Raw genomic sequence first — 115,343 nt, 5'->3', positions numbered from 1 at the left:
AGGCCGAGGGCACCATCCCCGGTGGTGTGCATTTCGAGATGACCGGCCAGGACGTCACCGAATGCACCGGCGGGGTGCGGGACGTGACCGAGGAAAACCTCAGTGATCGCTATCACACCGCTTGTGACCCGCGCCTCAACGCGGATCAGTCGCTGGAGCTGGCCTTCCTCGTCGCCGAGGAACTGTCGCGCCTGCGGACACCGGGCGAAAGCCGCGCTGCGATATAAGAACCGATTTATCGTTGCATTGACGGCCCGCATTGAGATGCGGGCCGTTTTTTGTGGGTAACGCCGACGCAGCAAGGCCAGACAATCGACAAAAAAGAACGCCCGGAACACATTCTGTGTCCGGGCGTCAATGCTTCAACGTCTATGTCCAGTAGGTTGAAACTTATACGTATTAGTCGCGATTTTGACTAGAATTTTAGCAATCAGTCCCGCGAAACCACCAGGCGCAGATGTGATGCGTCTTTGCGCAGCTTGCCACCGCGCGGCGGCCGGGACACCAGTTTTTCCACCTCGGTTGTCGATACGGTTTCCAGCGTCACGGGGCTGGTGGTTTCGGTATCATTTCTGACCGGGGTGCGTGTCGATTTCAACGCCTCGTCATTCTCACGGCGTGCCCGATCCAGAAGTGATCTCGCCTCATCCATCAAGCTGGTGGACTTGCGTTCAAAGGACGTGCGCGGCTCAGAAAAGCCCGTCGTCTCGGACGTCTTGCCGGTCGAGAGGTCGCGCCGTGGACGGTCTTGCAGACCTGGCTCGGATACGCGCGGGGTCGCCTTGAATTCAGGCTTGTCCAGCGCGTCACCCGAGGTCTTGCCGACTTTGCGAACGTCATAGCTTTCGACGCTGAAGCGCTGCGACACACGGCTTGCGGCACCTTCGGACACCAGAACGCCCAGCGCACGGCTGACATCGCCAAGATCGCTGCGCAGCGGTAGCAGTATCATACGCGCTGTGCGGCTGCCCCGCATGCGGGTTGCTTCGGTCTTCAGGTCAAATTCCAGAATGGATGGGTCTTCGAACATATGCTCCAGAGCGGCGCTGATGGTCTTGCGTGCTTCTACTGTGAAGAAGGCCGTCAGCGGCATGCCGCGCACTTCCATCCCGGCGAGTTCATTGACGCGCTGGCCGGCCAGACGGAACCGAGCGATTCCCGGAGCGACTCGTTCCAGAATAAAAGTCTGGCTCAGGATGTTTTCCAGCCCACGCGGATCAACCTGTGAGCGGCTGGGAATCTCATCGCCTCGACGCAGTGCGGTCCAGTATGCCTCAGCCTGACGCAGCGGCGACACGTTAGAGCGTGCGCGAAAGCGATCCATTGCTACCACCTTGTCCAACCCCGTCTTCTTGTCTGCGCCGTCGTGACCGCGAAAAATCATTTTCATGTCCTCTGCATCCGGTTTCGACATCGAACCCTGGCAAGAGACCCATGCCCAAGGGTTAACGTCAAATTGGTTACCTTGGAGTTAACATGACACAATATAGCTAAAGTTTGGACCAATAGTTTAATCAATGGTTAACACTTTAGGATAGCACCCCTCCGCCTTCGCGCGTTCTGCTATGCGGCTGGCATTGACCCGGTGCCCAGCACCTGTATTCAGGATCAAGGAGGGTCACAGATGACATTGCATTCCATGACAGGCTTTGCATCCGGGCAGGGCGCACAGGACGGGTATACTTGGGTCTGGGATATCAGATCGGTCAACGCCAAGGGGCTGGACCTGCGCGCACGGGTGCCGGATTGGCTTGAAGGTCTTGAAAATGAACTGAAAAAGCGCGCATCCAAGAGGCTTGGCCGTGGCAATGTGTCGATCAACCTGCGTCTGAGCCGGACCGAGGACGGCAAGGGACAGATGCAGATCAACACCGCCGCATTGGAGAGCGCCCTTGCATCCGTCCGCGCAACGCAAGCACAGGCCGAGCAGGTCGGTCTGGTGCTCGCACCCGTTCGCGCAACGGATATCCTTCAGATGCGTGGCGTGTTGGAGCAGGCCTCCGCCGAGCAAAATACCGAACATTTGGTAAAGATGCTCCTATCCGAATTCGACTCACTTCTGAATGACTTTGTTAACATGCGCGCGGCCGAGGGCGCCGCACTGTTTCAGGTGCTCACAGATCAGCTGTCCCGTATTGAAACGCTCTGCAACCAAGCCGCCCAGCGCGCTGCGGATCGTCAGCTGCAGATTGAGGACGCGCTGAAAGCGAACCTCGCCCGGGTGATTCAGAACAGTGAAGGCGCCGATCCGGATCGTGTCGCGCAGGAGCTGGCGCTGATCGCGGTGAAGTCGGATGTGACAGAGGAGCTGGACCGGCTTGCGGCCCATATCACTGCCGCGCGCGCCCTGCTCGACACGGGAGGCCTGATCGGGCGAAAGCTGGACTTCCTGATGCAGGAGTTCAACCGAGAGGCCAACACGCTGTGTTCAAAAGCGCAGAACGCGGCCTTGACCGAAGTGGGTTTGGAACTCAAAACCGTGATCGACCAGATGCGCGAGCAAGTCCAGAACATAGAATAAGGAGCGACCCCTCTCATGGCACAGAAACAGGCACAGCGGCGGGGCCTTCTCATCATCCTGTCGTCGCCCTCCGGCGCGGGCAAATCGACATTGGCAAAGCGCCTACGGGCCTGGGACAGCGATATCAGCTTTTCCGTCTCTGCCACCACGCGCAAACCGCGCCCCGGCGAGGTGGACGGGCAGGATTACCATTTCGTCTCGGTCGACTCGTTCAAACATGACGTGGCCGATGGCGAGATGCTGGAGCACGCGCATGTATTCGGCAATTTCTACGGCTCGCCCAAAGGGCCGGTGCAGCATGCCATCAACAACGGTCAGGACGTGCTGTTTGATATCGACTGGCAGGGCGCCCAGCAGATCACCAACTCCGATCTCGGCAAGCACACGCTGTCGATTTTCCTGCTGCCGCCCTCGATCACCGAGCTGCGGCGCCGGCTGGAAAACCGGGCGCAGGACGATGACGAGACCATCCAGCGCCGGATGCAGAAAAGCTGGGACGAGATTTCGCACTGGGGTTCTTACGACCATGTGCTGATCAACGAGGATCTCGACGAGACCGAAGAGAACCTCAAGACGATCATCAAGGCCACACGTCTGCGCCGCCTGCAGCAACCATCGCTGATCGACCACGCGCGCACCCTGCAACAGGAATTCGAGGAGCTGTCATGACCCTTTATGCCCTTGGAGCCCACAAGCCGCAGATCCACCCCGACACCTGGGTCGCCCCGGACGCCAACCTGATCGGGCAGGTGGTACTGGAGGAGGGGGCCTCGGTCTGGTTCGGCGTCACCATCCGCGCCGATCACGAGGAAATCCGCGTTGGCCGTGGCTCCAACGTGCAGGAAAACGTGGTCATGCATATTGATGCCGGCTACCCCCTCAGCATTGGTGAGAACTGCACCATTGGTCACAAGGTCATGCTGCATGGCTGCACCATTGGCGAAAACTCCCTGATCGGCATGGGGGCCACCATTCTCAACGGTGCCAAGATCGGTAAGAACTGTTTGATAGGCGCGGGCGCCCTGATCACGGAGAACAAGGAAATTCCTGATAATTCTCTGGTCATGGGCGCACCGGGCAAAGTGGTGCGCGAAGTGGACGCCGCCCTCGCCGCCAAGCTGGCCGACAGTGCCCTGCATTATCAGGAGAACATGCGCCGTTTCAAAGCGGAGCTGAAGGAGATTTGACCGTGAAGAATTCCCGCCCCTCCGTCATGCGACCACATGGCCTGCCCGAGAGCGCCAGCCATCCCGTGGTCACCCCGCTCAGTCCCTCTGTTGTCTACGCATCCGAGACCCCGGATGCGCTGGACGATCAGTACGAGGGCCGCGTCCACGGTTATACCTACTCACGTGAGGGGCATCCAAACGCCGATGTGATCGCACGCCGTCTTGATGATATGGAGGGTGCATCGGGTGGTGTGGTGACCGGTTCCGGCATGGCGGCGGTCTCTGCGGTTCTGATGGGGCTGTTGCAGACAGGCGACCACGTCATCGGCGGCGATCAGCTATATGGCCGTTCCCTGCGATTGATGAAGGAAGACCTGCCGCGTCTCGGCGTCGCGACGACATTGGCCAACCCCGGCGATGTGGAGGCCATCCGCGCCGCCATCCGTCCCGAGACCAAGCTCATCTTAGTGGAGGCTGTGTCCAATCCAACGCTGGCGGTGGCGGATATCGACGGGATTGCCGCATTGTGCCGTGAACACGGTCTCCTGCTGGTGGTCGACAATACCTTTACCACGCCGCGCGGGTTCAAGCCGTTCGACCATGGTGCCGACATCGTGATCCATTCGGTGACCAAGCTGCTGGCGGGGCATTCCGACGTCATGCTGGGCTATGTGGTCGCCAAGGATGCCACACTCAATGACCGGATGCGGGTGTTTTCCGTCACCACCGGCATGACGCCAAGCCCCTTTGACTGCTGGCTGGCGGAGCGCGGTTTGCTGTCGTTTGACCTGCGCTTTGACCGTGCCGAAGCCACAGCCGCCCGCCTGGCCGACCACATTGCAGGGCTGCCGGGTGTCAAGCGCGTGCTGTATCCGACGCGTCACGACCACCCCGATCACGGGCGTGCAGAAACGCTGCTGAAGGGCAGGGGCTGTAACATGGTCAGCTTTGAGCTCGATGGCGGGCGCGCCGCCGCCAATGCCTTCACCCGTGCCGCGGAGGGGCTGTCCTTTGCGCCGACGCTGGGGGATGTGGGCACCACGCTGTCGCACCCCGCCTCCTCGTCACATCGGGCGCTGTCGCCTGAGAACCGCGCCGAGCTGGGTTTGCACGAGGGGTTCTTTCGCGTTTCGGTCGGGCTGGAGGATCCAGACACGCTCTGCCGCATCTTCGAAGACGCGATCACGGCTGCCACGTCATAGTTACATTTCCCGGCTAAACAGATCGCCACGACGAAAACAACGAGGCAGAGTCTCATGTCGCAAGAGCTAATCGACGGTCTACTGGCCGCGATACCGATGCCAGCCGTATTGGTCGACCAGACCGAGCGGTTCATCGCGGCCAATGTCGAGGGTATAACGCTTCTGGGTCCGCAGATCGTCGGGCGGCACTTTGCCACGATCCTACGTCAACCGGGCGTCACCACGGCGATCGAGACCTGCCTTTTGGACCGCCAGCCACGCACCGCGCGCCACCTGTCCAACGATGGCGCACAGGACACGACTTTCGAGGTCACTCTGCGGTATGTTCCTGGCGTCGGCGCGGTCAAAGGCGGTGCAGTATTGGTCTGTTTTGCAGATATCACCGACCGGGAAACCGTTGGCCAGATGCGCCGGGACTTTGTGGCCAACGTCAGCCATGAACTGCGCACGCCGCTGACCGCGCTCATGGGGTTTATCGAAACCCTGCGCGGGGCTGCACGGGATGACCCCAACGCCCGGGATCGGTTCCTCGGGATCATGGAAGGCGAGGCCAGCCGCATGAACCGGTTGGTAGGGGATCTGCTGTCCCTGAACCGGGTGGAGAGCGAGGAACGCGTGCGCCCCAAGGAGCGCATCGATCTGGTGGAGCATTTGAAGTCCACCATCAAGTCCCTCGAACCGCTTGCCGCATCTGGCGGGACGTCCCTGACGCTGGAGGCGCCGGACACGCCGGTGGACATTCCGGCGGACGCCGATCAAATTCAGCAGGTCTTCACCAACCTGATCGAAAACGGTTTGAAATACGGCGGCGAAAACGTCTCCGTGACCCTGACCGTGCTGGAACGCGACCCGGCGCTGCGATGCCCGGCCGTGCGGGTGCAGGTCATTGATGACGGCCCCGGCATCAACCCGGTGCATCTGCCCCGTCTCACTGAACGCTTCTATCGCGCTGACAACCACAGATCACGAGAGCTGGGTGGCACGGGGCTTGGCCTGGCGATCGTGAAACACATCATCAACAGGCACCGTGGCCGGTTGCGGGTGGAGAGCGATCTTGGAAAGGGTGCGACCTTCACGGTCATCCTGCCGCAATAACAGCGTCACACGCGCGAATCTGACCCCAAACGAAGCCTTTCAGGCCCATCTGCGTCGCACCACCGGGCGTAAGCCGGGGCTTGTGTGACAGCCGATTAATCTTTGCATCGTCGCATTCCCTGAGGCGTGCCCTACGTGCGGCGCGGCAAATCCCTATTTCTCGTGAGTATTTCGATTTTTTTTCAGGGTAGGGCCCGGGTCGTCATGTAACTGTTACATAGCTGTCACAAAAGCCACACCTGAGCCTTCTAGGAGGGGCTCAAGATCATCTTGGGGGTGATCGTAAATTTCTTAAACTCATGGAGACGTAGATGTCCTTTGTGAAACTGACCGCATCCACCCTGGCAATCGCAGCTGTATCGGCCACCGCAGCCGCTGCGCGTGACCAGGTGCAGGTCGCTGGCTCCTCCACCGTTCTGCCATATGCTTCGATTGTTGCAGAAGTGTTCGGTGAAAACACCGATTTCCCGACGCCGGTTGTTGAATCCGGTGGCTCCTCCGCTGGCCTGAAGCGCTTCTGCGAAGGTGTTGGCGAAAACACCATCGACGTCGCCAACGCGTCGCGCCAAATTCGCGAAAAAGAGATCAAGGCCTGCGCCGAAGCTGGCGTGACCGACATCATCGAAGTGCGCATCGGCTATGACGGCATCGTATTTGCCTCCCAGCAGTCCGGTCCCGAGTTCTCCGCTTTTGAACCGTCCGACATCTACAACGCCATCGGCGCACAGGTGATGAAAGACGGCGCATTGGTTGAAAACAGCTTCAACTCCTGGGCCGAATTCAACGCAGATCTGCCCGACGCAGAAATCGCGATGTTCATCCCCGGCACCAAGCACGGCACCCGCGAAGTCTTCGAAGACAAGGTCCTGCTGAAGGGCTGTGAAGAAACCGGCGCCATGCAGGCGATGCTCGACGGCGGCATGGACGAAGATGCAGCAGAAGATGCCTGCCTCGACGTACGCCAGGACGGCAAGTCCGTGGACATCGACGGTGACTACACCGAGACCCTGGCGCGTATCGACGCCAACACCAACGGCATCGGCGTGTTCGGTCTGGCGTTCTACGAGAACAACACCGACAAGCTGAAAGTGGCGACCATGTCCGACGTGGCCCCGTCCACCGAGACCATCTCCACCGGTGAATACCCCGTGTCCCGCCCGCTGTTCTTCTACGTGAAGAAAGCCCACATCGGCGTGATCCCCGGCCTGCAGGAATACGCTCAGTTCTTCGTGGCTGACGAGATCGCTGGCCCGTCCGGCCCGCTGGCCAACTACGGCCTGGTGGCTGACCCGGAACTGGCAAAGACCCAAGAAGCTGTCGCCAATGCGACAACCATGGGCTCCGGCAGCTGATTTCAGCAGCTGACTGACGACCGGGGCGGTGTTTAACGCCGCCCCGGATCCCTTTCTGGATCTATTCAAAGACAACATGACCTCGGGGGTTACGATGCCGTTATTCTGGCTGATCTTGATCGTGCTCGTGATCGCGGCGGTGGGCTATATGCTCGGCCGGTCGCGGGCGCTGGCCAACGCGGGAGGCGACAGCAGAGAGCTGCATTCGCTGCCGTCCTACTACGGCTGGAACGTGGCGCTCAAAGCCATGGTGCCGACATTCGTCCTGTTGATCGTCTGGCTCCTGGTGCAGCCGCTCTATGTTAACTCAGTCATCTCGGGCATGATCCCTGCGAACGTGATCGACGATGGCTCATCGCGTGGGCTGGTCATGGCAGAGGTCCGCCGCGCCGCGAACGGGCTCGACAACGCAGTGGCGCAGGGCGTGATGGACGAAGAGTTTGCCCGCAACGCCCGCGCGGATTTCACCGATGTGTCCCAAGTGCTCAAGGATGCCGGCCAGATCGTGACCACGGAGGTCACACAGCCGGTTCTGCGCGCAGCCCAGCGCTACCGGATCGTGAACGCGACCGGCTACCAGATCATGTCGATTGTTGCAGTGGTGCTGGCGCTGGCCGGAACGCTGTTCGCCCTGCGCGAGACGCGCGCCCTGTTTCGCGCCCGCAATGTGGTTGAACTCGGCATTCACGCCCTGCTGGTCGGCGCGGCCTCGATCGCCGTTCTCACCACCGTCGGTATCCTGTTGTCGCTGGTCTTCAACACATGGGAATTCTTCAAGCTCTATCCGGCCTCCGATTTCTTCTTCGGTCTAAACTGGGCGCCGAGCTTTTCCGGTCGTGGCGGCTCTTCTGATCTGGGCGTGCTGCCGCTCCTGTGGGGGACCTTCTACATTTCCATCGTGGCGCTTGCAGTGGCGGTTCCGATCGGACTTTTTGCCGCGATCTACCTGTCCGAATACGCCAGCCCGCGGATCCGGTCGATCGCCAAGCCGCTGCTGGAGATCCTCGCCGGCATCCCGACCATCGTCTACGGTCTCTTTGCGCTGCTGACCGTGGGGCCGCTTCTGCTGAAGGTCTTTGGCAACGAGGGGCTGGGCTGGATGCAAGCCGGCACCGCGGTGATGACTGCGGGGTTGGTGATGGGCATCATGCTCATCCCCTTTGTTTCTTCACTGTCGGACGACATCATCAATGCCGTGCCGCAGGCGATGCGCGATGGGTCCTATGGCCTGGGCGCAACCCAGTCGGAAACCATCCGCCAGGTGGTTATCCCAGCAGCACTTCCGGGCATCGTCGGCGCCATTCTGCTGGCCGCCTCGCGTGCCATTGGCGAAACCATGATCGTGGTGCTTGGGGCAGGGGCCGCGGCCCGGCTCAGTCTCAACCCGTTTGAAGCGATGACCACGGTAACGGCCAAGATTGTCAGCCAGCTGACAGGTGACGCCGATTTTGCCAGCCCCGAAGCGCTCGTCGCCTTCGCGCTCGGCATGACACTCTTTGTGCTGACCCTGTGCCTCAACATCATCGCCCTCTACATTGTCCGTAAATACCGGGAGCAGTACGAATGACCGATGCCAGCATGGACAACCCGCCCCCTGCGCGCGCCAGGTCGCTGCGCCAAGCCGACGCCAACACCCGACGCCGCAACGCCGCCGAAAAGCGCTTTCGGGCCTATGGGATGGTGGCCATCCTCACCGGCCTGTTTTTCCTGACAGTGCTGTTCGTGTCGATCATCCGCTCAGGCGCTCCGGCCTTTACCCGTACCGTGGTCAATGTCGAATTCACCCTGACCCAAGACCAGATGGACGCCGCCGAGAGCGAACTGTTCAAGACCAAGGCTTATTCCAACCTCTTCATCGCTGCCCTGCAGGGCAAACTTAAAGAGCGCGGCATGTCGGTCGAGTTTGACGAAGCCGCGATCGAGCGGCTGCTTGGCAAGGTCGGCGGCACTCTGCGCGCGCACTACAAGGAATATCCGGACGATGTGGGCAAGCCGGTTCCCTTTGAGCTGGCCGCCTCCAGTCGCGTCGATGGCTACTACAAGGGCCGCGTGAACCGCGAGACCCTGCAGGACAGCCGGTTCCTGCAGCTCAGCGATCTGGATCTGGTGGATGCGCTGGAAGAGGCCCAGATCATCAAGCAAGCCTTCAGCTGGACCTTCATCACTGGCGCCGACTCCGGCGTGGACAACCCAGGCGGGGCCGGTATCGGCGCAGCCGTTGTGGGCTCCTTCTTCATGATGCTGGTGGTTCTGGTGCTGTCGCTGCCCATCGGCGTGGCCGCGTCCATCTACCTGGAGGAATTCGCACCGCAGAACCGGTTTACCGACCTGATCGAGGTGAACATCTCCAATCTCGCGGCGGTTCCGTCGATCGTGTTTGGTATCCTTGGCCTCGCTGTGTTCATCCAGTTCATGCATTTGCCGCAATCGGCGCCGCTGGTGGGTGGTCTGGTGCTGTCGCTGATGACGCTGCCGACCATCATCATTTCCACCCGTGCCTCGCTGAAGGCGGTACCACCCTCGATCCGGGACGCGGCCTTGGGAGTCGGGGCATCCAAGATGCAGGCCGTATTCCATCATGTACTGCCGCTGGCGGCACCGGGCATCCTGACCGGGACCATCATCGGTCTGGCGCAGGCGCTGGGGGAAACCGCACCGCTGTTGCTGATCGGCATGGTCGGCTTTGTCGCGCGTGGCTATCCGGATGGGTTCGTCGCAGGCTTCACCGAGCCGAACTCGGCAATGCCGGCGCAGATCTACACCTGGGCGGCCCGCGCTGATGCGAGCTTTTACGAAAAGGCCTGGGGCGGCATCATCATCCTGTTGGCGTTCCTCCTGACCATGAATATCATCGCAATCATCCTGCGCCGTCGCTTCGAGCGCCGCTGGTAAGGGGAGCATCTCAAATGAACGATATGACAGTAATGGATAGTACCGTGGAAGCCCAACGCACCAAGATGGCCGCTCAGAACGTCAACGTATACTACGGCGACACCCACGCCATCAAAGACGTCAATGTGGAGATCGAAGACAAGACCGTCACGGCCTTCATCGGCCCGTCCGGTTGTGGCAAGTCGACCTTCCTGCGGTGCCTCAACCGCATGAACGACACGATCGACATTTGCCGGGTCACCGGGGACATCCTGCTTGAGGGCGAGGATATCTATGACAAGCGCGTCGATCCGGTGCAGCTGCGGGCACAGGTGGGCATGGTCTTTCAAAAGCCAAACCCGTTTCCAAAATCGATCTACGACAATGTGGCCTATGGTCCCCGCATCCACGGTCTTGCCAAGAACAAGGCAGACCTGGACGAGATCGTCGAGAGATCCCTGCGCCGCGGTGCCATCTGGGACGAGGTGAAGGACCGTCTGCAGTCCCCCGGCACCGGCCTTTCAGGCGGTCAGCAGCAGCGTCTGTGCATCGCCCGCGCAGTGGCCACTGAGCCAGAAGTCCTGTTGATGGACGAACCCTGCTCGGCCCTGGACCCGATCGCCACCGCACAGGTCGAGGAGCTGATCGACGAGCTGCGCGAAAGCTACTCTGTTGTGATCGTGACACACTCCATGCAGCAGGCCGCTCGGGTGAGCCAGAAAACCGCCTTCTTCCACCTTGGCAACCTCGTGGAATTCGGTCCGACCGGTCAGATCTTTACCAACCCCGAAGATCCTCGCACCGAAAGCTACATCACCGGCCGCATAGGCTAAGGTAGAGAGACAGTCTGATGGAAGAGCAACACATTGCATCCGCATTTGATCGGGACCTCGAGGCAATCCAGGCCCGGATCATGAAAATGGGTGGCCTCGTGGAGGCCGCTATCATGGAAGCCGCCCGCGCATTGGAAACCCGCGACGAGGAGCTTGCGGCGAAGGTCGTTAAGGAAGACGCCGCGATCGATGGCCTTGAAGAGCTGATCAACGAAGATGCCGCACGGGTGATCGCAATCCGCGCCCCGGCCGCAGTTGACCTGCGCGTCGTCCTCAGCGTGATGAAGATTTCCGGTCACCTCGAGCGGATCGGCGACTATGCCAAGAACATGGCCAAGCGTACCAGCGTTCTCGCCCAGAGCCCGGCCGTTGCAGACAGCGCCGCAGCCCTGCGCCGCATGGCCCGCGAAGTCGAACTGATGCTGAAGGATGCGCTGGACAGCTACATCCAGCGCGATCACGAACTGGCCCGCGATGTCATCGACCGGGATCGCGACGTCGACCAGATGTACAACGCGCTGTTCCGCGAGTTCCTGACCCACATGATGGAAGATCCGCGCAACATCACGTCCTGCATGCACCTGCATTTCATTGCCAAGAACGTTGAACGCATGGGCGACCATGTCACTGCGATGGCGGAGCAGGTCGTGTATTTGGTGACCGGCAACAAGCCGGAAGAAGAACGTACGAAGGCCGATACCACTTCGGTGTCGACCCAGGAGGTCTAAGATATGGCAGCCGATCAGCCCACTGTACTGGTCGTCGAGGACGAACTGGCCCAGCGTGAAGTGCTGGCCTATAATCTGGAGGCCGACGGCTTCCGGGTCATCAAGGCAGAAAACGGTGAAGAAGCATTGCTCCTCGTGGACGAGGACATGCCAGATATCATCGTATTGGACTGGATGATGCCCAATCTGACGGGTATCGAGGTTTGCCGCCGTTTGAAATCGCGCACTGAAACCCGTGGCATTCCCATCATCATGCTGTCAGCCCGGTCAGAGGAAGTGGACAAGGTCCGCGGACTTGAGACCGGTGCCGATGACTATGTGGTCAAACCCTATTCGGTCATCGAGCTGATGGCGCGGGTCCGCACGCAGCTGCGCCGGGTGCGTCCTGCGACGGTTGGTATGCGACTGGAGTTCGACGACATCATTCTGGATTCGGAAACCCACAAAGTCAGCCGCGCTGAACATGCCCTTAAGCTGGGCCCGACTGAATTCCGCTTGCTGTCCACATTCATGGAAAAGCCGGGTCGGGTCTGGAGCCGTGAGCAACTGCTTGATCGTGTGTGGGGACGAGACATCTATGTCGACACACGTACGGTCGACGTTCACATCGGACGGCTGCGCAAGGCGCTGACACAGCACGGCGGTCAGGACCCGGTTCGCACGGTCCGCGGCGCCGGATACGCGCTTGGTTGAATACTTACCTGTAAGAAGTTGATACGGCTCCGGTTTTTCCGGGGCCGTTGTCGTTAGCGGGGAAGGGGATCTTCTGGTTGTGCCTGCCCGGACAGCCATTCACGAAACTGCATCAAACCTGCGTTTCGCGCCTTTGACCTTGGCCACACCAGATAATAGGCGCCGCCAATATCCTCAGCCTGGTGATGAAGAGACATCAGCCGCCCGGTCGCCAGATCCTGCTCTACCAGATAATCCGGCATCAACGCCACACCAAGCCCATGTAGTGCGGCCTGATTGATGGTGGAGAATTGATCATAGGTCGTGCCTGTCAAATTGCCGTCCACTGGCACGGCTTGGCGAGCGAACCAGTCCGCCCAGGCTTTGGGTCGCGTCTGGATATGCAGAAGCGGCAACTCCAGTAAATCCGCCGGTGTCTTGACCTGTATCCGCCCCAACAAACCCGGCGCACAGACTGGTAGAAGTTGCTCATGTTTGAGAAGGAGTGCATCGGTTCCAGGCCAATCCGCATGTCCAAAATGTATCGCTGCATCAAACGCTTCGGATGCAAAATTGAATGGGGCAAGCCGCGTCGACATATTGATCGTCACATCTGGGTACCGGCGCGAGAATTCTGGCAAACGCGGCATCAGCCATCGCATTCCAAAGGCAGGCAGGATGGCGAGATTCAAACTGCCCGCGAGCGGAGCGGACTGCAATTTCAACGTCGCCTGTGCAACGCGGTCAAGCGCCTGGCGGATGTCATCCGCATAGGCAGAGGCCTCGGGTGTCAACGACAGAGCCTTGCCATCACGCAGGATCAGCTCCACCCCGATTTGTCGTTCCAACGCCTGCAGTTGCCGACTGACGGCACCCTGTGTCAGAGCCAATTCACCCGCCGCAGCAGAGGCGCTGCCAAGGCGATCAAGCGCCTCAAGCGCGCGGAGTGAAGCAATCGAAGGCAGAAATCGTCGAGGGACTGTCATGTATGATCTTTTGTCATAAGTACTTTCCAAAGTCTCGCTGTTTTTCGCCCTCCGGAGAGCTTAACCTCTCGGCAACATATATCCGAGGAGGTTCCCCATGCTGGACGACAAACCGACCCTGCGCGCCAAAGACGCGCCCGATCTAGGCCGCTTCAACTGGGAGGATCCGCTGCGGCTCTCCGACCAGCTCAGCGAAGATGAGCGCATGATTGAAGCGTCCGCCCGCGCCTATGCACAGGAAAAACTGCAAAGCCGCGTGACCGAGGCCTATCAGACCGAACACACCGATCCCGAGATCTTTCGCGAGATGGGCGAGATGGGCCTGCTGGGCACCACCATTCCTGAAGAATACGGCGGCCTTGGTGGCGGTTACGTGTCCTATGGTCTGGTCGCGCGTGAAGTGGAGCGTGTCGACAGCGGCTATCGCTCCATGATGTCGGTGCAAAGCTCTTTGGTCATGTACCCGATCTACGCCTATGGCAGCGAAGAGCAGCGCCAGAAATATCTGCCCAAATTGTCCTCGGGCGAGTGGATTGGCTGCTTTGGCCTTACCGAACCGGACGCTGGCTCCGATCCGGCCGGCATGAAAACCCGCGCCGAGAAGACCGCTGATGGCTACAAGCTCACCGGGTCCAAGATGTGGATCTCCAATTCGCCGATCGCGGATGTTTTTGTGGTTTGGGCTAAATCCGAAGCCCATGGCGGCAAGATCCGGGGCTTTGTACTGGAAAAGGGCACCAAGGGGCTCTCCGCACCGAAGATCGAAAAGAAGATGTCGCTGCGCGCATCGATCACCGGCGAGATCGTGATGGATGGCGTGGAAGTTGGCGAAGATGCCTTGCTGCCGCATGTCGAAGGCCTGAAAGGCCCGTTCGGCTGCCTCAATCGCGCACGCTATGGCATCAGCTGGGGCGTCATGGGCGCCGCCGAGGCATGCTGGCACGCGGCCCGTCAATATGGCCTGGACCGGCAGCAATTTGGTCGCCCGCTGGCCAACACGCAGCTGTTCCAGCTGAAGCTCGCAAATATGCAAACCGAGATCGCGCTTGGGCTGCAGGCGTCGCTGCGTGTCGGGCGCTTGATGGACGAAGCCAATGCTGCGCCAGAGATGATTTCGATCGTCAAACGCAACAACTGCGGCAAGGCGCTTGAGATTGCCCGTCACGCGCGTGACATGCATGGCGGCAACGGGATCAGCCTGGAGTTCCAAGTCATCCGTCACATGATGAACCTGGAGACGGTGAACACTTACGAGGGGACGCATGACGTGCATGCATTGATCCTGGGGCGTGCGCAAACCGGCCTGCAGGCGTTCTTTTAATCGTTAACGTCCATCAAAAGTGCAAGTCGGGGCTTGCAGAAATGCAAGCCCCTTTGTTTTGCGGGGGTTGGCCTTTGTTGACACTCCGATCATCACGCGGAAACAGGCCATGGCTGGTCTCAATTATGAAGGCAGGTATGAACGAGACAGACCGAGCGCACTGAACATCGGGTGACGCTTGGTAACCTTCGTTAAGATTGGCGGCCCAATCTTGCAAATACGCAATACTGAAGAGGTCATTGGTAGCGTAAGAGCGCATTTATGCAAACATTGGAGGGCTCGTCGCACAATCAAGGCGTACCGAAATTTATGCAAATCTGCTGCTTGTCGTCACGGGAAAAACAGCCAGTATTTAGTTAAAACACTTTGCTCAATTGAAGCGCCCATCACGCTCGGCCAGGCCTGCCGCCTGTAAAATTGCAAGACAGAGCCCCACACCATGAGACGAGAGCGTCTTCTCACGACTTACTGCAAGATGCGTGACAGGTAAGACGGTGAACTGTCTCTTGCGGACTTTACGCCAGAAGAAACTCTGCTAGCATCGCCCTGAGCACTCAAGACATTTGCTGCTTGTAAGGCGCGGTGGCTATCGCTGAAAAATCGTATTTCATCGCTGATTGGCTTTAGAGGGGCAGGGGGTTGAGATCAGACATCCCCCTGAGATACCCCACTTGGACGACGTCATTTTCAGGCGGCCACACGAAACGCTCGTATTGTTGTGACTGCAAAAATAACTTGTGGAAGCAACGCCCGCATATTATCGGCACCGCGACCGATTTTGGTTTAAAATCAGGGAGAGAACTCATGGTCCTCAAACAAACACTTCTTGCATCTGCTGCTACTTTTGCGCTCGGTTTTGCCGGTGCAGCTTCGGCTGAGCAGCAGTTCATCACCATCGGCACCGGTGGCGTGACCGGCGTTTATTATCCGACGGGCGGCGCGATCTGTCGTCTGGTGAACAAGGATCGCAAGGAACACGGCATTCGCTGCTCCGTGGAATCCACCGGCGGCTCCGTCTACAACACCCGCACCATTCGCCAGGGTGAGCTGGAATTCGGCGTGGTTCAGTCCGACGTGCAGAAAGCCGGCCTCGACGGCACTGGCGCATTTGAGAATGATGGCGCGTTTGAAGGCCTGCGGGCATTGTTCTCCGTACACCCGGAGCCGATGCACCTGATGGCGCGCGCGGATGCAGAGATCGCATCTGTCGACGACCTGAAGGGCAAGAAAGTCAACATCGCGAACCCCGGCTCCGGCACCCGCGTTCTGGCCGACACCCTGATGCAGTACTCCGGCCTGAGCAAGGATGACTTCGCACTGGCCGCAGAGCTGAAATCCTCCGAACAAGCCGCAGCGCTCTGCGACGGCAAGATCGACGCAACCATCTGGGCCTCCGGCCTGCCAAATGGTTCGAGCCAGGAAGCAACCTCTTCCTGTGACGTGAAGATCGTCCCGCTGGCTGGTGAAAACATTGACACTCTGCTTGCTGAGAACTCCCCGTACGCCGCCGCAACCATTCCCGGTGGCATGTACCCTGGAAATGACGAGGACATCCCGTCCTGGGGTCCCAAAGCAACCTTCGTGACCTCTTCGGACGTGTCAGACGAAGTGGTCTATGCCGTTGTCAGCGCCGTGTTCGAGAACTTTGAAGACTTCAAAAAGCTGCACCCAGCTTTCGCCCGCCTGTCGGAAGAAGAGATGGTCAGCGATGCACTGTCCGCCGACATTCACCCCGGCGCCATGAAGTACTACAAAGAGCGCGGCTGGAAGTGATCCGATCACCTCTGACGTAAAACACCAAAGGCTTTCGTCCCTGTGCGCAGGGGCGGAAGCCATTTTCGTTTAAGAATGAACAAGAGTAACAACAAACCGGGTGGGGACAAGATGACCGATAACCAGAGCGCCGCGGCTCAAGAAGACCGCACGCTTGATGATTTTGTAGCCGACAGCGACACCGGCGGTCGCTTGCCGCAGGACGCACTGGGGCGCAACGCGCTGTGGTACCTGCCGCTCGTCTGGTCCCTGTATCAACTGTGGATCGCGTCGCCCTTGCCATTTATCCTCGGGGTCGGGGTGTGGAATGACACCCAAACCCGAGCGATCCACTTGGGCTTTGCGGTTCTTCTGGCCTTTGTTGCCTTTCCGGGCCTGAAAACCAGTCCGCGACATCACATTCCGATCCCGACCTGGATTGTCGGCGGGATCGGTGCGCTTTGCGCGTCCTATCTGTTCTATGCTTACGCGGGCGTTGCCGAACGCACAGGCGCGCCAAACCAGACCGACGTGATCGTCTCCGTGATCGGTCTTGTGCTGCTGCTCGAAGCGGCACGGCGCAGCCTTGGTTTCCCATTGATGGGCGTGGCGCTGTTCTTCCTCGCCTATGTGTTCTTTGGATCTTCTTCCTGGCTGCCGGAAGTGGTGCAGTGGAAAGGCGCCTCGATCAACAAGGCGATGAGCCACATGTGGCTGACAACCGAGGGCGTCTTTGGTGTCGCGCTTGGCGTCTCTTCGGGTTTTGTCTTTCTTTTCGTGCTCTTCGGCGCGCTTCTTAATCAGGCCGGGGCAGGGAACTACTTTCTGAAACTGGCCTTTGCCGCGCTGGGTCACCTGCGGGGCGGCCCCGCGAAGGCCGCTGTCATTGGCTCTGCGGCAACCGGCCTGATCTCCGGATCGTCGATCGCCAATGTGGTCACCACGGGTACGTTTACCATCCCGCTGATGAAACGCGTGGGCTTTCCCGCGACCAAGGCTGGTGCGATCGAGGTCTCCTCGTCGATCAACGGCGTGCTGACCCCGCCTGTGATGGGCGCGGTTGCGTTCCTGATGACCGAATATGTCGGTATTCCTTACGTTGAAGTGGTGAAAACCGCGATCATCCCGGCGGCGATTTCCTATATTGCACTGGTTTATATCGTGCACCTCGAAGCGCTGAAAATGGGCATGAAGGGCACCAGCCGCATGCATCCGGTGAAGTTCTTCCTCGGCGCCATCTTCACCATCGCAACCTCCATCGTGATTGGTGGCGGGACGCTTTGGCTCTGTGGAGTGCTGGTCAACGCGCTGCAAGGGATAGCGGGTGATGCCAGCATATGGCTGATCGTTGTCATCATGGCGGCGCTCTATGTGCTGGCGCTGAAGGTCGCAGCATCTCATGAGGATCTCGAACTCAGCATTGAATCCATGCAGGATCTTCCGCCCGCGCGCGAGATCTTCAAAACCGGCATTCATTACATCATGCCAATCCTGCTGCTGATGTATCTCTTGATGATCGAACGTAAATCGCCTGGGCTTTCCGCGTTCTGGTCATCTGTCGCAATGCTGGTGATCCTGGCAACGCAGAACCCGATCAAGGCGATGTTCCGCGGTCAGGATCATGCGGTTTCCGAATTCAAACAAGGGGTTGCGGACATTTTCGAAGGTCTGATCATCGGTGCGCGCAACATGATCGGTCTGGCCTGTGCCATGGGTGTGGCCGGCATTATCGTTGGCGCCGTGACCCTGACGGGGATCGGGCAGGTGATGGCGGAGTTTGTCGAATTCCTCTCTGGCGGAAGCGTCATGCTGATGCTGATCTTTGTCGCGCTGATCTCGATCGTGCTAGGCATGGGGCTGCCGACGACGGCAAACTACATTGTGGTCAGCTCGCTGATGGCGGGGGTCGTGGTGGAGCTAGGCGCGCAGAATGGTCTGATCGTACCGCTGATCGCGGTCCATATGTTTGTGTTCTACTTCGGCATCATGGCGGATGTGACACCTCCGGTCGGACTGGCGAGTTTCGCGGCTGCCGCGATTTCCAAGGGCGATCCGCTGCGCACCGGTTTCCAAGCGTTTTTCTACTCGATCCGGACGGCGCTGCTTCCGTTCCTGTTCATCTTCAACACCGACCTGCTGTTGATTGATGTCGGGCCCATACAGGCTGTCTTTGTCTTCCTGGTTGCGATGGTGGCAATGCTGCTGTTCGCCGCATCGACGATGAACTATTTCATCGTGAAATCAAGGATTTGGGAAAGTGCGCTTCTGCTATTGGTGGCGTTTACTTTGTTCCGTCCGGGCTTCTTCCTTGACCAGATCCAGCCAGCGTTTGAAACGCGCCCTGGCACTGCGGTTTACCAAATGGCGGAACGAGTTGAGGATGGTGGAACCCTGCGTGTCCGTTTGATGGGCGAGAGCCTGGAGGGCGACATGGTCGATGCTCGCTTCCTGTTGCCGCTGGGTGATCAAGGCGAGGATGGGCAAACGCGTCTCTATGACGGCGCGGGCATCGAGTTTCGCGAAGAAGGTGATAAGATCTTCGTCGACAGTCTGAACTTTGGTGGTCCAGCAGAACAGCTGGGCATCGATTTCGATTGGGAACTGATTGAGATGGAAGTCGAAGCCGACAGAATGCCCAAGGAAGTCTTCTACCTCCCGGCGTTCCTGATCCTCGGGTTCGTCGCGTTCCTGCAGTTCGGCCGGAAGCGCAAGCAAGAAGAAGGAGTGGCCTGATGACCAAACATGTACTCTGTGCCGTCGACCTCACGCATATGGATGCCGAAAAGGCGTTGCTTAATCGTGCTGCGGAACTGGCGACGTTCTACGGAGCCACGCTGAGCGTGGTCACCGTGGTGCCGGATTATGGTATGAGTATCGTCGGATCCTTCTTCAAGGACGGTACCATGAAGGAAGCGGTCAAAGAGGCCGACCGTCAACTTCATGACTTTGTAAAAGCGAACGTGCCGGACATGAAAGGTGTCCAGCACATCGTTGAAGTTGGAGCGAATGTCTACGAAATGATCCTCGACGCAATCAAGCGTTCCGAGGCCGACCTCGTGGTCATGGGCGCACATAAACCGGAACTGATGGACAGGTTGCAGGGGCCGAATTCGGCGCGCGTGGCCAGATATGCCAAATGTTCCGTTCTGATCGTCCGGGACTGACTGCTCAAGCTGGTGACAAAAAAACGCGCTCCAATCCGGGGCGCGTTTTTCATGTTGATATGGGCGCTGGGTACCGGGTGAATTATGACCCTACGTACATCCCATAATCAGTATTATGTAAAACATGAAGCTCTATGGGCGCGACACTCCGTTGCGCCCATAGCGTGATCTCAGGCAAACAATTCATGTGCGAGTTCAAGCGCTTCTACGAGACGGTCAACCTCACCACGTGTGTTGTACATGCCGAAGGATGCTCGGCACGTGGCCGTTACACCAAGATGGTCCATCAGCGGGCCAGCGCAGTGATGCCCGGCACGCACCGCGACGCCTTTCTTGTCGAGAATGGTTGAAATGTCATGCGCATGCGCGGCGCCTTCGAGTGTGAAACTGAAAATCGCAGCTTTACCAGGCGCATGCCCCTGAACGTTCAACCAGTTCAGACCGGCGAACCTATCTGACGCGTAGCCACGAAGGTCTGCTTCATGCGCAGCGATTTCGGCCATGCCGACGCCCATCATATAGTCCAAGGCCACGCCAAGGCCGATTGTTTGGACAATACCAGGTGTGCCGGCCTCAAACTTCATTGGTGGATCGTTGTAGATCACGCGATCTTTGGAAACTTCCTTGATCATATCGCCGCCACCAATGAACGGACGCATCTCCGCCATCCTTTCAGGTCGGATATAGATGGCGCCGGACCCAGATGGCCCGTACAGCTTGTGCCCGGTGATAGCGTAGAAATCGCAACCGAGGTCTTGCACATCTACCGGCATGTGAACTGCCGCCTGAGAGCCATCCACCAGAACCGGCACACCTTTTTCATGTGCGGCTGCACTGATGGCCTTCACATCAACAACGGTCCCCAAGACATTGGAACAATGCGTGACAGCAACCAGCTTGGTCTTAGGGCCAATGGCATCAATCACTTTTTGCGGGTCTAGACTGCCGTCGGCCTCAGTATCCACCCATTTCAGAACAACTCCCTGACGCTCGCGCAGGAAATGCCAGGGCACGATATTTCCGTGATGCTCCATCACCGACAGGACAATCTCATCTCCCGCCTCTAGCTGCGGCATGGCCCAGCCATAAGCCACAAGATTGATGCCTTCTGTGGTGCCAGAATTCAGAACGATATGGTCTTCATGACCCGCGTTCAAAAACCGTGCGATGGTACCGCGCACACCTTCATACTTTTCGGTCGCGAGGTTGGAAAGATAGTGTAAGCCACGGTGAACATTCGCATATTCCTCAGAGTATGCTTTTGTGATTGCATCAATCACCACCTGCGGCTTCTGTGCAGACGCTCCATTGTCCAAGTAGGTCAACGGCTTACCGTTCACCTCGCGCGAGAGGATCGGGAAATCCGAGCGGATTTTTTCGACATCATACATTGGACGTCTCCAGGATAGTGGGAACAAAGAGCCCCATCAGGAACAGAACGGCGACCATGGCCCCGAGACCGGCCATGAAAATCACTCCGAGGGATTTCCCCAAGGAGTTCAGACCAAAGCCCACGTTGGTAAAATGTGCAAGCACATAGATACCGTAGACGGCCGCAACCAGGTTCAGGATGGCGGCCAGGGGTGCCATCACGAATACCATAATGATTGCAATGAATTGGATGGCTATATTAACAAAGCGCAGCCAAACCAAAAGGCTGAAGATCGGCATGAAGCGCGCCTGCCCGCCAAGGCGATTGCCCACAACCAGCGAGCCGACAGAATACGCAAGCTGCAAGGCGACCAAAAACATTCCGAACATCACGGGGCTGAGGTTTGGGAACAATGCGTTTGACGGCATGCCCAGGAGAAACCCCTGCAGTGCATAGAGAAAAACGCTCAGCACGACGTTCAAGGCAAACCCGGTCCAAATCACATCGTTTTCAAACTGACGAGACAGGATTTTGTCAGCCGCCGCGGCGGGATCCGTGATAGTTTCGATGGCCAGGCTTTTGAAATCCATCACGTATTGCCCCAATAGGCCTCAATGAGACCCGAAACCCAGAACCAGAAGAACACCATGACCCAGAGACCGCCAACCGCATTCAATGCCGGGCCTGTGCCAATGAAACCCGCAACCAGCCCATTGAGGAGCAGCACCGGCGTCGCCGCGAGGAAAGCCCAGAACAGGACCAGGCGCGATTGGTACCCATCGCCCTGCCCGCCCATCGCGCGCACAATCAGATGCGAGATCATGGCAAGCGCATAAAGCCCCAGCGGCGCGATAAAGACGATGCCCAACAGCGCACCGCCAAGCAGCATGTTCAGCTCTTGACCGTTCAGATGCGCCTCACGTGCAAGCCGTGGCATTTGCGCGATGAACATCAATACGCAAGCGCCCATGAGAAAAGCCAAAAGTCGATCTTCACGAGGCCCCATTGCGAGGAGCCGCGCAATCACCTTGCGCGGCCCCCGATAGGTTGCCGTGATATCTGTCGTCACAGCCATCCCAGACCTCAGCTCCGACGCGCGAGCCAGCCGTAAAGGCGGTCGTTGATGCTGGCGGCGATGTCTGGGCTGTCGATTTCCTCAACCGCTTCGGCCAGGAATGCGAGCGTCATCAGATCGGTCGCCTCCGCTTCGGGAACACCGCGCGACCGCAGATAGAACAGACCTTCCTCATCGATTGCGCCAGAAGTTGACCCGTGCGAGCAGGCCACGTCGTCGGCGTAGATCTCAAGCTCAGGCTTGGCAAGGAACTGACTGTCGTCATCCAGAAGCAGGGACTGAGAAATCTGATATCCATCAGTCTTTTGCGCGCCGGCCTTCACCAGGATTTTCCCTTGGAAGACCCCGATCGCACCGTTGCGCAGAACTTTCTTGAATACCTGACGGCTTTCACAATTCACTGCGTCATGGGTGATAAAGACCGTGTCATCGTGATGGAAATCGCCATCACCAACGCAGGCGCCTGCGATATGCGCAACCGCGTCATCGCCGAGAAACTCGACAATCGCCTCGTTGCGGGTCAGCACACCATTTACGGTCAGCGTGAAGCTCTTGAACACGGATTCACGGCCCAGCCGCGCAAACATATGCGTGGCAGCGCGGCGTTCGTGATCCCTGCCCTGCGCCCGGACCAGATGCAACGTGCCTGTATCGGCAACGTCGATCTCCATCGCAGTATTGAAGCGTGACGCAGCCGGACCGTTTTCCAGAACCGTTGCCTCCGCGCCGCTTTCCACCTTGATCACATGATGCAGCATCGCGTCAGAGCTGTCGCTCTCGTGGCGATACACAAGATTGATCGGTTTGGACGGCTTGCCCGTGACATGGATGACCACGCCATCTGCGGCGAACGCGGTATTCAGCGCTGCCAACGGTCGTTCAACTGGGGACTGACCTCGGGCTTCCAGAACGCCAAAAAGCTCCTTGGCCCAATGAATGTCCTTGCCTTCGATATCGGCGAGACGCTCGATGCTCACGCCTTCGAGGGTCAGATCATCAGAAGCCGCGGCATCGAACACACCATCGACAAAAACGATTTTCAGACGATCAAACTGATCGAACATCGGTGCTTCATCACTGTCGAGCACCGCGGCCTTCGGTGCCTCAGCAGATGTCAGCGTATCCGGGCGGGTGTACTTCCAGTACTCGTCGCGGCGATCCGGCAACCCCATGGTCTGAACGCGGGACAGCGCGGCGCGACGGGCGGCAGCCAGACAGCCGCTTTCGTTCATGGACAGAGACGCAAGTCGCGCTTCGGTCGTGGTTTGTTTCAGTTCGGGAAGTGCCATTACGCCACCTCGGCAAGAATGTCTGCGTAACCGTTGTTTTCCACTTCAAGCGCCAGCTCGGGGCCGCCGGTTTTGATGATACGACCATCGGCCATGATGTGCACAACGTCCGGTTTGATGTGATCCAGAAGACGCTGATAGTGCGTGATCACCAGGAACCCACGCCCCTCGTCGCGCAACGCATTGACGCCATCTGCAACCAGTTTCATTGCGTCTACGTCGAGGCCAGAGTCGGTCTCGTCGAGGATACACATCTTCGGCTCCAGCATCGCCATCTGCAGGATTTCGTTACGCTTTTTCTCACCGCCAGAGAAACCGACATTGACCGGACGCTTCAGCATTTCCGCGTCGATCTTCAGCTCCTTGGCTTTCTCGCGCACATGCTTGAGGAAATCGGAGGCCGAGAGTTCCTCCTCGCCGCGGGCCTTGCGCTGCGCATTCACCGCGGTGCGCAGGAAAGTCATGTTGCCAACACCTGGGATTTCGACAGGATACTGGAACGCGAGGAACACACCAAGCGCGGCACGCTCTTCCGGTTCCAGCTCCAGCAGTTCTTCGCCGAGCAGAGACGCGGACCCTTCGGTCACCTCATAGCCATCCTTGCCCGACAGAACATAGGACAGCGTCGATTTACCAGAGCCGTTCGGCCCCATGATCGCATGGACCTTGCCCGCTTCAACGGTCAGGTTGACACCCTTGAGGATCTGCTTGTCTTCTTCTTCAAGCTTTACGTGTAGGTTTTTGATTTCGAGCATATTTTTCGCCTTTTCTTCTTACCGCCGGATGCATTACTCCGGGCCGCGTGTTCGAGTACCGTCAGCCTTCCGCATCCGTTGGGAGCGGTTTGATGACGTAATTCTTGTTCCTGTTATAACGCTGCAGCGTGTCGACAACCCCGTAGCCCATCTCTGCGATCAGGGCGTGAAAATCGTCATCATTCTCGCGATCCACCTCGACAAGCAAGGCGGGCCGGCAGCGTCTGATCGTATCGCGCAGGCCGGAAAGAACTTGTATTTCCATGCCTTCCACGTCGATCTTGATGAAGTCTGGCTGATCACCTTCCAACGCCAAATCGCCTGTGGTGATCTCGATATCCCCTTCGTCTGGCAACATCTTTGCCGCGCCTAGATTTCGATCTCGCGCCTCCATGCCGAAGCCCGCGCTTGGCGCGGCGCCTAGGCCTTTTCCGAGGTGGCTCAGGTCGTATTTAGCCGCGAGCCCGTTGGCAGAGATATTCGCGAGAAGAAGTTTCAGCGCCTTCGGGTTTGGCTCAAACGGGATGACCCGCGCCGCAGACAGAAATGCCGCAGCAAAAAGCCCGTGATTGCCAATATTCGCACCAATATCCACGAACGTCCCACCGAAAGGAAAAAGCGCTTTTATAACAGAGAGCTCTTCCTCTTCATAAAAGTGGCCCTCGCGATGGGACCGCTGGATCGGATCACGCTTCATGTCCACGGAAAACACCATCCGCCGACCGAAGATCTCACTGGTGTAGAGATCCACATCCGAGAAGCCCACCGACTGTCCTGATGACAGCCGCGCAATGAACTCAGGAAGATGGTGAGAGGCAAACAGCACAGATCTTTCTCCGCTTTCACTCAGCTGATGACTACCGCGGTGCCGCTGGCCGAGACCATCAGCATCGACTGACCAACAACCTCATAATCGAGATCGACGCCCACAACCGCGTTTGCACCAACTGCGCGGGCGCGCTCCTCCAGCTCGCTTAGCGCAGTATCCCGCGCATCCTGCAGCTTGCTTTCATAAGCGCCGGAGCGGCCCCCAACGATGTCGGTGATCGAAGCAAAGACGTCCCGGACCACATTCGCACCCATGATCGCCTCGCCCACGACGATGCCTTTGTATTCAGCGATCTGATAGCCCTCAACAGAGCCGGTGGTTGTCACGATCATGGATTTGTCTCCGTTCTGTCCTTGCCAAGGCCCGCTCATCAGCCAACCGAGCCCTCAAGGGAAATCGCAACCAGTTGTTGTGCTTCCATCGCGAATTCCATCGGCAGCGCCTGAAGCACGTCCTTGCAGAAACCGTTCACCACAAGAGCGACTGCCTCTTCTTCATCCATGCCGCGCTGGCGGCAGTAGAACAGCTGATCATCATCGACCTTGGACGTGGTCGCCTCGTGCTCAACGCGCGAAGAATTATTCTTCACTTCAATGTAAGGCACTGTATGCGCACCACATTTGTCACCGATCAGCAAGCTGTCGCATTGGGTATAGTTGCGTGAATCCTTCGCCTTCGGATGCATCGAGACCAGGCCACGATAGGTGTTTTGCGCCTTGCCGGCGGAGATCCCCTTGGAGACGATCCGGCTCTTGGTGTTTTTACCAAGGTGAACCATCTTGGTGCCCGTATCGGCCTGCTGCATGTTGTTGGTGATGGCGATGGAGTAGAACTCGCCCTGGCTCTCGTCACCGCGCAGGATGCAGGAGGGGTATTTCCAGGTCACGGCGGAGCCGGTTTCGACCTGCGTCCACATCACCTTGGACCGATCACCCCGGCAATCGGCGCGTTTGGTCACGAAATTGTAGATGCCGCCTTTGCCGTTCTCATCACCCGGATACCAGTTCTGAACGGTGGAATATTTCACCTCGGCGTCTTCTTCGATGATGATCTCGACCACCGCAGCATGCAGCTGTGCGACGTCGCGCTGAGGTGCAGTGCAGCCTTCCAAGTAGCTGACATAGCTGCCTTTATCGGCGATGATCAATGTGCGTTCGAACTGGCCCGTGTTTTCCGCGTTGATGCGGAAATAGGTGCTGAGTTCCATCGGGCAGCGCACGCCCGGCGGCACATAGACGAACGACCCATCGGAGAACACGGCAGAGTTCAGTGTGGCGTAGAAGTTGTCCGACACCGGCACCACGGACCCGAGGTATTTTTTCACCAGCTCGGGGTGTTCGCGGATAGCTTCCGAGATCGAGCAGAAAATCACGCCTGCTTTTTTCAGTTCTGCCTGAAAGGTCGTGCCCACGGAAACAGAGTCGAACACCGCGTCCACGGCAACCTTGCGGCCTTCGCTGGGAGCGTCTTCAGCGCCCTCAACCCCGGCAAGAATCATTTGTTCTTTCAGTGGGATGCCGAGCTTTTCGTACGTGGCCAGAAGCTTGGGGTCGACCTCGTCCAGAGACGCTGGTTTGACTTCCATGCTCTTTGGGCGCGCATAGTAGTACTGATCCTGAAAGTCGATCTCGGGATAGTCCACCATCGCCCAGTTCGGCTCTTTCAAGCCGGTCCAGCGCTCAAAGGCCTGAAGACGCCATTCGGTCATCCACTCCGGCTCTTCGTTCTTTTCAGAAATCAGGCGCACGATATCGGTGTTCAAGCCCTTGGGGGCATAGTCCATCTCGATATCGGTGTCCCAACCGTATTTGTAGGTGCTGACCTCACGAACCGCGTCCACGGTATCCTGATCAACGCCTTCCTTAGCTTCGAATTGGTCCAGAGCGGCCATCTTCTTCTCCTGCACTCACGCCGAGCGGGCGCGATGTTTCTTCTGCTTGGCGCACCACGCTTCTGCAAAGCGTAGCACATCCGTTTCAGTCGTCTCCGGCCCGAGCGATACGCGGATCGCGCTCTGGGCCGTCGCCTCATCAAATCCCATTGCGGTCAGAACCGCGCTGGCGCGCACCTTGCCACTGGAACAGGCACTGCCCGCGCTGATCGCGAACCCCGCTAGATCCATCTGCATGACCTGTGTCTCGCCCTTCCATCCGGGGGTGGCGAAACAAGAGGTATTGGGCAAGCGACGCGCATCCTTGCCCATCAAAATAGTGTCTGGGCACGAAGCCTCAACAGCGTTTTCTAGAATATTTCTAAATTCTGCAACCCGATCCCAAACGCCATTGTCCAGATCCCGTGCCGCTGCTTCAGCTGCGGCTCCGAACCCTGCAATTCCAATGACATTTTCCGTTCCGGAACGACGCCCCATCTCCTGGCCTCCTCCGCGGATCTGTGCGGCAAGTTCGGTCCCGCGCTTTAGGACAACCGCTCCAATCCCTTTTGGGCCGCCAAGCTTGTGTGCTGAAATCAGCGCCATGGTCGCGCCCATCCAGTTAAAAGCAACAGGCAGCTTGCCGAAGGCCTGCGTTGCATCGGTGACGGCAATCCCCTCGGGCAGGGTCTGAATTATTCCGGTTTCAGAGTTGGCAAGTTGCAAACAGGACTTCGCCGCCTCCTCCACCTCAACCGTACCATCAGGAGCAACAGACAAATCCTCTTTCACCCAAGCTCTTACAGCATCGTGCTCAAGTGCGGATCCATGCAGATCGCGGCCGGACAACGCCAGCGCCGCTCCTTCGGTCGAGCCCGAGGTGAACACCACATCCGCACCATCGGCACCAAATGCAGCCGTGATCTGAGCCCGCGCCCGCTCAACCACCGCCTTGGCCGCACGGCCCTCGGCGTGGACGGAGGATGGGTTGCCGCAAACATCCATCGCCGCAATCATCGCATCCCGCGCTTCTGGGCGCAGCAGCGAGGTGGCGTTGTGATCAAGATAAATGCGAGTCATGGAGTCATATTTTCTATTACTGCGCTGCACTAGGCCGCGAAACATCCAAGCAGGATGCGGCGAAATCGGCGTTATTCGTCTACGACGGCAAACAGGTTTGGAACCGCCGGACAGGGCGCGAGATCATTTTCAATCACATCCGAGAGACGGGTTTGGTGCAAGAACACATAGACATGGGCGCTGAGCCCCTCCCACAAGCGATTGGTCAGAGATTGCGCGCGACTGCCGCAGGATCCGCCTGAAACGCCGGCGCCCTTGTGCATGGCATCAACGGTTTCGTCGACGGCGGCCAGAATTTCGACCACACGAATCTCGGATGCCGGCTTGGCGAGACGATATCCGCCGCCCGGCCCGCGCACGGACGCCACCAGACCGGCCCGACGCAGCTTCACAAACAGCTGTTCCAAATAAGGCAGCGAGACATCCTGCCGCTTGGAAATATCGGCGAGAACCACCAGGCCCTCTGCCGGCTGCAATGCGATATCAGCCAACGCGACCATCGCATACCGACCCTTTGTAGAAAGCTTCATCTGCTTACCCTTTTGCCGAAAAAGCAGCAAATGATTGACGATACCCCTGTCAATGCGTATCTCAGCTTGACAAGGTGCCGGTCTTCACCTGCGCCTCTTTAGAATAGTTCTAAGGTGCCAGAGAAAATTCGTCAAGTATTTGTCCCCGGCCCCTCGCCAAAAAAAGCAGAGTAGGATCCACCCACCCATGCCTGAGGTCATTTTCCCCGGACCCGAAGGACGCCTGGAAGGCCGTTATCACCCGCAAAAGGAAAAGGACGCGCCGATCGCGATCGTGTTGCATCCCCATCCGCAATTTGGCGGGACCATGAACAACAAGGTGGTCTATAACCTCCATTATGCGTTCTACAACATGGGCTTTACCGTGCTGCGGTTCAATTTCCGTGGTGTCGGGCGGTCGCAAGGTGAGTACGATCAGGGCGTGGGCGAACTGTCCGACGCGGCCTCCGCACTCGATTACCTGCAGTCCATGAACAACAACTCCAAGCATTGCTGGGTTGCAGGCTTCTCCTTTGGCGCCTGGATTGGCATGCAGCTGTTGATGCGTCGTCCGGAGATCACCGGCTTCATCTCGGTTGCCCCGCCAGCCAACATGTATGATTTCTCCTTCCTTGCGCCCTGCCCGTCATCCGGCTTGATCATCAACGGCTCTGCGGATCGCGTGGCTCCGCCCGCGGACACAGTCAACCTTGTGAATAAGCTGCACGAGCAGAAGGGGATCACCGTCACCCACAATGAGATCGAAGGTGCTGACCACTTCTTCCAAGAACCGCATCTGGACACCATGATCGGCGACGTGTCGGACTATGTGAAGCAGCGCCTGACCGAGAACACGCGCTAATGTCGACCCTGGACACACTGGCTGCAAAGCTGGCGGAGGACACCCTCAAGGTCCAGGATGCGTTGGGCGAGGATCGGATGTATATGGAGGTCGCCCAGGTTTTGGGGGCGGCCTCGCAATCGCTGGAAGAAGCATTTCTGACCGAAGTTCGTATTCGGTTGGCGGAGCGCAAAGCCCGCGATTTTATCAATTCAAAGCTCGAGACTGCCAAGGCAGCCCTCGAAGCAAAGGCAAAAAAACTTCTATGACCAGCGACCTGCAGCAGCAATTCGACTTCCTGTCTGAAATCGAAAGGCTGCGCCAGGTGGATCGCCAGACTTTGCTGCTGGACGGCAGTCGCCCGGAGAACTCGGCTGAGCATTCCTGGCATCTGGCGCTCTATGCGTTGGTTTTTGCGCCCTATGCGCCTACGGACGTGTCGATACCACGTGTCATCCAGATGCTGCTGCTGCACGACATCGTGGAAATCGATGTTGGGGATCACCCAATTGACGAGCCCACGAACTGGACCGCGGTTGCAGAGGCCGAGGATCGTGCCCAGAAGAGGATCTTTGGCCTGCTGCCAGATGTGCAGGGACAGGCATTGCAGGCCTTGTGGCAAGAGTTTGAAGCGGCTGAAACGGTCGATGCGCGCTTTGCGAAAGCACTGGACTACTGCCAACCAATCTTTCAAACGCTTTGCGCCGTGTCGCCTCCTATAGATCACATGCGCGTTGTGAAAGAAAACCTCACCACCGGGCGCGCCACAACCCTGAAAGACCGCTTTCCCGAAGCCTTTAGCGCGGCAAATACGCTTCTCGCCGGGCAGGAAATCAAAGACGAAGCCTTTGCGGCCCGCCTCGCGTTTCTGTCCGAGGCCGATCGCCTCAAGACGATCCTGCGCGCATCGCGCATTGCGGCGGGCACCCGGTTTGAGAACTCCGCCGAACACAGCTGGCACATCATGCTCTATGGATGGGTCTTGGCAGATCACAGCGCAGCCGACATCCAGGCGCACCGTGTCCTGACCATGCTCCTGCTGCACGACCTGGTGGAGATCGACGCGGGCGATGTGCCGATCCACTCAAAGCTTGATGCCGACACCTTGGCCCGTATCGAGGCCGAAGAACTGGCCGCGGCACAGCGCCTCTTTGGCTTGCTGCCAGAAGCGCAGGGCGAACAGTATCTGAAGATCTGGAAGGAGTTCGAGGCTTCGCAGAGCCCGGACGCGATCTACGCCAAATCCATCGACAGGGTGCAGCCGGTGCTGCTGAACATTGCCACAGGCGGCGGCAGCTGGATCGAGTATGACGTCACCCTGCCCCAGATCGACGCCCGCGTCGGTGCAAAGGTCGCCCGGGGCGCGCCGAAGGTCTGGGATCATGTGCGCGCGCGTCTGCTGCCCTGGTTCACGGAACACGGCAGGCTCTGAACCGAAGATCCTGCATTTCCCCCCTTGCATAATGCCGGATGACGAGATTTGACGAGCATGTCGCCCCACCTCAGGCTTGGCGGCAGGTTCGTCAAAAGGACACCACATGCATTATCTCTACCTGATGGCCGCTGTGCTGGCCGAAACCATCGGAACAACCGCACTTCAGGCCAGCCAGCAATTCACCCGGCTGTTGCCATCCGTGATCGTCGTGGTCGCCTATGCTGCATCTTTCTTTCTGATGAGCCTGACCCTGAAATACATGCCGGTGGGCATTGTCTATGCGATCTGGTCGGGGCTTGGCATCGTGCTGATCGCCGCCATCGGGTTTATCGTATTTGGTCAACGCATTGATCTGCCTGCAATCGCCGGCATGGTGATGATCATCGCGGGCATTCTGGTGATCCACCTGTTTTCGTCCAGCTCAAGCCACTGACCCACGCTCAGGGCTCCCTCCTGATGCGGCAGCGCAGCGACAGTTGCCGGCCTGTCCTGCTTTTGCACTAGCCATTCGGGCTTTATCACGGTATGCGCGCCGCAACCCCAATTAAAGGCATGACTCATGGACCTGCGCAATATTGCGATCATCGCGCACGTCGACCATGGTAAAACAACCCTGGTCGATGAGCTACTGAAACAATCCGGCGCGTTCCGCGAAAACCAGGCCGTGGCAGAACGTGCCATGGATTCCAACGATCTGGAACGCGAACGCGGTATCACCATTCTGGCGAAAGCCACCTCGGTAGAGTGGAACGGCACCCGTATCAACATCGTCGACACCCCCGGCCACGCCGACTTTGGCGGCGAAGTTGAACGTATCCTGTCGATGGTAGACGGTGTTGTGCTGCTGGTGGATGCGGCAGAAGGTCCGATGCCGCAAACCAAATTCGTCACCTCCAAGGCGCTGGCCCTCGGCCTGCGTCCGATCGTGGTGCTGAACAAGGTCGACAAGCCCGACGCAGAACCGGATCGCGCGCTGGACGAATGTTTCGACCTGTTTGCCAACCTCGGCGCCGATGACGACCAACTCGACTTCCCTTCCATGTATGCCTCCGGCCGCTCCGGCTGGGCCGACATGGAACTGGACGGCCCGCGAGAGGATCTCTCCGCGCTGTTCGATCTGGTTGTGAAGCACGTCCCCGCACCCAAGCAGATCGCCCATAAGGAAGAGCCGTTCCGCATGCTGGCGACCACCCTCGGCGCCGACCCGTTCATGGGCCGCATCCTAACCGGTCGCGTCGAAAGCGGTACGCTCAAGGTTGGCGAGAGCCTCAAGGCGCTGACCCGTGATGGCGAGCTGATCGAGAACTTCCGCGCCACCAAGATCCTGGCTTTCCGCGGCCTGTCCCAACAGCCGATCGACCTGGCCGAGGCCGGTGACATCGTCACCGTCGCCGGCATGGCCAAGGCGACCGTGGCGGACTCGCTGGTGGACACTTCGGTGACCGAGGCCCTGCCCGCCCAGCCGATCGATCCGCCCACCATCACCGTGACCTTCGGCATCAACGACAGCCCGCTGGCTGGTCGCGACGGCAAGAAGGTCCAATCGCGCGTGATCCGGGATCGCCTCATGAAAGAGGCAGAGCTGAACGTGGCCATCCAGGTCACCGACACCCCCGGCGGCGAGGCCTTCGAGGTTGCCGGTCGTGGCGAATTGCAGATGGGCGTTCTGATCGAGAACATGCGCCGCGAAGGGTTCGAGCTGTCGATCTCCCGCCCCCAGGTGCTGTTCACCGAGGAAAACGGCCAGCGCATGGAGCCCGTCGAGGAAGCCACCATCGACGTGGATGACGAATACTCCGGCGTTGTGATCGAAAAGCTGACCGGCAACCGCAAGGGTGAACTGGTTGAAATGAAACCCGCAGGCGCCGGCAAGACTCGTATCATTGCCCATGTGCCGTCGCGCGGTTTGATCGGCTATCACGGCGAGTTCCTGACCGACACCCGCGGCACCGGCGTGCTGAACCGCGTGTTCCACGGCTGGACCGCACACAAGGGCTCGATCCCGGGCCGTCGTGCTGGTGTGCTGATCTCCATGGAGAACGGCCAGTCCGTCGCCTACGCCCTGTGGAACCTCGAAGAGCGTGGCAAGATGTTCATCGGCGCCCAGGCCGACATCTATCAGGGCATGATCATCGGCGAACACAGCCGTGAGAACGACCTGGAAGTGAACCCGTTGAAGGGCAAGAAGCTGACCAACGTACGGGCCTCCGGCACCGACGATGCGGTCCGGCTGACCACCCCGATCACGCTGTCGCTGGAAGAGGCCATCGCCTACATCAACGACGACGAGCTGGTGGAAGTCACCCCAACCTCCGTGCGTCTGCGCAAACGCTACCTCGACCCGCATGAGCGCAAGCGGATGGCAAAGTCCAACAACTGATAAATGCAAAAAGGCCCGGTCAAAGCAGACCGGGCCTTTTCATTTGCGCAAGCTGCCTCAGGTTTGCGGAACAAAATCCTGGATCACGACCTCATCCGCCGTGTAGCGACAGATGGATCCCGCGGGCACCGCTTCCCAGCATTCGCCCTTGTGCAGCGGTTCCGACACCACAAGACGTCCGGTGCCATCGGCGGTCCGGCTACTGTAAACCGTCGGCGCCAGATGGTCGGAGGCATAGCGCACCGCATAGAGCGCCTGACCACAGCTGAAGGCCGCGCCGATGCGCATATGCGGTGTATGGCCGAACTCGCGACTGAGGGCTTCCATCTTGCCCACCGCGCGCTCCATCGCGCCCTTTGGATCCTCGAACAACCCTTCCGAGATCGCGATCAGGAACAACGCCTCGCTGTCTGTGGCGCCCTTGCGAGCCCCGTAGAGGTCATCCGGGATCATCATGTCGGCGCGACGGCGAAAATTCTCGAACCCGCCAACCTGACCGTTGTGCATGAAGGACCAGCAGCCATGGGTGAACGGGTGACAATTGTTGCGGCTGGTTGCAGTGCCGGTGGAGGCGCGCACATGAGCCAGAAACAGGCCGGAGCGTACCTGATGGGTGATCGACCGCAGGTTGGGATCGGACCAGGCCGGATGCGTGTCGCGATAAAGCCCCGGCTCCTCGCGGCTGTCATACCAGGCAATGCCAAACCCGTCAGCATTGGTCTGGGTCTTGCACTCAAAGGCATGCACCGACTGCGCCACCAAGGATTGCTCCGGCTTGCTCACAACTTCGTCCAGATGGACAGGGGTGCCGATATAGGCGGCCCAACGACACATGATGTTCTCCTCGTCTCGTCTACGCACCCTGAGTGCCCGACGTCGAGGCGCTGTTAAGCACAAAAAAGGGCCACGCGAAACGCGCAGCCCAATCTTCCGCTTTGCACAGTTTTCTGTGCTCAGGCGTCGGTTTCCACCACCATCAGCTCCCGCTCGGAGGCGTCGCGCGCATGGCTCAGCGCTTCCTGATATTCCGGGCTGTTGTAGCAGTCGACCGCCGCATCCACGCTGGCGAATTTCGCCACCACATTGCGGGGGCGTTCCTTGCCTTCCAGCTGAACAAAACGACCACCACGGGCGATGAATTCGCCGCCGTGCTTGGCAATCGCCGGGCCGGCCAGTTCGGCATATTTGCCGTAGGCCTCGGCGTCGGTCACGGTCACATGTGCAATCCAAAGTGCGGGCATGGTTGTTATCCTTCCAAAAGAGTTTCGGCTGCCTTGATAGCTGCCTCGGCACCGGCGAAGTCCTTGCCGCCGCCCTGCGCCATGTCCGGTCGGCCACCGCCGCCCTTGCCGCCAACAGCCGGAACGGCCGCTTTCAGGACGTCCACGGCGGACACCTCGCCGGTCAGATCATCTGTCACGCCCGCCGCCACGGCGACCTTGCCGTCGTCCTCGGCGATCAACAGGATCACCCCGGAGCCGATCTTCTGCTTATGCGCATCAATCAACCCGCGCAGATCCTTGCCGGACACACCCTGCAGCGCCTGACCGAGGAAGGTCTTGCCCCCAATCTCCTTGGTCTCCGCGCCGCCATCCGCGCCGCCGCCCATGGCGATCTGCTGCTTCAGGTTTGCAATTTCGTTCTGCAGCGCACGCCGCTCATCCATCATCGCCTTGAGGCGGTCCATCACATCCGCAGGCTGCGCCTTCATCACCCCGGCCACTTCCGCCATGCGGTTGGCTTCCTGCTCGAGGTAGCGATAGGCTGCAGCGCCGGTCAGCGCCTCGATCCGGCGCACGCCGGCAGAGGACGCACTGTCACCAAGGATCACGAAGGTGCCGATGTCACCGGTCTGCTTCACATGCGTGCCGCCGCAGAGTTCGATAGAGTAGGTGTCGCCATCCTGCCCCTTGCCGGTGGCCGCCTTGCCCATCGAGACCACGCGCACCTCTTCGCCGTATTTCTCGCCAAACAGCGCCTGCGCCCCAAGCGCGCGCGCGTCATCAGGGGTCATGATGCGGGTGCTGACGGTTGAGTTTTGACGAATGAAATCATTCACTTCCGTAGAGATCTTCGACAGATCCTCGGCGCTCACGGCCTTGTTGTGGCTGAAATCGAACCGCAGGCGGTCGGCAGCATTGAGCGAGCCCTTCTGCGCCACATGGTCGCCAAGCGCATTGCGCAGGGCTTCGTGCAGCAGGTGGGTGGCAGAGTGGTTGGCACGGATCTGGCCGCGACGCGTGTGGTCCACTTCCATCGCGGCACCTTCGCCCACGGCAATCTCGCCCTCGGTGACCTCCGCGATATGCAGGAACAGGCCTTCGACCTTCTTGGTGTCGGTGATGCGCGCCACACCACCTTCGACGGTCAGCACGCCGCTGTCGCCCACCTGACCACCGCTCTCGCCATAAAATGGCGTCTGGTTCAGGATGATCTGAACGCTGTCGCCCTTCACGGCCTTGTCGAGTTTGCCGCCATCACGCACCAGCGCAACGATCTGGCCTTCGGCTTTTTCGGTTTCATAGCCAAGGAACTCGGTGGTTCCCTCAGCATCAACGATATCAAAATAGACCTTCACATCTGCCGCGTCACCAAGGCCGATGCCACCGGCGCGGGACTGCTCTTTCTGCGCCTTCATCGCGGCGTCAAAGCCGTCGGTGTCGACCTCGACCCCCTTGGCGCGCAGGGCGTCCTGGGTCAGATCCAGCGGGAACCCAAATGTGTCATAGAGCTTGAACGCCGTCTCGCCGGGCAGGATGTCGCCTTGGTCGAGATCGCCGGACGCATCGTCCAGAAGTTTAAGGCCGCGATCCAAGGTCTTGAGGAAGCGGGTTTCTTCCTGCTCGAACGTCTCCTCGATCAGGGCTTGGCCCTGACCCAGCTCAGGATAGGCGGCACCCATCTGGCTGACCAACGCCGGCACCAGCTTGTGCATCACCGGATCGGACGCGCCCAGCAAGGAGGCATGACGCATGGCGCGACGCATGATGCGGCGCAGCACGTAGCCACGGCCTTCGTTTGAGGGCAAGACACCCTCGGCAATCAAGAAGGAACAGGAGCGCAGGTGGTCGGCGATGACGCGATGATGCACGTTCTGATCGCCAAAGGGCTCACTGTTGGTCGCAGTGGCAGAGGCCTCGATCAGGTATTTGAACAGATCGGTCTCATAGTTGTCATGGGTGCCCTGCAGCAGCGCTGCGATGCGCTCCAGCCCCATGCCGGTGTCGATCGACTGCATGTCGAGATCGACCATGGAGCCATCCGCAAACCGTTCGTTCTGCATGAACACGAGGTTCCAGATCTCGATGAACCGGTCGCCGTCCTCTTCCGCAGAGCCCGGAGGGCCGCCCCAGATATGATCGCCGTGATCGTAGAAAATCTCGGTGCAGGGACCGCAGGGACCGGTATCGCCCATCTGCCAGAAGTTGTCAGAGGTGGCGATGCGGATGATGCGATCCTCGGACACGCCGACCTTTTTCCAGATCTCGAACGCCTCGTCATCGGTGTGATAGACGGTGGCGTAGAGCTTGTCCTTCGGGATGTCGAATTCGCCGGTGATCAGCTCCCAAGCGAAGGGGATCGCCTCGGGTTTGAAATAATCGCCAAAGGAGAAATTCCCCAGCATTTCAAAAAAGGTGTGGTGGCGCGCGGTATAGCCGACATTGTCGAGGTCATTGTGCTTGCCGCCAGCGCGGACACATTTCTGAGCCGAGGTGGCGCGCACATAGTCGCGTTTGTCCACGCCGGTGAAGCAGTTCTTGAACTGCACCATGCCGGAGTTGGTGAACATCAGCGTGGGATCGTTGCGCGGCACCAGCGGGCTGGAATCCACAACCTCATGGCCCTGCTTGGCAAAATAGTTCAGGAAGGTCGACCGGATGTCGTTCAAGCTGGGCATGTCAACGCGGCTCTCTAGATGTGATTGGAACAGTCCAAAGCGGTGTATCGCGCCCATGCAGGGCTGTCCACCGCCCAAAGCAAACGTGCTCCAATCGCTTTTTCAAAAGGGCTTTGTCGTCTCAGATTTTGATCAAAACATCCCCGTTGGCGATGCGACCGCCCTGCTCTACCGAACACAGGATTCCCCGCAAACGGGCCGTCCGAAATTCGGGGCGATTGACCCAGGCACGCGCGTCAGCCCCATATCGTGCCTGCCACTTCACGCAGCCATCATTGAATATGTCGGAAACCTTCAGTACGGCACTGCCGGCCTGTAACAGCTGCCCCGGCGGCAGGTTGCCTTCGGACAAATCCATATCCACGACGAAGGTATCGCCTGGGTGCGGTGTGTTTTCGCGTTCGATCCAAACGAGATCCAGAACCCGCTTTGACAGGATGCAAATCTGGATACCCGGATGACCAGATCCGTCTTGTCGCGTCAGCCATGGACGTGTGCCCCAACGCTCTCCGGGAATGCCCTGCTCTGGCGTCACATCAACCGCATCCACAAAGCGCCGTTGGTTGTAGCCGGGACGCAAGCAGAGCATCGTAATCTCTGCCCGGTCTTTGGGCGCGGCCTGCACTTCAGGCGTTGCCGCCATCAACTGTTCAAGCGTCGGGACCATGATGCCTCCATGTGCAAAGCTGCAATGCATACAGTGCTGACACAGGAGCAGAAGCAATGTCTACGCAAAACACTTCAGAGCATCTTTTCAAAGAAATGGTCGGCATCCGGGTTATCGTTATATCGGGCGATTTCCCGATAGCCGAGCGCATGATAGAGGGAAACCGCCTCTTGCAAATGCCGACTGGTGTCGAGCCGCACGCTGGCGTAGCCCAGCTCCCGCGCCTCGTCCTCTAGGGATCGCATCATGTCTCGTGACACACCCTGCCCGCGCCAGGCGGGATTGACCCAGACCCGTTTGACCTCCGCACAGTACTGGTCAATGGGGCGCAAGCCCCCACTGGCGATGGCCATGTTGTCCTGAACTGCCAACAGGAACACGCCCCGCGGCGGCAAGAAGTCCTGTCTCTCTGCTTCACTCATCTCGGGCACAGCAAAACTGCGACCAAAGCGGTCAGACAGCTCGCTGGTATATTCCCCCATAGCATAGGTCACGTCCGGCTCTGTCGGCGCAGCGCGGCGGATCCGTGGCTGTCTGGACCCGAATGTGGCGCTGATCAGATCGATCGCCGCCAGAAGCTCCTTTCGTTTCCGACTGCGGCCTAGAAGCTCCTGTGCGTGCTGATCCGAAAGTGCTTCATAGGCGTCGAACTCCCTGTGTCCCGCATCCGTCAGCGTGACACGCTTCTGTCGCGCATCCTGGGTTTGTGAACGCGCCGCGACCACGAGCTCCTCGGCCTCAAGCACGCGCAAATGCCGGCTGAGAAGCCCCGAATCCAACCCGAGATACGATCTCAGATCGCGGAGTTCCTCTTTGCCTTGCCCGATCGCCTGCAACACCCGGGCCAGACCAAGAGGTCGCCCCCGTCCGAGAAACGATTGATCCATTGCCCCCAATTCAGATGTGACCACCCGGTTGAAGCGACGAAGACGGCGGATTTCACTTTCAGAGATCATACTATAGGAATCCTTAGTCAGAATAATTACCTGACTTATGTCAGGTAATTATTCATCGCAAGAAAAAACCGGCCCATAACAGGCCGGTTTTCAATCTCAAGCTTGTGACGCTACTCAGTCCGACGCCAAGACATCATCGTCTTCGCCGCCACCCGGAGGCATATCGAAATCCAAACCGTGTGCGCCACGGATTTTATCCTCAATCTCAAGCGTTATACGCTTGTGATCGCGCAGATACTGCTTGGCGTTTTCGCGCCCCTGTCCGATCCGCTCATCTCCATAAGAGAACCACGCGCCGGATTTATTTACCACACCGGCAGCAACGCCAAGATCCAACAGCTCGCCCATCTTGGAGATGCCCTCGCCATACATGATATCGAATTCGACCTGCTTGAACGGCGGTGCCACCTTGTTTTTCACCACCTTCACCCGGGTCGCATTGCCAACCACCTCGTCGCGATCCTTGATCGAACCGATGCGACGAATATCGAGACGCACGGAGGAGTAGAACTTCAGCGCATTGCCGCCGGTGGTGGTTTCGGGCGAGCCGAACATCACGCCGATTTTCATGCGGATCTGGTTGATAAAGATCACCATGCATCTGGAGCGACTGATGGAGCCGGTAAGCTTGCGCATTGCCTGGCTCATCAGACGGGCCTGCACGCCGACGCTGCTATCGCCCATGTCGCCCTCAAGCTCGGACTTCGGGGTCAGCGCGGCCACCGAGTCGACGACCACCATATTGACCGCGCCGGAGCGTACCAGCGTATCGGTAATCTCCAACGCCTGCTCACCGGTGTCGGGCTGTGAGATCAGCAACTCATCCAGATCTACACCCAGTTTGCGAGCATATTGCGGATCCAGCGCGTGTTCCGCGTCCACAAAGGCGCAGACACCGCCCTTTTTCTGCTGCTCGGCAATGCAATGCAGCGTGAGCGTGGTCTTGCCCGAGCTTTCCGGGCCGTAGATCTCGATGATCCGACCCATCGGCAGGCCACCAATGCCAAGCGCGATATCCAGCCCCAGAGAGCCGGTCGAACTGGCCTCGATCTCCTGCAGAGCCGTGCCGTCGCCGAGTTTCATGATCGAGCCCTTGCCGAACTGCCGTTCGATCTGGGCGAGCGCGCTGTCCAAGGCTTTCTGCTTGTCGCCGCTCTTCTTGTCGTCCTTCATGGTCAATAGATCCGCCATAGTACCCGTATCCTTCTCTATGTGTCACACCCGGAAGCGGACGACAATCACTGCTTTGTTCTCCTCTTGTTCCTTATGGGGTCAAAACGAGAACATTACAAGACAAATTCACGTCTCTCCACGGGACTGGCAACGCGGTTAAAGATTGGTTTACAACTTGAGAGCAGTTTGAATTATTGCCGGGACTTTAACGTCATGATGGTCTTTTACGGAGCCAAGCTTGTGCTCTTGTCGGTGCCCAAAACCGGCTCAACAGCGTTGCAATCCGCCCTTCGACCGCACGCAGACATGGTGATTTCAGACCCGCCGGAGCTGAAGCATTCACCGCTCTATCGCTACAATCGTTGGGTGCGCCCGATGTTTGAAAAGGTATGTGGTGCCGAGTTGGAGGTGGTGGCCATCATGCGCGAGCCGGTCGACTGGCTTGGCAGTTGGTACCGATTCCGACAGCGGCCGCATCTGAACGGGCGACCGACATCGACCCGCGAGATCAGCTTTGACAGGTTTGTCGATGACTATTGTCGCGGCAAGCGGCCAGCGCATGCAGAGGTGGGCAGCCAGGCGAAGTTCCTTGAGGCACAGCCGAATGGCTGCCGCGTCAGCCATCTGTTTGCATATGAGACACTCGCCCCGTTTCATGCCTTCCTGCGGGATCGTACGGGGGTGGATTATGAAACCAGATCAGAGAATGTCAGCCCCGCGGGTGACCTGACCCTACGGGCGGCAACGCGAAAGAAGCTGGAGCGCAAACACCCGGAGGAATTTGCGCTCTATGCCTCAATCAACCCGTGATTTCGCCCAGTTGGGACTGGACCGTCTCAGTCAGCTGACTGAGCGAGAATGGCTTGGCCAGGAACACGGAATTGGGAACGTCCGGTTCCGCATCGCCAAAGGCCCCTTCGGAGTAGCCGGACACAAACACCACCTTGGTTCCGGGGCGTTCCTGTAGCGCCTTGCGCACCCAGGTGGGGCCATCCATGCCCGGCATGATCACATCGGTGACAAAGACATCGACGCTGAGATTCGGGTCTTCAAGCGTGTCCAGCGCCTCTTCGGCAGACTCGGCCTCAAGCACCGTGTACCCCCGCATGCGCAGCGCACGAGAGGCAAAGGCACGGACCGGCGCCTCATCTTCCACCAGAAGCACCACGCCCTCGCCATGCTGGGCGGCTGCGACCTTGGTCTTGATGCTCACTTCCGGCTCGCTGTCCTCGCTGGACGCATCGCTGCGGAACACCGGGAAATAGAGCATGAACTTGGTGCCCTGGTTCAACGTCGAGTCCACAAAGATAAACCCGCCGGTCTGCTTTATGATGCCATAGGCGGTAGACAGGCCAAGGCCAGTGCCCTCTCCGGTGCGCTTGGTGGTGTAGAACGGCTCGAACACCTTTTGCAGCTTGTCCGGTGAAATCCCCGTGCCCTCGTCGCTGACCTGAATGGTCACCCACTCTCCAGGCGGCACCACCGCGCGATCCCGTTCCAGTGCCGTATCGAGCACAACCACCTCGGTTTCCACACGGATTTCGCCCCCCTGCGGCATCGCATCGCGCGCGTTCACCACGAGGTTCATCAGCACCTGTTCCAACTGCCGTTTGTCGGCGCGGATGGAGCGCATGACCGGATCGTGACTGAGCGTCAGAGAGACCTTTTCGCCCACCAGTCGATTCAGCAGATGCGTTAGGTCCGAGAGAGTTTCGCGCACATCCAGCACTTCGGGCTGCAGGGTTTGCTTGCGTGAGAAGGCCAGAAGCTGGCTCACCAGCGCGGCGGCGCGATTGGCGTTCTCGTGGATCTGGATCAGATCACCATAGTCCTGATCGCCTTGGTCGTGACGCAGCAGTAGCAGATCGCAATGACCCGAAATTGCCGTCAGCAGATTGTTGAAGTCATGCGCCACACCACCTGCAAGCTGGCCAATAGCCTGCATTTTCTGGCTCTGCGCGAATTGTGCTTCCAGTGTTTTCAGTTCCGTCGCATCATTCAGAACCGCCATCAGAAGGGGTTCGCCCTCCTCAATGACCCGGGTGAGCGTCACCTGAACAAAAACTTCCTTGTCATCGCGCGACACCCGCAAGAATTCGGACTTGTGCGGAGCCAACCCCTTTGCGGTTTCCTGCAGCCAATCATTCATCGGCCGGCCGAGACCTTCCATCAGCTGCCCCAGCTGTACGCCTTCGGCCTGTTCGATCCCCAGAAGCCGCATCGCCATGCGGTTCACCGAAAGGACCTCGCCGCCGGGACGCACTTTCAGCAGCGGCACCGGCAGGCTCTCAAAACCGGTGTGCGGCCCACTGTCCTCCACAGCGGCTTTCATGAAGTAAAGCTCACTGCGCCCCTGCCCGCGCCCGTGTTCGCTGACGAGCACCTCAACCGCGCCGGACTTGGTCATGATCGTATTGAGGCGTCCCGGGATCACCGGCAGCGATGTAAACAGGCGTTCGGTGGACTTTACGCGCTCCCCGATCAGGCTGCGCGCCGCCTCATTCATGAACAGCACCGCACCTGTGCGCCCGACAGAGATCATCGGCACCGGATTGGTATCCGCAGTGCGCCCGGCGGGACGTTCGCCCAGATCCTCAACGCGCCACAGGAAACTACCATTGGCCATTTCGTGCACGGACAGGCGCAGGTGCCCCCGCCGTGTCACGATATCCTCGCGCCCCGATCCTTCGAGCTTGGCCCGGCTCTGCAGGCGGAACAAAACCGCCGAGGGGTTGGCAAGGACGGACCGAAGCGTGCCTGAGATTGTCTCGCTCTCCGTGCCCTCAAACCGCTTCATCGCTGCGGTGTTGCAGGCGTGGATAAGACCCTCATCATCCGTGACAAAGCTGGGCGAGGCGTCCTTGTCGATGAAGCCCGACAACAGCTCGCTCGCCATCGCGCGGGCCCCTTGCCGCATACGTGTCTGTACGAAGATCAGTGCGGCGACACCACCTAGCGTCAGCCCCACCGCGACAAGCGCACGTCCGATCCAATCGGGAAGCGGCAGAATCCAAGGCAGAACAACAAACAGCAGCGACAGAACAAACGTCGCAACGAGGCGGGCTTGTTCGGGTGTCTCTACCTTCAGGTTTGGTACAATTGAAGTCGCGCGACCGATCATTTCGGCTCCGTTAACAGTCTTCGTGCCGCACTATCGTGCCAACCATGGTTAAGGCGGAGTTAATCTCAGTGAGGAACGACAAAACTTTCCAATAGTTTAATGCTTTCCAGGTCTCCGGAACATCGAGACGTAAAAGCCGTCGGTACCAGTATGAACATGCCATGCGTGTTCGCTCAAGTGTTCCCACTCCGGATGCCGGTCCAGAAACGCCCGGGTTTGATTTCCGTTTTCCACATCCAACATTGAACAGGTGGCAAATGCGAGCACGCCTCCGGCTGCCACCAATGGAGCTGCGGCATCCAGAATATCACCCTGCACCGCAACGACGTGGTCGAGTGCGTCCTGTGTCAGGCGCCATTTCCCTTCGGGATCACGACGCCAGGACCCGGACCCACTGCAAGGGGCATCACAGAGTACCAGATCGAACGGCGCGAGCTTTGCCAGCTCTTCTGTTGTCAGGCAGGGAAGTGAAACACCGGCGCGTTCTGCGCGCTCGGGTACGTCCTTCATCCGGCGTGGAACCGCATCATGAGCATAAATCTGCGCGTCCACGCGCCCGGCCATGGCCAAGGCCTTGCCACCGCCACCCGCACAGAAATCCAGAACCCGCTGTCCGTCATGCAATGGCAAGGCATCCACGACGGCCTGACTTGCGGCGTCTTGCAATTCTACAAAGCCTTGCAGGTAGCTTTCGGAATTCTTAACGCGCCGCGCACCGTCGGTCACAGTCAAGGCGCTCGGGGACACGGCCTGCGGCTCGGCGATGATACCGCCCTCTGCCAGACGCTTGATCGCAGCGTCACGATCTCCCTTGCGCAGGTTCACACGCAGATGCACTGGCGCACGTGACCGCAAGGCCTGCGCGGCCTCCAGCGCCTGATCGCCGAGACTGCGCTCAAACAACGGCCATAGCCATTCCGGCAGGTCATTTTCCTCGGCGACGCTTTCAAACGCACGCGGACTGGCCTGCTCCGCCTCATCAAGCGGCTTTGGCGCATGACCTTCTCCGTGGAAGAGGTCCGCGGGATCCAGCCCCTCGGCCCGCAGCGCACCGATCATCAGACCACGCCCCGTCAGAGCACCGCCCAAAGCAGCATGGGAGCGCTGACAACGCAGCGCCTGAAAAACATGATCACGGACCGCCAAACGGTCCTTGGAGCCCGCGTAGCGACTGCGCCGGCCCCAATTTGTCAGAGCCTTCTCCGCAGCCTGACCGGCGAGGATCTCGTCAAGGATTTCTGTCGCCGCCTGCACGCGGGCCCCGGGGGTCATATGCGCCCCCGCAGGATTTCAACGCGCACCGCGTCAGCCTTAGCCGATCCGGTAGTTGGGCGATTCACGGGTGATCTGGACGTCATGAACATGGCTCTCCTTGAGGCCCGCACCGGTGATGCGGACGAATTCACAGTTCTTGCGCATGTCATCAACGGTTGCACAACCGGTATACCCCATGGCGGCACGCAAACCGCCGACGAGCTGGTGGATCACCGCGCCTGCAGACCCTTTGTAGGGAACCTGACCCTCGATGCCCTCGGGAACCAGTTTGTCGCTGGCGGCATCCTTCTGGAAATAGCGATCCGCAGATCCACGTGCCATGGCCCCCATGGAGCCCATGCCGCGATAGGATTTGAACGAGCGCCCCTGATAGAGGATGACTTCGCCCGGGCTTTCGTCAGTCCCGGCAATCATGGAACCAACCATGGCACAGGATGCACCAGCGGCAATTGCCTTGGCAAAATCACCTGAGAACTTGATGCCACCGTCGGCAATCACCGGGGTCTCGCCTGCCGCCGCGGCACAATCCATGACAGCCGTCAGCTGCGGAACGCCCACACCTGCAACCATGCGGGTGGTACAAATGGAGCCTGGGCCGATACCGACCTTCACCGCGTCCGCACCGGCATCAATCAGGGCCTTGGTTGCCGCCGCGGTCGCGACATTGCCCGCGATGACCTGAACGCTGCTCGACAGCGCTTTGATCCGCTTCACGGCTTCGATCACACCTTCGGAGTGACCATGGGCCGTATCCACAACCACCACGTCAACGCCTGCGTCAATCAGCGCTTCGGAGCGTTCGAACCCGCTATCGCCGACAGAGCTGGCTGCCGCCACGCGCAGGCGACCAAGGTCATCCTTGCACGCTGTCGGGTTCAGAACCGCCTGTTCGGTATCTTTGAGGGTCAGCAACCCGGTGAGCTTTCCGTCCTGATCGGTCACCAGCAGCTTTTCGATCCGGCGCGCTTTCATAAGGGACTTGGCTTCTTCGCGCTCCGCGGGTTCGCGCAGCATCGCCAGATTGTCCGAGGTCATCATAACCGAGACCGGCGTATTGTCATCGGACGCAAAGCGCATGTCGCGATTGGTGACGATCCCGACCACACGGCCGCTGTCGTCCACCACCGGGAACCCGGTCACGCGATACCGCTCCTGCAACGCCTTGGCGTCGGCCAGGGTCTGATTTGCCTGCAATGTGATGGGGTTGTAGACGATACCGCTTTCGAACCGCTTCACGCGCCGCACCTGCTGTGCCTGCTCTTCCACATCCAAGTTTTTGTGGATCACGCCCATGCCGCCGGACTGTGCCATCGAAATGGCCATACGCGACTCTGTCACCGTATCCATCGCGGAACTCAGAAGTGGAATATTCAGCGAGATTGAGCGGGTCACCCGCGTGCGTGTATCCGCCATATTTGGCAGGACACTGGATGCGGCCGGAACCAGCAAAACATCGTCAAAGGTAAGGGCCTCACGAATCTGCATCTGTCTTCCCCATGCATAACACCGTTTGGCGGTGACCCTATGGCACAGTTCATCAACATGGGAAAGAGGCGCTGATCGTTTTTCGCCGCATCGCGGCGCACCAGTTGGGGTTTTTCTGACCGAGGTCAAAGAGCTGTTGCAATCCTATCCTATAGCCAGAAAGTGAAAACAAACGCTTGGAGAACAACATGACCGGCCCTCTTGATGGAATAACGATCCTCGATCTGACGCATGTGCTCGCTGGTCCATATGCCTCTATGACGCTGGCCGACCTCGGCGCACGCGTCATCAAGGTCGAGCGTCCGGGCACCGGAGACGACACACGAAGCTTCCCGCCGTTCAAAGATGGCGCAAGCGCGTATTTTGCCACCATCAATCACGGCAAGGAAAGCATCGCGCTTGACCTGAAAGATGTCGAAGATCGTACTGTTTTCGAAGAACTTTTATCTCGATCTGATATCATACTGGAGAACTATCGCCCTGGCGTGATGGAGCGGCTTGGCTACGGCTGGACAGATTTAAGCCTGAGGTATCCGAAGCTGATCTACGGGGCCGTCTCCGGGTTTGGCCACAGCGGCCCCGACAGCCAGCGCCCTGCGTATGATATGGTGGTCCAGGCGCGCGGCGGCGTCATGTCGATCACGGGCGAGCGGGATCGGGAACCCGTGCGCGTCGGCGCCTCCATCGGAGATATCGCGGCAGGCATGTTTCTCGCACAGGGTGTCCTTGCCGCGCTCTTGCAACGCCAGCAGACTGGCAAGGGACAAAAGATCGACATCGCCATGCTCGACTGTCAGCTCGCCATGCTGGAACACGCGATCGCCCTCACCTCCGTGACCGGTGAAGCGCCGCGCCCCTGTGGCGCACGGCACCCGTCGATCACACCGTTCGAGACGTTTCACGCAGAGGATGGATTATTCGTCATCGCCGCTGGCAACGACGTCCTTTTTGCGCGTCTCTGTGAAGCATTACAGTTGCCGCTGGCAGCAGATCCGCGTTTTGAAACCAATCAAGCAAGATGCGAAAATGCTCGCCTTCTCAAGCGATTAATCGAGGCTGTTACACTGGGCCAGAACATGCGCCACTGGATCGATCTGCTCACCGAAGCGGGCATTCCCACGGGACCGATCCAGAACGTCGCCGAGGTGTTGCAGGATCCGCAGATATTGGCGCGCAACATGGTCGTTGATGTCCTCGACCGCGCTGGGCATCCAGCTTATGTTGCCGCAGGAAACCCGATAAAAATGAGTACATTGGCGGACCCGACCACTCGCGGCCCTGCCCCGACACTCGACGAACACCGGCAGGAGATACTGGATTGGCTGGCCCAAGGCTGACATGAGTTTGGAATTTACTGCGAACATGCCGCCCATGAGCCAAAATATGACGGTGATTGCCTTTCGCTTTGCAGTAACTGGCCTATGCTTCGCTTAAATTGCGGAACATAAGGGTTTGAGGCATGTCAGACGATCCCCTCGTTGTGTTTACACCATCCGGTAAGCGCGGCCGTTTTCCTGTCGGCACACCGGTGCTTACCGCGGCACGTCAGCTCGGGGTCGATCTAGACTCGGTCTGCGGCGGTCGGGGGATATGCTCGAAATGCCAGATCACCCCGTCCTATGGCGAATTCTCCAAACATGGCGTCACGGTCGCCGATGACGCGCTGTCGGAATGGAACAAGGTCGAACAGCGCTACCAGGACAAACGCGGGCTGATCGACGGGCGGCGTCTGGGCTGCCAGGCCAAGATCGAAAAGAACGTTGTGATTGACGTGCCACCTGAAAGCCAGGTCCATAAACAGGTGGTGCGCAAACGGGCCGAGGTCCGTGACATCGTGATGAACCCGTCCATCCGCATGTTCTATGTGGAGGTAGAAGAGCCGGACATGCACAAGCCTTCCGGTGATCTGGAGCGGCTGTGTGAGGCACTGGAAAACCAGTGGGATGTCAAAGGTGTAAAGACCGACCTTCACATTCTGCGGCAGTTGCAGCCCGCATTGCGCAAAGGCGGATGGAAAGTCACGGTCGCAGTGCATCTGGGCAATGAGAGCCAACCGCCCCGTATCATGCATGTCTGGCCCGGCTACTATGAGGGCACTGTATATGGGCTTGCGGTGGATCTTGGCTCTACCACGATCGCGGCGCATTTGTGTGACCTCAAAAGCGGTGAAGTTCTGGCTTCCTCCGGCATCATGAACCCGCAAATCCGCTTTGGCGAAGATCTGATGAGCCGCGTGTCCTATGCCATGATGAACAAGGGCGGCGATCTGGAAATGACCCGTATTGTGCGAGAGGGCATGAACGCATTGTTCGCGCAGATTGCGGAAGAGGCGCAGATCGACCAATCGCTGATCATGGATGCGGTGTTCGTCTGCAACCCGGTCATGCACCACCTCTTCCTCGGCATCGATCCGTTCGAGCTGGGTCAGGCCCCCTTTGCGCTGGCAACGTCAAACGCACTTGCACTGGAAGCCAGCGATCTGGATCTGAAACTACACCCGGCGGCTCGGATCTATCTCTTGCCCTGCATTGCGGGCCATGTTGGCGCCGATGCCGCGGCGGTGGCTTTGTCCGAGGCGCCGGACAAATCAGAGGATCTGGTGCTCATCGTCGACGTTGGAACAAACGCCGAGATCCTATTGGGGAACAAGGAAAAAGTCCTGGCTTGCTCTTCTCCGACCGGGCCTGCCTTTGAGGGTGCTCAGATTTCCTCGGGACAACGCGCTGCACCCGGCGCGATCGAGCATGTTGAAATCAACCCCGAGACCAAGGAGCCGCGTTTTCGCGTCATTGGGTCGGAGCTCTGGTCTGATGAGGATGGGTTTGAAGAAAGTATCGCAAGTATCGGAATTTCCGGCATTTGTGGCTCCGGCATCATTGAGGTGATCGCAGAGATGCGGATCGCTGGGTTGCTGGATGCAACCGGCCTGATCGGGTCCGCCGCGCAAACCGGAAGCGCCCGCTGCGTGCCTGAGGGGCGCACCAACGCCTACCTGCTCTGGGACGGCAGCGCGGATGGTGGGCCACGCATCACCGTCACCAATCCTGACATCCGTGCCATTCAGATGGCCAAGGCCGCGCTTTACTCCGGCGCCCGTTTGCTGATGGACAAGATCGGCGTCGACACGGTTGATCGTGTGGTTCTGGCCGGTGCCTTTGGCGCACATATCTCCGCCAAACACGCAATGGTCCTCGGGATGATCCCGGACTGTCAGCTGGACAAGGTCACAAGCGCTGGCAACGCCGCCGGAACCGGGGCACGTATCGCCCTGCTCAACACCACTGCACGTGCTGACATTGAGGCGACGGTCCATCAGATCGAAAAGATCGAAACCGCCGTAGAGCCTCGTTTTCAGGAGCATTTTGTCAACGCCTCAGCAATACCGAACTCCTCCGACCCGTTCCCGATCCTTGGCACGCTGCTGACCCTTCCGGACGTCAGCTTTAATGTCGGTGGTGGTGACGGAGATGGATCAGGTGGCCGGCGTCGACGGCGACGGGGCTGACCGCAGAAATCAACGGCGGCGCTCTTGACGACCTCAGCGCCGCCGCATAAAGCTCTGCATCAAGAGCGCGGGTATGATGTAATGGTAGCCTGTCAGCTTCCCAAGCTGAACGCGCGGGTTCGATTCCCGCTACCCGCTCCAATTCCCTGTATATTCCTCCTTACTTTTCAGCCGCTTGCGCGTCTCTTTTGCAGTCATTGGCGACGCATCATGTGCTCAGGATAAATCTATTGCACCTGCAGCAGCATGGGCTTACCTCCTGCCCTATGGATTTACGATTTCTCACCCCGCTTCGCCCAGAAGAACAACTCGCTCAAGGCCTGCCCGAAGCAGCCCCAATGGCGATGGCCGACAGAGTACGGTTCTCGGAGATCGACATCCTCCAGCACGTGAACAACAAGGCCTACCTCGACTGGTTCGAAGCCCTGCGCGTTCACTACTACAACACCCATTTCCGTGATCACTTTCGCGGTGAGGCCGAGCCACGGCATGTGGTGCGCAATGCCGATATTCACTACGTAAAGGAAATGGTGCTGGGTGAGACTTACCTGACCACCGCACGCGTCCTGTCGTTTCGACGTACCTCATATACGATGGAACAACAGATCTGGTCTGGCGATCTGCGTGCGCGGATGGTCGGTGTCATGGTGTTTCGCACCGCAGATGGCAGCGCAGGCCATCCGATCCCGGACAGCCTGCGACAGCAATTCGTAGAACTCGATGGTGCGACAGAGGAAAGCTAACTTCTGTCGGCACTCACATGGACCTTACATGGCCCAATGCACCTGACACTCCGACAGCACGGACTGGATCGGAGCCTCTTCCGGCGGCAATGTCAGGGCGCGATCCAACGCCTCACGCTTTTCTTCGCCGAAAATCACCAGATGCTTGGCCATCGCGCTATCCAGGACATGGGCGGTCAGTGAAATACGCGCTTCAGGCTGGCTATCGGGGCGCATGACGGCCACTTCGGGGGCGTCCGGTGACAACGCCTCGCGCAAGCCGCTCACGCCTGGGAAAAGCGAAGCAGTGTGCATGTCTGCCCCCATGCCCAGCAAGGCCACAGCGAGGCTGCACTGGTCACGGACCTTTTCTGACAGCGGCCCAACAGCTGCATCAGGGTCGACCCCCTCCATATAGAACGGAAGAAAGCTCGCGTCTGCCGCACGGTTGGTCAACAAACGGTTGCGGATCAAACGCGCATTGGAGCGCTCACTGTCTTCGGGGACCCACCGCTCGTCCGACGCCATGACACAAACGTTTTTCCAATCCAGCTCCGCCGCGCAGAGATCGTCAAAAATCGGTCCAGGTGTCGTGCCACCCGCGACGGCGATCGCTGCCCGACCATTGCGAAGAAGGTGGTTCTTTAAATCGCCCGCGATCCGGTTCGCGACGGAAATAGACAGCATTTCTCTGTCCGGGTATTCGTTGAAATTCATGACCTTGCTCCTCAAACTTGAGGCTCCGCCCATAAGCGGAGCCTGTCGTTGAGCGAACTCTGTCACAGGTTGGCCAGCGGGCCAAGACCGCAGGATGGATCGCTTCAGGTCCGACAGCTGTTAGTTGAGGTGAAATTCGCCAACAACATGTCGCCACTCGCCGCTGGACATCATTTTCCGATGCGAGAACCGCACATGGCGCAACGGGCCCTCGATCTCTTCCTTCCAGAAATCTATGAAAGACAGCAGTCGCGGATGATCCGGTGCAAGATCGTAGTCCTGCCAAACAAAGGTGTTCAGCACATGGGCAAAATCCGGCATGTGGTAGGTGAACTCGGCCGTGGTCAGGCCATATCCCTTGAGCATCAATTCGGTTTCAGATGGGTCCATTTGGGGCCTCCATTGACTGATCGATAAGACCACCCTAATAGGGACAGGTAAATTTTCATATAAATCAGATTGTTAGCAGATATACGCAGTGGCTGCCAGCATATCCCAAGTAGCTTGCTTGCACGTCATATGCGCAGTCTGATAAGGTGTCTCCACAACATATAGATCCAAATGAGAAGCGGGCAGCCAACGTGAGCGATACGCCGGAAACTCCTGAAAATCCTGATGAAAACCTGCCGGTACGCCCGTCGTATGACGGACCGACCGTTTCCATCGAATCCGAGATGCGCACGTCGTACCTCGATTATGCGATGTCGGTTATTGTCAGCCGTGCCATCCCGGACTTGCGGGATGGACTGAAGCCGGTTCACCGCCGGATCCTCTATGCCATGCATGAGACCGGCAACACGCATGAGAAGTCTTATCGCAAGTCCGCGCGACCGGTTGGCGATGTGATGGGTAAGTACCACCCTCACGGCGACAGCGCGATCTATGACGCATTGGTGCGGATGGCGCAGGACTTTTCCATGTCGCTGCCACTGCTGGATGGTCAGGGCAACTTCGGCTCCATGGACGGCGACAACCCGGCGGCCATGCGGTATACCGAAGTCCGGATGGATAAGCCCGCGGCCTTCATGCTGGCGGATATCGAAAAAGAAACGGTCGACTTCCAGGACAACTACGACGGCAAGGACAAGGAACCGACGGTGCTACCGGCACGGTTCCCGAACATGCTGGTCAATGGCGCCGGTGGTATTGCGGTCGGCATGGCCACCAACATTCCGCCGCACAATCTTGGCGAAGTCATCAACGCGACACTGGCGCTGATTGAAGATCCTGACCTTACGTCTGAACAGTTGATCGACTATGTGCCTGGGCCGGATTTTCCGACCGGGGCCGTGATGCTGGGCCGCTCGGGCGCGCGCAAGGCCTATCTCGAAGGGCGCGGCAGCGTGGTCATTCGCGCGAAAACCCGCGTCGAAGAGATCAGGAAAGATCGCTACGCCATTGTTGTAGATGAGATTCCCTATCAGGTGAACAAAGCCTCGATGATCGAGAAGATCGCCGAGCAAGTCCGCGAGAAACGCATCGAAGGTGTTTCCCACGTTCAGGATGAATCTGACCGTAACGGTGTGCGTGTGGTGGTCGAGCTGAAGCGCGACGCGACAGCCGAAGTGGTGCTGAACCAGCTTTTCCGGTTCACCCCGATGCAGACCTCCTTTGGCTGCAACATGCTGGCCCTGAACGGTGGTCGACCGGAACAGCTGACGCTGCGCAAATTCCTCACATCTTTCATCGACTTCCGCGAGGATGTTGTTGCACGGCGCACTGCCTTCAACCTGCGCAAGGCGCGCGAGCGGAGCCATGTGCTCTGCGGTCTGGCCGTTGCCGTTTCCAATGTTGACGAGGTGGTCGCGACCATCCGCTCTTCTGCAGATGCGGCTGAAGCACGGCACAAGTTGATGACCCGCCGTTGGCCGGCTATGGAGATCGCCCCCTACATCCGTTTGATCGACGATCCGACCCACACGATGAACGAGGACGGCACCTATAACCTGTCCGAAGTTCAGGCCCGAGCAATTCTGGAACTCCGCCTTCAGCGCCTGACCCAACTCGGGGTCAAGGAAGTGACGGATGAACTTGAAGAGCTGGCCGGAAAGATCAAGGAATACTTGGAAATCCTCTCTTCTCGCGAACGCATCATGGGCATCATTGCCGATGAGCTGACCGAAGTCAGAGAGAGCTTCGCCGTCCCCCGTCGCACCGAGATTGTCGACTGGTCCGGCGATATGGAAGACGAGGACCTGATCGAGCGTGAGGACATGGTGGTGACCGTGACCTCTGGTGGCTACATCAAACGCACGCCGCTGGCCGATTTCCGCGCGCAGAAACGTGGTGGCAAGGGGCTGTCGGGCATGCAGACCAAGGAAGAGGACGTGGTCACCACACTCTTCGTGGCAAATACCCATACGCAGCTTCTGTTCTTCACCACCGATGGCATGGTCTACAAGCTAAAGACTTGGCGCCTGCCGCAAGGCGGACGGACCTCCAAGGGTAAAGCGATCATCAACATTCTGCCCATTCCGCAGGGGGTGTCGATCGCCGCCATCATGCCTGTTGATCGTGCCGAAGAAGAATGGAACGATCTGCAAATCATGTTCGCGACATCTGCGGGAACTGTGCGCCGTAACCGCCTGTCAGATTTCACGAATGTCATGCGCAACGGCAAGATCGCGATGAAGTTTGAGGACGACAACGCTGGCACCAAGCTGATCAATGCACGCATCTGTTCCGAAGATGACGACATCATGCTGGTGACCAACACCGGCCGTGCCATCCGCTTCCCGACAACAGAGGTGCGCGTGTTCAACTCCCGCAATTCTGTGGGTGTGCGCGGAATAAGGCTGGGCGACGGGGACGAGGTTGTCTCCATGTCGGTGATCCGTCATTCCAAATACACACCGGAGCAGCGCACCGCCTATCTGAAGATGCGCCGCGCCATGGCTGGTCTGACGGATGAAGATGCCTCCGACGAGGATGCGGTCGAAGATCCGAACTTCTCGACCGAGCTGTTCGCGGAGATGTCTGCAGCCGAGAACCTGATCCTCACGATCACTGCAGGAGGTGCCGGTAAGTTGTCCTCCAGCCACGATTATCCTGTCCGCGGACGCGGCGGCATGGGCGTGACCGCGATGGACAAGGCGATGCGCGGCGGCGCGCTGCTGGCGTCCTTCCCGGTTGAGCTCGACGACCAGATCATGCTGGCCACCTCCAAGGGGCAATCCATCCGGGTGCCGGTGGATGGGATCTCGTTCCGCTCCCGCTCTGCTGGCGGTGTCAGGATCTTCAACACCGGCAAAGGCGAAGAAGTTGTCTCCGTGGCCTGGATTGCGGACAACGGCGACGAAGAAGAAGCCGTGGAAGAATAACATCTTACCGGAATAAGTTATAAAGAACGCCGCTCCAACATGGGGCGGCGTTTTCCGTTTACGCTTCGCTCATGTTTTAGGCGCAAACTTGACCGTGATTTCCGCAATTTGAGTCGGGAGAAGCGGCGCATGAATCTCTACCATTGTCAGATCGACCTTCAACATGAAGCCAAGGCACTGGCGTTTGCCAGCGCTGTGGAACAGTGGATGGAGTACCTAAAGGGGCGAAATGCGATCACCGGCTGGCGCCTATTGCGTCGCAAGCTGAACCTTGCCAATGACACCTGCAAGGATTTCCTGCTGGAGATCGAGTTCGAGAACATGACGCAGCTCGACCAAGCGTTTCGTATTCTGGGGGAGCACGACGAAGAGGTTGCGCGCCTCTATGCTAATGTCAGCGTCCTGATCGCTCAGTCTCACTTTGGTCTTTATCGACCGTTTCCGGACCCCGAACGCGCAGAGCGTATGGCATTGATCTGAGAACCCCGAGCCAATACTCGGGGTTCACCCTCAATTCATATGTAGCTGGAATTCAAAGGTTATAGATCTCTGAGAACTTCGCCTCGAGATAGGCCATAAGGGGTTCATGGGTCGGCGCCGCGCCAGCTGCATGGATGATCGTGTCCTGCGGCTCACGCAGCCCGCCGAACTGCTGGAGCTTTTCACGCAACCAGCCTGTCGCCGCAACAGTATCGCCCTGTGCGAGTTGTGCATCCAGATCAGTCACATCCTGACGTAGGGCTTCATGCAGGCAGCCTGCATAGACGTTGCCCAAAGAATATGTCGGGAAATAGCCAAACAGGCCAACGGACCAGTGCACATCCTGCAGGCATCCGTTCGAGGGCTTGTCGACCGGATAGCCAAAGTCGGCAAGGAAGCGATCATTCCAGGCCGCCTCCAGATCCTGAACCTCCAGATCGCCCGACATCAAGGCCCGCTCCAGATCGAACCGCAGCATGATATGCAGGTTATACTGCAACTCGTCCGCCTCGGTCCGAATGTAGCCGTTTTGCACACGGTTCACCGCCGCATAGAACGCCTCTGCCGAGGAAATGCCAATATCACCAAAGGCTTCGCGCATTTCCTTGAACAACCATCCGGTAAAGGCACGGCTGCGGCCCAGCTGGTTTTCGTAGATCCGGCTCTGGCTTTCATGCACCCCCATCGACACACCGCGGCCTAGCGCGGTCAGCAGATGCTCGCGGCCGATGTTCTGCTCATAGGCCCCGTGTCCGACCTCATGAATGGTGGAGTAGATGCAGTTGAACGGATCCTGCGGATTGGTGCGCGTGGTGATCCGCACGTCCAGACCGCTGCCAGAACTGAACGGATGCACGGCCTTGTCCACGCGACCATGGCTCATGTCGTAACCAAAAGTCTTAGCGATCTTGCGAGCCAGCTTCATCTGCGTGTTTTCATCAAAGCTGCCGGACACACCATCAGGCGTCGGCTTCTCCAGAACCCGGGCGCGAAGATCAACCAGGCCGGGGCGCATGGCATCAAAGATTTTCGCGATATCTTCTGAGGTTGTACCCTGTTCGTAATCCGCAACCATGGCGTCGTATAGGTTGCCACCAGCGGCCAGCGCCTGACCTTCCTGGCGCTTCAGGGCCACGACCTCCTCCAGTACGGGTAGAAACGCGGCCACATCCTCGTCCGCGCGGGCCTGGGCCCATTTGCCCTGCGCTTCGGAAGTCACGCGGGCGATCCTGCTGGCCAAATCTCCGGGCACCTTTACCGCACGCTCGAAGGCGCGACGGATTTCACGCAGCTGCGCGGCTCCGGTCTCATCAGCTGCCTTGGCAGTCTCCAGCCATTCCGCAACCCGCGGATCTGAACGACGTGCATGCAACACAGCCTCGATCGCCGCCATTTCCTCGCCGCGTTGCGGTGCAGCACCACGCGGCATCATGGTTTCCTGATCCCAGCCAAGCCTGCCTGCGATCTGGCCAAGTGCTTGAGTTTCGCGTTCAAATGCAATCAGTTCGTCAAAAGAACTCATGTGATCAATGCCCTTTTATTGAAGTTGAAATCGGATACGCAGCCAGGAAACGGGCACGCAGGATCAGCACCCAGGCCAGCACGGCCACAATCTGATGCACAATGGCGATCTGCACTGGCGCCGCGGTCAGCACTGTCACGATACCGATCACGACCTGCAAGCTCAGCACCGCAAAGACAGCATTAAAGGCAAAGCGCGTCGCAGCATGGGCACTGCGGCGTCCCCGCATCCATACAACCACAGCAAAGGCAAACAGAAGATAGCCAGTCACCCGGTGAACAAACTGTACCAACCCGGGATTTTCAAAGAAGTTCTTCCACAAAGGTTCGATCATGAAGGGGTTCGGCGGCAGGATCTGCCCCCCCATCAAAGGCCAATCGGTGTAGGAGCGTCCAGCGTCAATTCCGGCCACCAGCGCGCCGATCAAGATCTGCAGAAAGGCAAAGTGCAGCAACCCTGTCCCCATGCCAAACAGCTTGGCCTCTTTCAGGCGCCGTGCCTGCATCAAATCGCGCTCCTCACGTCCCAGCATGAACATGAACCACGCAAGATATCCCAAAATGACAAACGCCAGGCCCAGGTGCGTTGCAAGCCGATAAGATGCGACGGCAGTCATGCCTTCGCCCTGGGTTACGCCGGAGGCGACCATCCACCAGCCGATTGCCCCCTGAACGCCTCCAAGGAGACCGGGCAACAACAACCGCCCTGTCCAGCCGGTTGGAATGCAGCGCGTGGCCAGGAAGCCAAGAAAGCCGACCGCCCAGACGAGGCCGATAAAACGACCGAGCTGACGGTGGCCCCATTCCCACCAGTAGATCTGTTTGAAATCAGCAAGATCCATCCATTTGTTCATCAGGTGATACTGGTCGATCTGCTGATATTTCTCGAACTCGGATTGCCAGTCTGCCTCGGTCACCGGTGGCAGCGCGCCGGTCACGGGGCGCCATTCGGTGATGGACAGGCCAGAGTCCGTCAGGCGTGTCAGCCCGCCCACGGCGATCATCGCCACCACCAAGGCAAAGAGCACCGCGAGCCAGACCCGGATCGCACCGCGCGCACCGCGGCGCCCGCGATCCAGACCGCCCGGCGTCGGTGTCGGCTGCTGTTTCCGGTCAGAGGAAACGTCTTCAAAAATCGTGCGATTGCTCATCTTGGCCTCACATCTTCATCTGGCAGGACGCTAGGGTCTGAGGGTGGAAAGGTCCAGACGGAGTTAGTCCGGACCGTGGTTCTTCCAACGGACCATCTGTCGCATCACGCCGTGTAGCATCTGCACATCGGCGCGTGTCAGGCGCATGCGGCTCCAGAGGTTGCGAAAGACGGTCTTCATCCCGGGCGCTTTTTCCGGTGGGAAGAAATAGCCGGCCTCGGTCAGGCGATCCTCGTAGTGCTTCACCAGCGCTTCGACCTCCTGCCCCGTTGCCCAGTCCGATTTGCCGATCTCAAACGTCTCATCCGGTACGCTGTCCTGTTGGCGGCGCCACTCATAGGCGGAGAGCAACACGCATTGCGCCAGATTCAAAGACGCAAACTCCGGGTTCACTGGCACGGTGATGATGGCGTTTGCCTTGGCGATGTCGTCGTTTTCCAGCCCGGCCCGTTCCGGCCCGAAAAGCACCGCAACTTTCTCTCCCTGCGCAAGGAGTTCGGAGGCTTTCTTCATCGCACCTTCGGGACTGAAGACCGGCTTTGTCAGCTCACGCGGGCGCGCCGTGGTGGCAAAGATATAGGTGCAGTCGGCAAGCGCCTCGGGCAGGTCCTGCGCCAGCTGCGCCTCGTCCAGCAGCCGCCCGGCACCGGAGGCCATGGCCACCGCCTTTGGGTTCGGCCAGCCGTCGCGGGGGGCCACGATGCGCATCCGGTCCAGTCCGAAGTTCCACATGGCCCGCGCGGCGCCGCCGATGTTCTCGCCCATTTGCGGGCGCACAAGCACGAAGTGAGGTTGAGGGCGGTCTGTGGGCATCTGCGAACTCCGGGAAAATCGGCTCTGCCATACTGGCTGCGCCGTGCTGGGGCAAGCCTTCGCCCCCTAAAAACAACGGCTCAGGCCCCCGTGATCCTTGCGTTGCGCGCTATTTCCGGTAAATACCCGCCAATCATGCCAACAGGAGCCTGACAATGGACAGCGCAGAGCAGACACCGGAGCAGCCGCAGATTTACCTGGTTACGCCGCCCAGCTTCGAGTTGGGACAATTTCCCGGCCAGCTCGCCCGTGTGCTGGACGAGATCGAAGTCGCCTGCGTGCGCCTCGACTTGGTCAGCCGCGACGAGGACACGCTGAGCCGCGCCGCAGATGCGCTGCGCGAAGTGACCCATGCCCGCGATATTGCCCTGGTGATATCCGATCACCAAATTCTTGCAGAGCGTCTCGGTCTCGATGGTGTGCATCTGACGGATTCCTCGAAATCCGTGCGTAGCGCGCGCAAGGCCCTCGGCACGGAAGCCATTGTCGGCTGTTTCTGCGGCGCCTCACAGCATGAGGGCATCACCGCTGGCGAAGCGGGCGCTGACTATGTCTGTTTTGGCCCCGTCGGCACGTCCGGACTTGGTGATGGTGCCATTGCCGAGACTGGCCTGTTTCAGTGGTGGTCAGAGATGATCGAAGTGCCGGTGGTTGCCGAGGGTGGGCTCAGCGCCGATGTGGTGCGCGAGATATCTCCCTTCACGGATTTTTTCGCGGTCGGCGAAGAGATCTGGCGCGAAGACGATCCAGTTGCCGCCATGAAGGCGCTGCAAGCTGCTATGAAATAAGCAAAAACCGGGCTTGGTCATGGTTGGCCACGCCCGCCCCTTTACCGCAAAATAAAAGGGGCACTCTAAAAACCAGCATCCGGTCAGCGCGCAAGGAAACCACCGCCTGCGATGCGATGCCGATGCCACCAAGACCCATCGCACACACGCCGCAGGACGCGTACAGATGCCCGTGACGCAAGGTCACAGTTATCTCTTAGATTCCGCGGGTTTCGCTCCCTTAGCTGACGAAACAGAGCCGCTTCGGCTGGCCTGCCGCGCCGCGCCGTCATTTGCTGTGCCGGAATAGGCTTGCGAGAGGCCGCGAAAGGCGGCAAGAGATCGTCATGACTGATTTCACTGATCGTTCCAAACCTGACATCCTTTGCGTCGGCTCGGTCCTTTGGGACATCATCGGCCGCAGCACTATGGAAATGCAACGTGGCTCTGACATGCCGGGGCGCATTACGCGTCTTCCGGGCGGTGTCGCCATGAATATCGCCATGACCCTAGCGCGTTTCGGCATGAGACCCGCCGTGTTGAGCGCCATCGGGCGCGATCCCGAGGGTGATGAGCTGATTACGGCCTGCGGGCATCTCGGCCTCATCACCGACTACCTCTACCGGTCTGAGGATTTGCCGACGGATCGCTACATGGCGGTCGAAGGTGCCAACGGCTTGATCGCCGCCATCGCCGATGCGCATTCGCTCGAGGCAGCTGGCGACAAAATTCTGCGCCCCCTGATTGATGGCCCCCTGGGCACGGAAGCAGCACCGTTTATCGGTCCCATCGCGCTTGATGGGAACCTGAAACTGGCGTTGCTCGACGATATTGCGACCCATCCCGCATTCGCCGGTGCGGATCTGCGTGTTGCACCCGCCTCGCCGGGCAAGGCTGAGCGTCTGCGCCCGTTCCTGACCCATGGGTGCGGCACACTCTATGTGAATTTGGAAGAGGCCGGACTGCTGTGCCAGACCACCTTTACCGACAGTAAGACAGCCGCCGATGTGTTGCTCTCTCGCGGCGCCGCCCGCGTGTTGGTGACCGACGGCGGACAATCCGCCACAGAAGCCGACGCCAGTGGCGCCCGCACCCAGGTCCCGCCACGGGTCACCGTGGCGCGTGTGACCGGTGCCGGCGACACCTTCATGGCCGCTCATATCGCCGCAGAGTCTCGGGGCGAGGATCGTGACACCGCTCTCGCATCCGCTCTGCGCGCAGCCGCAACCTACGTATCAGGAGAACCTCCCCTGTGATCAATATCACCTATTCCGCCGAAGTCGAAACAGCCCGCGCCGAAGGTAAGCCCATTGTGGCGCTGGAAAGCACCATTATCACGCACGGCATGCCCTATCCGCAGAATGTCGAAGTCGCCGCACAGGTCGAGGACGACATCCGCGCCGCCGGTGCGGTCCCAGCTACGACCGCTGTCATCGACGGCACTCTGCATGTCGGCCTGGAAGCTGATACGCTGCAGTCACTCGGGCTGGCCGAAGGTGTCGCAAAGCTCTCGCGGGCTGATTTCGCCGCATGTCTTGCCACCGGAGGCACCGGCGCAACCACCGTTGCCGCAACGATGATCGCCGCACGCCTTGCCGGCATTTCCGTATTTGCCACCGGCGGTATCGGCGGTGTTCACAAAGGCGCCGAAACCAGCTTTGACATTTCAGCGGATCTGCTTGAACTGGCGCAGTCACCCGTCACCGTTGTGGCAGCAGGCCCCAAGGCCATTCTCGATGTTCCCAAAACGCTTGAAGTGCTTGAAACCCAAGGTGTTCCCGTCATCACCTATGGCCAAGACAGCTTTCCAGCCTTTTGGTCCGCGACCTCTGACCTGACAGCGCCGCTGCGCATGGACAGTGCTGCAGATATTGCCCGGGCGCATGTGCTGCGCGGCGCCATGGACATTCCTGGCGGCCAACTGGTGGCAAACCCTATCCCGACAGACGCGCAAATCCCGGCGGAAGTCTTGGCGCCTATCATTGCGCAAGCGCAAAGCGAAGCGGATGCTCAGGGCGTCGTGGGCAAGGACGTGACTCCCTTCCTGCTGCAGCGGATCTTTGAACTGACCGATGGCCGCTCGCTGGAGGCCAATATCGCGCTGGTTCGCAACAATGCCCGGCTGGCCGCAGAGATTGCCAAAGAATTGGTCAAGCTCTGAGACAATCGAAACCGGCCGCGTGCGAATCCATTGTAGCGGGGGGCAACAGTCCCTAACTTGCATGCAAGCCAATTAGATAGCAGACAATGAACACGCCATTCGACGACCCCCCGCCTCCGCCGCGCCGCCCCGGGCTGTTTGCCCGGTTGCAGTCCTCGTTTCTGACTGGTCTTGTTGTCATCGCCCCCATCGGGCTGACGATCTGGCTCTTGTGGTCGGTGATGGGATGGGTCGACGGGGTCGTCCTGCCGTTGGTGCCAAGCACCTTCCAACCGGAGCAATACGTCGGCATCAACCTGCGTGGCGTCGGCATGATCATTTTTCTGCTGTTCACCATCGTGGTCGGCTGGGTTGCCAAGGGCATCATCGGCCGATCCATGCTTGGATATGGCGAGCGCCTCGTGGCGCGCATGCCGGTGGTTCGTTCCATCTACTCCGGTATCAAGCAGATCTCGGAGACCGTATTTGCCCAAACCGAACGCAGCTTTGAAAAGGCCTGCATGATCCAGTACCCGCGTCGCGGCATCTGGGCGATCGGGTTCATTTCAACCACCGCCAAGGGCGAAATCCTGAAACACGCCGAGACAAGCGGTCGCCTGGTCAGCGTGTTTGTCCCCACCACGCCAAACCCGACATCCGGGTTCCTGCTATATTTCCCCGAGGAAGATGTCATCGAGCTGGACATGTCTGTCGAGGACGCAGCGAAACTGGTGATTTCGGCTGGACTGGTATATCCCAACGGCAAAGATCCTATAGAGGCGTTGGAGGAGGAAACCTCCGCGTAACGGCACCCTCTCAGCCAAACATCGCAGCGAGGTCCGCGCTCTGGCGGTTCCCCAGATCTTGGCGATGAGCATCCAGAAACCCTTCCGCCGCGTCTCTGCCTGCCTGTTTCAGCAGATGCAGGACCTGCGGGATCGGTATCAGCTTCGTGGTCACCGAAAGCCGCGTCATCAGATCATCGTCCGAGATCATGTGCACGAGCACCCGCTTCATGCGGCCACTGTCCATCGTGCCCTCCGATATCAGCCGCTGCACGAAGGAAATGGCGCGCAATTCCCGCAAGAGCGAGGAATTGAAGCTGATCTCATTCACCCGGTTCTGAATATCATGCGCGGTTTTGGGAACCTCTTCGCGCACAAGCGGATTGATGTTTACGACGATCAGGTCATCCGGAAGATCACTGCGAAACAGTGGGAACAAAGCCGGGTTGCCGGTATAGCCACCATCCCAATAGGCTTCAGAGGCGCCAGTTTCCGGGTTCGGAATCTCTATGGCCTGAAACAGATTTGGCAAACACGCCGAGGCCAGAATGGCATCTGTCGACACATCCCCGCCCGAAAACACCCGCACCTTGCCGGTTTGCACACAGGTCGCGCAGATGTAGAGATCGGGTCCGGCATCCGCACAGACCTCGCCAAAATCAAATTGCTCCACCACGGGGCGGAGCGGGTTTTGGTAAAATGGACCATATGAATAAGGAGAGATGGCCTGACTTATCGCCTCCATCGGCGAAAACGGCGCCATGACCTTCAACACGTTGAGCAGCGGGTTGGCGTCAAAACCGGCGATCCAGTTTGCCATGCGCATGTCTCCGACGGCCCCCATGCGCGCCCAAAGCCGGTCCAGCGAAACTTTTGCCCCGTCCCGCCCATCTCGTGCCATTCCCGCCTTAAAGGCAGCACCGTTCAGAGCGCCAGCCGAGGTGCCGGTGATCGCCGCGATTTCGATTTCCTCGTCTTCGAGCAAGCGGTCGAGGACGCCCCACGTGAACGCACCATGCGCGCCGCCACCCTGCAGGGCCAGGTTGATGCGTTTTACCATTTTGAAATCCAATACTTACGGAGTTTGAGTAGCCGGAGCAGGCCCCGGCTACGTGGTCAAGAATTGCAGCTCAGAGCGCGGTCCAGCCCCCATCCACACTGATCGTGGTGCCGGTGATCTGCTTGGCAGCGTCGGAACACAGAAAGTTCACGGTGCCACCCAGCTGTTCAACTGTCGCAAATTCACGCGATGGCTGACGCTCCAGCATCACCTTCTTGATCACCTCGTCGCGGTCCATGTTGTATTTTTCCATGGTATCCGGGATCTGCGCCTCTACGAGCGGCGTCAGAACATAGCCCGGGCAAACCGCGTTACAGGTGATCGGCTCTTCGGCCGTTTCCAGTCCAACCGCCTTTGTCATACCAACGATGCCGTGTTTGGCGGCGACATAGGCCGTTTTATATGGCGAAGCGGTCAGGCCATGCGCGGAGGCGATATTGACCACCCTGCCCCAACCGGCCTCGCGCATCTTGGGCAAGGCCGCAGCGGTGGTATGAAAGGCGGAGGTCAGGTTGATGGCAATGATCGCATCCCATTTTTCGGTCGGGAATTCATCGATCGGTGCCACATGCTGGATGCCAGCATTGTTCACCAGGATGTCACACCGCCCGGCCTGCTCGATCAGCGCACGGCACTCTTCCGCCTTTGACATATCGGCCTTGATGTAGCGTACCTCGACACCAAACGCCTCGGCCATTTCCGCTGCCAGCGCGTGATCCTCGCTCGTGTCGGTAAAGGAGTTCAGCACGACATTGGCGCCGGCGCGCGCCAGCTCCCGCGCGACGCCCAGTCCGATCCCTGAATTGGATCCGGTTACAATCGCGGTTTTACCTGTGACGGACATGTTTGTTCCCCTGAGATCGTGGATGGTTTTCGCCAGCAGCTTTGCATGCTGCAGTCGCGAAATAAATCTCCAATCGAAGGGAAATATCTCGTCCCTCAACCATCTGCAGACATGAGGCGATCAGGCTGCTCCCGTATCAAGCAAGTACGATCCGAGACAAAAAAAACGCCGGCGCGAAGCCGGCGTTAAGTTATTGAGGCAGGTTTCATACAGGCAAGAAACCTATCGAGCAGTGACACTGTTATAAGCAATTTCCGGCCTTGGTCCAAGCTAAAAGTTTGAACTCCCTGTAGCGGCGGGATAGCGTTCAGCCATATGAAAATAAGGGCAGCGCAGGATTGTTCTCAAAATGAGACCATTATTTTTCTCACGTCTACGATCCGCAGCAGGTGGAATCGCACTTCTTACAAGCGCAAGTCTCGCGACGGCAGAATCAGCCCATGGCATAGCTATGTATGGCGCACCAGCGCTTCCTCAGGGGTTTGAGGCACTTCCGTATGTAAATCCGGAGGCCCCCAAAGGCGGGACTGTCGTGTTTGGCAATCTTGGCGGGTTCGACTCGCTGAATCCGTTCATTCAGAAAGGCAATCCGCCCTGGCAAATGCGGTTTTGGGCTTACGAAAGCCTGATGGGTCGGTCTTATGATGAGCCCTTCACGCTTTATGGGCTGTTGGCCGAATCGATTGAAACTGCAGAGGACCGATCCTGGGTCGAATTTACCCTGCGCGAGGAGGCTGAGTTCTCCGACGGCAGCCCGGTCACGGTCGAGGATGTGCTCTGGTCCTATGAGACGCTCGGCACCGAGGGCAACCTGCGCTATCGGGGGTTCTGGGCCAAGGTCGACAAGATCGAGCAAACCGGCCCACGCAGCCTGCGCCTGACCTTCAACGTCGAGGATCGAGAACTTGCGCTGATTGCGGGCCTGCGTCCGATATTGAAAAAAGCGCAATGGGACGGCAAATCCTTTGCCGATGCCTCCCCCAGCGAGGTCCCGATCGGGTCTTCGCCCTATGTGGTCAGCACGTTCGAGCTTGGCCGCTCGGTGACCTTTGATCGCAAGCCCGACTATTGGGGCAAGGATCTGCCGCTGCGCCAGGGCACCAATAACTTCGACACAATGCAGTTGGAGTTCTTCGGCGATCAGACGGTTCTCTTCGAGGCCTTCAAAGCCGGTGACCTCTCGGCCGTGCGCGAATTCAATGCCGCAAAGTGGGACACGGACTATAACTTCACGCGGGTGCAGGACGGCGCGGTGATCAAGACCGAGATCCCGAACCAGAAGCCTTCCGGGATGACCGGGCTGGTCATGAATATGCGCCGTGCGCCATTCGACGACTGGCGGGTTCGCCAAGCGCTGATCGAGGCGTTCAATTATGAATCCATCAACGACACGCTGACCGGCGGCCGCCTGCCCCGCATCACGTCCTATTTCTCCAACTCCTATCTCTCCATGCAACCGGGCCCTGCCACCGGCCGGGTCGCCGAACTGCTGGCGCCCTTCGCCGATGACCTGCCGCCCGGCACGATGGACGGCTATCAACTGCCAGTCAGCGATGGCACCGCAAGCAACCGCAAGAACCTGCGGCGCGCGCGCAAACTGCTACAGGATGCTGGCTGGACCGTCGACAATGGCGTCCTGCAGAACGAGAGTGGCGAGCAGCTGGAGCTGAAGGTTCTGCTGCAACACGGCAACCTGGGTGAAGCAGAGATGCAAAAGGCCGTCGATATCTACGCCACCGCGCTGGAACGCCTTGGCATCAAACTGACCACCGATCTGGTAGACGGCGCGCAATATGTCGAGCGGCAGAGCAATTACGAGTTCGATCTGACCTTCTTTCGCCGCGCCCTGTCCCTCAGCCCTGGCAATGAACAGATGCTCTACTGGGGCAGCGAAGGCGCTGATCTGCCCGGATCTCGCAACCTGATGGGGATGAACAGTCCAGCTGCTGAGGCCATGATCCAGCATATGCTGACCACCGATTCTGCTGAGGAGTTCATCTCAGCAACACGGGCACTGGATCGCATCCTGACCGCAGGTCGCTACGTCATCCCGATCTGGCAATACACCAAGAGCCGCATCGCGCATGACGCCAATCTACGCTTTCCTCTGCGGATGCCGATCTATGGTGACGGCTACTACTACATGCCCGAAGTCTGGTGGCACGCTGAAGAATAAGATCCATGGAACCGGCCGCTCAGGCCGGTTTTTTTGCATCTCAGCAGTCACTTAACTGCGTATGCCCGCAGTGTGGCGCATCATGCGAAGGCAACATGCCGTGCTGCATGCCGCCCTCGCATGTGCTTGCGTCTGGCAGCTCATCGCCGAAAATCACAAAAGCTTTAAGTTTCGCTGACAGATTTGTATTTTCTTGCTACATTGACGCCTAGGATTTCGGATTGTGTCCCTAGATGCGAGTGTTCCGATGACAAACTGGACTGACTTCGACTTGACGCGGAGCCTGCCGCGTTTGCAGCAGCGATTTCCCGACCTTGTCGTCGACAGTCGGCTAAGCGCGGTCACGCAGGCGGACGAGCTGATTGAAGTTCTCGCTTCCGCTCAAGGTATATCAATGACAGAAGCCCGCGAAGAGATGCGGGATTTTCTTTATCTGGAAAGCCTCAGGGCGGAGCTGACAGCTTGATAGCAGGCGTTTCGGTCTCCCGAACATCGCCCATCAGACCAAGGATGTCACCCACAGGATCGTTGCGTCATCAGAGCTGGTCGAAACCACGTTATGCCCCATGGCGCCGTCATAATAGGCGCTGTCACCACGCCGCATCTCGATGGGTTCGTAAAACTCGGTAAACAGCTTTACGACGCCGGTCAGCACATACATGAACTCTTCCCCGTCATGGCGCACCCAGCCGTCAAATTCGTCCAGCGCCCGTGCCCGCACCCGCGCGCGATACGGCAGCATATTCTTGCGTGTCAGCCCATCCGCCAGAAGTTCATGTTCGTAGGTCGCCGTTGCATGGGCAGATCCCTCGCCGAATTTGGTCACGATCATACGCCCGTTGACCTGATCGCGTTGCGGCGGAGTGAACAGCTGCGGCACCGAAATCTGCAGTCCCACCGCGAGTTTCTTCAACGCCTCGTAGGTTGGCGACATCTGACCGTTTTCGATCTTGGACAACGTAGACCGCGCAAGCCCGGCCTGACTGGCCGCATGCTCCAATGTCCAGTCGCGCTGTTTGCGCAGCTCCCTGACCCGCGCCCCCAAATCAAGAGGTTCAGGGTCGCTCTGGTCGCCGTTAGCATGAGCAATCGAGATCAGTTTCTTCGGGTCGCGTTCTACCATGCACGTCCTATAGAACCGCCTTGGGACCCTTGCAACGCTGACTTGCTCAAATGTCGCTCGCAGGATAGGCATTTCATACTGAATACGCGCGGTTTCGGGATGTCACCACACGAGATTGAAAGAGCCATTGCATTTCAGGTTCGACGAACACCATTCGTCGCCTCTGACGTCGAGATCAAGCCGGATGTCCGCATTCTTATCGGCCTCCTCATAGGTCGCAATGATGTGACCGAAACTGATCTTCGGGCTTTTGCAGATCAGGCGCTCGCAGAGTACAAGAGCCCGAACGCCTGTTAACGACTGGCAGAGGTCCCACCAATCCCGACCGGAAACGCTTCTGCCGCGCCCTGCCCGACCTGTTCAAGGACCAGACCATGACCCAGCCGCTCCCGCATGTGAAACTCGACATCCTTTCCGATCCGATCTGCCCTTGGTGCTATATTGGCAAGACGTTGCTGGATCAGGCACTGGCCGCGCAGCCGGATCATCCGTTTGTGGTAGAGTGGCATCCGTTTCAGCTGAACCCGGACATGCCGGCCGGCGGGATGGACCGACGTGAATACCTCGAAGCGAAATTCGGAGGGAAAGACAACGCGGTAAAGGTCTATGCTCAGATCGCAGAGCATGCGGCGGAGGCCGGTGTCGAGATCAACTTTGAGGCCATGCAACGCACGCCAAACACCGTAGATGCGCATCGGTTGATCCATTGGGCAGGTCTTGAGTCAAAACAATCTCCCGTGGTTGACGCCCTGTTTCAGGCATATTTTGTCGAGGGGCTGGATATCGGAGATCACGCGGTGCTCTGTAATTTGGCCGAGCGTGCAGGAATGGAACGCGCCGTGGTCGCGAAACTGTTGAGCGGCGACAGCGACATCGAGGATATCCAGTCGCGTGATGCACATTCGCGCGAGGTGGGCGTCAATTCCGTCCCGACCTTCATCATCGCCAATCAGCATGTGGTCCCGGGGGCACAACAACCAGAGCTATGGACCCAAGTCATAGCGGATATTCGCTCACAACTCAGCGCGGACACCGACACGGCTGAAACCGACAATGAAAGCGGTACAATCCACTGATTTAAAAAGGTAATTCACGCATCCATTAATTTTCAGGATGCGGATTTCAGACTGGAGCGCACATAACCATGTGCGCTCATTTAACAGTTGAACCACTTTTCTGGCCCAAAAATCCATGTTAGCGCCATTTGGCCGGTGTCCGAACTCGGGGCGATGCTCGTCTCCCGTTCATGTCACCGGGAGAGGTTTACACATGATAAAAACACGCAAATCCCCACTATCGCAGGGTGAATTTATCGCCATGATTGCGATGATGTTTGCGACGATCGCATTCTCGATCGATGCAATGCTGCCCGCCCTGCCGGACATCGGCGCCACGCTGAGCCCGGATGACACCAACCGCGCGCAGTTGATCGTCACCTCCTTTGTATTGGGCATGGGCTGTGGCACATTTTTCACCGGCCCCTTGTCGGACGCTTTTGGCCGCAAGCCGGTCATTTTTGTCGGCTCCAGCCTGTATTGCCTCGGTGCTCTTGCGGCCTATTTCAGCCAATCGCTTGAAACCATCCTGATCTCTCGCGTGCTGATGGGTCTGGGTGCAGCTGCACCACGAGTTGTTGCCATCGCCATCGTACGCGATCTCTATGTCGGTCGGGATATGGCGCGGATCATGTCGCTTGTGATGATGATCTTCACGCTGGTCCCCGCCTTCGCGCCTCTGCTGGGCACTGGCATTATTGCGATCTCTGACTGGCGCGGTATTTTTGCGGCCTTCGCCATTTTCTCCGTGATTACCGTGGTGTGGATGGGCTTTCGCTTGGTTGAGCCCTTGAAGAAAGAAGACCGTCGCCCCTTGCGGCTGCCACAAATGCTGGCAGCCCTGCGTGAGATGGTGAACCACCCGACCGTCCGTCTGTCGATCTTGGCACAGACCTTCTGCATGGCAATGCTCTTCACCATCATTGTCATGGTGCAGCCCGCCTATGACGAGGTCTTTGACCGCGCTGAGAGTTTCCCGGTCTGGTTCATGATCGTGGCGCTGATGGCTGGAACGGCCAGTTTCCTCAATGCCTCATTGGTGGGTCGTGTCGGCATGCGTCGCATGGTCACCTGGGCGCTTGGAGTGCAGATCATCGGCAGCAGTGCCATGTTCGTGACGACCCAATTTACCATCGCGGATCCGATGAGCTTTTACATCTTTGTCGCCTGGCAGACGAGCGTGTTCTTCATGGTGGGCCTGACTTTGGGCAACCTGAACGCGATCGCCATGGAACCGATGGGCCATATCGCCGGCATGGCGGCGTCGGTGATGGGCGCAATCTCAACCGTTGCGGCCGCCTTCATCGCGGCTCCGGTTGGCCTGCTGTTCGACGGAACCATTGTGCCGATGGTGGGGGGCGTGCTGACAGCTGCGGTCCTGGCCTTTGTCACCATGCTCCGGATGGGCCGGGTCGAGGCAATGACCGCCGCCGCCTGAGGCGACACCGCATAACATCACAAGTCAAAGCCCTCTCAGGTTACCTTGAGAGGGCTTTTCTTTTAGCTGTTCTTGGCTTTCTTTTTCGCAGCGACGACCTTTTCAGCAAGATCGCGCGCAATGGCAAAGGCGCCTTTGATCTTGTCGCTGTCCTTGCGCCAATCGCGCCGGACAACAATCTTGTTGTCCTTCACCTTCGCAAGCCCATCCTGTGCCTGGATGAATTCAACCAGACCTTGGGGCGAGGCAAACTTGTCGTTGTGGAACTGGATCGTTGCGCCTTTGGGGCCACCGTCCAGTTTGGAAATCCCAGCTTTCTTGCACATCGCCTTGATCCGAACAACAAGCATCAAGGTATTGACCTCTTTGGGCAATTTACCAAACCGGTCAATCAGCTCCGCGGCAAACCCCTCCAGTTCGACCTTGCTGGTCAGCGAGGAGAGACGGCGATAGAGCCCCAGACGCACATCAAGATCGGGCACATAGGCCTCTGGGATCAACACAGGCACACCAAGGTTGATCTGCGGCGCCCATTGCTCATCGCCCTCGACAAGCCCTTCAACCTCGCCGGATTTGATCTTGGCAATCGCCTCCTCCAGCATCGACTGGTAAAGCTCATACCCCACATCCCGCATCTGACCGGACTGTTCTTCGCCCAAGAGATTGCCCGCTCCCCGGATATCCAGATCCTGCGACGCAAGAGTAAATCCTGCACCGAGTGTATCCAATGAGCCAAGCACCCGCAGCCGTTTCTCGGCGGTATCCGTCAGGCGCTGACGTGGTTTCGTGGTGAGATAGGCATAGGCCCGCGTTTTGGACCGTCCGACCCGGCCCCTTATCTGATAGAGCTGTGCCAGACCGAACATATCCGCGCGGTGCACTACCATGGTATTCGCGGTCGGAATGTCGAGACCCGACTCGACGATCGTCGTGGCCAGCAGGACATCGTATTTACCGTCGTAGAAGGCATTCATGCGGTCATCCAGCTCACCCGCCGCCATCTGTCCATTGGCGACAACATAAGTCAGCTCGGGCAGCTGTTCCTGCAGGAAGGCCTCGATCTCAGGCAGATCTGAAATGCGCGGCACCACGTAAAAGCTCTGCCCGCCCCGGTAATGTTCACGCAGCAACGCCTCTCGGACGGTCACGGCGTCGAACTCGGTCACATAGGTACGGATCGACAGGCGGTCCACCGGCGGCGTTCCAATGATCGAAAGATCACGGACACCTGTGAGGCTCAGTTGCAGGGTGCGCGGAATGGGGGTCGCGGTCAGAGTGAGAACATGAATGTCGGTGCGCAACTGCTTGAGCCGTTCTTTGTGCGCGACACCAAAGTGCTGTTCTTCATCAATGATCAGCAGGCCGAGATTCTGAAAGCGAATGCTCTTGGCCAGCAGCGCATGGGTGCCCACCACAATGTCCACCGTGCCCTTGGTCAGCCCCTCGCGGGTCTGGCTGGCTTCCTTCGCTGAAACAAAGCGCGACAACTGCCTGACTTCCAAGGGAAAACCACGGAACCTCTCTTTGAAGCCCGCTGCGTGCTGGCGCGCCAGTAGCGTGGTCGGTGCGACAATGGCCACCTGCAGCCCCGACATCGCCGCGACAAAGGCCGCGCGCATCGCAACCTCGGTCTTGCCAAAGCCCACATCGCCACAGATCAGGCGATCCATCGGCTGTCCCGAATGCAGATCCCCCATCACGTCCTCGATGGCGCGCAACTGGTCGTCGGTTTCCTGATAGGGGAAGCGCGCAGAAAACTCCTCCCACGCGTGCGGTGGTGGGTCCATCGCAGGCGCCTTGCGCAACGCACGCTCTGCGGCGATGCGGATCAGCCGATCCGCCATCTCTCGGATACGTTCCTTCAGGCGTGCCTTTTTCGCCTGCCAGGCACCGCCGCCAAGCTTGTCGAGAAGACCATCGTCATGGCCATATTTGGACAGCAGCTCGATATTCTCGACCGGCAGATAGAGCTTTGATTGCTCGGCATATTCCAGCAGCAAGCATTCATGAGCCGCCCCGGCCGCAGTCACGACCTCCAGCCCGATGTAGCGCCCGATCCCGTGGTCCACATGCACCACCAGATCCCCCGGCGACAGAGATTGCGCTTCGGTCAGGAAGTTCTCGGCCTTGCGGCGTTTCTTCGGCTTACGGATCAGCCGGTCACCCAGCACGTCCTGTTCCGAGATCACCGTCATATCCGGTGCCTCGAACCCATGCTCCAGCGCCCAGACCGCCAGATGCAGCCCCGATTTGCCAATGCGCGTGCCGTCCAGAACCGGGATGGTCTCCGCAAGGCCTTCGTCTTCGATCAACCCGCTCAGTCGCTCCCGCGCGCCTTCGGAGTAGGACGCGACAACGACTGGCCCCTGGGCAAGCTTCGCCTGAATATGACTGGCCAATGCGCCAAACAGGCTGATACTTTCCTGCTGGCGTTCAGGGGCGAAATTGCGCCCAATACGCCCCCCGGCATCAACCACGCCAGGGCCGGAGGCCTGTGGCAGGGGATGAAACTGAACAGCGCGGTGCTGCGCGATCTGGTTTTCCCATGCGTCATCGTCGAGATACAGAAGCTGCGGTGGCGTTGGTTTGTAAACCGAGTCCATCCGCCCCTTGGCATTCATCGCGATCTTGCGGGTCTCATATTGATCCGCGATGCTGTCCCAGCGGGCGACGCGCGCCGGTGTCAGCTGATCATCCAGCGTGACAATGGCCCCCGGCATATAGTCAAACAAGGTCTCCAGCCGCTCGTGAAAAAACGGCAGCCAGTGCTCGATCCCCTGATGCTTGCGCCCGGCGCTAACCGCTTCGTAGAGCGGATCATCATTGCCCGCCGCGCCGAACTCGATCCGGTAATTCTGTCGGAACCGGGTGACAGCCGCCTCGTCGAGGATCACCTCGGACACCGGTGCCAGCTCGACCATATCCAGCTTTTCCGTCGTGCGCTGGGTTGCCGGGTCAAATCGGCGCGCACCATCCAGAACATCTCCAAAGAAATCCAGGCGCACCGGTCCGCTGTCGCCCGGCGGAAAGATATCAATGATGCCGCCACGAATGGCATAATCGCCAGGCTCCATCACCGTCGGACTTTGGGTAAACCCCATACGAACCAGAAACTTACGGAGCGCAGCTTCATCGACCCGACTGTCGACGCGGGCCTTGAACGCCGCCTCTCTCAGAACCTCACGCGCGGGAATTCTCTGCGTTGCCGCGTTCAGGGTCGTCAGCAGGATGAACTGTCGGGGCATGCCATGAACCAGCGCCGCCAAGGTGGCCATCCGCGCGGCGGAGATATCCGCATTGGGCGACACCCGGTCATATGGCAGGCAATCCCATCCGGGGAACACAACAACCGGCACATCGGGCGCGAAGAAGCGCAGCGCCGACCTCATGGCCTCCATCCGCTTGTCATCGCGCGCAATATGCAGAACCGGCGCCGCGCTGCGCTCCATCTCGCGCAGCACCAAACGGGCATCGAAGCCCTCGGGGGCGCCGCCCATGACGACAGATTGTTGGGTCATGAGGTTTCCCTTTTTCACGTTCTACCTCCGCTCAACCGAGCACTCCGATGGTCAGATTCTGATACATGCCCCAGATCCCGGTGACAAAAATCGACAAGACCCCCACCAGCTGAATAGAGATCCGGGTGCGCGTCAGGCGCCGGCGCAATGCCTCATCGTCATGAGGCGCTTTCAGGATCCGGGCAGCGCGCAGATTGATGAGCGCAACAATGTTCATCGGCAAAAGCATCAACACCACGGCCTGAGCAAACTCGACACCGTAAATGAAGCCCAGCATCAACAACGAGGTGGTCACGAAGAATGCGAAGGCCGTCATCAGAAATCCTGAAACATCAGATATATACAAAAGACGGTTCACCTGGATACGCACCGCATCCTGCAGGTCTTGCGCGGTTTGCCCACCAATGCGCGCGGCGCGTCCGACCATGTCATAGGGCACCCCAAGCACCCAATGGCTGGCAGAAGACCACAAGACCGCAAGCGCGATCCAATACCACAGGTTGGAGAAGGACCGGAGGTCGATCAACTCGACGATGAGACTAAACAGATCCAAGGTTGGTCCATTTCCTGATGTAGTGTCATACAGATGCGCACAGACGCGGCACCCACCCTGTATCCATTGCCCGGCCTGCGGACACAAGTGCTGCTGCGTCAGAAATGCGCAGCTACAGCACTTGTGAAACACCGTTGTTCCATGTCACCCATAGGCACCGGATTTTTACAAGAGACCGAGATGCCTCCCATCATTGCCTCCTTTCCCACCGCCCGTCCCCGTCGTCTTCGCGCGTCCGCAGCGCTACGCAACCTCACGCGGGAGCACGAGCTGTCGGTCAATGATCTGATCTGGCCCGTCTTTGTGCGCGACGGCGAAGGCATAGAGGAACCCGTCCACTCCATGCCCGGCGTGGTGCGGCGCTCCGTTGACAAAGTTGTGGAGGCCGCAGTTGAGGCGCATGCCTTGGGCATCCCGGCGATCTGCCTGTTTCCCTACACCGACGCCGCACTGAAGACCGAGGACTGCGCTGAAGCCTGGAACCCGAACAACCTGTGCAACCGGGCCATTCGTGGCATCAAGGCCGCGGTTCCGGACCTCGCCGTAATGACCGATGTGGCACTGGACCCTTACAACATCAACGGCCACGATGGCTTTGTTATAGATGGTGAAATCCGCAATGATGAAACGGTGGAGGCACTGGTGAAGATGACGATCGCGCAGGCTGAGGCCGGCGCAGATATCATCGGGCCCTCCGACATGATGGATGGCCGTATTGGCGCAATGCGGAGCGCATTGGAATCCAATGGATTCCAGAATGTTACGATCCTGTCTTACTCCGCAAAATATGCCTCGGGTTTCTATGGTCCATTCCGCGATGCGGTGGGTGCATCCGGTGCGCTGACCGGCGACAAGAAGACCTACCAGATGGATCCCGGCAATGTGGACGAGGCGATGCGCATGATCGCGCGGGACCTGCAGGAGGGCGCCGATATGGTCATGGTCAAGCCCGGGTTGCCCTATCTGGACATCTGCAACCGAGTGAAAAGAGACTTCGCCGTGCCGACATTTGCCTATCAGGTGTCTGGCGAATACGCGATGATCCAGGCTGCAGCGCTCAATGGCTGGATTGATGGCGAAAAGGTCATGCTTGAAAGCCTGATGGCGTTCCGCCGTGCGGGCTGTGACGGGGTCCTAACCTATTTTGCACCGCAAGTGGCCCGGTTGCTGAACGGCTGATCGACCAAGCGTGTTCACAAGAGCGGGAACCTGCCCAATGACATGCGCTTCGAGATGACAGGCGGGCAGAATGCGCTTATAATCTCGCGCAACAAGATGCAGAAAGCATCGCAACAACTTGCAGGTACAATGAAAATGAGCAGAGATACCACCAAGCTATCCCGCCGCGCCTTTACCACGGCAGGTCTTGCCTCTCTCGGCGTGACCGCGGCCTGTGGCAACGGAATTGGCAATACCAACAACGTGAAGATTGACGCGCGCGTCAACACCACCTTGAACCAGATGTACAACCGCTACCCCGGTACCCGTGATCTGGCGGAGAAATCGGCAGGGATGCTGGTCATTCCGCTCGTGACCGAAGCGGGGTTCATCTTTGGCGGTGCCTACGGTCGCGGGGCTTTGCGCATCAATGGTGCCACGGTTGACTATTACGCCGCGATCAAGGGCAACGCGGGGCTGCAAATTGGCGCGCAGCAATATGCGCATGTCCTGTTCTTCATGACCGACGCAGCGCTTGCCCGTTTCCGTCGCTCCTCCGGCTGGACCGCTGGCGCGGATCTGGAATATGTCGTCAAGGACGAAGGCAACGCCCTGACCGCAGACACCAATACATTGACCGCGCCTGTTATCGCTGCGGTCTTCGGTCAGGCCGGGTTGCGCATCGGCGCGACTTTGGAAGGGTCCAAATACACGCGCATCATCCCCTGACCCGCGATTTTCCCTTTATATCAAAATGATAAAAGCCTCCCCGCATGTGGGAGGCTTTTCATTTTTCAGGCCTTATTGGGCAGTTACCCCATCGCGCGAAGGCGCTTAATCAGTGCCGAAGTATCCCAGCGCCCGCCGCCAAGTTTCTGCACATCCTTGTAAAACTGATCCACGAGCGCCGTGACTGGGAGGCTGGCCTCAATGTCGTCCGCCGTATCGAGACAGATGCCCAGATCCTTGCGCATCCAATCAACGGCAAATCCATGATCGAAGTGGTCATCCAGCATTGTCTCGTAGCGATTGGCCATCTGCCAGCTCCCGGCGGCGCCTTGGCTGATCACCTCCACGACTGCGCGCCCATCCAGACCGGCCTTCTCCGCAAAATGCAGCGCCTCGCTCAGCCCTTGGACAAGTCCTGCAATGGCGATCTGATTGCACATCTTGGTCATTTGGCCCGCACCGCTTTCGCCAATGCGGCGGCAGATACGTGAATAGGCATCCATGAACGGAGCTGCGGCCTCAAAATGGCTGGCGTCACCACCGCACATGATGGACAGGGCGCCGTTTTCCGCGCCGGCCTGACCACCGGAGATTGGCGCATCGACAAACCCGATATTTACAGCCTGCGCGGCGGCATAAAGCTCCTCCGTCACCTGAGCGGACACCGTGGTGTGATCCACAAAGATACTGCCGGCTGTCATTCCGGCAAATGCACCATCATCGCCCAGGCAAACGGATCTCAGATCATCGTCATTTCCGACGCAAGACATCACGAAATCCGCACCCTCGGCAGCCTCGCGCGGCGTCAGCGCAAAAGCGCCGCCATTGGCGGAGGCCCAAGCCTCAGCCTTTGCAGTCGTGCGGTTATAAACCGTAACGCTATAGCCCGCCTTTTGCAGGTGTGCGGCCATAGGATACCCCATGACCCCCAGCCCCAGGAACGCAACTTTTGTCATGTCCTTTCCCCTCGTTCTGTCTTCGCCTATGTTGGCGCCAACCGTAGCAGCAGCAATCCAAAGCGCAATGCGGCATGGCAACAAACATCGAGATACCAAGGGAATAGACAACGAATGGCACGCCTCTTCCGCTGGCTCCTACGCCTGACTGCCGGTACAATTCTGCTCGGCGTCGCAGCCGCACTGCTGGTCTATTTTCTCGCGGCTCAATCGTTGCCCGACTACAATAAGGAAATCGCCCTGCCCGGCCCCACGGCTCCGGTGGAAATTGTGCGCGACAATGCCAATGTTCCGCATATTTTTGGCAGCTTCGGCGCTTCGGACGAGGATGTGTTCTTTGGTCTTGGCTATGCGCATGCGCAGGACCGACTGTGGCAAATGGCTGTCATGCGCCGCACCGCGCAGGGACGCCTGTCAGAGGTATTTGGCGCACGTACAGTCAAAACCGACAGCTTTCTGCGTCGGCTCGATCTCTACGGGACGGCGCGCCGCTCCGTTGCGGCACAAAGCCCCGAGGCCCTGAGCGCGCTCAAGGCCTACGCCGCAGGCGTCAATGCGCGCTTGCAGGAGATCAACGAAGACGCGCTTGGCCGTGGGGCGCCAGAAATGTTTCTGTTCAACATGCCGATCGCGCCGTGGCAACCCGCAGACAGCATCGCAATGATGAAGTTGATGGCTCTGCAATTGTCGTCACAGCTGCAAGAGGAAATCCTGCGGGCCCAAACCTCTATCGCCCTCGATGATCCCGCTCGGCTCTCTGACATCCTTCCCGATGTTCCGGGAGCGGGAACTGCGACTTTGCCGGAATACACCAGCCTCTTCCCCGAGCTGAACGGCTTCACGTTGCAGGAACCGCAGGTCGCGGCCCTGATGCCCGTCGCCCCACGCGGGTTGGGCGGTGCTTCCAACGCCTGGGCCGCGGCGCCCAGCCGGTCCGCGTCTGGCGGAACGCTTCTGGCCAATGACCCTCACCTCAACCTGACCGCTCCGGGCGCTTGGTATCTGGCCCGTCTGGAACTGGGAACAGGCGGGGTCATCGGTGGCACCATCCCTGGCATCCCCGCAGTTCTGACTGGGCGGACGCAACAAATGGGCTGGGGGCTGACTTCTTCCTACCTCGATGATCAGGACTTGTTCATTGAGAAGATCAATCCCGACAACGCACAGGAGTACCTGTCCCCCAACGGCTACAAGGATTTTGTCACCCGTCCATCGATCGTGCAGATCAAGGGAAGCGCGCCGCTGACGTTGACCCTGCGCTGGACGGAAAACGGCCCTGTGCTCCCCGGCTCTCTGTTCGACCTCGCATCGATCACCCCACCCGGTCATGTTGTCAGCCTTGGCTGGACAGCATTGTCGGAAACCGACACCTCGCTCAGCGCCGCGCTGGAGCTGATGAGGGCCAATAGCATCGAGCAAGCGATTGCTGCGGGTGAACAATTTATTGCTCCGTCGCAGAACCTGACGCTCGTGGACAGCGATGGCATCGCGCTTAAGACCATTGGCGCAATGCCGGAGCGTGATCTGCGCAACCAAAGTCAGGGTCGGTTGCCAAACCAGGGCTGGCGCCGGGAAAACAGGTGGCAAGGGCGGCTGCCCTATGCCGCGAACCCAGAGTTCATTGATCCCCGCGGTGGCATTCTCGGAAACACCAACAACAAGCTGGTCGAACGGCCATTCCCCAATCACGTCTCGTATAATTGGGGTGACACTCAGCGGATCAATCGCTGGCGTCGCCTGATGCAGGCCCGTGAAGTCCACACCCGCGACAGCTTTATCGAGGCGCAGCTCGATGCCGTCTCATATAGCGCGCAAACTCTCCTGCCGCTGATCGGTGCGGATCTGTGGTACGCCGAAGAAGCCGCGCCGGAAGGCACGCGCGAACGTCAGCGACACATCGCCTTGTCGCTGCTGGCAGAGTGGAATGGCGAGATGAATGAGCATTTGCCAGAACCGCTCATCTACGCCAGCTGGGTCAGAGCGTTGCAAAAACGACTGATCGAAGACGATCTCGGGCCGCTTGCTGATGCGTTTTCCCGTGTAGACCCCTTGTTCTTGGAACGTGTGTTCCGCGATGTCGATGGTGCCAGTGCCTGGTGCAACGTGCAACAAAGCGCGCCAACAGAGACATGCACGGATATGGCCCGGCGGGCTCTCGATGATGCACTGGTCTATATCAGCGAGAAATACGGCAGTCGGCTGGAAACCCTGCGATGGGGCGATGCACATCAAGCAACACAAGATCATGAGATCTTGGGCGACGTGCCCCTGTTGCGTCATTTCGTAAATATTCGCCAGTCCACCAGCGGTGGCGACAACACGCTACAGCGCGGCCTGACCTCCGGGCAGGAACCAGAGCCGTTCAATAATGTACACGCAGCAGGCTATCGCGGGGTCTATGATTTTGCGGACCCTGACAGCTCTGTTTTCATCATCGCTACGGGTCAATCCGGACATTTCCTGTCGCGCTACTATGACGACATGGCTCAGTTCTGGCGCCGTGGCGAATATATACCGATGTCATTGGATGAAAATCTGGCCCGCGCGGCCGCCGTGGGCATCACCCGCATCCTGCCAAGGCAGTAGAGCGAATAAATACGCAGCGCTTTCAAAGCGCTGCGTATTGCGCTTTCTGTTTGTCGGTCCAGCGCACGGTGATTTCGAAACCGGCTTCAGTCTGGTCTTCGGACAACACAACATCCTGCTTGAAGAGCCAAGCGCGCTGCCTACCTTGAGAAAACGCAAGACTAAGAGTCTCTGTATGCCGCGCGCCCTGCAATTTGATCGCAATGTCATCCAGCAAGGCGGGCAGACCTTCGCCTGTGATCGCCGAAATCGCGTAAAGCTCTTCGCTGCGCTCGGCACGCTTCCGGCATGCATCGGCCTCTTCTTCAGAGAGCCGGTCGATCTTGTTCCAGACCTCAATCATCGGCCGATCCTCATCAACACCCAGAGAGTTGAGGATCTGCCGAACATCTTCGGCCTGATTTTCGGTCTCATCGTGGCTGATGTCACGCACGTGCAGAATGACGTCTGCGGCAAGTACTTCTTCAAGCGTTGCCCGGAATGAAGCGACCAATTCGGTTGGAAGATCGGAGATGAACCCGACGGTGTCCGACAGGATCACTTCCGGTCCATCTGGGAGTTCCACCCGTCGCATCGTGGGGTCAAGCGTGGCAAAGAGCATGTCTTTCGCCATCACATCAGCGCCCGTCAAGCGATTGAAAACTGTGGATTTACCGGCGTTGGTATAGCCCACCAGAGCCACAATCGGATAAGGAACCTTCGCCCGCGCCGCGCGATGCAATGTCCGGGTTTTCACCACCTTGTCGAGCTGGCGGCGCAAGCGGACCAGCTGCTCGTCAATGGCGCGCCGGTCGGCCTCGATCTGCGTTTCGCCGGGACCGCCGACAAAACCAAGTCCACCACGCTGACGTTCTAGGTGGGTCCAAGCTCTCACCAATCGCGTACGCTGATAGTTCAGCGCCGCCATTTCCACCTGCAGCACGCCCTCACGGGTGCGCGCGCGATCCGAGAAAATCTCCAGGATCAGGCCGGTCCGGTCCAAAATCTTGACCTTCCAGGCCTTTTCCAGATTGCGTTGCTGCACGGGGCTGACCGGGCCGTCGACCAGCACCAATTCCACGTCTGAGGCCAGAAATATCGCCTTCAGCTCTTCGATTTTGCCGGAGCCAAACAGCATGCCAGCATGCGCCTTGGGAAGGCCTACGACGGTCGACCCGACCACATCAAGGTCGGGCAAGGCGGCGGCAAGCGCAACACCTTCTTCCAGCGCCGGAACTGCATCACGGCGTGTTCTGTCGGATTTGATATCCGGATGCAGAACCCAGGCGCGGGTCCGCTTCCTGTCGTGCTCCATCAATTAGAGTCTTCACCCTCGTAGAGACTGATCGGCTGAGCCGGCATGATGGTGGAGATCGCATGTTTGTACACGAGCTGCGACTGGCCATCACGGCGCAGCAAAACACAGAAGTTATCGAACCAAGTGATCACGCCCTGCAGTTTAACGCCATTGATCAGAAAGATTGTGACCGGAACTTTTGTTTTGCGAACGTGGTTCAGGAATGCGTCCTGAAGATTCTGTCTGTCCGAAGCCATTTGTTTATTATCTCGCCTTTTTTCTTGTTACGCGCTGCGGCCCAACGCGTCCCTTGTGCAGAGTATGGACGCAGATTTCGAGGGTTTCCACCCGAAAAACGTCACTTTTCTACGTGGGTTAAGTGGTTTCTGTCAGTTGCGCCACAGATTTGGCGACAAAAGCGCGATAATGGCAAGTGTTTCCAGACGCCCCAGAACCATAGCAAAACACAAGATCAGTTTTACGGGCGCCTCCATCAGACCCAACTCGATCGGGAATTGCCCCGCCGCTTCGATCAAAGGACCGGTTGTCGACAGCCCTGCCACAGCAAGAATCATCGCTTGTTCAAAGGGAACCCCAAATGCGGAGAGCGCCACGCAGATCAGTGCCAGCGAAAGCGCGAACAGCATGAAAAAGATCCAGGCCACAAAGGCCCCATTGCTTTGCAGGCGACGGTTCCCGCGCCCTTCGCCACTGACAGAGGAAGGCAGGACAAGCCGCTCCATCTCTCGCAACCCATTGAGATAAAGCGCATAAACCCTCAACAGCTTCACCCCGCCCGCCGTGGTCGCAACGCCGCCGCCCATGACTGCCAGTCCCAGAAGGATCATCCCGGGCGTCTCCAGCCCCGACCATTCCTGCGCACTGAACCAATAGGCGCTTTCAAACCCCGTGGTGGTCAAAAAGGACGTGACCGTGAAAAGGGCGCCCCAGAAGGACGCCAGCCCCATCATGAGATCATCGGAGGTATTGACCTCTAGTGACGCGATCCAATGGCGCAGAAACAGCAAAGTGGGCACGCCGATGATAATCAGCATACCGGTGCGAAACTCCGGGTCCTTGTCGAGACGCCCATGCCCAACGGCAACAGTATCGCTGGAAAATGTCAGGCGAGACAGGGCAAACAGCAAGAAGAGGAGCATCACCATCTCACCAGCCACGCCAGCCTGCGCAGCGCCGATGCCGCCCACCGGCGACACGCCAGAGGTTGCCATGATTGACATCGCATGGCTGACGGCAACCAGGCCAGTCTCGCCGCACAATACCAAAAGCACCGCCAGTGCCAGCGTCAGACCGACATACACCGGCGCCAACGCCTTGGTCACAAGGATCAGCTTGCGCCGCGGATCGGGGCGCTGGTTTTCACGCAAAATCGCATCACTGCGCCCGGGTTCGGCCCGGGTGGTCACCTCAAAGCCGCCCAGCGACAGCGGTGCAAGCACCGCTGATGCAGCGATCCACATGAACATCCCGCCCATCCAGGCCACCAGCGCCCGCCACAGATGAACTGATTGCGGCACTCGTCCTGGTTGATCATAGACATCGGCCCCTGTGGTTGTCAGGGAACTGACCATGTCAAAGTAGGCATTGAGGTAGCTTGTGTTCTGCAAAGCATCCTGCAGGGGAATCGCCAGGTACAGCGGCAAAAACACAAAGGTTGCCAGCAACGTCATCAGCTGCCCGGGCATCCCATAGCGTGGAACACGGTTGGCAACCGATAGCGCGATGAAGGTCACGAACGTCAGACCAACAATCCCGGAATAAAAGAAACTCTGAGAGGTTTGATGGTCGTCGACCAACACCGCATGGATTGCAGGGATCCACATGGCGATCGCAAAGATCCCCCAGATCAGCAGCAGCAATGGCAGACGCAGGATGCCACGGACCTGAGAGCGAGGACGGCGCGGCATCCTAGAAGTAATCGATCGAGACCTGCATCAGGCGCTCGACCTCCCGCACATCTGCAGCCATGGCGAAGAGCGCGATGGTATCGCCCGCCTCGATCCTCAGGCCACCGCTTGGACGCACGACCTCGCCATTCTTGGACACCGCTCCAACCAAAACCCCCTCTGGGAAATCGATGTCGCGAATGGCCTGCCCGGCCATGGGCGAGGTGGACAGTACCTCGGTCTCGATCACTTCGGCCTCGGCATCGCCAATGGAATAGACTTGCCGGATGCGCCCATAGCGGATGTGACGCAGGATCGAACTGACGGTCGTGGCGCGCGGGTTGATATGGGCATCAATGCCGAGATGCGGCAGCAGAGGCAGCAAGGTCGGGTCATTGATCAGCGCAATGGCAAAGGGGCAGCCTTCGGTTTTCGCCCGCACCGCGGCCAGCATATTGGTCTTGTCGTCATCGGTCACCGCCAACATCGCGTCGGCCTTGTCGATGCCGGCCTCGATCATCAAGCCGCGATCCAGGCCGTCACCGTTCAACACGATGGTCCGCTCCAGCTCTTCTGCAGCCTTTTCGGCGTGTTTACGGCTTTTCTCAATCACCTTGACGCGAGTGCGGCCGGGGCGTTCTTCCAAAGCCTTGGCGACCTCCAACCCGACATTTCCGCCGCCGACGATCACAACGCGCTCCTGACGTTTCTCCGTCTTACCAAAGACTTCCATGGTGCGGCTAACGTCATCAGAATGGCAAAACACATAGGCTGCGTCGCCCACGAACAGTTGATCGCCCGGCTCCGGCGCAAACAGGGTGCCCTCACGTCGCACGCCCACAACGATTGCACGCAACGTCGAGAACAGCTCGGTCAGCTGCCGCAGCGGCGTGTTCACCACCGGGCAGTCTTCGTCGACATGAATACCCAGCAGCTGCGCGCGACCGTCCATGAAGACTTCGGTATCAAAGGCCGCAGGTGCGCGCAGACGCTGCATTGCAGCAGCAGCCACCTCGCGCTCGGGGCTGATCACCACATCAATGGGCAAATGATTGCGTCGGTAGAGATCAGAGTAGATGGCGTTCAGATAGCTTTTGGCGCGCAACCGCGCGATCTTGCGCTGTATCGAAAACACCGAATGGGCCACCTGACAGGTGACCATATTCACCTCGTCCGAATGGGTGGCGGCGATGATCATGTCCGCGTCACGCGCCCCGGCGCGATCAAGCACATCCGGGTATGAGGCAAAGCCCGCAATCCCTTGAACATCAAGCGTATCTGTCGCGCGGCGTACCAAATCCGGATTGTTGTCCACAACGGTGACATCGTTGTGCTCACCCGACAGGTGACGCGCGATCTGCCAACCGACCTGCCCGGCACCACAGATAATAACCTTCATCGATACGCTCTCCGGGCACTGAAATGCATTGTTTGCATGACAGATGGCTCTGTGATGGTCAATTCAATTGTCCCGGCCGCAGCGGGCCGGGTTCAGCTCTGTTCAGACGGTGATTTCAGGCGTCTCGCCTTCTTCATTCTCGACCCGCGCGATGCGTGTGCCAGCCTTGTTGGAGGTGACAACGCCCAGCGATTTCAGCTTTCGGTGCAACGCCGAACGCTCCATCCCCACAAAAGAGGCCGTCCGGCTGATGTTGCCGCCAAATCGGTTGATCTGGGTCAGAAGGTATTCACGTTCGAAGGCTTCTCGCGCCTCGCGCAGAGGCAGCGTCGCCAATGCTCCCGACAGCACAACGCGGCCTTCGGTCTCCACCTTTTCTTCCTCGCTCGGCAGGTCCTTGGCCTGAATCGGATCCGAAGTTTCTCCAAGGATCAGAACCCGCTCGACCAAATTCTTCAGCTGACGAACATTGCCCGGCCAGGTCATGGTCTGCATCAGCGCAACCGCATCTTCGCTGACCTCGCGCAAGGGCAAGCCCTGCGTCTGATTGAAACCTTCGATGAAGTAGTCGGCCAACAGCGGAATATCTTCGCGGCGATCCGACAGCGCCGGGACGCTGATCGGCACGACGTTGAGCCGATGGTACAGCTCTTGCCGGAAGGTCCCCTCCGCAATCTCCTTTTCGAGATCCCGATTGGTCGCAGAAATGACGCGCAGGTCGACCTTGACCTTATCGGTGCCACCAACCCGGATGAATTGCTGGTCCACCAGAACCCGCAGGATTTTGGATTGCGTGCCAAGCGGCATATCCGCGACCTCGTCAAAGAACACGACGCCGCCGTCCGCCTGCTCCAACAGGCCCGGTTCAATTCCGCGCTCACTGCTTTCACGACCAAACAGCACGTCCTCCATCCGTTCCGGCTCGATGCTGGCGCAATTCACCGTTATGAAGGGAGCGCTGGAACGGTTTGAATTTGTGTGGATATATCGCGCAGCGACCTCCTTGCCGCTGCCCGCGGGGCCTGACAACATGACGCGCCCGTTGGACTTTGTCACCCGATCAAGCTGACCGATCAACGCACGAAACGCGGGTGACGTCCCCACCATATCCGTTGCGCCGCCGTCCTTACGACGCAGATCGGTGTTTTCCCGCCGCAATCGAGAGGTCTCCATCGCGCGCCGTATCACCACCATAAGCTGGTCGATGTTGAAGGGCTTTTCGATGAAATCATAGGCCCCCTGCTTGATCGCCGCGACCGCGATCTCGATGTTGCCATGACCGGAAATGATCACGACTGGGACCTCCGGAAAATCACGCTTCACGGTCTTGAGGATGTCGATCCCATCCATCTGGCTGTCCTTGAGCCAGATATCGAGGATCAGCAGCGACGGCGGCGTGTCCTCGAATGCGGCCATGCACTCATCAGAATTGGCTGCTTTGCGGGTTGCGTAGCCTTCATCCTCAAGGATGTCCGAAACCAGTTCCCGGATGTCACGTTCATCGTCAACAATCAGAATATCACTCATGTCAGCCCTGCTACTACGGTTTGTTTCTGGACAACAGTGTCCGGCGAGAGGGCCGGAAGGCGGATCACCGCCATGGCGCCCCGATGGCTCATCCCGTCAAAGAGCGGTGCGTCTTCCAACGCCAATGTGCCACCATGTTCTTCGATAATTTTCTTCACGATCGGCAGACCAAGTCCGGTGCCTTCGTCACGCGTCGTGACATAGGGCTCGAACAGCCGAGCTCGATCCGCAGGCAAGCCGATGCCATTGTCCGCAATGGTGATGAGATGCCCTGCACTTCCCGTCTTCACCGTCACGCGGATTTCCGGAGCGTATCCATCAGCCGCGCCTTTTTTCTTCAGACTTTCCGTCGCTTCACCGGCGTTCTTGATCAGGTTGGTCAAGGCCTGACCAATCATTGTCGCATCCACATCCACTTGCATGGGCTGATCCGGCAAATCCGAGCGGATTTTCAAGTTCGGCTGCCCCGCCTGCTGGAGCAAGACCGCCTCCTGAACCAGCTTGCCGAGGTCTTCCTCATGGCGATCAGGCTCGGGCATGCGGGCAAACTTGGAAAATTCATCAACGATGCGGCGTAGGTCGTTGGTTTGACGAACAATAACATCCGTCATCGACTGCAGTTGATCGCTGTGTTCTTCGCCCAGCTTTGGTGCGAACTTTCGCTTGATACGCTCCGCGCTCAGCTGGATCGGAGTCAGCGGGTTCTTGATCTCATGCGCGATGCGGCGCGCCACATCGCCCCAAGCGGCCATGCGCTGCGCGCTGACCAAATCGGTTACATCATCAAATGCGACCACATACCCCTCAAGGTTATCATCCTCCGCATGACGGCGCGCCATCCGGACAAGCAGGTTTTCGAGGCGCCCCTGGCGGGTCACCTTGATCTCGCCCTGCGCAATCCCCGCACCGTTGCCGACAAGGTTTTCAAACAATGGCCCAAACTCAGGTATCGCAACCGAGAGCGCCAGAGATTTCTGGTCTTCCTTCCAGTCCAGCAAACGCTTTGCTGAGGTGTTCACGAAGGTGACGCAGCCTTTTGAATCAAGCCCGACAACACCGGATGTGACGGAGGACAGCACCGAATCAAACAAGCGGCGGCGCCGTTCGATTTGCCGGGTATTCTGCAGCAACGCCTCGCGCTGTGCCTGAAGTTGTTGCGTCATCTGGTTGAAATAGCGACTCAACTGCGCAATCTCGTCATCGCCCTGTTCCTCGGCAACCTGAACCCCCAGATCGCCTTCACCCACGCGTTGCGCCGCTACCGTAAGCCGCCCGACGGGACGTGACAGACGTTCGGCAAACCACATGCCCAGCCACATTGCAGCAAGGATCAGGATCACAGCAAAACCCAAGTACAACAACCCGAACTCGAACAGCACGCGCCCTCTTTCACTCTCGAGCTGTTGGTAAAGATGCGCAGTCTGCTGTGTCTCATCCAGCAGGTTCAACAGCTCTCCATCGACCTCACGGCTGACATAGAGGTAACGATCCACAAAGGCGTTCAAACGGACAAGAGCGCGGAACTCGTTGTTGTCCCAATCCTGGATGATGTGCAGACCTTCAGTTTCGACGGCGGCGATGTCCGCATCCGTGGGCATCTCAAAATCAAATTCATATGATCGTTCACCGCGTGTCTGGATCGTACCGGTACTGTTGATCACATAGGCCTCTTGCAGGCCCCGCTGAATCTGCAGCTGCCCTTGCGAAAGAAATTGCCGTAACTGCCCGTCGCTCATGAAAAAATCATTTGATCGACTGCGGTCCAAAAACCGCGCCAAAGCAATCGCATCCTGTTCAAGATCCTGGCGCTGCTGGCGTTCATAGGCCTCGGCGGCCTTTACAGAATTTGCGATCACATCCCGGACACGTTCCGAAAACCAGCCCTCGAGTCCCACGTTTACCGTCAAGACTGCAAAGACCGCGACTGTCACCGTCGGCACAAGCGCCAAAAATGCAAAGGCCCCGATCAACCGCAAGTGAAGGCGCGAACCCGCCGACTTCACCCGGCGCGCCGCAATAAGGCGCCCAATCTGGCTCAGAACAAGCGCAGTGATCGAAAGCACATAAACGAGGTCGGCTAACAGAATCAGGCGCAAGGCGGGTGAACTGGCGCTTTGGCCCAATGGACCAATCACAAGAAAGGTGAGCAACGCCATCGCCGGCCCAAGAAACACCAACCCAAGCGTGATGATGTTGCGCGCCCTGCGCGACTTTCGCCAGCGATCCAAGGCTGCAAGCCACAGATACGCCGAGCGGATATGTGACATCTGTGCCACCGCCTGCCCCCAAGTTGATGTTGAGCGTTTGCCGCTCACCACTTGATTTCGCGATCCCCCATTTGCCGTCTGGCGATAGGGCAACGCTTCTGTGGCGATATTACATCAGTTTGCGGCGGCGTGTCACCTCAATATCGAGGTCCGTGATCTTCTTGCGCAGCGTGTTCCGGTTAATTCCAAGTAAATCCGCGCATTTTGCCTGATTTCCACCGGTCGCGGACAGCGCGATTTCGATCAGCGGCGTCTCTATCTCCCGGAGCAAACGAGCATATAGTCCAGGCGGCGGCAGCATATCCCCGTGAAGATCGAAGTATCTTTGCAAATGCCTGGCCACGGCATCAGAGAGCTTTTCATTGCTGGCGCCACCTCCCATGACCGGTTCCACACCAGTGGTCTGCGGCCCCAGCGCTGCGGCGACCTCCGATTTCCCAATCATTTCACTGCGTGCCGTAAGCGCAAGACGTTTCACAGTATTTTCAAGTTGGCGGACATTCCCAGGCCAAGCATAGTGGCGAAGAATATCTCGGGCGTCATCACTTATGGCCCGCCGGGACGCACCTTCGCTTTCCGCACGCAGAAGGAAATGTTCGCATAACAGCGCGATATCCTCGACCCGCTCCCGCAAGGCCGGCACTGGCAGCTCCGTGCCGCAGATCCGGTAGTAAAGATCCTGACGCAGCGCCCCGCCTTCCAGCTGATCAGCAAGCTCCTGCTGACTCGTCGTGGCAATAAACCTCGGGGCGTGGTCTCCGGGGGCGTCCATCATCCGCACAAGGCGCGCCTGCGCCTCATCCGCAAGATCAGCCAACTCGTCGATGAGCAGCGTGCCCCCCTTGACCTGCCCCAACAGGCGCGACGGCCCTTCCAGCTCAATCAGGTCAGAGGCTTCTGCGACCACAAAGGGCAAAGTGCGACGGTCAGAGAAATCGTGAATGGCTCGTGCAATCAGTGACTTACCTGTGCCGCTTTCACCAGTTATCAGCAGTGGCATATCCGTGTTCATCACGCGCGCGATAAGCCGATACAGGCTTTGCATGACCTCAGTCCGCCCCACCAGAGGCAACTCGTCCGGCCGCTCCTCGGGTAGGTTCACTTCACTGGTGTTCTGGGCCGTGCGCTTCTCCGACAATGCCTTGGCCGTCCGCTTCATCAGCTCCGGCAGATCAAAGGGTTTGGGCAGATAATCATAGGCCTCAGCTTCCGCCGCCTTGATCGCCGTCATGATCGTGTTCTGCGCCGAAATCACAATGACCGGCAGCCCGGGCCGATCCTGCGCAATCTTTGGCAGCATCTCCAGGCCATTTCCGTCCGGCATCATCACATCAGAGATCACCACGTCTCCCTTGCCCTCAGCCACCCAGCGCATCAGCGTCGTCAGCGAAGAGGTCGCATGCACCTTGCAGCCCGCGCGCGTGAGCGCCTGAGTGAGAACAGTGCGGATCGTGCGGTCGTCATCTGCAACAAGAACGGTGCCGTCCATGTCATTGTGCTCCTTGCGTTAATTCGGCTCCCGAGGAACCCGAGAGAGTGATAGTCGAACGGTCGTTTGCCCTGGTTCAGAACGAACGGAAATCCAACCGTTGTGATCTGCGATAATCTTGCTGACGAGGGCGAGCCCCAGACCGGTTCCGTTCTCTTTGCCGGAGACAAAGGGCTCGAAGATATCGTCGCGGATGTTGTCCGGAAGACCTGGCCCATCATCGGTGATCTCGATCTGTAAGGGCAGCAGCTTGCCCTGTCCGTCACTGCGGCGCAGACGGAAGGAATGCTCATAGAAGGTGCGCACGGTGATGGTTCCGCCCTTGGTGCCAGCGGCTTCTGACGCGTTCTTCAACAAATTCAGCACCACTTGTAGCAACTGATCCGGGTCTCCCCAGGCCAGCGGAAGCGACGGGTCGTATTTTTCGACAATCTTCATATGTGCGCCAAACCCCAGCAGCGCCGACCGGCGGGCCCGATCCAGCACGTCATGCAGGTTCACCGGTCGAAAATCGGGGTCTGACAGGTTTCCGAATTGCTCAACCTGCTCCAACAACTTCACGATGCGGCGGCTTTCGCTGACAATAAGATCCGTTAATTCAAGGTCTTCCGGCGACAGGTTCATACTCACGAGCTGTGCTGCACCCGTGATACCGGCAAGAGGGTTCTTGATTTCATGCGCCAGCATCTCTGCCATGCCAATGGCCGATTGCGCTGCAGATTTGGCGGAGTGGTTCTGCGTCAAACGCCCTGCCAGCTCTCGGGGCGACAGCATCAGCAGCATGTAGCCCTCATGTCCCTGCAACGGGGCAATCTGAACCGCGCATTGTAGCGGAGAACGTTCGCGCGCGCCGACATCGACGTCATTCACAAACAGCGGCGTGCCCTGCGCCCGCGCCTTTTCAAACGCCTCCTCGATTGACGAGTCTATCGTGATCTTTTGCCAAACATTCTTTCCAATCAGCGACTTGCGCGACGCATTTATGAACCCTTCGGCGGAAGAGTTCACATCGGCAATCATGTTGCACTCATCGACCAGAAAGGCCGGAACCGGCAGTGACGCCCAGATGGCGCAGTCAGAGGAATGCGGACCAGCGGAGCTCATGCCGCACTCTCCTGTTGGTGTCTCTGCAATGCGTCTGGCAGCAGGCGCAGGACATCTGCCGCGGTCCGTGCCGTCAGCACCTCCCGACGCAACGGAGCAGGCGTGCCGACTTCATCCATGTACCAGCCCAGATGCTTGCGCGCGACACGTAGACCAAGATCACCGCCGTAAAACTCCAGCATTGCCTCGTAGTGCCCTGAAACCATGTCGATAAGTACTGACCCCGACGGGATATCAGGCGCTTCCGAATCCCAGAGGTCATGTGCGACCTGTGCCAACAACCAGGGCTTACCCTGAACACCGCGTCCGATCATCACGCCATCCGCGCCAGAGGCGTCCAGCGCAGCGCGGGCATCAGAGGCATCGAGAATATCGCCATTTGCCAACAGCGGCACCGTTATCGCCTTGCGCACATCAGCGATCGCAGCCCAGTTTGCGCGCCCCTTGTAGAACTGGCATCGGGTACGGCCATGAATGGTGACCATCTGCACGCCCGCCTCTTCGGCGCGGCGCGCGACATCTGCGGCGTTCAGGCAGTCATCATCCCAGCCCAAGCGGGTTTTCAACGTCACCGGCACGTCGACCGCCTCGACCACGGCTTCGATCAGGCTGAGCGCATGGTCCGGCGTTTTCAGCAACGCAGACCCGGAATAGCCATTGGTCACCTTCTTGGCCGGGCAACCCATATTGATGTCGATCATCCGCGCGCCCCGGTCCGCCACCTGACGCGCGGCCTCGGCCATCCAATAGGCTTCGCGTCCGGCAATCTGTACCGCGGTGTTCTCGACGTCCGCGCTCAGCTCAGCGCGCTCCCGTACCCCTGGTTTGGCCTGTACCATTTCCTGGCTTGCCACCATCTCGCTCACCACCAGCCCCGCACCGAAGGACCGGACGAGGTCGCGAAACGGGCGATCCGTGATGCCGGCCATCGGGGCCAGCGCAACAGGAGGGTCGAGATCTGTGGGTCCGACTGAGAAGGACAACTGCTTAATCCTTGTGCATATGAGAGTTTCTTAGCTTGAAACTGAGCTATGCTCCATTCCAAGACGCCATTCCAGCCCACCTTCCGATAGGTAACGCCTATTTTTTAAGCAATTCAGTCCGGAGCGTTGCCAGTTTATCCGCCGCACCGTAAACACGCCCACAGATTGCCCGAATACAAGGATGCGGTCCCCATCATGACCACCGCCGTTTTGATTGTTGCAGCCGGAACCGGCACCCGCGCAGGTGGCGGCGTGGCTAAGCAATGGCGCCCGCTTGCCGGCAAGCGGGTGATCGATTGGACCATCGCGGCCTTTCAAGAGGCGGGTGTCGACCTCATCATGGTGGTGCGCGATCCAGACAACCTCGACGCCGCGCAAGCGCTCGCTGCACATAAGGATATTTTGCTCGCTAAGGGCGGCACCGACAGGTCAACATCTGTGCGCAATGGGCTGACGGCACTCGATAAAATGGACGTCGACAAAGTGCTGATCCACGATGCCGCGCGCCCCTGCGTGCCCGCGCGTCTCATCAAGGAGGTGCTGTGCGCATTGGACACTGCGCCCGCCGCCGCGCCGGGGCTGGCAGTCACCGATGCGCTTTGGACCGGAACAGCGGATGAAGTGACCGGCACTCAGGATCGCAGCAACCTCTACGCCGCGCAGACCCCGCAAGCGTTTCATTTTGACGCGATCCTGTCGGCGCATCTTGCGCTGGACGGGCCAGCGGCAGACGATGTGGAGGTTGCGCGCAAGGCCGGTCTCTCGGTGCGCATCACGCAAGGCGACATCAACAACATCAAGATCACCCGGCCCGAGGATTTTGCCCGCGCCGAGAACATTCTGAGGAGCAGCATGGACAGCATTCCAGATATCAGGCTGGGCAATGGCTACGATGTGCATCGGTTTGGTCCCGGCGACCACGTAACCCTTTGTGGGATCGAGGTGCCACATGACCGCAGCTTGCAAGGGCATTCCGATGCGGATGTGGGCATGCATGCGGTGACGGATGCGCTCTACGGGGCGATGGCAGAAGGCGATATTGGTCGCCATTTCCCGCCCAGCGACCCGCAGTGGAAAGGCGCCGCGTCCGAGATCTTTTTGCGTCATGCGGTGGATCTTGCGCTTTCCAAGGGCTTCAGGATCAGCAATGTGGACTGCACGCTGGTCTGCGAGTTCCCGAAAATCGGCCCCCATGCCGAAGCAATGCGCAGCCACATGGCTGAAATTATGAATATGGATCGAGACCGGGTCTCGGTGAAAGCCACCACATCCGAGCGGCTGGGCTTCACCGGACGTGGCGAGGGGATTGCGGCGCTTGCCACCGCAACGCTGGTGCGCGCATGACACTTGCACAACTCCTCGGAACCTGTTGTGGAGTCGGGCATATCCGCCCTGCCCCCGGCACCTGGGGCTCGCTTGTCGCCCTGCCTTTGACCTACGCGCTGCACATGGTTGGCGGCTTTCCTTTGCTGGCTGTCGTGACCGTCGTCGCGATCATCATCGGCCTTTGGGCTGCGACCGAGATGACACGCGGTCAGGAAGATCTGGACCCGTCGGAATTTGTGTTGGACGAGCTTGCCGGGCAGATGCTGGCGCTCTGGGCGATCTCGCTGCCTGCTTGGATGAAAGGTCTGGAGATCACAGCGCTTTGGCCCGGCTGGGTCGCGGGCTTTCTGCTGTTTCGCCTCTTTGACATCTGGAAACCGGGCCCGGTTGGTTGGGCCGACCGCAAGAAAGGCCCCTTTGGCGTGATGATGGATGATGTGATCGCCGGGGGTATGGCCGGTATCGGCATCGCGCTACTGGCTGGATTCTCTCATGGGGTTCTGGGGTTATGAGCCTTGATATCAGTGCCTTGCTGGATCTAGCTAAATCTCAGCGCGCCACCATCGCCACAGCCGAAAGCTGCACTGGCGGCATGATCGCCGCCGCACTCACGGATATTCCCGGCTCTTCTGCGGTGGTGGATCGGGGCTTTGTCACCTACTCCAACGCCGCAAAGATGCAGATGCTTGGCGTAAGTGCTGAAACACTCAAGGATTTCGGCGCTGTGAGCGAGGAAACCGCGCGTGAGATGGCGGATGGCGCCCTCCGCGCAGCGGGCACCACGCTTGCGGTCTCGGTCACGGGCATCGCAGGCCCAGGTGGATCGGAACATAAGCCAGAGGGACGCGTCTGCTTCGGCCTTGCGCAGAACGGTGTGCAGACGGAAACGGAACTGGTCGATCTTGGTGCGCTGGGTCGAGACAAGGTGCGCCTTGCCAGCCGTGACCATGCACTTGCGCTGCTGCAGCGCGCGTTAGAGCGCCGCGACGCCTGAATGCGCCCCAAAGCCCTTATTAGAGCCTGATATCGTCAGCCATAAAGCTCTGCCGCGCGACGCTCAAACGCCCGCACAATCCGCTGCATGGCCTCGTTGAACACGACGCCGATGATCCCCTGCAGCACGGCGTTCTTGAATTCAAAATCAACGAAAAAAGCCACATCACAACCGCCATCTTCGCGATCTGCAAACGCCCAGTTGGACTTCATGTAGCGAAACGGTCCATCCAAATATTCCGTGTCGATCTTGTGCTCATCGGGATGCAGCACAACCCGACTTCCAAAGCGTTCACGGAACACCTTGAAGGAAATCACCAGATCCGCTTCCATAACCTCTGAGGCACCCTGTGGGGTCCGACTGCGAATACGCGCAGCAGCGCACCACGGCAGGAATTTCGGGTACGATCCTACGTCCGCCACCAGATCGTACATCTGCTGGGCGCTATAGGGCATCGGGCGGGTTTCCGAATGTGTTGGCATCGCAAGTCAATTCGTCTTCTGTACAGGTGGCGCGTGGTGTCCTATGAACGCGTGCGAAATTCAAGGGGGCAAGCATGTCAGAGCGACCATATGTCATTGATGTAATGATTTCGGCCAAGGCCATCGCTGCACGAATCGAAGAACTTTGTGGCGATATCACCGCAGAATTTGGCGACACCGACAAGCTGGTGGTCGTGGGGCTCTTGCGCGGCAGCTTTGTATTCATCGCCGATCTGGTGCGAGAGCTGGACCTGCCGATCGAGGTGGATTTCCTGGAGGCCTCATCCTACGGAGACGGCATGGAAAGCAGCCGAGAAGTGCGTATCCTCAAGGACTTGCGAGGCGCAATTGAAGGGCGCGACGTGCTGGTCGTCGAAGATATCGTCGACACCGGACACACGCTGAATCACGTAATTTCGCTGTTGAACAGCCGCAAGCCCGCCCGGCTCAAATCCATCGCTCTGCTGGACAAACCCTCCCGCCGCGAAGTGGATTTCCGCTCGGACTGGATCGGCTTTGAGATCCCGGATGAATTTGTCGTGGGCTATGGCATCGATTTTGCTCAACGCAATCGCAACCTGCCGCACATTGGTAAGGTGCGCTTCACCTGATACAGCGCCCACTCCTGAACCGGCACAAGCGCAAGCCTGCCGGTTTGCCAGGTGAGCACGGCAGGAACTGGCGCATGCGATTTGGCAATTCGCGGCATCTGCGCCATGTCTAAGCGACATCGCAGATCAAAGGAGCGCGTCATGATGATGCCCAAACTGACCGCCGGCCTCATGGCCGCTGCCGTTGCCCTCGCCCCCATGTTCGCGCTGGCCGGCCCACCGAAATGGGCCCCCGGCCACAAGAATAGCGCCGCACATTTTGCCCCCGGCCAGATCAAGAAACGGCACGCTCATGACAGGCATCTCTCCGGTGACTGGACATATGTTGACGATTATCAGCGCTGGGGTCTGGAACCACCATCTGCAGGACATCGTTATGTGCGCAAGAACGGTGAGATTCTCGAAGTGGTGAAAGATACGCTCGCCATCGTCGGCGCGGTTGCCGTTGTGGACGCTCTGCTCGACTGACGATCAGCCGAGCAGAGTGTGGATCGCTCGTAGAAAAATGCCGGTCCCGGTGGGGATCAGCGCATCTGGAAAGTCATAGTCCGGATTGTGTAGCTGCGGCTGGTCCTCCCCCGCGCCGAGCCAGAACATCGCACTTTGGGCCGACTTTCCGAATTGCCCGAAATCCTCAGAGAAAGCCTGCGGCGTGTCGGTCAGCGTGATCGGAACGTCTTCAGCGTTGCAGGCCGTCTCCAACAGGGCCACAGCATCGGATGCGTTTGTGCAGGCCTCAAACACATCATGATAGGTGATGTGATAGCCCAGCCCCTCTGCCTCAGCACAGACGGTAACGTGATCAGAAACCGCATCCACCAGCGTATCCATCCGCGTGTCAGTGACTGTGCGAAGTGTCACCCACAATTCTGCAAAACCAGGCGAAACGCCAAAGGTCTTCTCTCCCAATTCTGCGTGTGTAACAGTGGTTAGCGCGTAGTTTTCATCTAATCCGCCGCCGGATCCCAGCGCCGAGAGTTGCCCCATCAACGCCGCCAATGCGGTGGCTGGGGACAGGCCATCTTGCGGTGCGGCAGCGTGGGAGGTCCGCCCGGTCAGACGAATACGCGCCCCGCGCGAGGCACAATTGGCCGACGATGTTGGCAGCGACACATGCCCCAGTGCCAGTCCCGGCAGGTTATGCAGCGACAGCACAATGTCTGGCGCGATTTCAGCGAACTCCGGGGCCGCGCGATAGGCGATCGCCCCCTCGCCCGTTTCCTCTGCGGGCTGGAATATCAGCACCACACGTCCCGTCTCCGGGCGTTGCCGTGAAAGCGCAGCCGCGACACCCAGAACCATGACCATGTGACCATCATGTCCGCAAAGATGTCCCTTGCCCGGGACTTGCGAGGCATAACTCAGGTTGGTTTCCTCAGGGATGGGCAAAGCATCCAATTCGCACCGGATGCCGATGGTCTGCCCAGGGGCGCGGCCATCAAAGACCGCAGCAAGCCCGGTGCCACCCAGCCCTGTCAGGATTTGGTCCGCACCAAGATCGCGCAGCTCGTCTTCGATCCGTCGCGCGGTGGCATGCTCTGCGCCCGAGATTTCGGGCGCAGCGTGCAAGTCATGTCGGAGCGCAATCAGACGCTCCAGATCCTGCGGCGTCATGCGATGCCGAGCTTGGCATTCCGTGCCGCACGTAGCTGCGCAAAATCATCCCCCGCATGGTAGGACGACCGTGTCAGAGGCGTTGCAGAAACCATCAGGAAGCCCTTGCCGTAGGCGGATTTTTCATAGCTCTTGAACTCTTCCGGCGTGACAAAACGATCCACGGCGTGGTGCTTTGGTGTGGGCTGCAGATATTGTCCTATGGTCAGAAAATCCACATCCGCCGAGCGCATGTCGTCCATCACCTGCTTGACCGCCATTTCGTCTTCGCCAAGTCCAACCATGATGCCGGATTTGGTAAAGATGCTGGGATCAATCTCCTTCACGCGCTGCAACAGCCGCAGCGAATGGAAATAGCGCGCGCCCGCCCGCACCTCGGGATATAGCCCCGGCACCGTTTCAAGGTTGTGGTTGAACACGTCCGGCTTTGCTTCAACAACGGTTTCCAAGGCACTGGGATCACACCGCAAGAAATCAGGTGTCAGGATTTCAATTGTGGTGCTGGGCGAGCGGTGGCGTACCGCGCGAATGGTCTGGGCAAAATGCGCGGCACCGCCATCGTCCACGTCATCGCGGTCCACCGAGGTGATGACCACATGGTTCAGCCCCAGCTTGGCCACCGCATGAGCAACCCGCCCAGGTTCAAAGGCGTCCAGCTCTTCTGGTGGCTTGCCGGTTGCAATATTGCAGAAGGAACAGGCCCGCGTGCAAACCTCGCCCATGATCATCATGGTGGCGTGGCCCTGGCTCCAGCATTCCCCCACATTCGGGCAACCGGCTTCTTCGCAGACGGTGACGAGATTGTTCTCGCGCATGATCTTGTGAGTCTCAGCATACCCTTTGCCGCCCGGCGCCTTGACGCGGATCCAGCTTGGCTTCTTTGGCTGAGCATTGTCGGGACGGTGCGCCTTTTCCGGGTGGCGCTGCTCCGGGATCTTCAGATCTCGCACAGGATCTTCCTTGTGACTACGAAAGTTATTGCAGCGTAACATAGCAGCGCTGGCAGACCACGACCAGTGCTGCATACCTGGGATGTGCTGCCAGCAAGGTGTTCGGTTGACCAAACGGCCTATGATCGGCGCATCCAGCGCTTTCGTGACGGTTGAGTTGCGGATTTTTCATAACGCGACCTCTTCACCTTTGGCAAGTTTTTCACAGGCGCGGGAGGGCAAAGGAGAATTCGCTTTCGCGCCATATTTCGCGAACAGGAAAGCGCGCCGCGCCTGCACACCGGTTTGAATAGACCCAAGCCCATCGTGATCTGCGTCGGCTAATTTGTGTTTTCGTGCATAGATTGTGTGACGCATTACCCAATCATCTGATTTTGCGGCGGCAACGAGATGTAGTGCTGATGCAACTGCTCCAGCGCGATCCGCAGCACGATCTTTCCTGAGCGAGCGCACCATCCCAAGTCACGTTCGGCCGCCTCAAGCCCCTCAAGGTTACAGCAGCACCGCAACGCGATGTCGCTCAGGCCGGGCCCCAGAGCATAGAGAGCAGAACTGGCGCGTTTGAATGCCTCGCGCGCGGGACCGTCGAAATCCTGTGGCTTGTGATCACAGAATGTCTCGCCGAACGCCGCATGTTCGCGGGCAATATGCTGCCCGATTTGCGCCAGTTCAAAATCCTCTCGCAGCCGCTCGCCTGCCCTGACCATTTCCGGAGACAGGAAGGGCTTGCCACCGCGATCAGACAAACGGGACAGGGTTTGAAGCGGCGTTTCCTGCAGCCCGTATCGCGCCCGGCGCGCCGCCGCCTGACCGCGCGCCGGGAAGGTTGCCATAATGCCAGAGACGCCGGATTGTGTGGTCGTCTCCTGACGCATGCGCCGGTGGCTCTCTGTTCGCGCCATCAACATGGCCAATGCGCTGCGCCCATCCTTGGTCAGGCGATAGCGATGGACGCGGCCCGACGCGAAGCAGCTGATCCAGTCCTGAAGCGCCAGCACCTCGGCGATGCCGCGATCTACAACCGTCTTGTGAACCTCTGCGCCTGCGTCCCGCAGAACAATCGCCTTTGGCATGTCGCGCCCTACCGCCAACACCGCCCCTTTTTGCGCCAAAAGAGTCAAACATCGCGCCGCATCCTCCTGACAGTAATACTCTTTTTGACATGCGCCCTTTCGCGGTGCGGCTGCATTATAGAACGTGTCAGACAACCCCTGAAGCGCGCCGTCAATCAGCGGGTCTTCTCGCATGTGCTCCAAGCGGCGGATCTGGCGCATAACGGTTGATGGGTGACACTCCCCCGCGCGCGCCAGTTCGCGGATCGAAACTTGCGCCATTGTATGTTCAAGATATCGAAAGACCTCAGAAGACACCCAATCCGGCAGATTCAAACTGGTCATGTCATGCATAACTGACCCCCAATTATGTCCAGGCCCCTGATCACCCAAAGGTACAGCCGACCAAAATCTGGCTGCATCACGCCCCCAACCCTGAACGATTGATTTTTGACAGACCCAAATCCTGCCACAGATTATCAAAGCTATTGGAAATGGACCGTTCGCTCACCCCGGGCTTTCCGCAACACCCGCTAGAGTTGAGTATTATTCCCCTCGTTGTTCATAGGTTCATAGGGGAATGCCATGCAGGATCTTGCCACACGTCTTTCCAGCCTCGTCCGCCCACGGCTGCTGGCGCGCGCCGCGCGGATCGGAGCGGATGAGTATTCGCGCGCCCGGGACCTCAAGCGCCTGCTCGGGGCTTCTGCCCCACATCAGCAGGGTGCCATCCTTATGCGTTTGCTGGACATCGAGTCGGCGCAGGAGGTTGCCCGACGTGCCCGCAGCCCGGGCTACTCGATCGTCCGGCATGTCGACATTCTGATCGCGCTTGCAGCCGAAAGCCGCCTGTACCTGGCATCCCGTGCCACCACGCAGAAAGCCGTGCCGCAATAAAAAACGGCGCCTCAAAGGGCGCCGTTCTTGATGATCTGCACTGCAGGGCCTGAATTACATGAAGGAATCCGGCATCGAGGCTTTCTTTTCGGCCACATAGGCAACAAGCGCCTCACGGATCGCCGGGTCGAGTTCGGGCTGCTTGTAGGTCGCCAACAGATGCTCCACACGGGAGGTTGCCAGCTTGTACGTGTCGCGCGCGCCTTCTTCTTCCCATTGTTCAAAGGGTTTGTAATCCAGAACATCGGATTTCCAGAACGCCGTCTTGAAGTTGGCCTGCGTGTGCTCACAGCCAAGGTAGTGGCCACCGGGGCCGACCTCGCGGATGGCATCCATCCCCTGACCGTTTTCATCCATATAGATGCCTTTGGCCAGGCCATGTAGCGCGCCGAGCTGATCCGCATCCATCACGAATTTCTCGAAGTCCGCGACCAGGCCACCCTCGAGCCAACCGCAGGAGTGCAGCATGAAGTTCACCCCAGCCAGCAGACCCATGTTCAGCGAGTTTGCAGTCTCATAGGCGGCTTGCGCATCCGGCAGTTTGGAGCCGCAGAAGGAGCCAGCAGAGCGGAACGGCAGCTTCAGACGCCGGGCCAGCTGACCCGCGCCATAGGTGATCATGGAGGCTTCGGGCGTGCCAAAGGTCGGCGCACCGGAGTTCATGTCGATCGAAGACACAAACGCGCCAAAGATCACGGGAGCACCGGGTCGGATCAGCTGGCTGTAGGCCACACCGGCCAAAACTTCGGCCAGAACCTGCGTCAGGGTGCCCGCGATGGTCACCGGCGCCATGGCACCACCGACGATGAAGGGCGAGATGATGCAGGCCTGATTGTTCTGCGCATAGACCTCCAGCGCGCCCATCATCACCTCGTCGAATGTCATCGGCGAGTTGATGTTGATCAGCGAGGTGGTGACGGTGTTGTTCTGAACGAATTCCTTGCCGAACAGGATGCCGCACATATCGACGGTGTCCTGCGCCCGGCTTGGCTCGGTCACAGATCCCATGAAGGGTTTGTCCGACAGCTCCATATGCGCCATCAGCATGTCGAGGTGACGTTTGTTCACCGGCACATCGGTCGGCTCGCAGACGGTCCCGCCGGAGTGGTGCAGCCATTTCGACATGTAGCCCAGCTTCACGAACTTCTGGAAATCCTCCAGCGTCGCGTAACGGCGCCCCCCATTGGCATCGCGCACGAAGGGCGGGCCGTAAATCGGGGCCAGCACCAGGTTATTGCCACCGATCACCACGGATTTATTCGGATCCCGCGCATGCTGAATGAACTCGCTGGGGGCCGTCTCACAGAGTTTCCGGGCCAGGCCACGCGGAATGCGGACCCGCTCGCCCTGCACATCGGCGCCAGCCTCACGCCAGCGCTCCAACGCGACGGGGTTGTCAACGAAATTGACGCCGACCTCCTCGAGGATGGTCTCGGCGTTGGCTTCGATGATTTCAAGCGCCTCGTCGTTCAGCACCTCGTAGTTCGGAATATTCCGTTCGATGTACTTTGCTGTCTCGATCTTGACGCTCGTCCGTTCCGCGCGACGGGCGGCGCCTCCGCCACCTCGGCTGCGGCGACGTGGTGCTGCATCTGTCATCGTTATACCTCACGACAGTATGAATTCTGTTCAGTCTGAATATCGGAGACACGCCGGGCGTCGCCGAAGGATAACGGCTATTCTCGCATAAATGCGACATCCGGGACTGGATTTTGCGGCCTGATTGGCTTTTTTACGAATTCCCCTGCCCCTGGTCGCGCAGCGCAATCTTTAAAGGGGCCGAAAACCGCCAGCGGAGGCCATCTGGCCTCTTGCCAGACGCCACGCCACCCCCTAAGAGCCAAGCATGACCGAGACAGCCCATGACCGCCTTCTAATCATAGACTTCGGCAGCCAGGTGACGCAGCTTATCGCGCGCCGTCTGCGCGAGCTGAACGTCTATTGCGAAATCCACCCCTACCAGAAAGTCACGATGGACTTTGTGCGTGAGTTCGCGCCGAAGGCCGTGATCTTCTCCGGTGGCCCAGACAGCGTGACGCGCGAAGGATCCCCTCGCGCGCCGCAGGAAATCTTTGACTACGGCGTGCCGATCCTCGGCATCTGCTATGGTCAGCAGGTAATGATGCACCAGCTCGGCGGCACCGTTCTGTCGGGCCACGGCACCGCGGAATTTGGCCGGGCCTATGTGACACCGACCGAAGAGCGTATTGAGATGTTGGGGGGCTGGTTCCTCGATCAGACCGAACAGGTCTGGATGAGCCACGGCGACCATGTCTCTGAAATCGCACCCGGTTTCAAGGTTTACGGCACTTCGCCCCATGCGCCCTTCGCGATCACCGCGGATCTGGAGCGCAACTTCTACGCGGTGCAGTTCCACCCGGAGGTACACCACACCCCGAACGGCAAGACGCTGTATGAAAACTTCGTACGTCTGGCCGGGTTTGCCGGCGACTGGACCATGGGTGCCTACCGCGAGCAGATGGTCGAGAAGATCCGCGACGAGGTGGGCGATAAAAACGTGATCTGCGCCCTCTCCGGCGGTGTCGACAGCTCTGTCGCGGCAGCGCTGATCCACGAGGCGATCGGCGATCAGCTGACCTGCGTGTTTGTAGACCATGGGCTGTTGCGCAAGAACGAGGCCGAGGAAGTGGTCGGCATGTTCCGCGATCACATGAACCTGCAGGTGATCCATGCGGATGAAACCGAGCTGTTCCTCGGTGAACTCGACGGCCAGTCCGATCCGGAAACCAAGCGCAAGATCATCGGCAAGCTGTTCATCGACGTGTTCCAGAAATACGCCGATCAGATCGATGGCGCCGAGTTCCTCGCACAGGGCACGCTTTATCCCGATGTGATCGAGAGCGTTTCCTTCTCTGGCGGCCCGTCTGTGACGATCAAGTCGCACCATAATGTTGGCGGCCTGCCCGAGAAAATGGGTCTGAAGCTGGTGGAGCCGCTGCGCGAGCTGTTCAAGGACGAGGTTCGCGCCTTGGGTCGCGAACTTGGCCTGCCCGACAGCTTTATCGGCCGTCACCCCTTCCCCGGACCGGGTCTGGCGATCCGTTGCCCCGGCGAGATTACCCGCGACAAGCTGGAGATCCTGCGCGAGGCGGATGCGATCTACATCGACCAGATCCGCAAGCACGGTCTCTATGATGAAATCTGGCAAGCCTTTGTGGCGATCCTGCCCGTGCGCACGGTTGGCGTGATGGGCGATGGGCGCACCTATGATTACGCCTGTGCGCTGCGCGCGGTGACCTCTGTCGATGGGATGACGGCGGATTACTATCCGTTCAGCCATGAATTCCTCGGAGAGACCGCGACGCGGATCATCAATGAGGTCAAGGGCATCAACAGATGCACCTACGACATTACGTCAAAGCCCCCGGGCACCATCGAGTGGGAATAACCCCCTTCGAACAAACAAAAACCCCGGCCCCGCAAGGTGCCGGGGTTTTTTGCTGCCATTTTGTATTTCTTTGTCTGAATCTTGCGCCGGAAACTCAGCGTTAACTCGTTTTTTTTATGTTGGCTTTGACCCGCAGCTCTCTGCATTCGCGTTAAAAAAACGAAAGGCCTTACAAGACCATATGCGCACCGCAGAGTTTCGCGACGCAGGCCGATAGGGCAAAAGCCATGCCGGGAACAGCAATCTCGCCCGTCGCCGCAGGCTGTCACGCCCAAACCGACGCCATCGCCGCACGCTATCCACTCAAATCCGCAACTTGACAGACACAAGGAGCGCCACGATGCCCCAAATCTACTTTTCTCTCACCGCAGGCAGATCCGGATCGGGCTGGCTGGCCAAGTTCCTAAGCGCCAATCTGGATGTCAACGCGATCCACGAACCCATCGCGATTGAGGATTTTGGCACCCGCATGCCAGAGGTTCGCCAATTGCGCAGCTTCAACACCTATGGGTCCAATGAAGAAATACAGGCCTTCTGGCAGCACAAGCTCGACGCGCTCCCTCAGGATATCAACTATGCGGAAACCAATCATACGCTGGGAAAATGCGGCCTGATCGAAGCCTTGGCGCACCATCCGCGCAACAAAGATACGACCGTGATTGTGCTGCGTCGCAATCTGGCCCGCCAATGCGCCAGCTACGTCAATCGCCATGACTTCATTCTCATAAGCACACTGTGGCAATGGTTTCTGGCGCCGGACTACCCCAATCGCATCGTCAATGCAGAGCCGTTTCTAAAAATGGGCCAGTTGGGCGCCGCGATCTGGTATGCGCTGGAGATGGAGTGTCGGCAAACCTACTACGAGCGCTGCTATGGGGACCGCATCCGCTTTGTGAATGCCCAGCTTGAAGACGTGACACAGCCCGCAGGCGCGAAGCAGCTGCTTACGGATCTGGGTGTAGACCGCACACCGATCCTGCCCCCAAAAACGAACGCAAACTCTGTCGCGTCCTCGGATGAACTGGTGGAAAAGATCGACGCCGTGATCCGTACCTCTCAGTTTGATCCCGAAAGCCTGGTGAGCCAGTATATCGCGCTGCGCGGTTCTCTCGACATGGCAGAACGGCGTGCTGCGGCCTGATCGGGCTTGACCCCGACAGCTTTTACCCCCCATCTGCTTCACGCAGCAATCAGGGGGCATCATGCGGGACAGTATCGCCGAACCAAATACGGCACGCGACGCCATCTTGTTGCGCGCCGCCCTCTGGATGGGCGGTGCCATCCTGTCCTTTTCGGCCATGGCCATCGCGGGCCGTGAGGCAAGCCTGTCTCTGGATACCTTCGAGATCATGATGTACCGCAGTCTTGTCGGGGTTCTGGTTGTATCGGCCATGATCACGGTGCTGCGACGCTGGCCGCAGGTCAGTACCACAATGCTAAAGCAGCATGGCCTGCGGAATATGGCACATTTCACTGGGCAGAACCTTTGGTTCTACGCGGTCTCCGTGATTCCACTTGCGCAGGTCTTTGCGCTTGAATTCACCTCGCCGATCTGGGTGATCCTGCTGGCACCGCTCCTGCTGGGCGAAAAGCTCACACGGATGCGCGGGCTCGCCGTCTGCCTCGGATTCATCGGCATCCTGATTGTAGCCCGCCCGAGCCCCTCGACCTTTAATATCGGCCTGGCCTGCGCCGCCGGGTCTGCCGTGTTTTTCGCCCTGACGAATATCGCTACAAAACGGCTGACCCGCACTGAGAGCATCTGGTCGATCATGTTCTGGCTCACCGTCATGCAATTGGTTCTTGGCGTGATCTTTGCAGGCTGGGACTTGGATATCACCCTGCCCGATGCACAGAGCCTGCCCTTTTTGCTGATCATCGGCTGTGCGGGCCTGAGCGCGCATTTTTGCATCACCAATGCGCTGTCTCTTGCGCCTGCCGCTCTGGTTGTGCCGATCGACTTCGCCCGCCTGCCCTTCATCGCGCTGCTGGGCTGGCTGATTTATGGCGAGTCGGTCGAGGTCTGGCTGTTTGTGGGTGCGTCACTTATTCTCGCCGGAAATTTCATCAATATTGTATCCTCCCGGCAACAGTAGCTTGGACGCCATGGGCCACTGACGCAAACTGCCGCTCCGTCAACATTGCCTGAACTGACACAAACCCCTTAGGGTGAATGAGGACCGCTGAGCGAAATATAATTTCGCCATGCGCTTGAGGGAGGATACTAATGAAACATTACATCGCGGCATCCGTTGCAACGACGCTGTTGGCATCAACGGCGATGGCAAGTGGTCTTGACCGCACCGGCCAGCCCATCGGCGTCATCTTCGAGGAAGGCAACTACGCAGAGTTTTCCTTTGCCACGACGTCTGCAGATGTCTCCGGCAACGACCGCACCTCACTGAACCCGCTGGGTTCGGCGACCGGTGACGTTGGCGAAAGCTTCAACATGTTCGGCGGCGCCTACAAGACTGACATCACAGATGAGCTGTCGCTGGCAATCATCTACGATCAACCTTGGGGTGTGGACGTCAACTACCCCGTCGGTGGATCAGCCCTTTTGGGTGGCACCATGGCGCGGGCAGATTCCAACGCGATCACCGCACTGCTGCGCTACAAGTTGAATGATCGCTTCAGCGTTCATGGCGGTCTGCGCTATCAAGAGATTGACGGCGAGATCAATCTTGCCGGTGCAGCCTACGGCGCGCTCCCGGGCGGAACCTACAACGTGAAGGTCAACCGCGATGGCGCGTTCGGCTGGGTCGCAGGTGTCGCTTATGAGATCCCGGAAATCGCCCTGCGCGCCGCATTGACCTACAACTCCGAGATCACCCATGATTTCGAAACCAACGAAAGCTACAGCCCGACGGTCGCAACCTCGACAGAGACCAAGACTCCGCAGTCGGTGAACCTCGATTTCCAAACCGGCGTCGCCAAGGACACCGTCGCATTTGCGAACGTCCGCTGGGCAGAACACAGCGTCACCGACCTGATGCCGACGGTTCTGGGGCGTGATTTGATCGATCTGGACGACTCCTTCACCTATACCGTCGGTGTGGGCCGCCGCTTCAATGACAATTGGTCCGCATCGCTTGCCTATATCTACGAGGATGCGGATGGCGACAATCTGGTGTCGCCGCTGGCCCCGACGCAAGGCATGGAAGCGATCCGTCTCGGCGTGCAGTATAAGACCGAAAAGATGAAAATCGCAGCCGGTCTGCGCTACACCAAACTCGGTGACGCGATTGCATCACCTGGTGGAAATCCGGTGACCAACTTCAATGACAACGAAGCTCTCAGCCTTGGTGTGAAGGTCGGCTTCTACTTCTGATCGCGTATGATCGGACTGTAAAACCAAGCCCCGCCCGATGTGGCGGGGCTTTTGCATGTGAAGTGTCGTGTTCATCGGACGCCACGCATACCTCCATCACACCAAGCACAATTGACCTCTCGCTCCGGCCTGTCTAGCAAGGCTCCACAGACCGCGAAAAAGGCAGCAGTTTCATGCTTTACTCCTCAGCACAGGCTTGGCGCGATGCGCCGTCCAAACGGGTTCTCTTCTTTGGCATGTCCGGCCTCGGAAAGACCTATGTCAGCAATGTGCTGCGCGGGTCCGGCCAATGGTTTCACTATTCCGCCGACTATCGCATCGGCACCCGCTACATGGGTGAATACATAGCCGACAATGCCAAGGCCGAGGCGATGAAAGTGCCCTTCCTGCGGGATCTTCTGCTGACGGATTCCATCGATATCTCCTCCAACATCACATTCGAGAACCTGAGCGCGGTCACCGCCTATCTCGGTGTTCCGGGCGATCCGACAAAGGGCGGGTTGCCCATTGCCGAGTATCACACCCGCCAGGACCAATTCCGCCGGGCTGAGATTGATGCGCTGCTGGACACGGGCTACTTCATCAACCGATCCGAACGGATCTATGGGTATCCGCATTTCATCTGCGATTCCGGTGGCTCGATCTGCGAATGGGTCGATGCCAACGATCCGGACGATCCGTTGCTCAAGAACCTGAGCGAGCACACGCTCCTGGTCTGGATCAAGGGCACCGACGCCCATACGCAAGAACTGATCCGCCGCTTTGATCGAGCTCCGAAACCGATGGCCTATCAACCCGCGTTCCTGACCCGCGTTTGGGAGGAATATCTGAGCGAAAACAATCTCTCCGACGTTGATGTTGACCCACATGCCTTCCTGCGCTGGACCTATGCGCAGGCACTCGCCCATCGCCAGCCGCGCTACGAAGCCATGGCGGAGAACTGGGGCGTGACCGTCACTGCCGATCAGATTTCTCAAGTGGAATCAAATTCCGATTTCGAGGAGTTGATTTCATCTGCTCTTGAGGCTCGAACGTAACAGACTTACCTAAACACTCCACATTGCCGCCTCTTCGGCACATTCTCCAAAGGACCTGACATGCCTATCAAGATCCCCGCTGACCTGCCCGCCTACTCCGTCCTTTCGGACGAGGGCGTCATGGTCATGTCGCCGGATCACGCGGCCCGTCAGGACATCCGCCCGATCAAGATCGGGCTCCTGAACCTGATGCCTAAGAAAATCCAGACGGAAAACCAGTTTGCCCGTCTGATCGCCGCAACGCCTTTGCAGATCGAGCTGTCGCTGATCCGCATGACAGAGCATCAGACCAAGAACACCGCCGCCGCGCATATGGAGGAATTCTATCGCCCCTTTCAGGAGGTGAAGGATCAAAAGTTCGACGGGCTGATCATCACCGGCGCTCCGATCGAGCATCTGCCTTTTGAGGATGTCACCTACTGGCAGGAACTCTGCGAGGTCTTTGACTGGACGCAAACCAATGTGCATTCCACGTTTGGGGTGTGCTGGGGCGGCATGGCGATGATCAACTATTTCCACGGCGTGCAAAAACACATGCTGGAGAAGAAGGCCTTTGGCTGCTTCCGGCACCAGAACCTGCAACCGACCTCGCCTTATCTGCGTGGGTTTTCGGATGACTTCGTAATCCCGGTGTCGCGCTGGACCGAAATGAGCCAGGCGGAAATCGACGCAGCGCCGCGTCTGACGACGCTTCTTGGCAGCGACGATGTCGGCCCCTGCCTGATCGAGGATAAGGACCACCGCGCGCTCTACATCTTCAACCATTTTGAATACGACAGTGACACGCTGAAGCAGGAATATGATCGCGACGTGGAAAGCGGAACCGCGATCAATGTTCCGCTCAACTACTATCCCGATGACGACCCAAGCCGCAAACCGCTGAACCGTTGGCGCAGCCATGCGCAACTGCTCTATAGCAACTGGGTGTCGGAGCTTTACCAGACCACGCCTTTCGACGTGGAACGCATCGGTCTGGAAACAACCGACCTGCGGGCCTGATCGGTGCGCATGGCTCCTCTCGCTCTTCTACTGCTGGCGCTTGGCCTCGGGGCTGGTTGCGCGATGCTGTCCTCCCGCGTCACAACTCGGGAGGAAAACGCCATGGCGGCGCATCCGCCACAAGGGCAGTTTCTCGACGTTGATGGACATAAGGTCCATGTGGTTGAACGCGGCCAACCTCGCGGCAGCGCGCCGGATCTTGTGCTGATCCATGGGTCCAATGGCAGCACCCGCGACATGACGTTTCGCCTGTCCCCGGCGCTGGAAGATGCCTACCACATCCTGATCTTCGACCGCCCCGGTCTGGGGTACTCCGATCCGGTGACAGCACGCGGTACAAGCATCCAGACACAGGCGCGCGTCTTGAAGGAGGCAAGTGCCCAGCTTGGCGTGACCCGGCCGCTGGTGCTTGGTCAGAGCTACGGCGGCGCAGTCGCGCTGGCCTGGGCGACACAATTCCCCGACCAAACGGCTGCGGTGATCAATGTTTCCGGTGTCTCTCACCCGTGGGACTCAGACCTTTCGCCGTTCTACAAAGTCACCTCCTCGCGACTTGGCAGCGCATTGGTCGTGCCGCTGCTGACGGCCTTTGTGCCAAAGAGCTATGTGCGCAATTCGCTGGCAGAGGTCTTTGCCCCACAAGAGGTTCCCGAAGGCTTTGCCGAGCACTTCGGGCTGGAAATGAGCCTGCGCCGCTCCTCCCTGCGGGCCAATGCCAAGCAACGCGCCAATCTGCTATCCGAGATCGAAACCATGGCGCCGCTCTACCCCGATCTGGCGATGCCGATCGAGATCGTGCATGGCACGGCCGACACCACTGTGGGGATTTCCATTCACGCAGAACGGCTTGTGGCGGATACCTCAACCGCACGCCTCACCCCGCTGGATGGGGTTGGACACATGCCGCACCAGACCCATACGCAATCCGTTGTGGACGCGGTGCACCGCGCAGCGGCGCGGGCGAACTTGCGTTAAGCGCATTAACATTGAAGAGTATCGCTTCAGACACTGTGGGCGAGAAAGGACGGATGCGACATGACTTTGCCGTTTGACGGGGCGATCAGCCAGTACTTCGAAAACGACGCACCGAAGGACATCCGCAAGGCCATCAAGACCGGCCATAAGGATGACATCCTGAACCCGACATACCCCTACGATGAAGAGATCGCCAAGCAGGACTACAAAGATACTTACGAAGCCCTGCAAATCGAGCTGGTGAAGCTGCAAGCCTGGGTCAAATCCTCAGGCCAACGCATTGCCATCGTATTCGAAGGGCGCGACGCCGCCGGCAAGGGCGGCACGATCAAACGCTTCCGCGAGAACCTCAACCCGCGAGGGGCCCGTGTCGTGGCCCTGTCCAAACCGACAGAAACCGAAGCGACGCAATGGTACTTCCAGCGCTACATCACCCAGCTGCCCGCAGGCGGCGAGATCGTCTTTTTCGATCGCAGCTGGTACAATCGCGGCGTTGTCGAGAAAGTGTTCGATTTCTGCAGCGATGCGGAGCGGGAGCATTTCTTCACGCAAGTCACAGAATTTGAGAAAATGCTGGTGGATGAAGGCATTCACCTCATCAAGCTCTGGCTGAATGTCGGGCGCGCCGAGCAACTGCGCCGTTTTCTGGCCCGCGAACATGACCCGTTGAAACAATGGAAACTCAGCTGGATCGACGTCGAAGGGCTGAAGCGCTGGGACGCCTACTCCAAGGCAATTCGCGAAACTCTGTACCGCAGCCACAGTGCTCATGCGCCTTGGACCATCGTGCGCTCCGACGACAAGAAACGTGCCCGGCTGGAAGCCATACGCCACGTTCTGCTGGCGATTGACTATGACAACAAGGATCTTGAGGCCCTCGGTGACCCCGATACCCAGATTTGTGGCGGCCCGGACATTTGGGATGCCTAAACGCGGCTATCATCACGGCAATTTGCGTCAGGCGCTGGTCGAGGCTGCCCTGCGCCTGATCGAAATCAAGGGCCCGACCGGTTTTACGCTATCCGAGGCGGCCAAGCAGGCGGGCGTCACACCCGCAGCCGTCTATCGCCACTTTGAGGGGCGCGAGGATCTGATCGCCGAGGCCGCGCGGCAGGGCTTTCTGATGTTCGCCGACCTGATGCAACACGCCTATGACAAGTATCAGCCTTCCGCCCTCGCCGCGTTTGAGGCGACAGGGCGCGCCTACCTGGCTTTTGCGCGCAAACATCCCGGCCATTACATCGCGATGTTTGAAAGCGGCATTTCTGCAAATCGCACCCCGGAACTGGCCGATGCCGCCAACCGCGCGCGCGGGGTTCTGGAACGCGCTGCGGCAGAGCTGAGCCAACATATTCCGGCGGAAAAACGCCCGCCCGCGTCTATGTTCTCAGCCCATATCATGGCGATGAGCCACGGCGTGGTTGAACTGTTCGCACGAAACGCGCCCGGCACCGCCTCCCCCTATGCGCCCGAAGACCTGCTGGAAACAGGAATTGGTGTGTACCTGAGGGGGCTCGGCCTGATCGACCCTGACGACTGAAACCAACTTCCCCAGGAGGCCTGAGAGGCGGTGCCCTGCGGCACGTCACCCCTCGATAGACACATCACGTGAGCACGGGCTTTGGAAAAGTCACGGCCCTCACGAGGTTCGCGTCTGGCGCTTCACTCCTGCAAACCGCAAGCGACACCACCACCACGCGTCAAGATAATGACGCGACTTTTCGGCAGAGCGCTATCAGCTATGCCTTCAGAGCGACAACTTCCATGCAGACCCGGTAGCGTTGACTGATCCCGTATCTGACCGCATCGAAACCACATTCTTTCAGCAAAGAGAAAAGCCGCGTTCTGCTAAAGTTATGGTAGTGCTCAAGCTCCCCCAGATATGGGTTTGCGTTATTGTTGGTCAGCAATTTCCAGATGATATTCTCCGTGTTTGGCATTGAAATTAAGAGGCAGCCTCCCTCTTCCATGTTAGAATGAAGGGAACTCAGCACCTCTTTCGGGTACGGAATGTGCTCAAGCACGTCCATCATGCTTACAACTGACAATTTATTCTTGAACTCAATATCCTGAACAAAGTCACAATAGGCTTCGAAACCCAAGCTTTTCATCGCGCTTACATTGTCTTCCCTCAAATCAACACCGATTGGATGGAAGCCGTATTCTTCTGCGGTAAACAGCAAAGACCCATTTCCAAAGCCGACATCGAGCCAAGCCCCGGCAGACTTGTATGGAAGCACTTTTTCGATCATCATCGATGATACGCTTCTCTGCTCCTCGAGCTTATGTCCAACTTTTTGATGATCATTCGTGTTTCTGAAAACAACCGACAATGCCTCGTCTGTGAAATAGCCATCAACAAATTGATGTTTGCATGTCTCACAATCCATCCATTGCATCACCGGCGGGACAACTGGATCATAGAGCGGATGCTTGCTGCAATTACCTGTCGCCGACTTGACAATATGCTTTGATTCACAAAGCGGGCATTTTTCGTAGGGTATTCTTACCTGCACAATTCCTCCAGTTTTCCGTCAGTGCTATCACGCCGCTCAATTTCAGCGTTTTTGACAATCAACGACCAGTACTCAAGTACCATCCATGCTGGCAGCACTCATTCGACGTTGCTGCGCAAAGCAAACAACAAGACAAATTTCGCCTAATTGCGTTGAAAACAGGTTAAGTCTTCGCGTGTTGCGCCGCGGAAGGCCGACAGAATGTCCGTGCTGCTCAACAAATGAGGGAACGTACGCGGCGAACTCGAGCGCTAGCCTGGATTAGCGCGACAGCCCCAACGCAATGCGGATTGGAGTTTTCCAATGAAAAAAGGGCTGCGAATGACGCAACCCTTTGTTTTGTATCGTAGGTTCGACGGGTCGAACTTAGCGCTTGGAGAACTGGAACGAACGACGCGCTTTGCGGCGACCGAACTTCTTACGCTCAACAACACGGCTGTCGCGGGTCAGGAAGCCTGCGGCTTTCAGTGCGCCACGCAGCGCGGGATCATAAAGCTGCAGTGCTTTGGAAATCCCGTGCTTGACCGCGCCGGCCTGACCGGAGAGGCCACCGCCCTTGACGGTTGCATAGACGTCGAACTGGTCTTCAACACCGGCCACGGTGAACGGTTGACGCAGGATCATCTGCAGAACCGGACGGGCGAAGTATTTGTTCAGCTCGAGACCGTTGACCTGAACCTTGCCGGAACCCGGCTTGATCCAGACGCGGGCAACAGCGTCTTTACGCTTGCCGGTCGCATAGGCACGGCCCAGTTCGTCACGAACGGGTTCGCGCGGTGCCAGTTCTTCGGCTGCGGTTTCGACGCCTGCGACGGCGCCAAGCTCTTCGAGAGTTGTGATCTGATCAGCCATCGTCATTAGCTCCGGGTGTTTTTCTTGTTCATGGATTTGACATCCAGAACTTCGGGGCTCTGGGCTTCATGCGGGTGCTCGGCACTTGCATAGATGCGCAGGTTGGTCATCTGCTGGCGGGACAGGCGGTTGCCCGGCAGCATACGCTTGACGGCCTGGAAGACCACGCGCTCGGGGTGTGCACCCTCGAGGATCTGCTGTTTGGTGCGGGATTTGATGCCGCCCGGATGGCCAGTGTGCCAGTAGAAGTGCTCGTCGCGCTTCTTGCCGGTCATCTGGATCTTGTCAGCGTTGATGACGATCACGTTGTCACCCATGTCCATGTGGGGGGTGAACGACGGTTTATGCTTGCCGCGAAGGCGAGTGGCAATGATCGATGCGAGACGGCCCAGCACCACGCCTTCGGCGTCGATGATGATCCACTTCTTCTCGATATCTGCCGGGGTAGCAGAGAAGGTTTTCATGTCAGGTCAGTCCTGTTTGTCGTGACAATGGGGCCGCGGACGACTCCATCTGAATTCGATAGACGGGGTTTACGGCGGCGTCACAAAACAGTCAACACAGGCAAACGACATTAAAGTGTTTAAAAACAACACATTACAAATTAGGTACTATAGTACCCCAAAGAAATCCGACCTAGACGCTGATTTGCTCCGGTGGATTGTCCAGCAGCATGCGCAACCGCAGCATCGCGTCCTCGAACCGGGCCAGTGTGACATGCCCATTGATGGCAATGCGTACCGCGTTTGGCGCCCGGCCATCGCGCAGTGCGAACTCATCCGCCGAGCGCAATTGCACCCCCTGCGCCTCTGCCGCGCGGGTAAAGGCCCCGGCCCGCCAGCCGGACGGCAGCCGCAACCACAGGAACGGCACCTGCGCGTCCCAGGTCAGCTCAAACGCGCCAAGTGCGTTGACCGCCACCCGCACATAATCCGCCATTTCCTCGCGGACGGTCTGAACAAGCTTCTTGCTGCGCGGATCTGCCAGTAGAATGCGTGTCACCTCTGCGAGCGGCTGCGCCAGACCGAAGTACCCGTATTCGGCCACCCGACGCAGGTCCGCCGATTTTCCGACCGGTGCAATGGCGAAACCAACCCGCAACGCGGGCGTCAGTGATTTCGAAATAGACGTCACGTGCCAACTGAGATCCGGCGCCAGCGCCCGATAGGTCGGTGCCCGCGCCTCCCCCATCCGGTAGCAATCGTCCTCGATCACTTGTACCTCATGCCGGCGCAGCACCGACAGGATTTCCTTCCGACGTTCAAGCGGCGTAAACGTGCCGGTCGGATTGTGCACTTCCGGACTGGTACAAAGCACCGATGCACCGGATTTCTTGATCGCGGCTTCCAGAGCCTCCGGCACGACGCCATGTTCGTCGATTGCTACCCCCACAACCTTTGCACGCAGAATTTCCGCCGCGCGGCGAAACCCCGCGTAAGACAGATCTTCGACCAGGATCGTTGGATTGCTGTCCTTCAGGATCGCCTGCAGCACCGTCATGACCGCGTTCTGCCCGCCATGGGTCAGCACGATGTCACGCTCCCCCAAGGGGCCAAGCGGTGTGTCGGACAACCAGTCCACCACCGCCTGCCGCACCGGTTGATAGGCGTCACGTGTCGGATAATTCAGCAGCGCCAGACGGTCACAATCAGCGGCCTTGCGCAACGCCTCGCGGATCAGCTTGACCTGACCGACATCCACCAGCCTGGGGCTGAACAGGCTGACGTGATTGGGGTTTGCTCCCTCCAGCAGATGCAATTGACGTGACCAGACATCGTCCATGACCACGGTTTCGCGCTCAGCGACAAAGGTGCCCCGGCCCACTTCGGCCTGCAACAGCCCTTCATCTGTGAGAATTGTATAGGCCCGCGCCACGGTCCCGGGCGTGATATTCAACTGATAGGCCAATTCCCGTACTGGGGGAAGTTTTGCCCCCACCTGCAATGTACCACTTTCGATTGCCAACCGTATCGTATCGGCCACACGTTTGTACTTTGGACCCGGCCGCTCTGCCAGCGATCCAGTCAAGGTAGAGGGCCAAATTGTACCCATAACAATCTCCGATTAGACAATCCGCGCCGCTCTTTGTACGCCTTACATGCCAGTACATTCAAATTGCATCAATACAAAATGTGAGACTGACCGTGACAAATGTGACAGAACACCCGACACACCTTTCCTATCTGACCAATCGTGCGGCGCTGCCGATGATTGCAGAGGTGGCCATTGGTTTTGCGGTTCTGGCCACAAAATGGTCGGTCCGCAGGCGCAGCCGTCGTCAGTTGAGCCGACTTACTCAGCAGCAATTGCGTGACATCGGCCTGCAACGCGAGGACGCCATGCGCGAAGGAACTCTTCCGTTCTGGAGACCCTGATCCCCGGGGCACAGAACCAACTGGCAGGCCGGAGCTCCGTCTCCGGCCTTTTTTTGTGAGCGATACCGGTCAGCGTTCATAAATTTTTACCTTGATCGAATCTCTCCGCCCTCCTATCTGCGCCTGACTTTCGGTACCGATCCCAACCCTGAACTCTTATTCGGGGGGGCGCTAAGGACCGTCTGGATTGTCATCTACTGGAACGAAGGGGCGTGTCATGACCGACGCCAACCTCTTCCAACTGGGGATCGGTCTGGAGACAGGCGCCCATGAGGAAGATACCGCCAGCGGTGTACCCACCGCTATTGTGAACTCTTTGGTCGACGCCGACCGCGAGGATCACTTCATTCGCCGCGACGGCAAGGTTTTTGCCGGCACGCATCTGATCATCGAAGTGATGAAAGGCACCGGTCTGGACTGTCAGACCCGGATCGAGGACGCCTTTCGCAAGATGGTCGATGTCTGCGGCGCAACCCTGCTGCATATCCACACGCATAAGTTCTCGCCGCAGGGCGTATCCGGCGTGGCGGTGCTCGCCGAGAGCCATATCTCCGTGCACACATGGCCCGAAATTGGCTACGGCGCGTTCGACGTCTTTATGTGCGGCGATGCCGAGCCATGGAAAGCCGTCGACGTGCTGAAATCTGCCTTCGAGACCAACATGGTCGAGGTGCGCGAACTGCTGCGCGGAGAGGAAATCGTTGCCAAGGAGGTCGCCGCATGACGGATGAGTTCTGGAACACCGAACGGCTACACGATCATTTTGCCCAGTCCCTGCGGGTGAGCGAGATGTATTATGACAGCAAGACCGAGCATCAGCGGCTCAAGGTTTTTCAGAACGGCACCTTCGGGCGCATTCTGACACTGGACGACGTTGTTCAGACCACCGAGGGCGACAATTTCATCTATCATGAAATGCTGACCCATGTGCCGATCCTGGCGCATGGGGCCGCCAAACGCGTGCTGATCATCGGCGGCGGCGATGGCGGGATTGCGCGCGAGGTGTTGAAGCACGCATCGGTCGAGCATGTCACCATGGTGGAAATCGACGCAGGTGTTGTCGACTTTTCAAAGGAATACCTGCCGATGCTGAGCCAGGGCGCCTTTGACGATGCCCGGCTCAATCTGGTGATCAATGATGGCGCGGTCTTCATGAAGGAGACCGAGGACAAGTTCGA

At 58.8% G+C, this 115,343-nt stretch carries 107 protein-coding genes and 1 tRNA gene (2 of these 108 cut by a window edge); 58 read left to right on the top strand and 50 right to left on the bottom strand.

Annotated elements, in window-relative coordinates; genetic code table 11:
- Positions 1-227, top strand: partial view of a class II 3-deoxy-7-phosphoheptulonate synthase gene (locus tag R0J92_RS05545; RefSeq protein ID WP_411050988.1) — the end only. The gene continues 1,144 nt to the left of window position 1, outside the view; 227 of the gene's 1,371 nt are visible here — the last part of the coding sequence; its start codon lies beyond the left edge, outside the window; the stop codon is at positions 225-227.
- Positions 228-430: 203 nt separating this feature from the next.
- Here R0J92_RS05545 and R0J92_RS05540 read toward each other — a convergent pair whose 3' ends face one another.
- On the bottom strand, positions 431-1,384 hold the full coding sequence (locus R0J92_RS05540) for a PAS domain-containing protein (RefSeq protein WP_411051157.1): 954 nt from the start codon (positions 1,382-1,384) through the stop codon (positions 431-433).
- A gap of 240 nt (positions 1,385-1,624) precedes the next feature.
- On the opposite strand from R0J92_RS05540, the gene R0J92_RS05535 reads away from it, so the two are divergent.
- From R0J92_RS05535 to phoB, 11 genes are all read left to right on the top strand, one after another.
- Positions 1,625-2,521, top strand: coding sequence for a YicC/YloC family endoribonuclease (locus R0J92_RS05535; protein ID WP_411050987.1), 897 nt, complete (start codon positions 1,625-1,627; stop codon positions 2,519-2,521).
- Between the two features lie 15 nt (positions 2,522-2,536).
- Entirely contained in the window at positions 2,537-3,190 is a 654-nt protein-coding gene (gene gmk, locus R0J92_RS05530; RefSeq protein ID WP_411050986.1) for a guanylate kinase, read from the top strand.
- Complete coding sequence (locus R0J92_RS05525; protein WP_411050985.1) at positions 3,187-3,708, top strand: gamma carbonic anhydrase family protein; 522 nt, start codon at positions 3,187-3,189, stop codon at positions 3,706-3,708. The genes gmk and R0J92_RS05525 overlap by 4 nt, the downstream gene beginning before the upstream one ends.
- 26 nt (positions 3,709-3,734) lie before the next feature.
- On the top strand, positions 3,735-4,892 hold the full coding sequence (locus tag R0J92_RS05520) for a trans-sulfuration enzyme family protein (protein WP_411051156.1): 1,158 nt from the start codon (positions 3,735-3,737) through the stop codon (positions 4,890-4,892).
- Between the two features lie 54 nt (positions 4,893-4,946).
- Positions 4,947-5,987 carry an ATP-binding protein gene (locus R0J92_RS05515; RefSeq protein WP_411050984.1) on the top strand — a complete coding sequence of 347 codons (1,041 nt, stop codon included), beginning with the start codon at positions 4,947-4,949 and terminating at the stop codon, positions 5,985-5,987.
- A 311-nt stretch (positions 5,988-6,298) separates the two neighbouring features.
- Complete coding sequence (locus tag R0J92_RS05510) at positions 6,299-7,339, top strand: substrate-binding domain-containing protein (RefSeq protein WP_411050983.1); 1,041 nt, start codon at positions 6,299-6,301, stop codon at positions 7,337-7,339.
- A 94-nt stretch (positions 7,340-7,433) separates the two neighbouring features.
- Entirely contained in the window at positions 7,434-8,906 is a 1,473-nt protein-coding gene (gene pstC, locus R0J92_RS05505; protein ID WP_106163739.1) for a phosphate ABC transporter permease subunit PstC, read from the top strand.
- Complete coding sequence (gene pstA / locus R0J92_RS05500; protein WP_411050982.1) at positions 8,903-10,231, top strand: phosphate ABC transporter permease PstA; 1,329 nt, start codon at positions 8,903-8,905, stop codon at positions 10,229-10,231. Before pstC ends, pstA begins: the two co-directional genes overlap by 4 nt.
- Positions 10,232-10,245: 14 nt before the next feature.
- Positions 10,246-11,043 (top strand): phosphate ABC transporter ATP-binding protein PstB, encoded by a 798-nt coding sequence (pstB, locus tag R0J92_RS05495; protein WP_106163672.1) that lies wholly within the window; start codon positions 10,246-10,248, stop codon positions 11,041-11,043.
- Positions 11,044-11,060: 17 nt separating this feature from the next.
- The gene (gene phoU, locus R0J92_RS05490) at positions 11,061-11,771 is read left to right on the top strand and encodes a phosphate signaling complex protein PhoU (protein ID WP_106163673.1); all 711 of its coding nucleotides are present in this window, start codon (positions 11,061-11,063) and stop codon (positions 11,769-11,771) included.
- Positions 11,772-11,774: 3 nt separating this feature from the next.
- The gene (gene phoB, locus R0J92_RS05485) at positions 11,775-12,464 is read left to right on the top strand and encodes a phosphate regulon transcriptional regulator PhoB (RefSeq protein WP_106163674.1); all 690 of its coding nucleotides are present in this window, start codon (positions 11,775-11,777) and stop codon (positions 12,462-12,464) included.
- Positions 12,465-12,517: 53 nt separating this feature from the next.
- Here phoB and R0J92_RS05480 read toward each other — a convergent pair whose 3' ends face one another.
- The gene (locus R0J92_RS05480) at positions 12,518-13,429 is read right to left on the bottom strand and encodes a LysR family transcriptional regulator (protein WP_411050981.1); all 912 of its coding nucleotides are present in this window, start codon (positions 13,427-13,429) and stop codon (positions 12,518-12,520) included.
- Between the two features lie 97 nt (positions 13,430-13,526).
- Between R0J92_RS05480 and R0J92_RS05475 the strand changes: the two genes are divergently transcribed.
- The 4 genes from R0J92_RS05475 (at position 13,527) to R0J92_RS05460 (ending at position 19,666) form a co-directional block, all read left to right on the top strand.
- Positions 13,527-14,750, top strand: coding sequence for an acyl-CoA dehydrogenase (locus R0J92_RS05475; RefSeq protein ID WP_207796913.1), 1,224 nt, complete (start codon positions 13,527-13,529; stop codon positions 14,748-14,750).
- Positions 14,751-15,554: 804 nt separating this feature from the next.
- Entirely contained in the window at positions 15,555-16,523 is a 969-nt protein-coding gene (locus R0J92_RS05470) for a TAXI family TRAP transporter solute-binding subunit (protein WP_411050980.1), read from the top strand.
- Positions 16,524-16,634: 111 nt separating this feature from the next.
- Positions 16,635-19,235 (top strand): TRAP transporter permease, encoded by a 2,601-nt coding sequence (locus tag R0J92_RS05465; protein ID WP_411050979.1) that lies wholly within the window; start codon positions 16,635-16,637, stop codon positions 19,233-19,235.
- Complete coding sequence (locus R0J92_RS05460; protein WP_317386191.1) at positions 19,235-19,666, top strand: universal stress protein; 432 nt, start codon at positions 19,235-19,237, stop codon at positions 19,664-19,666. Before R0J92_RS05465 ends, R0J92_RS05460 begins: the two co-directional genes overlap by 1 nt.
- A gap of 170 nt (positions 19,667-19,836) precedes the next feature.
- On the opposite strand, the gene R0J92_RS05455 is transcribed toward R0J92_RS05460, so the two are convergent.
- From R0J92_RS05455 to R0J92_RS05410, 10 genes are all read right to left on the bottom strand, one after another.
- Entirely contained in the window at positions 19,837-21,057 is a 1,221-nt protein-coding gene (locus R0J92_RS05455) for a cysteine desulfurase (protein WP_411050978.1), read from the bottom strand.
- On the bottom strand, positions 21,050-21,628 hold the full coding sequence (locus R0J92_RS05450; RefSeq protein ID WP_411050977.1) for a YIP1 family protein: 579 nt from the start codon (positions 21,626-21,628) through the stop codon (positions 21,050-21,052). Before R0J92_RS05450 ends, R0J92_RS05455 begins: the two co-directional genes overlap by 8 nt.
- Complete coding sequence (locus tag R0J92_RS05445; RefSeq protein ID WP_317386188.1) at positions 21,628-22,113, bottom strand: YIP1 family protein; 486 nt, start codon at positions 22,111-22,113, stop codon at positions 21,628-21,630. The genes R0J92_RS05450 and R0J92_RS05445 overlap by 1 nt, the downstream gene beginning before the upstream one ends.
- 8 nt (positions 22,114-22,121) lie before the next feature.
- Positions 22,122-23,402 (bottom strand): SufB/SufD family protein, encoded by a 1,281-nt coding sequence (locus R0J92_RS05440; RefSeq protein ID WP_411050976.1) that lies wholly within the window; start codon positions 23,400-23,402, stop codon positions 22,122-22,124.
- Positions 23,402-24,157, bottom strand: coding sequence for a Fe-S cluster assembly ATPase SufC (gene sufC / locus R0J92_RS05435; RefSeq protein WP_106163697.1), 756 nt, complete (start codon positions 24,155-24,157; stop codon positions 23,402-23,404). The genes R0J92_RS05440 and sufC overlap by 1 nt, the downstream gene beginning before the upstream one ends.
- 61 nt (positions 24,158-24,218) lie before the next feature.
- Positions 24,219-24,983, bottom strand: coding sequence for an FkbM family methyltransferase (locus tag R0J92_RS05430; RefSeq protein ID WP_411050975.1), 765 nt, complete (start codon positions 24,981-24,983; stop codon positions 24,219-24,221).
- Between the two features lie 20 nt (positions 24,984-25,003).
- The gene (locus tag R0J92_RS05425) at positions 25,004-25,318 is read right to left on the bottom strand and encodes a heavy metal-binding domain-containing protein (protein WP_411050974.1); all 315 of its coding nucleotides are present in this window, start codon (positions 25,316-25,318) and stop codon (positions 25,004-25,006) included.
- Between the two features lie 38 nt (positions 25,319-25,356).
- Positions 25,357-26,877, bottom strand: coding sequence for a Fe-S cluster assembly protein SufB (gene sufB / locus R0J92_RS05420; RefSeq protein WP_106163700.1), 1,521 nt, complete (start codon positions 26,875-26,877; stop codon positions 25,357-25,359).
- A gap of 15 nt (positions 26,878-26,892) precedes the next feature.
- Positions 26,893-27,936 (bottom strand): cysteine desulfurase family protein, encoded by a 1,044-nt coding sequence (locus tag R0J92_RS05415; protein WP_411050973.1) that lies wholly within the window; start codon positions 27,934-27,936, stop codon positions 26,893-26,895.
- 71 nt (positions 27,937-28,007) lie between these two features.
- On the bottom strand, positions 28,008-28,466 hold the full coding sequence (locus R0J92_RS05410) for an Rrf2 family transcriptional regulator (RefSeq protein ID WP_106163742.1): 459 nt from the start codon (positions 28,464-28,466) through the stop codon (positions 28,008-28,010).
- Between the two features lie 187 nt (positions 28,467-28,653).
- On the opposite strand from R0J92_RS05410, the gene R0J92_RS05405 reads away from it, so the two are divergent.
- The 5 genes from R0J92_RS05405 to typA all read left to right on the top strand — a co-directional run bounded on the left by R0J92_RS05405 (position 28,654) and on the right by typA (position 33,101).
- A complete protein-coding gene (locus R0J92_RS05405) occupies positions 28,654-29,307 on the top strand; it encodes an alpha/beta hydrolase (RefSeq protein WP_411050972.1) in 654 nt (217 codons plus the stop codon).
- A complete protein-coding gene (locus tag R0J92_RS05400) occupies positions 29,307-29,555 on the top strand; it encodes a hypothetical protein (protein WP_106163703.1) in 249 nt (82 codons plus the stop codon). Before R0J92_RS05405 ends, R0J92_RS05400 begins: the two co-directional genes overlap by 1 nt.
- On the top strand, positions 29,552-30,718 hold the full coding sequence (locus R0J92_RS05395) for an HD domain-containing protein (protein WP_411050971.1): 1,167 nt from the start codon (positions 29,552-29,554) through the stop codon (positions 30,716-30,718). Before R0J92_RS05400 ends, R0J92_RS05395 begins: the two co-directional genes overlap by 4 nt.
- A 106-nt stretch (positions 30,719-30,824) precedes the next feature.
- Positions 30,825-31,154, top strand: a complete 330-nt coding sequence (locus R0J92_RS05390; RefSeq protein ID WP_106163705.1) for a DMT family transporter — start codon at positions 30,825-30,827, stop codon at positions 31,152-31,154.
- 126 nt (positions 31,155-31,280) lie between these two features.
- Positions 31,281-33,101: a translational GTPase TypA gene (typA, locus tag R0J92_RS05385; protein WP_411050970.1), complete on the top strand. Its 1,821-nt coding sequence runs from the start codon at positions 31,281-31,283 to the stop codon at positions 33,099-33,101.
- 57 nt (positions 33,102-33,158) lie between these two features.
- Here the strand turns inward: typA and R0J92_RS05380 are convergent, their stop codons facing one another.
- From R0J92_RS05380 to recA, 6 genes are all read right to left on the bottom strand, one after another.
- Entirely contained in the window at positions 33,159-33,935 is a 777-nt protein-coding gene (locus tag R0J92_RS05380; RefSeq protein ID WP_411050969.1) for a class II glutamine amidotransferase, read from the bottom strand.
- Between the two features lie 119 nt (positions 33,936-34,054).
- Positions 34,055-34,342, bottom strand: a complete 288-nt coding sequence (locus R0J92_RS05375; protein ID WP_106163708.1) for a DUF1330 domain-containing protein — start codon at positions 34,340-34,342, stop codon at positions 34,055-34,057.
- Positions 34,343-34,347: 5 nt separating this feature from the next.
- Positions 34,348-36,999 carry an alanine--tRNA ligase gene (gene alaS, locus R0J92_RS05370; protein WP_411050968.1) on the bottom strand — a complete coding sequence of 884 codons (2,652 nt, stop codon included), beginning with the start codon at positions 36,997-36,999 and terminating at the stop codon, positions 34,348-34,350.
- Positions 37,000-37,120: 121 nt separating this feature from the next.
- On the bottom strand, positions 37,121-37,666 hold the full coding sequence (locus R0J92_RS05365; protein ID WP_411050967.1) for an MOSC domain-containing protein: 546 nt from the start codon (positions 37,664-37,666) through the stop codon (positions 37,121-37,123).
- A 74-nt stretch (positions 37,667-37,740) separates the two neighbouring features.
- A complete protein-coding gene (locus R0J92_RS05360; RefSeq protein ID WP_411050966.1) occupies positions 37,741-38,622 on the bottom strand; it encodes a GNAT family N-acetyltransferase in 882 nt (293 codons plus the stop codon).
- A 114-nt stretch (positions 38,623-38,736) separates the two neighbouring features.
- Entirely contained in the window at positions 38,737-39,813 is a 1,077-nt protein-coding gene (recA, locus tag R0J92_RS05355; protein ID WP_106163710.1) for a recombinase RecA, read from the bottom strand.
- Between the two features lie 195 nt (positions 39,814-40,008).
- On the opposite strand from recA, the gene R0J92_RS05350 reads away from it, so the two are divergent.
- A complete protein-coding gene (locus R0J92_RS05350) occupies positions 40,009-40,605 on the top strand; it encodes a gamma-glutamyl kinase (RefSeq protein WP_317386177.1) in 597 nt (198 codons plus the stop codon).
- Here the strand turns inward: R0J92_RS05350 and R0J92_RS05345 are convergent.
- From R0J92_RS05345 to guaB, 3 genes are all read right to left on the bottom strand, one after another.
- Complete coding sequence (locus tag R0J92_RS05345; RefSeq protein ID WP_411050965.1) at positions 40,595-42,916, bottom strand: ATP-binding protein; 2,322 nt, start codon at positions 42,914-42,916, stop codon at positions 40,595-40,597. The genes R0J92_RS05350 and R0J92_RS05345 overlap by 11 nt on opposite strands.
- Before the next feature lie 96 nt (positions 42,917-43,012).
- Positions 43,013-44,188, bottom strand: coding sequence for an RsmB/NOP family class I SAM-dependent RNA methyltransferase (locus tag R0J92_RS05340; protein WP_411050964.1), 1,176 nt, complete (start codon positions 44,186-44,188; stop codon positions 43,013-43,015).
- Positions 44,189-44,227: 39 nt separating this feature from the next.
- Positions 44,228-45,676, bottom strand: a complete 1,449-nt coding sequence (gene guaB, locus R0J92_RS05335; RefSeq protein ID WP_106163714.1) for an IMP dehydrogenase — start codon at positions 45,674-45,676, stop codon at positions 44,228-44,230.
- A gap of 188 nt (positions 45,677-45,864) precedes the next feature.
- Between guaB and R0J92_RS05330 the strand changes: the two genes are divergently transcribed.
- From R0J92_RS05330 to R0J92_RS05315, 4 genes are all read left to right on the top strand, one after another.
- Positions 45,865-47,013 carry a CaiB/BaiF CoA transferase family protein gene (locus R0J92_RS05330; protein WP_411050963.1) on the top strand — a complete coding sequence of 383 codons (1,149 nt, stop codon included), beginning with the start codon at positions 45,865-45,867 and terminating at the stop codon, positions 47,011-47,013.
- A gap of 122 nt (positions 47,014-47,135) precedes the next feature.
- Positions 47,136-49,181 (top strand): ASKHA domain-containing protein, encoded by a 2,046-nt coding sequence (locus R0J92_RS05325; RefSeq protein ID WP_411050962.1) that lies wholly within the window; start codon positions 47,136-47,138, stop codon positions 49,179-49,181.
- A 67-nt stretch (positions 49,182-49,248) separates the two neighbouring features.
- Positions 49,249-49,322, top strand: a tRNA-Gly gene (locus R0J92_RS05320).
- Between the two features lie 125 nt (positions 49,323-49,447).
- The gene (locus R0J92_RS05315; RefSeq protein WP_411050961.1) at positions 49,448-49,924 is read left to right on the top strand and encodes an acyl-CoA thioesterase; all 477 of its coding nucleotides are present in this window, start codon (positions 49,448-49,450) and stop codon (positions 49,922-49,924) included.
- Between the two features lie 24 nt (positions 49,925-49,948).
- Here the strand turns inward: R0J92_RS05315 and pgl are convergent, their stop codons facing one another.
- Both pgl and R0J92_RS05305 read right to left on the bottom strand, forming a co-directional pair.
- Positions 49,949-50,620: a 6-phosphogluconolactonase gene (gene pgl / locus R0J92_RS05310; RefSeq protein ID WP_317386136.1), complete on the bottom strand. Its 672-nt coding sequence runs from the start codon at positions 50,618-50,620 to the stop codon at positions 49,949-49,951.
- 120 nt (positions 50,621-50,740) lie between these two features.
- A complete protein-coding gene (locus R0J92_RS05305) occupies positions 50,741-51,010 on the bottom strand; it encodes an aspartate-semialdehyde dehydrogenase (RefSeq protein WP_317386135.1) in 270 nt (89 codons plus the stop codon).
- 191 nt (positions 51,011-51,201) lie between these two features.
- Here R0J92_RS05305 and gyrA point away from each other — a divergent pair, with 191 nt between their 5' ends.
- Both gyrA and R0J92_RS05295 read left to right on the top strand, forming a co-directional pair.
- The gene (gene gyrA, locus R0J92_RS05300) at positions 51,202-53,940 is read left to right on the top strand and encodes a DNA gyrase subunit A (protein WP_411050960.1); all 2,739 of its coding nucleotides are present in this window, start codon (positions 51,202-51,204) and stop codon (positions 53,938-53,940) included.
- A 129-nt stretch (positions 53,941-54,069) separates the two neighbouring features.
- Entirely contained in the window at positions 54,070-54,420 is a 351-nt protein-coding gene (locus R0J92_RS05295) for a DUF6614 family protein (protein ID WP_106164092.1), read from the top strand.
- Between the two features lie 52 nt (positions 54,421-54,472).
- Here the strand turns inward: R0J92_RS05295 and R0J92_RS05290 are convergent, their stop codons facing one another.
- From R0J92_RS05290 to R0J92_RS05280, 3 genes are all read right to left on the bottom strand, one after another.
- Positions 54,473-55,942: a carboxypeptidase M32 gene (locus tag R0J92_RS05290; protein WP_411050959.1), complete on the bottom strand. Its 1,470-nt coding sequence runs from the start codon at positions 55,940-55,942 to the stop codon at positions 54,473-54,475.
- Positions 55,943-55,946: 4 nt separating this feature from the next.
- Complete coding sequence (gene ctaA, locus R0J92_RS05285) at positions 55,947-57,092, bottom strand: heme A synthase (RefSeq protein ID WP_411050958.1); 1,146 nt, start codon at positions 57,090-57,092, stop codon at positions 55,947-55,949.
- A 63-nt stretch (positions 57,093-57,155) separates the two neighbouring features.
- Positions 57,156-57,905 carry an RNA methyltransferase gene (locus R0J92_RS05280; RefSeq protein ID WP_411050957.1) on the bottom strand — a complete coding sequence of 250 codons (750 nt, stop codon included), beginning with the start codon at positions 57,903-57,905 and terminating at the stop codon, positions 57,156-57,158.
- 155 nt (positions 57,906-58,060) lie between these two features.
- On the opposite strand from R0J92_RS05280, the gene R0J92_RS05275 reads away from it, so the two are divergent.
- The 4 genes from R0J92_RS05275 (at position 58,061) to R0J92_RS05260 (ending at position 61,618) form a co-directional block, all read left to right on the top strand.
- The gene (locus R0J92_RS05275) at positions 58,061-58,693 is read left to right on the top strand and encodes a thiamine phosphate synthase (RefSeq protein ID WP_106164088.1); all 633 of its coding nucleotides are present in this window, start codon (positions 58,061-58,063) and stop codon (positions 58,691-58,693) included.
- Between the two features lie 326 nt (positions 58,694-59,019).
- A complete protein-coding gene (locus R0J92_RS05270) occupies positions 59,020-59,928 on the top strand; it encodes a PfkB family carbohydrate kinase (protein WP_411050956.1) in 909 nt (302 codons plus the stop codon).
- Positions 59,925-60,833 (top strand): pseudouridine-5'-phosphate glycosidase, encoded by a 909-nt coding sequence (locus tag R0J92_RS05265; RefSeq protein ID WP_317386129.1) that lies wholly within the window; start codon positions 59,925-59,927, stop codon positions 60,831-60,833. The genes R0J92_RS05270 and R0J92_RS05265 overlap by 4 nt, the downstream gene beginning before the upstream one ends.
- Before the next feature lie 86 nt (positions 60,834-60,919).
- Positions 60,920-61,618 (top strand): DUF502 domain-containing protein, encoded by a 699-nt coding sequence (locus R0J92_RS05260; protein WP_106164085.1) that lies wholly within the window; start codon positions 60,920-60,922, stop codon positions 61,616-61,618.
- 10 nt (positions 61,619-61,628) lie between these two features.
- On the opposite strand, the gene R0J92_RS05255 is transcribed toward R0J92_RS05260, so the two are convergent.
- Both R0J92_RS05255 and R0J92_RS05250 read right to left on the bottom strand, forming a co-directional pair.
- Entirely contained in the window at positions 61,629-62,657 is a 1,029-nt protein-coding gene (locus R0J92_RS05255; protein WP_411050955.1) for a patatin-like phospholipase family protein, read from the bottom strand.
- 70 nt (positions 62,658-62,727) lie between these two features.
- A complete protein-coding gene (locus R0J92_RS05250) occupies positions 62,728-63,501 on the bottom strand; it encodes a 3-hydroxybutyrate dehydrogenase (protein WP_411050954.1) in 774 nt (257 codons plus the stop codon).
- A 349-nt stretch (positions 63,502-63,850) separates the two neighbouring features.
- Between R0J92_RS05250 and R0J92_RS05245 the strand changes: the two genes are divergently transcribed.
- Complete coding sequence (locus R0J92_RS05245) at positions 63,851-65,677, top strand: extracellular solute-binding protein (RefSeq protein ID WP_411050953.1); 1,827 nt, start codon at positions 63,851-63,853, stop codon at positions 65,675-65,677.
- A 247-nt stretch (positions 65,678-65,924) separates the two neighbouring features.
- Positions 65,925-66,143 (top strand): hypothetical protein, encoded by a 219-nt coding sequence (locus tag R0J92_RS05240; protein WP_106164081.1) that lies wholly within the window; start codon positions 65,925-65,927, stop codon positions 66,141-66,143.
- A gap of 33 nt (positions 66,144-66,176) precedes the next feature.
- Here the strand turns inward: R0J92_RS05240 and R0J92_RS05235 are convergent, their stop codons facing one another.
- Entirely contained in the window at positions 66,177-66,800 is a 624-nt protein-coding gene (locus R0J92_RS05235) for a helix-turn-helix domain-containing protein (protein WP_106164080.1), read from the bottom strand.
- A gap of 374 nt (positions 66,801-67,174) precedes the next feature.
- Here R0J92_RS05235 and R0J92_RS05230 point away from each other — a divergent pair, with 374 nt between their 5' ends.
- Entirely contained in the window at positions 67,175-67,876 is a 702-nt protein-coding gene (locus R0J92_RS05230) for a DsbA family oxidoreductase (protein WP_411050952.1), read from the top strand.
- A gap of 193 nt (positions 67,877-68,069) precedes the next feature.
- Complete coding sequence (locus tag R0J92_RS05225) at positions 68,070-69,293, top strand: multidrug effflux MFS transporter (RefSeq protein WP_411050951.1); 1,224 nt, start codon at positions 68,070-68,072, stop codon at positions 69,291-69,293.
- A 62-nt stretch (positions 69,294-69,355) separates the two neighbouring features.
- Here the strand turns inward: R0J92_RS05225 and mfd are convergent, their stop codons facing one another.
- The gene (gene mfd, locus R0J92_RS05220; protein WP_411050950.1) at positions 69,356-72,811 is read right to left on the bottom strand and encodes a transcription-repair coupling factor; all 3,456 of its coding nucleotides are present in this window, start codon (positions 72,809-72,811) and stop codon (positions 69,356-69,358) included.
- A 31-nt stretch (positions 72,812-72,842) separates the two neighbouring features.
- On the bottom strand, positions 72,843-73,364 hold the full coding sequence (locus R0J92_RS05215) for a component of SufBCD complex (RefSeq protein WP_411050949.1): 522 nt from the start codon (positions 73,362-73,364) through the stop codon (positions 72,843-72,845).
- A gap of 180 nt (positions 73,365-73,544) precedes the next feature.
- On the opposite strand from R0J92_RS05215, the gene hemB reads away from it, so the two are divergent.
- Both hemB and R0J92_RS05205 read left to right on the top strand, forming a co-directional pair.
- Positions 73,545-74,543, top strand: a complete 999-nt coding sequence (gene hemB / locus R0J92_RS05210) for a porphobilinogen synthase (RefSeq protein ID WP_411050948.1) — start codon at positions 73,545-73,547, stop codon at positions 74,541-74,543.
- Between the two features lie 135 nt (positions 74,544-74,678).
- Positions 74,679-75,251: a YSC84-related protein gene (locus R0J92_RS05205; protein ID WP_411050947.1), complete on the top strand. Its 573-nt coding sequence runs from the start codon at positions 74,679-74,681 to the stop codon at positions 75,249-75,251.
- An 83-nt stretch (positions 75,252-75,334) separates the two neighbouring features.
- Here the strand turns inward: R0J92_RS05205 and R0J92_RS05200 are convergent, their stop codons facing one another.
- Entirely contained in the window at positions 75,335-76,207 is an 873-nt protein-coding gene (locus R0J92_RS05200; RefSeq protein ID WP_411050946.1) for an NAD(P)-dependent oxidoreductase, read from the bottom strand.
- A 114-nt stretch (positions 76,208-76,321) separates the two neighbouring features.
- Between R0J92_RS05200 and R0J92_RS05195 the strand changes: the two genes are divergently transcribed.
- Positions 76,322-78,793 carry a penicillin acylase family protein gene (locus tag R0J92_RS05195; protein ID WP_411050945.1) on the top strand — a complete coding sequence of 824 codons (2,472 nt, stop codon included), beginning with the start codon at positions 76,322-76,324 and terminating at the stop codon, positions 78,791-78,793.
- 22 nt (positions 78,794-78,815) lie between these two features.
- Here the strand turns inward: R0J92_RS05195 and hflX are convergent, their stop codons facing one another.
- The 9 genes from hflX to dusB all read right to left on the bottom strand — a co-directional run bounded on the left by hflX (position 78,816) and on the right by dusB (position 90,745).
- The gene (gene hflX, locus R0J92_RS05190; protein ID WP_106164072.1) at positions 78,816-80,087 is read right to left on the bottom strand and encodes a GTPase HflX; all 1,272 of its coding nucleotides are present in this window, start codon (positions 80,085-80,087) and stop codon (positions 78,816-78,818) included.
- Positions 80,087-80,326, bottom strand: coding sequence for an RNA chaperone Hfq (gene hfq / locus R0J92_RS05185; RefSeq protein ID WP_005611588.1), 240 nt, complete (start codon positions 80,324-80,326; stop codon positions 80,087-80,089). The genes hflX and hfq overlap by 1 nt, the downstream gene beginning before the upstream one ends.
- A 132-nt stretch (positions 80,327-80,458) precedes the next feature.
- Positions 80,459-81,997, bottom strand: a complete 1,539-nt coding sequence (locus R0J92_RS05180) for a TrkH family potassium uptake protein (RefSeq protein WP_106164071.1) — start codon at positions 81,995-81,997, stop codon at positions 80,459-80,461.
- Between the two features lies 1 nt (position 81,998).
- Positions 81,999-83,375 carry a Trk system potassium transporter TrkA gene (trkA, locus tag R0J92_RS05175; protein WP_106164070.1) on the bottom strand — a complete coding sequence of 459 codons (1,377 nt, stop codon included), beginning with the start codon at positions 83,373-83,375 and terminating at the stop codon, positions 81,999-82,001.
- 102 nt (positions 83,376-83,477) lie between these two features.
- Positions 83,478-84,902: a sigma-54-dependent transcriptional regulator gene (locus R0J92_RS05170; RefSeq protein WP_411050944.1), complete on the bottom strand. Its 1,425-nt coding sequence runs from the start codon at positions 84,900-84,902 to the stop codon at positions 83,478-83,480.
- Complete coding sequence (locus R0J92_RS05165; protein ID WP_411051155.1) at positions 84,899-87,178, bottom strand: ATP-binding protein; 2,280 nt, start codon at positions 87,176-87,178, stop codon at positions 84,899-84,901. Before R0J92_RS05165 ends, R0J92_RS05170 begins: the two co-directional genes overlap by 4 nt.
- A gap of 100 nt (positions 87,179-87,278) precedes the next feature.
- Positions 87,279-88,658, bottom strand: coding sequence for a response regulator (locus R0J92_RS05160; protein ID WP_411050943.1), 1,380 nt, complete (start codon positions 88,656-88,658; stop codon positions 87,279-87,281).
- Between the two features lie 18 nt (positions 88,659-88,676).
- Entirely contained in the window at positions 88,677-89,762 is a 1,086-nt protein-coding gene (locus R0J92_RS05155) for a two-component system sensor histidine kinase NtrB (RefSeq protein ID WP_411050942.1), read from the bottom strand.
- Positions 89,759-90,745 (bottom strand): tRNA dihydrouridine synthase DusB, encoded by a 987-nt coding sequence (gene dusB / locus R0J92_RS05150; RefSeq protein WP_411050941.1) that lies wholly within the window; start codon positions 90,743-90,745, stop codon positions 89,759-89,761. Before dusB ends, R0J92_RS05155 begins: the two co-directional genes overlap by 4 nt.
- 195 nt (positions 90,746-90,940) lie before the next feature.
- Here dusB and R0J92_RS05145 point away from each other — a divergent pair, with 195 nt between their 5' ends.
- The 3 genes from R0J92_RS05145 to R0J92_RS05135 are packed head-to-tail and all read left to right on the top strand — an operon-like array spanning position 90,941 to position 93,065.
- Positions 90,941-92,089 (top strand): bifunctional 2-C-methyl-D-erythritol 4-phosphate cytidylyltransferase/2-C-methyl-D-erythritol 2,4-cyclodiphosphate synthase, encoded by a 1,149-nt coding sequence (locus tag R0J92_RS05145; RefSeq protein WP_411050940.1) that lies wholly within the window; start codon positions 90,941-90,943, stop codon positions 92,087-92,089.
- The gene (locus R0J92_RS05140) at positions 92,086-92,583 is read left to right on the top strand and encodes a phosphatidylglycerophosphatase A (protein ID WP_411050939.1); all 498 of its coding nucleotides are present in this window, start codon (positions 92,086-92,088) and stop codon (positions 92,581-92,583) included. The genes R0J92_RS05145 and R0J92_RS05140 overlap by 4 nt, the downstream gene beginning before the upstream one ends.
- Positions 92,580-93,065: a CinA family protein gene (locus R0J92_RS05135; protein WP_411050938.1), complete on the top strand. Its 486-nt coding sequence runs from the start codon at positions 92,580-92,582 to the stop codon at positions 93,063-93,065. The genes R0J92_RS05140 and R0J92_RS05135 overlap by 4 nt, the downstream gene beginning before the upstream one ends.
- Positions 93,066-93,100: 35 nt before the next feature.
- Here R0J92_RS05135 and R0J92_RS05130 read toward each other — a convergent pair whose 3' ends face one another.
- Complete coding sequence (locus R0J92_RS05130) at positions 93,101-93,547, bottom strand: type II toxin-antitoxin system RatA family toxin (RefSeq protein WP_411050937.1); 447 nt, start codon at positions 93,545-93,547, stop codon at positions 93,101-93,103.
- A 74-nt stretch (positions 93,548-93,621) separates the two neighbouring features.
- Between R0J92_RS05130 and hpt the strand changes: the two genes are divergently transcribed.
- Both hpt and R0J92_RS05120 read left to right on the top strand, forming a co-directional pair.
- Positions 93,622-94,158, top strand: coding sequence for a hypoxanthine phosphoribosyltransferase (hpt, locus tag R0J92_RS05125; RefSeq protein ID WP_106164060.1), 537 nt, complete (start codon positions 93,622-93,624; stop codon positions 94,156-94,158).
- A 141-nt stretch (positions 94,159-94,299) separates the two neighbouring features.
- The gene (locus R0J92_RS05120; RefSeq protein ID WP_411050936.1) at positions 94,300-94,626 is read left to right on the top strand and encodes an RcnB family protein; all 327 of its coding nucleotides are present in this window, start codon (positions 94,300-94,302) and stop codon (positions 94,624-94,626) included.
- 3 nt (positions 94,627-94,629) lie between these two features.
- On the opposite strand, the gene R0J92_RS05115 is transcribed toward R0J92_RS05120, so the two are convergent.
- Entirely contained in the window at positions 94,630-95,772 is a 1,143-nt protein-coding gene (locus R0J92_RS05115; protein WP_411050935.1) for an amidohydrolase, read from the bottom strand.
- Complete coding sequence (lipA, locus tag R0J92_RS05110; RefSeq protein WP_411050934.1) at positions 95,769-96,722, bottom strand: lipoyl synthase; 954 nt, start codon at positions 96,720-96,722, stop codon at positions 95,769-95,771. Before lipA ends, R0J92_RS05115 begins: the two co-directional genes overlap by 4 nt.
- A gap of 121 nt (positions 96,723-96,843) precedes the next feature.
- On the opposite strand from lipA, the gene R0J92_RS05105 reads away from it, so the two are divergent.
- Positions 96,844-97,011, top strand: coding sequence for a hypothetical protein (locus tag R0J92_RS05105; protein WP_411050933.1), 168 nt, complete (start codon positions 96,844-96,846; stop codon positions 97,009-97,011).
- Between the two features lie 67 nt (positions 97,012-97,078).
- Here the strand turns inward: R0J92_RS05105 and R0J92_RS05100 are convergent, their stop codons facing one another.
- Positions 97,079-98,119 carry a DUF6456 domain-containing protein gene (locus R0J92_RS05100; protein ID WP_411050932.1) on the bottom strand — a complete coding sequence of 347 codons (1,041 nt, stop codon included), beginning with the start codon at positions 98,117-98,119 and terminating at the stop codon, positions 97,079-97,081.
- 240 nt (positions 98,120-98,359) lie between these two features.
- Between R0J92_RS05100 and R0J92_RS05095 the strand changes: the two genes are divergently transcribed.
- On the top strand, positions 98,360-98,671 hold the full coding sequence (locus tag R0J92_RS05095; RefSeq protein WP_411050931.1) for a DUF6477 family protein: 312 nt from the start codon (positions 98,360-98,362) through the stop codon (positions 98,669-98,671).
- A gap of 54 nt (positions 98,672-98,725) precedes the next feature.
- Here R0J92_RS05095 and R0J92_RS05090 read toward each other — a convergent pair whose 3' ends face one another.
- Positions 98,726-100,270: a trimethylamine methyltransferase family protein gene (locus tag R0J92_RS05090; RefSeq protein ID WP_411050930.1), complete on the bottom strand. Its 1,545-nt coding sequence runs from the start codon at positions 100,268-100,270 to the stop codon at positions 98,726-98,728.
- Positions 100,271-100,517: 247 nt separating this feature from the next.
- Between R0J92_RS05090 and guaA the strand changes: the two genes are divergently transcribed.
- From guaA to R0J92_RS05045, 9 genes are all read left to right on the top strand, one after another.
- Complete coding sequence (guaA, locus tag R0J92_RS05085; RefSeq protein ID WP_106164053.1) at positions 100,518-102,080, top strand: glutamine-hydrolyzing GMP synthase; 1,563 nt, start codon at positions 100,518-100,520, stop codon at positions 102,078-102,080.
- 340 nt (positions 102,081-102,420) lie between these two features.
- Positions 102,421-103,221, top strand: a complete 801-nt coding sequence (locus R0J92_RS05080) for a hypothetical protein (protein WP_411050929.1) — start codon at positions 102,421-102,423, stop codon at positions 103,219-103,221.
- A gap of 61 nt (positions 103,222-103,282) precedes the next feature.
- Positions 103,283-104,176, top strand: a complete 894-nt coding sequence (locus R0J92_RS05075; RefSeq protein WP_411050928.1) for a DMT family transporter — start codon at positions 103,283-103,285, stop codon at positions 104,174-104,176.
- A 131-nt stretch (positions 104,177-104,307) separates the two neighbouring features.
- On the top strand, positions 104,308-105,411 hold the full coding sequence (locus R0J92_RS05070) for an OmpP1/FadL family transporter (protein WP_106164051.1): 1,104 nt from the start codon (positions 104,308-104,310) through the stop codon (positions 105,409-105,411).
- 173 nt (positions 105,412-105,584) lie between these two features.
- Complete coding sequence (locus tag R0J92_RS05065; RefSeq protein WP_106164050.1) at positions 105,585-106,448, top strand: ATPase; 864 nt, start codon at positions 105,585-105,587, stop codon at positions 106,446-106,448.
- Positions 106,449-106,508: 60 nt separating this feature from the next.
- On the top strand, positions 106,509-107,447 hold the full coding sequence (metA, locus tag R0J92_RS05060) for a homoserine O-succinyltransferase (protein ID WP_106164049.1): 939 nt from the start codon (positions 106,509-106,511) through the stop codon (positions 107,445-107,447).
- Positions 107,448-107,456: 9 nt separating this feature from the next.
- Positions 107,457-108,422 carry an alpha/beta fold hydrolase gene (locus tag R0J92_RS05055; RefSeq protein ID WP_411050927.1) on the top strand — a complete coding sequence of 322 codons (966 nt, stop codon included), beginning with the start codon at positions 107,457-107,459 and terminating at the stop codon, positions 108,420-108,422.
- Positions 108,423-108,482: 60 nt separating this feature from the next.
- Positions 108,483-109,352 (top strand): polyphosphate kinase 2, encoded by an 870-nt coding sequence (gene ppk2 / locus R0J92_RS05050; protein ID WP_411050926.1) that lies wholly within the window; start codon positions 108,483-108,485, stop codon positions 109,350-109,352.
- Positions 109,345-109,962 carry a TetR/AcrR family transcriptional regulator gene (locus R0J92_RS05045; protein ID WP_106164046.1) on the top strand — a complete coding sequence of 206 codons (618 nt, stop codon included), beginning with the start codon at positions 109,345-109,347 and terminating at the stop codon, positions 109,960-109,962. Before ppk2 ends, R0J92_RS05045 begins: the two co-directional genes overlap by 8 nt.
- 199 nt (positions 109,963-110,161) lie before the next feature.
- Here the strand turns inward: R0J92_RS05045 and R0J92_RS05040 are convergent, their stop codons facing one another.
- From R0J92_RS05040 to R0J92_RS05025, 4 genes are all read right to left on the bottom strand, one after another.
- Positions 110,162-110,938, bottom strand: coding sequence for a class I SAM-dependent methyltransferase (locus R0J92_RS05040; RefSeq protein WP_411050925.1), 777 nt, complete (start codon positions 110,936-110,938; stop codon positions 110,162-110,164).
- 366 nt (positions 110,939-111,304) lie between these two features.
- The gene (gene rpsI, locus R0J92_RS05035; protein ID WP_106164128.1) at positions 111,305-111,790 is read right to left on the bottom strand and encodes a 30S ribosomal protein S9; all 486 of its coding nucleotides are present in this window, start codon (positions 111,788-111,790) and stop codon (positions 111,305-111,307) included.
- A 5-nt stretch (positions 111,791-111,795) separates the two neighbouring features.
- Positions 111,796-112,254, bottom strand: a complete 459-nt coding sequence (gene rplM, locus R0J92_RS05030; RefSeq protein WP_106164044.1) for a 50S ribosomal protein L13 — start codon at positions 112,252-112,254, stop codon at positions 111,796-111,798.
- A gap of 172 nt (positions 112,255-112,426) precedes the next feature.
- Positions 112,427-113,842, bottom strand: coding sequence for a PLP-dependent aminotransferase family protein (locus R0J92_RS05025; RefSeq protein ID WP_106164043.1), 1,416 nt, complete (start codon positions 113,840-113,842; stop codon positions 112,427-112,429).
- Positions 113,843-113,934: 92 nt separating this feature from the next.
- Between R0J92_RS05025 and R0J92_RS05020 the strand changes: the two genes are divergently transcribed.
- The 3 genes from R0J92_RS05020 to speE all read left to right on the top strand — a co-directional run.
- Positions 113,935-114,165 carry a DUF1127 domain-containing protein gene (locus tag R0J92_RS05020; RefSeq protein ID WP_317386096.1) on the top strand — a complete coding sequence of 77 codons (231 nt, stop codon included), beginning with the start codon at positions 113,935-113,937 and terminating at the stop codon, positions 114,163-114,165.
- A 217-nt stretch (positions 114,166-114,382) separates the two neighbouring features.
- Positions 114,383-114,889 carry an adenosylmethionine decarboxylase gene (speD, locus tag R0J92_RS05015; RefSeq protein ID WP_317386095.1) on the top strand — a complete coding sequence of 169 codons (507 nt, stop codon included), beginning with the start codon at positions 114,383-114,385 and terminating at the stop codon, positions 114,887-114,889.
- Positions 114,886-115,343, top strand: partial view of a polyamine aminopropyltransferase gene (gene speE / locus R0J92_RS05010; protein ID WP_411050924.1) — the 5' portion only. 397 nt of this gene lie beyond the right edge of the window; 458 of the gene's 855 nt are visible here — the first part of the coding sequence; it begins with the start codon at positions 114,886-114,888; its stop codon lies off the right edge, out of view. The genes speD and speE overlap by 4 nt, the downstream gene beginning before the upstream one ends.

The organism is Tritonibacter sp. SIMBA_163 (assembly GCF_046535935.1).
GTDB classification, from domain to species: domain Bacteria; phylum Pseudomonadota; class Alphaproteobacteria; order Rhodobacterales; family Rhodobacteraceae; genus Epibacterium; species Epibacterium scottomollicae.
This window is presented reverse-complemented; position numbering and strand designations above follow the sequence as displayed.

What these genes read in the sequence shown, in the direction of transcription:
- R0J92_RS05380 (WP_411050969.1), bottom strand. Translation starts at nt 33,935, where the DNA reads ATGTGTCGTTGGGCCGCCTATATCGGCACCCCTGTCCATCTGGACGAA.
- sufB (WP_106163700.1), bottom strand. Translation starts at nt 26,877, where the DNA reads ATGGCCGCTCTGGACCAATTCGAAGCTAAGGAAGGCGTTGATCAGGAT.
- sufC (WP_106163697.1), bottom strand. Translation starts at nt 24,157, where the DNA reads ATGCTCGAAATCAAAAACCTACACGTAAAGCTTGAAGAAGAAGACAAG.
- R0J92_RS05240 (WP_106164081.1), top strand. Translation starts at nt 65,925, where the DNA reads ATGACAAACTGGACTGACTTCGACTTGACGCGGAGCCTGCCGCGTTTG.
- R0J92_RS05140 (WP_411050939.1), top strand. Translation starts at nt 92,086, where the DNA reads ATGACACTTGCACAACTCCTCGGAACCTGTTGTGGAGTCGGGCATATC.
- R0J92_RS05245 (WP_411050953.1), top strand. Translation starts at nt 63,851, where the DNA reads ATGAGACCATTATTTTTCTCACGTCTACGATCCGCAGCAGGTGGAATC.
- R0J92_RS05360 (WP_411050966.1), bottom strand. Translation starts at nt 38,622, where the DNA reads ATGATCTCTGAAAGTGAAATCCGCCGTCTTCGTCGCTTCAACCGGGTG.
- R0J92_RS05070 (WP_106164051.1), top strand. Translation starts at nt 104,308, where the DNA reads ATGAAACATTACATCGCGGCATCCGTTGCAACGACGCTGTTGGCATCA.
- R0J92_RS05525 (WP_411050985.1), top strand. Translation starts at nt 3,187, where the DNA reads ATGACCCTTTATGCCCTTGGAGCCCACAAGCCGCAGATCCACCCCGAC.
- R0J92_RS05340 (WP_411050964.1), bottom strand. Translation starts at nt 44,188, where the DNA reads ATGACCCCCGGGGCCCGCGTGCAGGCGGCGACAGAAATCCTTGACGAG.
- R0J92_RS05105 (WP_411050933.1), top strand. Translation starts at nt 96,844, where the DNA reads ATGATCGGCGCATCCAGCGCTTTCGTGACGGTTGAGTTGCGGATTTTT.
- R0J92_RS05200 (WP_411050946.1), bottom strand. Translation starts at nt 76,207, where the DNA reads ATGACAAAAGTTGCGTTCCTGGGGCTGGGGGTCATGGGGTATCCTATG.
- recA (WP_106163710.1), bottom strand. Translation starts at nt 39,813, where the DNA reads ATGGCGGATCTATTGACCATGAAGGACGACAAGAAGAGCGGCGACAAG.
- hfq (WP_005611588.1), bottom strand. Translation starts at nt 80,326, where the DNA reads ATGGCTTCGGACAGACAGAATCTTCAGGACGCATTCCTGAACCACGTT.
- R0J92_RS05130 (WP_411050937.1), bottom strand. Translation starts at nt 93,547, where the DNA reads ATGCCAACACATTCGGAAACCCGCCCGATGCCCTATAGCGCCCAGCAG.
- R0J92_RS05350 (WP_317386177.1), top strand. Translation starts at nt 40,009, where the DNA reads ATGATGGTCTTTTACGGAGCCAAGCTTGTGCTCTTGTCGGTGCCCAAA.
- R0J92_RS05255 (WP_411050955.1), bottom strand. Translation starts at nt 62,657, where the DNA reads ATGGTAAAACGCATCAACCTGGCCCTGCAGGGTGGCGGCGCGCATGGT.
- R0J92_RS05450 (WP_411050977.1), bottom strand. Translation starts at nt 21,628, where the DNA reads ATGGATTTCAAAAGCCTGGCCATCGAAACTATCACGGATCCCGCCGCG.
- phoU (WP_106163673.1), top strand. Translation starts at nt 11,061, where the DNA reads ATGGAAGAGCAACACATTGCATCCGCATTTGATCGGGACCTCGAGGCA.
- R0J92_RS05170 (WP_411050944.1), bottom strand. Translation starts at nt 84,902, where the DNA reads ATGAGTGATATTCTGATTGTTGACGATGAACGTGACATCCGGGAACTG.
- R0J92_RS05075 (WP_411050928.1), top strand. Translation starts at nt 103,283, where the DNA reads ATGCGGGACAGTATCGCCGAACCAAATACGGCACGCGACGCCATCTTG.
- pstB (WP_106163672.1), top strand. Translation starts at nt 10,246, where the DNA reads ATGAACGATATGACAGTAATGGATAGTACCGTGGAAGCCCAACGCACC.
- R0J92_RS05315 (WP_411050961.1), top strand. Translation starts at nt 49,448, where the DNA reads ATGGATTTACGATTTCTCACCCCGCTTCGCCCAGAAGAACAACTCGCT.
- R0J92_RS05145 (WP_411050940.1), top strand. Translation starts at nt 90,941, where the DNA reads ATGACCACCGCCGTTTTGATTGTTGCAGCCGGAACCGGCACCCGCGCA.
- R0J92_RS05520 (WP_411051156.1), top strand. Translation starts at nt 3,735, where the DNA reads ATGCGACCACATGGCCTGCCCGAGAGCGCCAGCCATCCCGTGGTCACC.
- R0J92_RS05115 (WP_411050935.1), bottom strand. Translation starts at nt 95,772, where the DNA reads ATGACGCCGCAGGATCTGGAGCGTCTGATTGCGCTCCGACATGACTTG.
- R0J92_RS05480 (WP_411050981.1), bottom strand. Translation starts at nt 13,429, where the DNA reads ATGACAGTCCCTCGACGATTTCTGCCTTCGATTGCTTCACTCCGCGCG.
- R0J92_RS05415 (WP_411050973.1), bottom strand. Translation starts at nt 27,936, where the DNA reads ATGACTCGCATTTATCTTGATCACAACGCCACCTCGCTGCTGCGCCCA.
- R0J92_RS05080 (WP_411050929.1), top strand. Translation starts at nt 102,421, where the DNA reads ATGCCCCAAATCTACTTTTCTCTCACCGCAGGCAGATCCGGATCGGGC.
- R0J92_RS05270 (WP_411050956.1), top strand. Translation starts at nt 59,020, where the DNA reads ATGACTGATTTCACTGATCGTTCCAAACCTGACATCCTTTGCGTCGGC.
- mfd (WP_411050950.1), bottom strand. Translation starts at nt 72,811, where the DNA reads ATGACCCAACAATCTGTCGTCATGGGCGGCGCCCCCGAGGGCTTCGAT.
- ctaA (WP_411050958.1), bottom strand. Translation starts at nt 57,092, where the DNA reads ATGAGCAATCGCACGATTTTTGAAGACGTTTCCTCTGACCGGAAACAG.
- guaB (WP_106163714.1), bottom strand. Translation starts at nt 45,676, where the DNA reads ATGCAGATTCGTGAGGCCCTTACCTTTGACGATGTTTTGCTGGTTCCG.
- R0J92_RS05025 (WP_106164043.1), bottom strand. Translation starts at nt 113,842, where the DNA reads ATGGGTACAATTTGGCCCTCTACCTTGACTGGATCGCTGGCAGAGCGG.
- R0J92_RS05445 (WP_317386188.1), bottom strand. Translation starts at nt 22,113, where the DNA reads ATGGCTGTGACGACAGATATCACGGCAACCTATCGGGGGCCGCGCAAG.
- alaS (WP_411050968.1), bottom strand. Translation starts at nt 36,999, where the DNA reads ATGCCCAGCTTGAACGACATCCGGTCGACCTTCCTGAACTATTTTGCC.
- R0J92_RS05160 (WP_411050943.1), bottom strand. Translation starts at nt 88,658, where the DNA reads ATGGACGGCACCGTTCTTGTTGCAGATGACGACCGCACGATCCGCACT.
- gmk (WP_411050986.1), top strand. Translation starts at nt 2,537, where the DNA reads ATGGCACAGAAACAGGCACAGCGGCGGGGCCTTCTCATCATCCTGTCG.
- R0J92_RS05155 (WP_411050942.1), bottom strand. Translation starts at nt 89,762, where the DNA reads ATGAGCTCCGCTGGTCCGCATTCCTCTGACTGCGCCATCTGGGCGTCA.
- phoB (WP_106163674.1), top strand. Translation starts at nt 11,775, where the DNA reads ATGGCAGCCGATCAGCCCACTGTACTGGTCGTCGAGGACGAACTGGCC.
- R0J92_RS05100 (WP_411050932.1), bottom strand. Translation starts at nt 98,119, where the DNA reads ATGACCAGTTTGAATCTGCCGGATTGGGTGTCTTCTGAGGTCTTTCGA.
- R0J92_RS05195 (WP_411050945.1), top strand. Translation starts at nt 76,322, where the DNA reads ATGGCACGCCTCTTCCGCTGGCTCCTACGCCTGACTGCCGGTACAATT.
- R0J92_RS05535 (WP_411050987.1), top strand. Translation starts at nt 1,625, where the DNA reads ATGACATTGCATTCCATGACAGGCTTTGCATCCGGGCAGGGCGCACAG.
- R0J92_RS05305 (WP_317386135.1), bottom strand. Translation starts at nt 51,010, where the DNA reads ATGGACCCATCTGAAACCGAATTGATGCTCAAGGGATATGGCCTGACC.
- R0J92_RS05515 (WP_411050984.1), top strand. Translation starts at nt 4,947, where the DNA reads ATGTCGCAAGAGCTAATCGACGGTCTACTGGCCGCGATACCGATGCCA.
- R0J92_RS05250 (WP_411050954.1), bottom strand. Translation starts at nt 63,501, where the DNA reads ATGTCCGTCACAGGTAAAACCGCGATTGTAACCGGATCCAATTCAGGG.
- R0J92_RS05095 (WP_411050931.1), top strand. Translation starts at nt 98,360, where the DNA reads ATGCAGGATCTTGCCACACGTCTTTCCAGCCTCGTCCGCCCACGGCTG.
- metA (WP_106164049.1), top strand. Translation starts at nt 106,509, where the DNA reads ATGCCTATCAAGATCCCCGCTGACCTGCCCGCCTACTCCGTCCTTTCG.
- R0J92_RS05440 (WP_411050976.1), bottom strand. Translation starts at nt 23,402, where the DNA reads ATGGCACTTCCCGAACTGAAACAAACCACGACCGAAGCGCGACTTGCG.
- pgl (WP_317386136.1), bottom strand. Translation starts at nt 50,620, where the DNA reads ATGAATTTCAACGAATACCCGGACAGAGAAATGCTGTCTATTTCCGTC.
- R0J92_RS05065 (WP_106164050.1), top strand. Translation starts at nt 105,585, where the DNA reads ATGCTTTACTCCTCAGCACAGGCTTGGCGCGATGCGCCGTCCAAACGG.
- typA (WP_411050970.1), top strand. Translation starts at nt 31,281, where the DNA reads ATGGACCTGCGCAATATTGCGATCATCGCGCACGTCGACCATGGTAAA.
- rpsI (WP_106164128.1), bottom strand. Translation starts at nt 111,790, where the DNA reads ATGGCTGATCAGATCACAACTCTCGAAGAGCTTGGCGCCGTCGCAGGC.
- R0J92_RS05465 (WP_411050979.1), top strand. Translation starts at nt 16,635, where the DNA reads ATGACCGATAACCAGAGCGCCGCGGCTCAAGAAGACCGCACGCTTGAT.
- R0J92_RS05055 (WP_411050927.1), top strand. Translation starts at nt 107,457, where the DNA reads ATGGCTCCTCTCGCTCTTCTACTGCTGGCGCTTGGCCTCGGGGCTGGT.
- hpt (WP_106164060.1), top strand. Translation starts at nt 93,622, where the DNA reads ATGTCAGAGCGACCATATGTCATTGATGTAATGATTTCGGCCAAGGCC.
- R0J92_RS05225 (WP_411050951.1), top strand. Translation starts at nt 68,070, where the DNA reads ATGATAAAAACACGCAAATCCCCACTATCGCAGGGTGAATTTATCGCC.
- pstC (WP_106163739.1), top strand. Translation starts at nt 7,434, where the DNA reads ATGCCGTTATTCTGGCTGATCTTGATCGTGCTCGTGATCGCGGCGGTG.
- R0J92_RS05460 (WP_317386191.1), top strand. Translation starts at nt 19,235, where the DNA reads ATGACCAAACATGTACTCTGTGCCGTCGACCTCACGCATATGGATGCC.
- R0J92_RS05345 (WP_411050965.1), bottom strand. Translation starts at nt 42,916, where the DNA reads ATGATCGGTCGCGCGACTTCAATTGTACCAAACCTGAAGGTAGAGACA.
- R0J92_RS05425 (WP_411050974.1), bottom strand. Translation starts at nt 25,318, where the DNA reads ATGATCGTGACAACCACCGGCTCTGTTGAGGGCTATCAGATCGCTGAA.
- R0J92_RS05295 (WP_106164092.1), top strand. Translation starts at nt 54,070, where the DNA reads ATGAATCTCTACCATTGTCAGATCGACCTTCAACATGAAGCCAAGGCA.
- R0J92_RS05475 (WP_207796913.1), top strand. Translation starts at nt 13,527, where the DNA reads ATGCTGGACGACAAACCGACCCTGCGCGCCAAAGACGCGCCCGATCTA.
- R0J92_RS05180 (WP_106164071.1), bottom strand. Translation starts at nt 81,997, where the DNA reads ATGCCGCGCCGTCCTCGCTCTCAGGTCCGTGGCATCCTGCGTCTGCCA.
- R0J92_RS05510 (WP_411050983.1), top strand. Translation starts at nt 6,299, where the DNA reads ATGTCCTTTGTGAAACTGACCGCATCCACCCTGGCAATCGCAGCTGTA.
- R0J92_RS05280 (WP_411050957.1), bottom strand. Translation starts at nt 57,905, where the DNA reads ATGCCCACAGACCGCCCTCAACCTCACTTCGTGCTTGTGCGCCCGCAA.
- R0J92_RS05230 (WP_411050952.1), top strand. Translation starts at nt 67,175, where the DNA reads ATGACCCAGCCGCTCCCGCATGTGAAACTCGACATCCTTTCCGATCCG.
- R0J92_RS05205 (WP_411050947.1), top strand. Translation starts at nt 74,679, where the DNA reads ATGAGCAGAGATACCACCAAGCTATCCCGCCGCGCCTTTACCACGGCA.
- R0J92_RS05365 (WP_411050967.1), bottom strand. Translation starts at nt 37,666, where the DNA reads ATGGTCCCGACGCTTGAACAGTTGATGGCGGCAACGCCTGAAGTGCAG.
- R0J92_RS05135 (WP_411050938.1), top strand. Translation starts at nt 92,580, where the DNA reads ATGAGCCTTGATATCAGTGCCTTGCTGGATCTAGCTAAATCTCAGCGC.
- trkA (WP_106164070.1), bottom strand. Translation starts at nt 83,375, where the DNA reads ATGAAGGTTATTATCTGTGGTGCCGGGCAGGTCGGTTGGCAGATCGCG.
- ppk2 (WP_411050926.1), top strand. Translation starts at nt 108,483, where the DNA reads ATGACTTTGCCGTTTGACGGGGCGATCAGCCAGTACTTCGAAAACGAC.
- R0J92_RS05120 (WP_411050936.1), top strand. Translation starts at nt 94,300, where the DNA reads ATGATGATGCCCAAACTGACCGCCGGCCTCATGGCCGCTGCCGTTGCC.
- R0J92_RS05405 (WP_411050972.1), top strand. Translation starts at nt 28,654, where the DNA reads ATGCCTGAGGTCATTTTCCCCGGACCCGAAGGACGCCTGGAAGGCCGT.
- rplM (WP_106164044.1), bottom strand. Translation starts at nt 112,254, where the DNA reads ATGAAAACCTTCTCTGCTACCCCGGCAGATATCGAGAAGAAGTGGATC.
- R0J92_RS05375 (WP_106163708.1), bottom strand. Translation starts at nt 34,342, where the DNA reads ATGCCCGCACTTTGGATTGCACATGTGACCGTGACCGACGCCGAGGCC.
- R0J92_RS05325 (WP_411050962.1), top strand. Translation starts at nt 47,136, where the DNA reads ATGTCAGACGATCCCCTCGTTGTGTTTACACCATCCGGTAAGCGCGGC.
- R0J92_RS05290 (WP_411050959.1), bottom strand. Translation starts at nt 55,942, where the DNA reads ATGAGTTCTTTTGACGAACTGATTGCATTTGAACGCGAAACTCAAGCA.
- speD (WP_317386095.1), top strand. Translation starts at nt 114,383, where the DNA reads ATGACCGACGCCAACCTCTTCCAACTGGGGATCGGTCTGGAGACAGGC.
- R0J92_RS05260 (WP_106164085.1), top strand. Translation starts at nt 60,920, where the DNA reads ATGAACACGCCATTCGACGACCCCCCGCCTCCGCCGCGCCGCCCCGGG.
- R0J92_RS05395 (WP_411050971.1), top strand. Translation starts at nt 29,552, where the DNA reads ATGACCAGCGACCTGCAGCAGCAATTCGACTTCCTGTCTGAAATCGAA.
- R0J92_RS05540 (WP_411051157.1), bottom strand. Translation starts at nt 1,384, where the DNA reads ATGATTTTTCGCGGTCACGACGGCGCAGACAAGAAGACGGGGTTGGAC.
- R0J92_RS05090 (WP_411050930.1), bottom strand. Translation starts at nt 100,270, where the DNA reads ATGACAGATGCAGCACCACGTCGCCGCAGCCGAGGTGGCGGAGGCGCC.
- R0J92_RS05390 (WP_106163705.1), top strand. Translation starts at nt 30,825, where the DNA reads ATGCATTATCTCTACCTGATGGCCGCTGTGCTGGCCGAAACCATCGGA.
- R0J92_RS05330 (WP_411050963.1), top strand. Translation starts at nt 45,865, where the DNA reads ATGACCGGCCCTCTTGATGGAATAACGATCCTCGATCTGACGCATGTG.
- hflX (WP_106164072.1), bottom strand. Translation starts at nt 80,087, where the DNA reads ATGGAGCACGACAGGAAGCGGACCCGCGCCTGGGTTCTGCATCCGGAT.
- R0J92_RS05400 (WP_106163703.1), top strand. Translation starts at nt 29,307, where the DNA reads ATGTCGACCCTGGACACACTGGCTGCAAAGCTGGCGGAGGACACCCTC.
- R0J92_RS05275 (WP_106164088.1), top strand. Translation starts at nt 58,061, where the DNA reads ATGGACAGCGCAGAGCAGACACCGGAGCAGCCGCAGATTTACCTGGTT.
- R0J92_RS05045 (WP_106164046.1), top strand. Translation starts at nt 109,345, where the DNA reads ATGCCTAAACGCGGCTATCATCACGGCAATTTGCGTCAGGCGCTGGTC.
- R0J92_RS05410 (WP_106163742.1), bottom strand. Translation starts at nt 28,466, where the DNA reads ATGAAGCTTTCTACAAAGGGTCGGTATGCGATGGTCGCGTTGGCTGAT.
- guaA (WP_106164053.1), top strand. Translation starts at nt 100,518, where the DNA reads ATGACCGAGACAGCCCATGACCGCCTTCTAATCATAGACTTCGGCAGC.
- R0J92_RS05455 (WP_411050978.1), bottom strand. Translation starts at nt 21,057, where the DNA reads ATGTATGATGTCGAAAAAATCCGCTCGGATTTCCCGATCCTCTCGCGC.
- pstA (WP_411050982.1), top strand. Translation starts at nt 8,903, where the DNA reads ATGACCGATGCCAGCATGGACAACCCGCCCCCTGCGCGCGCCAGGTCG.
- hemB (WP_411050948.1), top strand. Translation starts at nt 73,545, where the DNA reads ATGCCTCCCATCATTGCCTCCTTTCCCACCGCCCGTCCCCGTCGTCTT.
- R0J92_RS05470 (WP_411050980.1), top strand. Translation starts at nt 15,555, where the DNA reads ATGGTCCTCAAACAAACACTTCTTGCATCTGCTGCTACTTTTGCGCTC.
- R0J92_RS05235 (WP_106164080.1), bottom strand. Translation starts at nt 66,800, where the DNA reads ATGGTAGAACGCGACCCGAAGAAACTGATCTCGATTGCTCATGCTAAC.